Here is a 109,534-nt window from a genome sequence, read left to right as displayed (position 1 = left end):
GGTAGCTGCGTTCAAACGTCGCCTGCCACGCCCCAGCGACCCGGTCCGCCGTGGCCAGTTCAGTGCTGTGCCCGCCAACATCGACGATGGAAAGTCGGGGCTCCGACCCGAACGCGGGATCTTCCGCCACCGACAACAGCCCCAGCCTCGCCTCCTCCTCGCCCGACAGCACTTCGACCGGAGTTCCCTGGGCCGCGCACCGTGCCAGGAACGCGTCCGTGTTCGACGCGATGCGGGCGGCCATCGTCGCGCGCGCCGCCACGCGCTCCGCCCCGTGTTCCTTTGCAGCCGCGAACCCGTCGCGCAGAGCCGAAAGGGTCCGCTCCATCGCGTCCTCGGCCAGCACGCCCGAGACCCGGGTGCCCGATCCCAAACCCGTGACGGCCGACGATTCGAACACCACGTCCCAACCGTCGAGGATCGTGGTGAGGACGGAGTTCGAACCGACGTCGATGACCGTGACGCGCATGGCGTGAGCATACAAGAACCCCGACTTCTTACGGAAGAGTATCTTGGTTGTGAATTCATGTATAGTATGCAATACGATGTTTGCACACGCGACGTCCAAGGAGCGCCTCGGTTATGCGGCGCTTGCCACCGTGCTCTTGCTCTTCGCCGGGTACGTCGGTGCGCGCCACCTCAAACGCCCGGCCACGATCGCGGTCGAACAGGTCGCGCCGGCCCAAGGTTCGGTGGCCGTCGATGTGGCCGGGGCGGTCGCCAAGCCCGGGGTCGTCAGACTGCCTTCGGGCGCCCGCGTCCAAGCGGCGATCGATCGTGCGGGAGGGCCTACGGACCAGGCCGATCTGGCCCGGCTCAACCTGGCCGCCCCGCTCGTCGACGGTTCGCAACTCGTCGTGCCGACGAAGAACGATCAATCCACGAAGGTTGCGGACCGTTACGGGGGCGGGACCTCTTCCGCCTACGAGAAGGTCGAGCAAACCCTGCCCACGGCCCAATCGAACGGCGCCGGCGTCAGCCTGAGCCTCGCCAGCGCCAAAGAGTTGGAGTCCGTCCCCGGGATCGGACCCGCCACCGCGGCCCGCATCGTGGAGTACCGGGCCTCCCACGGAGGGTTCCGGTCGGTGGACGAGCTGATGGCCGTCAAGGGCATCGGCCCCAAGAAGCTGGAGCAGATGCGGCCCTACCTCAAGCCATGAGCGGCGTCAGCAGAAGTGGAACTCGGGCGCACTGAACATCAGCCGGACCACGGGCGCCAACGCGTTCGATGCCTTCTGGACATTCCCGAGCACGGCCATTCCGCCGCCCTTTTCAAAGGCCTCGACCAGCACGGAGCGCTGCTCGGGTCGGCAAGGCGCGTCGAACAGGTCGATCAAGACGTCCACGACACCCTCGGCGCTGGTCGCGCCGGCCTCCTTCGCACGCGCGACGAGGATCGCCGCGGTCCCCTGGCCCCGTCCGGGGCCCAACAGCGCGGTGGCCAGACGCTCGCGCTCGACCATCATCGCCGGGCTCACCCACGCGGTCCCCCAGTTCCAACCCGCGACGTCGGGCGGGTACAGCAACGTCATCCCCTGGCGGCGCATCGTGCCCAGCACGATCTCGGCGACGCCGTTCGTGTACTGCGGAATCGGCGTCGTCCAATCCGCGTTCGCCTCCCGACCCTGAAGCACACGGTCCCCCAACTCGAGCTGCCGAATGACCGCGACCGTGAAATCGACCGGGCTCTTCACCTGGCCCCGAACGCACCGCTCGCTCCAGAACTCCTTCGAGTTTGCGATCGACGCCAGAACGGCCTTGATGTCGCCCTTCGATGAACGGAAGACCTTGGCCGTCCGCTCGACGACCGACGGCTCGGGGTTGGGGTAGGCGAAGAACTCCCACAGCTTGGTCGCCAGCGCCTTCGCCGTCTCCGGCTTGTCGGCCAGCAGGTCGAGCAGCGTCTCGGTATCGAACGGCGCGCTCTTGCCCAGGATCGTCTTGACCCCCTCGTCGTGGTATCCCTCGCTGTACGACGAAGCGATCAGGGGCACGCCCTTCTCGACGGCCGCCATCAGCCGCGCCTTGGCCGTCGCTTGATTGCCGCCCTGGATGGCGGAACGGAGGCTCCAGCCAGTGAGGGCGCGCGCCGACTCCTGAACGTCCTTCTCCGTGTAGTTCCCGATCCCGATCGTGAAAAGCTCCATCAGTTCGCGCGCGTAGTTCTCGTTCGGGCTTCCCTTGACGCTCAAGTCGTTGTCCAGCCAGCGCAACATGGCCGGGTCCTTGGTCACGGCGCCGAGCAGCGTCCGGAAACGCCCGCCTGCGTGCGCGCGCAGAGCGTCCAGGTAGACGAGCAGCATCGGGCCCGACTCGACCTTCGATCCACTGACCGCGAAGTGGTCGTGCCAAAAGAGCGTGAGCTTCTCCTGCAGCGGCCGCTTGGTCATCAACAGGCGCAAAGCCCACCACCGAGCAATGCGGGCAGGGTCGGTTTGCACCTGGCCGTTGGTTTGGAAACAGAACTCCCACGGGCTGACCGGGAACCCTTCGTCGATCGAATCGTAGTCGAGCAACCGCGCCAAAGTGCCTTTGACGCCGAGCTTCTCACAAGCGTCCAGTTCGGAACGCGAGGCGCCAAGTCCGTAACGTCGCAACAGGTGGGCGACTTGCTCGCGGGTGGTCATGGCTGTTCGTGCAAGGCTCCTCTAGGATAAACCAACAAGAGCGCGGCTCCCAAAGGATTGGACCAAAATGTGGCGCGGCTTACGCGCCGAGTCCCCAGAAGGAGTAGGAACATCCATGACAACCCAACTCAAGATTCAAGGCATGTCGTGTGGCCACTGCGTCGCGGCGGTGAAGGGCGCCCTCGAAGGCGTCGCTGGAGTTCATCAGGCCGAAGTCACCCTCGAACCGGGCCGCGCGGTCGTCGATCACGAAAGCGACACCTCCGCCGACGCGCTCGTCGCCGCGGTCGTCGACGAGGGATACGGAGCGACCCGGGAGTGATATGGCCTCGCCCGAAACGACCGAGCTGAAGATCGAGGGGATGACCTGCGCGTCGTGCGTGCGTCGCGTCGAACGGGCTCTCTCGAAGGTGCCCGGCGTCGAAGAGGCGACCGTGAACTACGCGACGGAAAAGGCGAGCGTGGCGCACAGCCACGACGTCGACCGCGGCGCGCTGCGGGCTGCGGTCGAGAACGCCGGGTACGGAGTCGCCGATGAACCGCACGCCCCGGAGCACCATGGCGACGAGCACGCCTCGCACGTCGCGCCCGACGCGTACGGGCCCCTGAAGAAACAGCTCGCCAACCTGTGGACGGCCCTCGCCCTCACGGTCCCGATCGTGGCGGTATCGATGGCGTGGCACCCGCGGCCCGAGTGGGCGAACATGCTGCTGTTCGTGCTCTCGACGCCCGTGGTCTTCGGGTGCGGCCGGTCGTTCTTCACCACCACGTGGAAGGCGCTGCGCCACGGATCGGCCACGATGGACACGCTGATCGCGATGGGCGCGGGCGCGGCGTGGCTGTACAGCACGGTCTCGCTGGTCGTGTACTCGGGAAACGCGCACCACCAGAGCGAGCACATCTACTTCGAAACCGCGGCCGCGATCGTCACGCTGATCCTGACGGGCCGGTATCTGGAGTCTCGATCGAAGACGCGGATGTCCTCGGCGATCGAGACCCTCATGGGCCTCGCGCCCTCCACCGCGACCCGCATCGAGGCCGGGGTGGAGAAAGAGGTGCCCGTTGCCTCCCTCCAAGTCGGAGACCGACTTCGTGTGCGCCCGGGCGAGAAGTTCGCGGTGGACGGCAAAGTGGTCGAAGGGTCCTCGTATGTCGACGAGTCGATGCTCACCGGGGAACCCGAACCCGTGCCCAAAGGGCCCCAGGACACGGTCACCGGCGCGACCATCAACACGGGCGGCACGCTCGTGTACCAGGCCACGCACGTCGGAAGCGAAACGGCCCTTGCCCAGATCGTGAAGATGGTGGAGCGCGCCCAAGGGAGCAAGGCGCCGGTGCAGCGGCTGGCCGACCAGATTTCCGGAGTGTTCGTGCCGATCGTCATCCTCGTCGCCATCGGCACGTTCCTGACGTGGTGGCTGGCGTTGGGCGCCTCGTTCGGACAAGCGCTCGTGCCGGCGGTGACGGTGCTCGTGATCGCCTGCCCCTGTGCCCTCGGCCTCGCCACTCCGACGGCGATCATGGTGGGAACGGGCCGGGGCGCGAGCCTCGGCATCTTGATCAAAGACGCCTTGGTGCTCGAGCGATCCAGCGCCATCAAGACCGTCCTTCTCGACAAGACCGGCACCCTCACCCAAGGCAAACCCACCCTCAGCGACTTGGAAGAATGGGGAGAAGACCCCCTCGCCAATCCCGAACAAGCGGCATATCAGTCCCCCGGGGTGAGCATAGAATCCGGTCGACACGCGACAAGCGACAAACGACAAACGACAAACGCCTCCCCGCTCCTCGCCCTCGCCGCCTCGGCCGAGTCCGGCTCGGAGCACCCCGTCGCCCAAGCGATCGTCCGCGGCGCCCGCGAGCGGAACGTCCCCGTTGGCGCAGCCGAGGCGTTTCAAGCCTTGGAGGGACGCGGCATCGAGGCCACGGTTGACGGCAAGTCGATCCTCCTCGGCACCGCACGCCTGATGGAAGAACGCGGCGTCGATGTGCCCGAGGCAGCTCAGAGCCGACTCGCCACGCTTGAGAACGACGCCAAAACCGCCATGCTCATGGCTGTCGACGGCACGTTGGCCGCGATCCTGGCGGTCGCGGACGTCGTGTCTGAGCACAGCGTCCAGGCCGTCGACCAGCTGCGCGCGCTCGGGCTCGAGCCCATTATGGTGACGGGAGACAACCGCAGCACCGCCGAGGCCATTGCGGCCCAAGTCGGCATCGACGAGGTGGAGGCGCAGGTCCTCCCCGGCGACAAGGCAGACATCGTGCGCAAGCACCAGGCAAACGGACCGGTCGCCATGGTCGGCGACGGCATCAACGACGCCCCCGCCCTCGCCCAGGCCGACCTCGGGTTCGCGATCGGCTCCGGCACGGACGTCGCGATGGAGACCGCCGGGATTACCCTGCTTCGCAGCGACCTCAGAGGCGTGCCAACCGCCATCCGCCTCGCCCGCGCGACACTTGCCACCATCAAATGGAACCTCGTCTGGGCGTTCGGCTACAACGTCGTGATGATCCCGCTGGCGATGTCCGGGCGCCTCAGCCCGATGTTCGCCGCAGCCGCCATGGCCTTCTCAAGCGTGTCGGTGGTGTTGAACTCCCTCCGCCTGAAGGCCTTCAACTAACCACAAACCACAAACCAGGATCACTCCTCCCTCTTGGGCCACTCCCAATCCCTGCCGAGGAACACCCTGTTGATCCACCGCGTGAAGTCGTCCACATAGGTGTGCATGATCGGGATGTCGAAGAGGCTGAGGATCGTGCCCATCAAGAGCCCGCCCACCACGGCCATAGCCAGCGGCTGGTACGCGTCCAACCCGGTCTTCGGCGCGAACGCGATCGGCAACATGACGATGAGCGTGATGCCCACGGTCATGAGGATAGGCCGCAACCGGTCTGGACAGGCTCGGACGATCGCCTCGTCCCTCGGGACCCCGCGGTCGCGGTACTTCATGATCAGGTCGATGATGAGCACCGCGGTGGTGATGTCCATGCCCGTCAGCACGATGATGCCGAGGATCGACACCGTGGAGAACGCCTGCGACGCCAGCCACAAGGCAATGAACACGCCCGCCAGTTCCAAGGGAAGCGACGCGATCATCTGCAAGGGCTGCAGGAACCCGCGGAACTGGATCACCAGCACCAGGTACATCAAGGCGAGCGCGAGGAACAGCCCGTTCATTAGGCGGCGGAAGCTGTCCATCATCTGGGTCATGTCGCCGCGCATCTCCATGCCGTAGCCCGGCGGGAAGTTCACGGGCTCGATCCCGAGATCGCTATTGCCTCCGTAGGCGTACGCCACCAGGTTCATCACCACGTCCATGCTCGGCAGGTTGCCGATCCGGTAGTAACCCGTGACTCCAAGCACGCGCCTCAACCCGTCGTGCTCGATCGCCGTCGGCGCCTGGCTCCGCTCGATCGATGCGACCGACTTCAGCGGGATGGAATCGCCCGCTGGAGTCGAGAGGAGGAGGTTCTCCAAGTCGCCCTGCGACTGGCGGTCACCCTGCTCGTACCGGACGAGAATCGTGTTCTGGCGAAGGTTGGGCAGACGATAGAACTCGTCGGTCAGCCCCCCCTTGAGGGAGTAGTACGCCTGCTTGGCGATGGCATCCGGAGACAACCCCACCTCCTGGGCCTTCTGAGGGTCCACGTTCACCTGGAAGTCGGGCAACCCCATCGTCCAGGTCCGCGAGGGCTGGAACAGCTCCGGCATCTTCCACGCCACGGCCTCCACCTCCCGCCCCAAACGATCGAGCACGTGGAGGTCGGGCCCGTAGATGTTCACGTGGATGGGTGCCGCGGCCGTCGCCATCACGTCGGAGCCCATCTCCTTGATCTGCAGCCGCCTCAGACCCGGAATCGTGGCGTAGGCCTCCTTGTGGACCGCGTCCATCACGTCGAAAATCGTTCTCTTGCGCGTGTCCTTGTCGCTGAACGTCAGCATCAACGCGGCTCCGCTCACCTGCGGCATTTGATAGCCGGTGTAGAACGGGGTCCACGTCTCGAACATCGACTCCGCGCCGATTTCGATGCTCGCCTTCTCCAACTCTGGGTACTTGGCGAGGATGGTTTCGAGCTGCTTGACGGCGCCTTCGGTCCCCTCGTACGAGGTCCCCGGCTCCATCTCCAAGAACCCGACGGCTTGGCCGGTGTCGGCAAGCGGCATCATCTCGCTCCCGATGAAGTAGTAGAACGAGAAGCCGATGATGAGGACCGCCACCACGCGGGCGAAGTTGACGAACCGGTGCTTCAAGGTCCACTTGATCGCGCGGGCGTACCACGCCTCCAGCCGGTCGAGCCACCGCTGGAACGGGTCGAGCAGCTTGTAGAGCCAGCGAAGCGCCCAGTGCTTGCGGTCCTCCTCCCTAGCCTCCTCGTGCCTGAGGAGATTCGCGCAAAGGAGCGCGGTGAGGGTGAACGAGACGAGCATCGATGCCAAGAGCCCGAAGATCAGGGGCCACACCAGCTCGACGAACATCAGCCCCACGATCCCGCCCGAGAACAGCAACGGCATCAGCGCGAGAACGATCATCAAGGTCGAGGCGATCACCGCCACGCGCACCTCGGCGATGCCGTCGATGGTCGCGGTCTTGGGGTCCTTCCCCATTCTCAGGTGACGTTCCACGGCGTGGATGTCGATGATGCTGTCGTCCACCAACCGCCCAATGGACAGCAAGAGGCCGATAAGCGTGCCGCTGTTGAACGTCATGCCGAACGGCACCATCATCAGGATGGCGAGGGCCAGCGAGGTGGGCAGCGTGATCATCGCGATCACCGTTCCCCTCCATTCGCCAAGGAAGAAGATCACCGCGATTCCCGTGAGCAGGACGGCCAGCCCCAGCTCGTGCCACACGTTGTCGAACAGGATTTCCACGAAGTGGGCGTTGTCGTACGCGACGTCGAACTTCAACCCCGGGTTTTCGTTCTCCATCCGCTCGACGACCCGCATCACCGCCGGCACCACGCGGGCGGAGCTTGCGCCCGGGTTCTGGATCACCGAGATTTCGATCGCCTCCTCGCTGCCTCCGCCGGCTCCGTCGACGTTCGAGTAGTAGCGGTAGCCGCTGCGCTTTTCCCAGTGCGTGTCGTCCACGCGGGCCACGTCGCGGATGGAGACCACCCGGGGGGAAGCGCCCTTCTCGCCCACCTCGTGGATGGGGTAGTCGAGCAGTTCCTGGGCGGACAACGCCCGGGAATCGACCCTGACGATCGACTCCTTGTCGCCCTGCGTGAGGATCCCCGAGGACTGGGTCACGTTCGACCGATCGATCGCGTCCCGCACGTCGAGGATCGACAGACCGTATCCCGCCAGCTTCTCGCGGTCCACCACCACCTGGAGCTGGCGCCGGTAGCCTCCAAAAGGAACGACCGAGTAGACGTCGGTCACCTCCTTCAAGCGGCGCACCACCTCGTTGTCCGCGTACTCGCGCACGCGAGCGGGGCTCCAGCCCTGGTCCTGATCGCCCGTCAGCGCCAACGACACCACGGGGAGGTTCAGGGGATCGATCGGCACGACAAAGGAGGGTTTGAGGTTGGCGCCAGTCGCGGGCAGGTTGGACTGGGTGACGTTCATCAGGGACTGCACGTCCACCAGCGCACGCTCCATGTCCGTTCCATAGGGAAACTCGAGCGTGACGATCGAGAACCCGTCCTGCGAGGTCGACCGGATGTACCGGACGCCCTTGAGGTTCACCAACTGCTCCTCGATGGGCTTGCTGATGTACAGCTCCATCTCCTGGGTGGAGAGCCCCGGCATCATCGTCACGACCCCGATCATCGGACTCTCCACATAGGGCGCGAAGCGCTTGGGAATGAGTTGGGTAATGGCGAGCCAGGAGAGCGCGAGCACCCCGACGAAGAAGGCGATCACCGCGTAGGGGTGCTCGATCGACCACTTGTGGATCAGGTGCAGCGGGTTCGGCCGCTTCGTGCCGTACTGGAGGGCCGGTTTCAACGGACCACCACCTTCCCGCGCAGCATGTCCATGGCGCAAGTGAACCTCAGATCGCCTCCCTTGGTCGGCGTGAAGGTCACCTCGACGGGTTCGTTCAGCGGGAGCGGCTTGTTGATCCCCAGGTCGGGGAAGAGGATCTCGTTGCCGCACGTCTGGTCCGTCCGCCGAATGAAGGTGATCGTGACGGGCTTGCCCAACTCGACGGTCACCGTCGACGGTTTGTAGCCGCTCGTGGTCACTTCGACCACCGGGCCCCGGCTCTCGATCTTGGGAAGAGGCGTCATGACCTCGCCACCGTCGCGCAAGTAGGCCGCTCCTTGGGTCACCACCATCTGGCCGGGTTCCAGAACACCGGTCACCTCGCGGCGTTTGCCGTCCGAATGGCCAAGCTCCACTTCGATGCGCTTGACCGTGAACCGGCCCGTGTCGTCACCCGGCTTGGCGACCCACACGAACGACTCGGGCAGACCCGGCTCGCCAGCCCCGTGCTGCACGGCCTCGGCGGGAACGGTGAGCGCTTCGGCCACCCGGCCCACCTCGATCTGCATCTCGACGAACTGGCCGGGCGAGAACCGCCCATCGGCGTTCGGCCAAACGACCTCGACCACGCCGGTGCGCGACCGAGGATCGAGGGCTGGAGCAACCGAACGCACCTGGGACCGGATGGGGACTCCCTTTCCCTCGGGATCGCGCACGGTGACCGGATCGCCCACGGAAATCCGGTCGATATCCTCCATCGCCACGTTCGCCTGAAGGCGGATGGGGGAGACCTGGGCCACCTTCAGGACGCTCTGGCCCGGCGCCACCAAAACGCCCGGGCTGATCACGCGCTGGGTGATCACGCCGTCGACCTCCGCTCGGATCTCGCTGTATCCGCGCTGGGCCGCGGCGCCGTTGTAGCTGGCGCGCGCCTGAGCCACGCCCGCGCGCTCCTTCGCGATCGACTGCTTGGCCGCCGCGGCCGCACTCTCCCTCGCCCGGATCGAGGCCTGGGCGGCCCGCACGTCCGCCTTCGTCTGGGCGACGCGCCGCTGCGCGGCAACGATCATCGAGTCCGCCCTCGTCACCATCGAGCATGCGGCCGCGACCTTGGCTTTGGTCTGCCTCACCATGGACTGGGCTTGTTGGAGCTTGGCTTGGGCGTCGGCGTTTTCAGACTCGGACTGCTGGAGTTCGGACGGGCTGATCGCGCCTTTGGCGAACAGCTCGCGGTCTCTTCGCAGCTCCTCCGCACGGAAGCGAGCGCGCTCCGTAGCGGAATCCACCTCCGCCACGGCCGAGGGAACCTCCGACTCGGCAACGGCAAGTCCCGCTTCCGCGGCGCCCCGGTCGGCGCGTGCCGCTTCCAGCATCGCTTCGGCCTCGTCCACCTTGCCCTCCCTTGCCCCAAGTTCGGCACGGGCTTCCGCGACCTGCTGCAGCGTCGTCTCATAGGTGTTGGCGGCGACTCCCACCCCTTGCGTGGCGACGTCGGCCATCGCGGCTCGCTCGGCGAGTTGGGGATCGAGCTGCGACGTGTCGAGCCGTGCGAGCACCTGGTCCTTCTTCACCGCGTCGCCCACGTAAAAAGGCATCCACACGATGACGCCGCCGACCCGGGCGTTGACATCCTGCTCCACGTAGCCGACCGCCTGGCCGGTGTACGTGACCGTCTCGGCGAGGGGTCCGCGCGTCACATCGCCGAGACGGACGGCGGTCATGCCCGGCGGGGCTGGGGTGCTCATGTCCATCACCTGCGCCTCCAGAGGCGTCATCGCACCTTGCCGCCGCAGATTGTTCACCGCGTAGACCGCGCCGAAGAGCAACACGAGGAGGAGGGTCAGGCCCCCGATCGTCCCGCGGTTCATCGCCGCGCGAACGTTCATCCGTTCGCCCGCCCGACGCATCCTCGCAACCACGAACACGACGACGGCCAAGCACAGCAACCACGGAAGCACGGTGAAGCCGCCTTGCGAGGCGGTGTCCTGCCCGGTCTGGAGCGGAATCACGGTGGTTGCGGAGCCTTGGTCGCCCGCAATGCGCACGGTGACCTCGTAGCCGCCCGCCATCGGGAACGCCGCCTGCATGGAGTAGCCCCCCGGTCTGCCGGGAACGGGGGCCGCCCGCTGCTCGCGCTCGCCCATGAACATCCCCGGCATGGAAGCGAGCACCCTCACGTCGAGGTCGTCGAGGGGCTTGCCGGCGGGATCGGTGATCTCGAGCGTGAGCTTGGCCGGCCCGACGGGAACGACCGCGGGCTGGGTGGAGAGGTGGATCCGATACGAGCCCGCCTCGCCCTCCAGCGAGGCCAAGGCGAGGACTGCGAGACTGGCCAAGAGGGACAGCAGGAGGATTTTCGAAAGTGAGATCACGCGATTCATCGGTTCTCCGACTCCTTGGGAATGGCGATTCCTATCGCCCGGTCGAGGTGCGCCAGGGCAAGCCCCTGGTCGTAAAGCGCCAGCGCGCGGTTGGAACGCGCCCGAGTCAGGCTGGTCAGGGCGTCGAGCTGCTCGACGAGGATGCCCTTACCCGTTTGCACGCGCAGGGCGATCACGTCGTAAGCCGCCTGCGACGCCGCCAGCTCGGCCTCGGCGGATTCGAGGTTGCGATCGGCGGTCTCAAGATCGAGCCATGCCTGGCGCACCTCTTTCTCCACCTGAAGCCTCACCCGGTCCACCTCCGCCTGGGCCTGTGCGACGATCGATCGCGCGCCCGCGGCTTCCGCGCTCCGTGTGCCTCCGTCGAAGATCGGCACGCTGACAACCACCCCAAAGGTGACCCCCGCCTGCCGTCCCATGGCATCTCGTGGCGAAAACGCGTCGCCCATGGCGAATCCGTAGATTTGGGGATGGAGGGCGCCGGAGGCCGATTCGGCATCGCCGCGCCCAGCCTCCAAGCGGCGTCGCGCCGCTTGGAGCTCTCCGCGGGCGGCGTCTGCCTGGGCCAGGCTGTACTCCAGGGTGGGCCTGGGCCGGGTGCCTTCGAGCGCATCCGCGAGTTCGGGGCTCTGATCCAGCGGCGCACCCATGGTCTCCAAGAGGTCGAGCAGCGCCTTGCGGCGCGCGTTCTCCGCCGAGGTTTCGCCGCGCCGGGCTTCCGCAAGCTCGGCCTCCGCCCGCTGCACGGTCGCCTCGATGCCGCGTCCCGCCTCCATCTGGGCCCGCGCGTTGGCGACCATCGCCTCGGCCGCGCGCACCCGCGCCTGTTGCGTGGCGACCAGATCGGCGCCGACCAACGCGCGAAGGTAGGCCTCTCGGATACGAAGCGAGACTTCTGCGCGGGCATCGGCGGTCTCCGCCCGAGCCGCCCGTTCGCGCGCGGAGGCTGCGGCCGCCTTTCCGGACAGCCAGCCGCCCGTGTGGAGCGGCGCCATCAACATCAGGTTCGCATCGAAGAACTCGCCTTGGGGCGCGCGCACCATCGACGCAGGATCGACGCCCATCGCCGACCGGAGCATGTTGGGCATGTCGCCCTGCGAAGCCCAGGCCGAGGCCGAAAGCTGGGGCAACAGGCGCCCCTTGGCAGCGTTGGCGTCGGCCCGGGCTGCGGCAACGGCCGCTTCGCTCGCACGGAGGACCGGGTTGTGCTTCTGGCCATACGCGAGCGCGTCGGCAAGGGAGAGCGGTTGCGCCCACCCCTGCGCGCACGTCGCGAGAGTCGCGAAGACGATGAGGTGCTTCATCGTTTCACCTCCATGCGTTGCGCCGGCGTCAGCACGGCGAAGGCTTCCTGCCAGGCCTGCTCGCGTCGCCCTCCGTACTCCCGCGAGAGCTCGGAGTAGTGCCCGAGTTCTCCCTGAAGCGAAGCGAGCGAGCGGTGGGTCCCCGCCGCCTCGTTCAGGAAGGCGGTCTCCTTGCGCATGCGCGACTCCAGGTCGCGCTTCTCCTTGGCCCAAGCCGCGACGATCGCCTCAATGCGCGTCCGCTGCTCAGGGCTGAGATCGGCGAGTGCCAGAAGGCCCGCGGGTTCGGGCACGGAGAGTTGGGCGGAGGTCGAGGGGATCGTGGGGCGCTCCACGGGCTGAAGCCGGCCTTGGGCGTCGGCCTCGAAGTATCGGGGCTGCGAAGGCGTGGGTTGCGTGAAAGCGCGGTAGGCGCCGAACGCGACGAGACCGACGATCATCGCGATCGTGCCCGGTCCGAAGAACGCGCGGCGTCCCGAGGGTTTGCTGTTCAAATGTCCATCTCCAAGTGCGGTAAATGACTGGCGAGAGGGCCAGGAGCACTTGGATCAGGTGAGAACCTCGAAGCAAAGCGCCCCGGCGCGACGACGACCCGGCAGACCAAGGGCCTGCCGAGCGTTACGCGGCGGGGGGAGCGCGACCAAGATCGGGGGATCGCCCGACGCTGGGGGGCGACTGTTCCCGCGGGACGATCTCCGGCGCGGCCTCGGCGAGAGCGGCGATGGTGGGAAGCGCGGGGACTTCCGAAGGAAGTGCGAGAATCGGATGGGCGTCGAAGCTCGACGGCGCCACATAGTGCACCTGCACGGTGTCGTGCGCAGCGCGAATCGTGCAGCGGCATTTGGCGTCGGTCGCGGACGGAGCCTTCTCACCGCAGCAAGAGGTCTTGGGCCTTGCGTGCATCGGACACGCTTCGCCGCAAACTGACGTGGAGCACAACATCGCCCCCAGAACGGGCAACGAAGTGCCCGTGGCGACGATGAGCGCCAAGAGGAGCCGGCCGACGATCGAGAGGTGACGGAGAATCCGCACGTGGTCCCATTGTAACACTCGGCGAGTGTCCTTCGTTCCCTTAGTTCCAACAGTCCATCGTTTCATGGGACGACCTAGCGTAACCCGATCGCGCAAGAGGTCAGCTATGATCGCAGTCATAGCCCAACCGGGCCGAGAGAACGGAGAATGGGTCTGACGGGCTTCGAACACTGGCGTCATGTCCGGCGCTTCGCGCGGCTCGCAACGGCGAACGAACATTGAATCATCCGCGCATTATTCAGGGGGGAATGGGAGTAGCGGTCTCCGGGTGGCCGCTCGCACGCGCCGTGTCGAAGCGCGGTCAGCTTGGGGTCGTTTCCGGAACCGGGCTGGACGCGGTCTTTGCCAGGCGCCTTCAACTTGGCGACGTGGGCGGGTTCATGCGATTGGGGCTCGACGCGTTTCCCATTCCGGAGATTGCCGAGCGCGTCTGGTCGCGCTACTTCGTCGAGGGCGGCAAGCGTCCCGGCGCCCTCTTCAAATCCAAACCGGTGCCCTCCCTGCACCCGAGTCGCGCGCTCACGGACCTCACGGTGGTCGCGAGCTTCGTCGAGGTGTTTCTCGCCAAGCACGGCCACAGTGGATTGGTGGGCATCAACCTGCTCGAAAAGATCCAACTCCCCACGCTTCCGGCGTTGTTTGGGGCGATGCTCGCGGGCGTGGATGTCGTCTTGATGGGCGCGGGCATTCCCCGCGCCATTCCCGGCGCGCTCGACAAGATGGCCGCGCTGGAGCCCACCGAGCTGAGAATCGACGTCGTAGACGCCCTGCCCGAAGAGGTCTTCACCTCCAAGTTCGACCCGCGCGAGTACTGTCCCGACTCGAATCCCCTCCAACGACCCAAGTTCTTCGCGATCATCGCGTCCAGCACCCTTGCGCAAACCCTGGTGAAACGCAGCACGGGCCGCGTGGACGGGTTCGTCGTCGAAGGCCCGACCGCGGGGGGCCACAACGCCCCGCCCCGGGGAAAGGGCGAGCTGAGCGAGAAGGGCGAGCCCGTCTACGGTCCCCGGGACGTGCCCGATCTCGAGGCGATTCGCGAGCTCGGTCTCCCCTTCTGGATGGCGGGCTCCTACGGCTCCGCCGAGGGGCTTCGCGAGGCGGAAGAGGCGGGAGCCCAAGGGATCCAGGTGGGAACGGCCTTCGCGTTCTGCGAGGAGTCGGGGATCGACGCCGAGATCAAGGCGCAGGTGGTCCAGGGCGCCTTGGACGGAACCCTGCACGTGCGCACCGACGCGCGCGCCTCGTCCACCGGTTTCCCCTTCAAGCTCGTGGAGCTGCCCGGGACGCTGTCGGACAAGCGCGTCTACGAGCAGCGCGAACGCATCTGCGACCTCGGATTCCTCCGACAGGCCTATCGCAAGCCCGACGGAACGGTCGGCTTCCGGTGTTCGGCCGAACCCGGGGAGGAGTTCGTGGAGAAAGGCGGCGACCCGGAGGCCGTCGCCGGACGGCTTTGCCTTTGCAACGGGCTCCTCGCCACGGCGGGGTTCGCGCAACGGCGCAAGGACGGGTCGGTCGAGCCCCCGATCGTGACCGCAGGCGACGACGTGGCGAACCTCGGGCGCTTCCTGCGGCCGGGGCAAACCTCCTACACCGCCGACGACGTTTTGGACTCGCTGCTGGGCGGCTAGCGGCCGAACCGAAGGATCGTCTGACGGTGCTTCGTCAACGTAAAGGCCAAGTGCAGCCGATAGCCCGAGGCCAACTTCTCCGAGGACACGAGCCGCACCGGCACCTCGGCCATCTTGCCCTTCTTGTCCGCCTGAGCCGTAATGGTCTTGGGCAAGGTGGCGACGGTCACGGTGAGGTTGCCTAGTTCGAGATCGGAGTCGCAGTAGCTTGAAACGATCGCGTGGTCGCCATCCTCCGTCACATCGATCGCGTTGAGCGGGACTACGGTCGCGTCCATCACGCCGTCCTTCACGTGCACCAGAACGAAGTGGAAGAAACCGCCTTGCTCCGGAGGCGCGTCCAGCGGCGCCCCCGCCCCGCCTGCGATGAAATACTCGACACCCCCGCGGGTTTGGTGGTTGAAGACGTGGTCGTGCCCTTCGAATACCGCCTTCACGTTCGATTCGGAGAACTTGGTCACGAGTTCGGGACCTTGTTCCACGGTCTTGCCGGGCTCGTCGTTGCCTTCGCGGGCGATGATGGGGTGGTGCCCGAAAACGAACGACGGCCTCTTGTCGGCGAGCTGTCCGTTCAACCACGCGTACTGATCGGGTCCAAGTTTCGCTGGGAAGGCGGCACTATCGGTCGAGAGGGCAATGAAGCGGCACCCCCCGAACTCGAACGAGCCGTAGAGGGGGCCGAACTGCTTGATGTACTCCATTTCGAACTCGGGTTTGCCCGCGATCTCGTGGTTGCCCGGCGCGTTGAAGAACGGCACGCCGATCGCACCGATCAGCGGTTTGATCGCCGCACACTCGGCACGGTACTGCTCCATCGACTCCTCGTTGCCATAGAGGAGATCGCCGGTCGAGAGCACGAAGTCGGGATGGATCCAGGCCACCTCGCGGAGAATCTCCTGGAACACACGCGTCGGAGGAAGCCCCGCTCCAGCCGGCCGGTTGTCTCCAAGGGCGACGAATGTGAACTCCGTCTTCGAGGGCCCCAGGGGTATGTGGTTGATCGGCGGAAACACGCCTTGGGCTCTGCAGACGGTTGCCAAGACAGTCGCCGCCAGCGCAGGCAGACCGCGTCGCGTTAAGAGTCGGGGTTTGATCATGGAGTCACGTGTCGGCGGTCCGGGGCAGGGCGGACACGGCCCTCCTCACAAGGGCCGTGTCCACGGGGAGTTCAGTTCGAGCACGGGCCGCCGTTGTACGGCGCGTACGCGGGATAGAAGTGGTCCCCGTACTGGTACTTGTCGGGATTCAGGGTCTGGGCGAGCCGCTGCCAGCGCGCGTGACCGTCTGCATAGGCGTAGTTCGCTCCTTCCTTGTGGCGGTCCCACTTGACCCGCACCACGTCGGCCTTGTCGTTGCTGTCGAGCGCGTTGTGCTGCGCGATGAACTCGGGGGTCCAAAACGCGAAGTTCATCGACGTGATGATCGCGTACTGCGGAGCGATCTGCGTGGAGCCAGGGCACGGCTGCGAAGGGTTGAATCCACTCAAGCCCTTGTGCTTGCCGATGACCACTCCGGAGTCGGTCTTCTCGCGTCGCTCGGCGACGGCGATGGTGTCCGCCGGCGCTGGCAGGACCGTCATGCTGACCGGGAGCCAGTCGTGCGCAGGCATGAGGTTGTAGTTCGGGATGTAGCTGTACTCGGGCGCCTGCCAGTCGCAGTACATCTGGCCCGCGGCATTGAGCATGCCCAGGTCGGCCGTCCCGTTCGGCGCCGGATACTTCGGCTTCACGGGAGTCCCGTCGCTCGGGCACGCGAAGATCTGGTAGTTCTTGATGTACGGTTGCATCAGGTAGGTCCAGTGGATCTGGTACCGCCCGCCTGGGTTGAACGGCTGCGGCGTCGCCGAGGTTTCCCAGCTCGTTTGTGGAGCGGTGTCGTCGTAGTCGCCGGCATAGAGATAGACGGCGATGGCGACCTGTTTCATGTTGGAAAGGCAGCTCACTTTCTTCGCCGCCTCCTTCGCTTGTGCGAAGACGGGGAAGAGGATGGCGGCCAGGATCGCAATGATCGCGATCACGACGAGCAGTTCAATCAACGTAAATGCCTTTTTCATTTGGGGGTACTCCCGAAGGAATTTGGGAGGCCCAGGTTAAGCAGAAGTTATTAACATGATTTCTTAATCTTGAGCTTGCTCAGGAAGCGTCGAAGCCCTGCCCTTTGTTAAAGGTTGCTATGGTCGCCACACCCTCAGCGATGTTCCTTTCGGGCCCCATCGGCATGGCACAGGGGTGACAGCAGGTGGTGGTTGCCCGCGCGGCAACTTGCAATCCGTGTTTCAACGTAGCCATTCTCAAGGGAGGACGCCCTCGTTGGGGCGCCCCCTGATCGAGACCGGCACCGCGATTGCGCGGCCGCCCCCGCGGGGCAATCGCCGGACTCCACGAGGATTCCATGCCAGCCGACTCCAACCCAACCCCCAACGCCTTCGATCCACCTGTCCGCCCCGCTCCGAACCGGTGGCCCCTCGGGGTCGCCGTCCTGGCGATCGTTGCCCTCGCGATCTGGTTCTTCTTCTTCCGGAAGGTGGAGACGCCCGATCTCAAGGTCTATCGCGTCGCCGAAGTCGGACGAGGCGAGGTGGCGTCGACCGTCGTCGCCACGGGAACTTTGCAGCCGTGGACCCTGGTGGACATCAAATCCAAGGCGGGTGGCCGCGTGGACGAGATGGCCGTCGAAGTGGGCGACGTGGTGAAGGAGGGGCAGATCTTGGCGCGCATCGATCCGTCGGACTCTCAGCTCGCGGTCGACCAGGCCGAGGCCGAACTGCGCTCGGCACGAGCGCGCCGCGACCAAAGCAGCGAAACCCAGGGGCTTACCGCCGTGCAAACGTCGACCGCCAAGACGGACGCCCAGGCGCGGCTCAACAGCGCGCGCGCAAGTTTGGAGTCCGCCAAGGCCCGACTTCGGTCCGCGCAAGACGCCGCCAAGGCCCAACCCATCCAAACGGAGTCCGCCATCCAGGCGGCCGAGCAGTCGTATCGCGCCGCCCTCGAAGCGCGCCAGCAGCTCGATCTGCAGCAGGCGAACCAACGCGCGGAGACCGCCGCGGCGCTCAAGCGCGCCATCGAGTCCCAGTCCGCGGCCCAGGCGGAGTTCGAAAGGCAGAAGGAGCTCGCCGCGTCGGGCTACGTCGCGCCGCGCGTCGTCGAACAAGCCAAGGAGGCGTTGGCAAGCGCCGACGCTCAGCTCGCCGTGGCCCGCACGGCGTCGAACACCCTGCCGGACACGCAGCGCTCAGCCCGGAACGTCTCGGACGCGCAGGTCGCTCAGGCCAAGGCGCAGCTCGAGTCGGCCAAGGCGCAGCGAGTGCAGATCCAAGCGCGCAAGAACGATCTCGAGATTGCCCAATCCGATCTGCTTTCCGCCCAACAATCGGTGCGCCAGGCCGAAGTCGCTCTCAAGAGCGCGGAGGCCGGCCTGCGCAACAACACCATCCGCAAGCTCGACATCACCGCCTCGGACGCCGCCGTGTTCCGTGCCGAGGCAAGCCTCGCCAACGCGCAGAAGACGCTGGACTCTACGACCCTGCGCGCCCCCTCCGAGGGCGTCGTGCTGCAGAAATACGTCGAGCAGGGCACCATCATCACCTCGGGCCAATCGCTCAGCTCCCCCGGCACCTCGATCCTGCAGCTGGGCGACGTGTCGCGCATGTACGTCAACGTGCTGGTGGACGAGACCGACATTGGTCGCATCCGCGTGGGCCAGGAGGCCGAGATCGACGTGGACGCCTACCCTGGAGCCCCCTACAAAGGCAAGGTGATCCGGATCGAACCGCGGGCCCAACTCGACCAGAACATCACGACGGTCGCCGTCCGGGTCGAGGTCGAGAACACGGGAGATGACTTCCGCAAACTCAAGCCGAGCATGAACGCCACGTGCACCTTCGTCGTGGAACAAGCTGAGGACGCGATCCGCATCCCACCCGGCGCCATCCAGCGCGACGACCAAGGGTCCTTCGTGCTCGTGATCCTCGACTCCAAACCTTCGGAGAACCCCGAGATGGTGCAACTGCTCCGCAGCGAGAAGCGACGGATCAAGACCGGAATCGAAGGCGACACGTTCGTCGAGGTGACGTCGGGGCTGAAGGAGGGCGAGAAGCTCGCTTTCGATCCCGTGGACCTTTCGGAGGAGAACTCGGGCATGCGCGGATTCGGCGGCGGCTTTGGAGGCAGGAGGTAGCGATGGACGCCCTGGTCGAACGCTCCGCGGCGGCGTTTCACCCGTCGCAGCGGTTCTCTCCGGTCGAACCCCTGCGCGTGGCGCTCGTCATGGCGATGCGCGGACTTTCGGCGAACCGAATCCGCTCGCTGCTGACGATGCTCGGCGTGATCATCGGCGTGGGGGCGGTGATCGTGGCGATCGGCATCGGCGAGGGGTCCCGCCAGTCCGTGATGCAGCGGGTCGAACAGCTCGGCACCAACGTGCTCACGATCCGACCCGGGTCGCGCAACCGAGGCGGGGTCGGCTTTGGCATGGGTTCGAGCCAAACGCTCACGCCGGAAGACGCGGAGGCCCTCAAGTCGGCGCCGGCGGTGGCCACGGTCTCGGCGCAAGTCCGCAATTCGATGCAGGTCAAGTACCAGAACAAGAACTCCCGCGTCCCCATCAACGGAGTCGACGTCAGCTATCCCGCGATCAGCAACCACCCCATCGACAAGGGGCGATTCTTCAGTTCGGCCGAAGTGTCGGGCAAGAAGCGCGTGGTCGTGTTGGGCGCCGACACCTACAAAGAACTGTTCGACCAGGAGTCCGCGCTGCACAAGACGATCCGCATCGCGGGCCAGACGTTCACCGTCGTCGGGGTGTTGACGGCCAAGGGCGGCATGGGCTTCCGGAACCCCGACGACGGGGTCTACATTCCGTACACGACTGGCATGGAGAGGCTGATGGGCGTCAAATCGCTGGACACCATCACGATCCAGGCGCGCTCGTTCGCGGAGATGAACACCGCGCAGCAGCAGGTCGAGGGGATCTTGAAGAGCCGCCACGGCGGCCAAGCGGACTACCGTGTGTTCAACCAGGCCGACCTCGCCGAGATGCAGACGGCGCAGCAGGACACCTTCGCCGCCCTCATCACCGCGCTGGCCGTCGTGTCGCTGTTCGTGGGCGGGATCGGGATCATGAACATCATGCTGGTCTCGGTCACCGAGCGCACGCGCGAGATCGGCATCCGCAAGGCGATCGGCGCGCGCAAGCGGGACGTGCTCTACCAGTTCATCCTGGAGGCGCTGTTCCTGGCGCTCGCAGGTGGGCTGTTGGGGACGGCCGTCGGCGTCGGGGGCTCTTCCTTGATCGGTTCGATGAACGAGTGGGAGGTCACCGTCAACGCCACGGCGATCTTCGTCGCCTTCGGATTCTCCGCGGTCGTGGGGGTGTTCTTCGGCTTCTATCCGGCGCTCAAAGCCTCGCGGATGCGGCCGGTGGAGGCGCTTCGCTATGAGTAGCGCCGGAGTGCCCGGAGCCCCGATCATCCGCACCAGGAACCTCTCCCGCACCTACGGATCGGGAGACCTGGAGGTCCACGCCCTCAAGGACGTGTCGCTCACGATCGAGGCGGGGGAGTTCGTGGCCATCATGGGGCCCTCGGGTTCGGGCAAGTCCACGTTTCTCAACGTCGTGGGCTGCCTCGACGAGCTGAGCGGAGGCTCGTACGAACTGGACGGCATCGAGGTCGCGCTTCTCGACGACGACGAGCTGTCGCACCTGCGCAACCGCAAGATCGGCTTCGTGTTCCAGACGTTCAACCTGCTCGGGCGAACCTCGGCGCTGGACAACGTGGAGTTGCCGGTGTACTACGCGTTCGGCTCGCGACTGAATAAACGCGAGGCCGCCATGCGCAGCCTCGAGATGGTCGGGCTCAGCCGCCGGGCGTGGCACAAGCCCAACGAGCTTTCCGGCGGCGAGCAGCAGCGCGTCGCGATCGCCCGGGCGCTGATCAACGACCCACCCTTGATCCTCGCCGACGAACCCACGGGGCAGCTCGACTCGGCGACGGGCAAGGAGATCATGGCGATCTTTCGACGCCTGAACGAAGAGGGCAAGACGATCATCATGGTCACGCACGAGCTCGACATCGCGGAGCACGCCAAGCGGATCGTCCACTTCCGCGACGGCCATCTCGTCGAGGACGAGCCCGTCCTGGAGCGGACGCCGCTGGCCTAGCGCAGCCCCAGGTGTTAGAGTAGGGAATGTTGCTTCCATTGGGCCTTCTCGCGATTCACCTGACGGGCGGCCAAATCGCCCAGCCCGCCGCCTTTGCCCGGCCGTTGGTCGGGCTCCTTGAAGCCAAGTGGCCTGGAAACCGCACCGTGACAATCGTGTGCCACGGACACAGCGTGCCCGCGGGGTTCTTCGTGACGCCGACCGTCCAAACATTCGACGCGTATCCCCACCTTCTCCACGAGGCCTTGGCGAAGAAATACCCGCACGCGGTGGTCAACGTGATCGTCACCGCGATCGGAGGCGAGGCCTCGGACACCGGTGCCGCGCGGTTTGAAAGGGACGTGATGAGCCTCAAGCCGGATGTTGTGACCATCGACTACGGCCTCAACGACCGCCGCCTCGGGTTGGACGCGGCCCGAGCCGCCTGGGAGTCGATGATCGAGCAGGCGACCAAGGGTGGTGCGAAGGTCATTCTGCTCACGCCATCGTGGGACCAGTCCGCCCACCCCGAGGACCCGAAGGACCCCCTTAGCCTGCACGCCGAGCAGATTCGGGGACTGGCCAAGAAATACGGCACGGGCCTGGCCGACTCGTTCGACGCGTTCCTCAAGGCCACGAAGTCCGGCACGGACCTTCCGTCCCTGATGTCGCAAGTGAACCACCCTAACCGAGCCGGCCACGAACTGATCCTCAAAGAACTCCTTCCCTGGTTTGGAATTGAAACAAGCCACCACAAACCACGAATGCATCCTCCCCAGCCCTTCGCCCGTTTCCCTGTTAGTACTCGATGAAACGCCGGGAGGCCAGACCATGAACCGTTCGCACTCGCATCCCCGCACGCGCAAAGGCAAGGCGTCGCGGATCGCCCTCGTCGCCGTCGCAGCGCTGGCCGTTCTAGGCTTTGCGGCCTACCAGTTCCTCCTCAACCGTCCAGGCGAGGCTGCGATCGCGTTTCTTCCCGCCGATGCGGACGTCGTGGTGACCCTGGACACCAACCCTTCGCAGCGTCAGTTGTCGGTCTTCATGAAGATCACCGCCGCGCTCGAACGGGAGGGCATCGCGAAGAAGCTCGACGAGACTCTGGCGCAGGCGTTCGACGGCAAACCCATCGCCGCCGAGATCCAGCCCCACTTCCAACGAAGCTTTGCCATGGCCGCTTGGAACCCCAAGGGCCAGCCCCAACTGACCGTCACCCTGCTCTCGATCGACGACCCCGCGGCTGTCGAAGCCAGCCTGAAGACCCACGGCCAGCCCAAAGGAGACGGCAGCTATGCGATCCCCGGCACGAACGAGCAGATGTTCGCCGCGGTCGTCGACAAGTACCTGGCCGTCGCCAACTCCGACGTCGCGCTGATGCGGGTCGGACGGGTGCGCGCGGGGGCGGAACCGTCGGTCGCCAAATCGAGTGCGTTCGCAGCGGCGCGCGCCACGCTGCCCGAAGACGCGAACGTGATGGTCTTCCTGGCGCCCCGGTTCTTCGAGAACATGGGCGACGCGCCCGGCGGCCGAGCACTCGGCGCCGCGACGTGGATGGCGGCGAGCGCCACCGTGGTTCCTGAGGGGATTCAGTTCGACTACCAGGGCCCCGTGGACGCGAGCAAGATGCCGTCGCTCGCCGCACTCGGGCAGATCGCACCCATCGATCTCACGGCGTTGAAGCAGCTCCCCGATGGAGCGTATGGCGTTGCCGCCTACTCGCAGGGAGGGCGGTATTGGAACTCGATGGACGAGTCCGTCGGCAAAGAGCCCGCTCTAGCCGATGGGTTCAAAGACGCGGTGGGCACATTCGAGAAGGAAACGGGCCTCAGCATCGCCAAGGATCTCGTCCCCGCCCTCATGGGCGAGCAGGTGCTGGCGATCTACCCCGGAAACCTGGGGCAACCGAGCGATGTGGAAGGCGCCCTCCTCCTGACGGACGCGCACGGCGCGAATCCGGCGTCGCTTGCCGCCAAAGTTCGGGCGATCCTCGAACGGAAGACCGCCGAGAGCGGCAAGGGCCTGAAATTCGTGGAGAGCAAGGTCGGCGATGCGACGGTTTGGGAGCTCGACGCGCCGAGCAGGAAGAAGCTGTTCGGGTTGGACCAGACTGCGGCCCCGGCGCCGCAACCGTGGGAGCAAGGCATGGGCGCCGAGCCCGGTCCGCCCGAACTCTTGGCCAACAAATCGCTCGTCTTCGCCCAGATCGGCAACTCGCTCCTGGTGACCAGTTCTCGCGGGCTCGTGCAGCGCGCGATCGAAGGCTCGAAGTCCGGCAAGACGTTGGCCGAGGAGCCGATCTTCGTTTCGGGACAAGCACACCTGACGCCCGGAGCCCAAGGCCTGGTAATGGTGAATCTCAAGAAGATCTTGCTCGCGCTCGAGCCGAAGATGGGCGACCCGTCGGGAGGGGGTCCCTTTCAGGCCTCGGATTTCACGGGTCTCTTCGGGGACGGTTTGACGCCCCTCGTGGGCAGCGGCAAGTTCGACGGCAAGGTAGGCACGGGTCGGTTGCTGCTTCCGTTCGACTTCGAGAAGGCGATCGCCCTCGTCGGAAAATCGATGGCACGCTGATCTAGGCGCCGAACTCCCGCAGGAGGGCCTCGAGCCGGACCCTCGGCAACACGATGTGGTTGTCGCGCTGGACGGTCCAGCTCGGGCCGTACCAGTGCTCGAACGGCGGGCGGTTCGCGCGCTGCAGCAGCGCCTCGAGATGCTCCAGCGGCACCAGGGCCTCCCGGCAGCGTCGGAGGGCCTTATTCCGGTCCGGCTCGGCCATCGCCGACACGAGCAACACGCCCGCCTCCGTGGTGAGTCGGTCGATCGCCGCGGCAAGTTCCAGGTTTTCGAAGTAGAACCGCCTCGCCAAGTCGTCGCGGATTGCGGCGCGTCCCTCCGCCACTCGGGCCTCGAGGCGGCGCGTCAGGAGCTGACGGGCGAGGAGCGTCGGCAAAGTATCCGGCTGCGCTGGCGCGAACGGCTTGCCTTCGAATTTGAGCCTCAGCGAAGGAATGGCGCCCAAGCACTTGAGGGCGCCGTATCCGTAGTCCGTGGTGTCGGGAATCGAGGCGAAGTAGGCGCGGTAGGCTGCTTCGACCGGTCCGTCCACCCCGAAATACTCCCGGCACCACCAGCCGAGAAACCGATCCGCCGCCCCCGGTGATTCGAACTCCCTTCGGCCGTTCCAACAGAGGTCGGAAAGGAACCGCGCGCCCATCAGGTACTCGCGAAGATCCGAAACGTTGACGAGCATGTACTCCGTGGCGCCCGCTTCGAAGATCTTGCGGAACTCGGATTCGACCCGCTCGAGCGGGACGATCTGCGCGGTCTGTTTCGAGATGTTTCCTCCGAGGTAGGCGAGGTGGTAGTACACGCCGTGCTTGTGCGCATGAGGCCCCGAGGGCAGGCCGCGCATGAACCCGTCGTTGTTGTCTGGCCACACGATGATGGCGTCCTCGGGCACGCGAAGCTTCCCCGTCTGGTAGTAGGGGAGCATCTCGGTGTACATCGTGAAGTGGAACAGCCGCTCGCGCGTGGGCGGCACCTGGGCCTTCACCAGCTCGGTTTGGATGCGGAACGCGTCCTCGTAGGCTCCGAGTATCTGCTCCTGGGTGTAGCCCTCGGGCCACTTGTAAGAGTAGTCGTTGGTTCCCCGGAGGCCAATGGGCCAGATGCAGTCGATCGCGTGGTTCTCCTCGACCCCTCCCTTCCAGAATCGGACCATGCCGTCCCGGTTGGACACGAAATCCCACTCGGGATTCACCCCGCGCAGCTCGGCCAGGCCGGGTTTGGCGTCGTTGAACGGCGTCTTCTGCTGGGGGCGCGTGAAATGGTAGGGATCCGAAAGCAGGGTGTCGTAATGGTGCGACGTGAGGTAGAGCCCCCACCGGTCGGCGAGCCGCTCCACGGCGGGGTACCGGTTGGTCCGCACCCACGGGGCGACCATGTTCATCTTCAGCCTCAGGGCCGTTTCGAAGAACCGCTTGTAGTCATCGAGCGAGACCACGCCGTTGGGATCCGGCCCGATGCCCCCATCTGCGGCTTGGAGGGGAATCATGGGCCTTGGAAACACGTCTTCATCGTCGTGGAAGAACCCTCGGAACTTCACGTCGGGGGGCCCTTGGTGGAAATCGACCTTCTTGACGACCAGAGGCAAGTGGCGCTCGGGAACGTAGCCGGTCCAACGATGGAGCGGATCGACTCCGAGCCGCTCGCAGAGTTCGTAAGCGCCGAACGCGGTGCCGCGGGGGTTGGAGCCCGTGATCTCGATTCCTCCCGGGACCGTGCGCACGGTGTACGCCTCCCACTCCCGGGTGGTTTGGGTTCGCAGCGCGATGAAGGGTCGCCCGGCGGGCGTGGCCGCCAGGATTTCGGGTTCGACTCCTGTGATGCTCCGGATGTCGCCCGCCAAGAACCGGGCGGCGACGCGCACGTTGGGTTTCTCCCCTTCGGGAACAACGATCACCGGACGCGACGCCTGGTTCGCGACGAGCACGACCGCTCCGGACCCCGCTGGGCCGGTTTCGATCCACGAACCGCGCCGAATGGGCTCGGCGGCGGTTGCCGGAGCAAGGCACACGAGTGCCGCAAAGGCCAAAGTCACGCCAAGGAGGTTACCCACGGTCGACGGACCCGGCCTCACAGGGACAACACGTCGGCACGCCGCATGAGGAACCGTGGATTCGGGCGAGACCCAGTCGCCTTGCACCTTCGAGGCTGTCATTCTTACACTTCCGATGGTTTCCGCACTCTTGTCACGGTTTCGTCACGGCAACAGCGACTACACTATGCGATTGGAATCCCTGCAATTTGAGGGAGTCTCTTTCGTTTGTCGGTCCATTTGGCATGCGGTGGCTACGCCATCGAGAGGAGGGTGTCTTGAAGCTGTTGAGAATTTGGTTTTCGTTCGGGATCGCCATGGTTGCCACCGTCGGAGGTGCCGCCCCCTTCCAGTTGTTGGCGACCGTGACGCCTTCTGGGTCGGTCGGGCCCTCGGAGTGGAGAGGGGTCAATCGCTGGCAGCTGCCAGGGAACGGTGGAGCCTTTGATCCGATCGGCGGGCTCGCTGCCAGCGATTTGGCGGACCCCTCCTCCGTGGCTTTCCGCTCCGCATCGGAGCTCTTGGTGGGTAATCGGCACGGCAACGCGGCCGCAAGCTCAATCTCTCGGTTCGACTACGATGCCGGCACCGACTCGTTTTCTCTGACGGGCACGATCACGGGGAATGGCCTGTTCGGTGTGCACCAATTGGCTTTCGGAAACTCGGGCGAGCTGTTCGCAGCCAACCTGAACAACGGGATCTCCCGATTCACCTTTGATGGCGCTGGCAATGCCGTGGCCAACGGCTCGATCCTGCCTGGCACCAGCACGCGCGGAGTGGCGGTCTCCGCAGACGGGCAGTGGCTTTATGGCACTCGTGCCACGTCGGTCGGATTCAGCTACAACCTGGCCACCAACACGCTCGGGCCAGATTGGACGGTCCCCGGCAGTTCCGTCCTCCACTACCTAGAGCGCGCGCCCAACGGCGATCTCTATGTGTCCGACATCGGAGCCGACGCGGTCTTCAAACTCGAGTTCGACGCGTCTGGAAACCTCGCCTCGACAACCAACGTCGCGAGTGTCAGCAGAGCGGTATCGTTGACGTTCAGCCCCGATGGGCAGGAGATGTTCGTTGCGGGCCACGAAACGGGCATCATCTCACGATTCACGGACAGCGGCGGGACGTGGACGGCGGGCGGGACCTTCGATACGGGTGGCCCCCTCGGCGGTCTGGCCGTCAACCCCGTGCCGGAACCCGCAAGCATGTTCGTGCTCGGCCTTGGATTGGCGGCTCTTCGCCGTCGCCGCCGCTAGCTCTAGAGCGCTGGGGCTTTCTCAACAGCCCCCAAAAACCGAAGCGGGCCGCAAGGAGTTCCTTGCGGCCCGCGTTGTGCTCAGACGATTCGTTATCGTTTCCGTCGTCGGAGCAGCGCCAATGCGCCGAGGCTGAGGGCCATGATCGACGCGGGCTCGGGAACCGGCGACTGAACCGCCATCTCGTACTCGCCGCTGACGATGCCGGGAATCGAGGTGACCGAACCGTCGGCCAGACTCACCGAGCCGTAGGTCAACGTGCCACCACCCGTATAGACGGCGGCATAGAGCGTGTTGTTGGACCAGTCAAAGTCCATGCCCTGGGCGAAGTTCGCCGCCAAGCCGTGCGACCCGATCAGGGTCATCGCGGCTGAGCTGGTGTTCACGAACCAGAAGCTGTCGGTGCTGATGTCGTGGGCAACCATGCGCCCGTTGACGTCCGTCGCGATATCGATGACGATATTCGTGGCGGACATCGTGCCAATGAGGGACGCCGCACCGGTCCCCAGATTGAGATTGTACAGGTTGTAGCCCGCCGTTCCGCTTGCCGAAAGATACGCGTTGTTCGCGTTGTCGATCGTCAGTCCGGTAACCGTTCCACCGGCGTCCAATCCCGTGATCGGGGTCGACGATGCCACGCTGCCATCGGCGAGATTCAGCCGCTCGAGGGTAGGCGTCACGGTCGAAGAGCCCTTCGCTCCGTAGAGGTTCGTCGCCGAGGCGTCGAAGTCCAGACCGTAGTAGCCGCCCGTGTAGCTGGTCGCCAGAACGTTCTGCGTTCCGGGCGCCAGCGTGTCGAACGTCACAAACCTGCCGTTGCGCAGATCGACAGCGTAGACAAGGGTTGCCTCGGCGGTTGCGGACAAGCCGGCGAGGATACCAAAAGCGACAAGTAGAGTTGGTCTCATTTCTCCCTCCAATCAGTAGCCAAGGAAAGTCTTGGTGAATCTACTGTAACATACACCGTCCTTGGCTAGCAAGATGACCCGGGTCCATTGACTCTGGAACCCAGCAATTCGAACAGGGTCGCCCGTTGGCCCTAGCTAGGGTTCGCCCAACGCCGCCCACGGCAAGTACCCCAATCCGCTCGGCATCCCCACCCAGAGGCCGAGCGGGGTGGCATGCAGCGCTTGAACCTCCATCGCCGTCGTCTCGGGCAACTCGACAAGCGTCCCGACGCCATGCTCAACCCTCCACAGCCCGTCGCGAGACCCGACATACAACGTGCCGGTCGACGGGTTCCGCGCCAACCCGGTGGCTTCCCCCTCCAGGTTGGAGGTGAGGCGGGCGAAACCCGTTCCCTGCCAAACATAGGCGCCCGAAAGGAAGAGCCCGACCACAAGGCCGCGGGTATCCGCCAGAATCCGCCGCACCCAGTCGTCTCCCAATCCGCTCCTCAAATCAAGCGTCATGGCTGACTTCGTCTTTCGGTCGACCGCAACCACTCCGCTTTGCTGGGTGCCGACCCACACCATGCCCCTATCCGAGGCCAGCGCGGTGACCACTTGGCCCTGCAGCGCTTCCACGTCGAGGAAGTGCGACCAGCGCTGTCCGTCGAATTCGCTCCACCCGCCGAACTGCCCCACCAGGAGTCGACCCTCGCCGTCCCCGAGACACGTCGAGGAGCCCCGCAGCAGCCAAGGGAATACGTTGCGGGTCCATGCCTTTCGATCGAAGCGATCCACCTCGCCGGTGGACTGGCGGACGTAGAGCTTTCCTTGAAACTCGACAAGCTCCCGCGGATGGCGGCCCGTCATCGAGGGAGGCACGGCATGAGCCCACCGCCCGCCCGTCAGGACCGCAAGCCCCTCCTCGAACGTGCTCGCAAAGAGGCGTCCGTCGAACGTCGTCAACCCGTAAACGCTCCCGCCGGGCCCCGGGGGAGGGGCGCGGTGCTTCCACTTCCCTTTTGCGCGAATCCACACGTCGCCGTCAAACGTGGCGAGGGCAAGGTCGTTCCCATGCCAAGCCAGTGAGCGCACCGCAGCAAACTCCGGACGGGAGCCGCCGGCAAGCCGGCGCCAGGATTCGTTCTCCAGAACCCACAGGCCGTCGCCGTACCACGCCGCGATCAACAGGCGGGCATCGCCGGCCACCGCGGACACATGCGTTCCAGTCGTGCCGGGAGGCGGAACAAACGGAAAACCCGCAGACTCCGGCCACACCGGTCGATCGGGAACGCGAAACCCGGGGGCCTCGGCCGCAATCGGTGTCGGACGCCTCGGCGTAAGCTCGGGGTGATCGACCCAGTGCCCGTCCTCCCAAGAACCCACGGACGCTCCCGTCGAAGCAAACGGAATCCCGTCGCGAATCCACACGTCCTCGGGACCGCGGCCTTCGAGGAGCCCGTTCCAACCGAAAGCCTTCGCCCCACCCTGGAGATCGTAAGCCACGAGGCCCCCACGGGTGGCAGCCCATAGGGTTCCCTTGGCGTCAAACGCGAGCGCGGTGACCGTTCGGTAGTCACCCCAAAACGTGCTCGCGGATGGGCCAAGCAGCAGCAGAACCCAGGCCAGCACGCTCGTGGCCATGGCGTTAGCGGATCGGTTCCCGTTTCAGGATCTCGCCGCGGGCGTTGATCAAGATCCTCATCTGGGCTTGATTGTGCGCCCGGTCGAGACCGACCAGCCGGAACCAACCTCCCTCAAAACCCCTCGGAAGGACCACATCGAGCCGGATCTTCCCCGTCGCCGCGTCGTACACGAACTCGAGCCGGTCGCCCCATGGAGTCAGGAGACTGATTCGCGCCCAGCGCGGATCGGGATCCAGCTCCAGCCGAATCGTGTCGGCCTTGAGCAGTCGGCTCAACGGGTGCATCTCCGGCGCAACGGTGGACACCTCGAAAGGCATCTTCACGACCCGGCGCGTGCCATCGGCCTCCACGATGTAGACCGTTACCGTGTAGCTCCCATCCGCAAACGAGGCTGGGATATCGAACCGAACCTCCCAGCGCCGGGCGGTCGCGTTCCACTCCAAGGGCTTCACGTCGCCCTCGGGAAACACGGCGACCACTTGGCGCGCGTTCTGAGGTGCGTCGATGCTGAGCAGAGGATCTCCCGGCCGGTACGTGTCCGGGCTGTTGGTCGGTGCCAGCCGCTCGTCGACCTTCCCGAAGATCCCTTCGTAAGTTACCCCGTCGGCCATGTCGATCGGGACGTGGACCGTTTCCTGTTGTCCTCCTGGATTCACGATGCGCTTGTCCACGGCGACGAACGACGTGTACTTGGTCATGATCGAAAATTCAAGGGCGAGACCAGTGATCGCGTTCTTCCAAAAATCCTCTTTGCGGGGCTGCGCGGGCGCCTGACCCCACACCTCCTCAAACCGTTGTTGAAGCTCCAGGTCGTCAACCTTGGCGCGGGCCCAAAGCGACCCGATCGCGGAACCCGAGTTGCCTTGCGAGGGGAAGGTCACGGGGTAGCGCGCTTGCCAGGGTTTGCCGGCCAGCTTGCCTTTCACGATCACGAAGCCAGTGCCCGGACGGTCGTACCGGCCCTTCACGATCACGGGCGTCTCGCTGAACACGTCTGGAATCGCCCGAGGGAGCGTGTCGCGCACGCGCACGCCTTCGAACGAGACGTCGATGTCGGTGAGGATCGGGGAGTCGGTGCGCTGCACCAGACGGTCCACGGCCGCGTCGAGATCGGCGTTCAGTGTGACGATCTCCGCATCGCCCCGGCCCTCGGCGCTCATCGCTTCAATGAGGTAGCGGTTCACCGAGTTGCCAATTCCGAACGTGAAGATGCGCGCGTTACCCCGGTGGCGTTGGATGGCCTTGAGCGCTTCCGCCTCGCCTCCGATGTACCCGTCGGTGTTGAAGAGGACCACGCGGGGGCGCTTCGGATCGGGCGGCATCGTGAGGGCGGCCGCGACGGCTTCTTCGAGGTGCGTTCCCCCGTTGGCTTCGAGCTTCGCCACGTACTGCTTGGCGGTGTACTGATTGGCGGTGGTGACGGGACGCGGTCGGGGCCAGAGGACCGTGTAGGTGTTCGCGAACGAGACGACGTTGAACGTGTCGTTGGGGTTCAGGGCGTCGATCGCCTTGGTGGAAAGCGCCTTGGACTTCTCGATCGGAAGGCCGTCCTGGCTCCCGCTTTGATCGATCACGAGGATCGCTTCCTTGGGCGTCACCTGGCTCTCGGTTGGAGCTTTGGGCGGGACGAGCACGAGGGTGAAGAACCCGCCCTTCTTGGGGTCGGTCGTCGTGAGCAGACTTCCGACCACGCTGTCCCCCGCGACGCTGTAGTGGAGGATGAAATCGCGATTCGGGATTTCGTTCGCGTTCGCCAGCTGGACACGGGCGCGGGTGGCGCCCTCGCGCTCCACGTCGACCCTATGAAGGACGGAAGACAACGAGGTGATCGGCGCCCCGGCATCGAGGGTGACGGTCAGGCGAATGTTCGCTCCCGAGCGGGTGCCCCGAGGCACGATCGGCGGGCTGACCTTCTCCGGATCGGGCGTCGTGGCTCCGGTGAAACGGTGCCCGACCACCATCGGGAACACGAATTCGAACTCGCTTTTCTCGAACTTGAGGATCTGAACGTAGGTGATGGCCACCCGTATCTCCGCGCCGGGCGGGATGTTCGCAACGGACTGGGTGAAGATGTTCGGCCTTTGCTGGTCGAGCAGCGCCGCGGACTTGCCCTCCTTCTTCGCCTTCTCGTACGTCTCGCGCGCCTCGGCGCGCTTCTTGATCACCCCTTCGATGATGCGGTCGCCGACGAACATGCGCATCCCGTCGACAGCCGAGTTCTCGGGGAGCGGGAAGGTGTAGATCGCCTCGATGGGCTTCGGACTCGGATTGGTGAACGTCTGGACGACTACGACACGGGCTCCAAACCCTTCGATCGTCGCGCCGACGTCCGTGCCTTTGAGCGGACACGCCACCCCGGGCCGTCCCTCGCTGTCCAGGATCTGGAGGGAGCCGGGATCGACGGCGGGACCTCCCTGAAGCGCCCAAGCACCAACCGCCAGCCATGCGTATGCGAGCATCCCAACCTCCTGCGACGGCGCGGCCTCTTTCACCGCGCTGCCGTTAGTTGTACGGGGTGCCTGGGGCAGGCGTTACGGCGATAGCGAGAGTGCTGGTGGATATCCCGGGATTCGGGCGGCCGATTTGCTTGCCAATCCGCAGGAACCGCACTATACTTGCCCTTGCGAGATCTTCTCGCGGGGGTTCCCTTTTGAAACGTGCCTTTACTTTGATTGAGTTGCTGGTCGTCATCGCGATTATCGCGATCCTTGCGGCCATTCTGTTTCCCGTCTTCGCCCAGGCCAAGGAGGCGGCCAAGCAGACGACGTGCCTGAGCAACCACCACCAGATTGGGCTGGCCACGATGATGTACGCGGGCGATTACGACGACTGCTACATGGCCTGGGCCGCGCTGGTTCCGCCCGTCAACGGCGGCAACACGAACTTCATGCCGCCGGAGATGCAGGTCAAGCCGTACACCAAGAACGACCAGATCTGGACGTGTCCGAGCGATCCTCAGCGGCGCGTCGCCCCCAACTCCGTTCCGTGGTGGGACGGCAGCTACCGGCTCAAGCTCATTACCCGGTCGTACTCGTACGTGGGCCCGATCTACACGGTCCAGTACGGCACCTCGGACACGGATCCCAACACGGGCTTGTACCGGTTCTTGAGCCCGGGCTCCTGGACGACGGCGGGTCGCCCCACGACCGTGTTCAGCGATCCCGCGGGGACCGTCGCTTGGGTGGAGCAGTACTCCCCGGCGGTTGCGGACCAGTACGTCGGCGGCATTTGGGGTTCGGGGTTCATCGACTGTGACACGGGCAAGCTCGCGGGCCGGAACTACCCATCGCAGGGTCCCTCCGATGTCGGCCCACCACCGTGTGGCTCCTCGGCGTCGTACAACGGCCTCCCCACGAAGGGGCACCGGAACAAGGGGAACTACGTGTTCACGGACGGCCATGCGGGCATCAAGCCCTGGGGCTTCATCCGCCGGAGCGATTTTGCCGCGTTCAAGGTGGACAAGCCAGCCGCGACCTACATTCCGTAACTGCGCCCCGTAATTGTACGGGTTGTGCTCGCGAATGCCTTGGATTAGAATGGACTCCTGCGGGCAACCCCCGTATTTCTGCCAGTGAGTTTGTTGGACAGATAGGAGAAGAATGATGCAAAAGGCTTTCGGGATCGCGCTCTTGGTTTCGATCTGTGGAACAGCGCTGGCCCAGCGCACCCCGCTGGCATTGAGCGGCTACAACTACGATGGGATCGCGGACGGGCTCGGTTCGCCCGCCGGCAGCACGACGGGGACGCTCGATAGCATTTACGTGTACTACACCCAGGGTTACAACCCGGGCGCCCCGACCTCCGGACTGCCGACGACGCCGTTTGTCAGCGCACTTGACGCTTCAACCACGTTCCAGATCGCACCACCCAGTGCGAACAACCTCTTGTGGCTGCAGCAGGCTGGCTCCGGGTCAACGTCTGGGACGCTGTCGCTGGTTTCGCCCGGCAAGTATCTCAGCCTTGCATTCCTCGTGACGGGGTTCAACGGGAGCCATCCCGGCTCGTACGCGCTCAACTTCTCGACGGGTGGGGCGACGACCGGAACTTTCACGGCGAACGACAACTTCAACCAAGCGGGCGTGGCGATCGGCGGATTCGGCCGGGTGGGCCGAGGCGACGGAATCTTCGATGCGGTCGGTTCGACGAACCCTCGGCTCTATCAGATCACCGTGAGCCTGTCTGCAGGCGATCAGGCACGTACCCTGCAGAGTGTCTCGTTCACCAACAACGAGACGTCGGGCATCACCTTCCACGACATCGGGGTCTTCGGGATCAGCGGAGAAGCCAACCCGGTTCCGGAACCAGCCACCGTGTTGGCGTTGGGCGCCGGACTTGCGCTCCTTCGGCGACGTCGCAAGCAGTAGTTCCCCGGGCGTCGGCGCGGAAGAGCTCCAAGGTCGCCTTGGCGCCTGCCTTGGGATACTCGTGGCCGCCCGGGTGCAGGTAGGTGCCGAACACGACTCCATCGCTCCCGGTCGGTCCGTATGCGGCGAAACTTGAATCGCAAGGGTGAGCAAGAAGGCAACCATGAAGGTTGTTCACGGAACGCTCCCGGCGGAGTTCGGTCGTTGTCGATCAGACCGTCGCCTCAATGCACAGGTGCGCTTTGTGCGCTGCGCCGCAACGTTCGGGCGACTTCGTTGAGCACGGTCTTCGGCTCGGTCTTCGGATCGAGACGCACGTACTTCTTGGGAGCCCGAGAACGCACGCGATCCACAAGGAGCCGTTCCGCAACCGACCACTCGTGCCGCTCCGCTTGACGGGCCTGCTCGGCCCAATCCAAGACCGACGCGGCGAACGCGACCTCACCCAGTTCGGCGAGCGAGAAGCACGCGAGGTCGAGGCCCACTTGGACCGCCCGATTGTCATGGAGGTTGTACGCGCCCTGAGCTGCCCGGCCCATTCGGACCCAACACGCCCCCAGAAGCGCAAGCATCATTGGAAGAATTCGGTCGAAGCCGACCTCCCGAGCGGTGGCCGTTGCGGCCTCGAGGAAGAGGAGCGCCTGGTCCCACTGCCCCAGCAACAAGTGCATATGCCCGACTTTCCGCGCACGATTGCGAGTCGTTCGATCCCGAGAGAGTCGGTCTGCCCCTCGTGAAAACGGAGGGTTCGCTCGAAGCAGACGCGAGCCTCGTCAAACCGTCCCAACTGGCAAAGGAACGTCCCACGTTGAAGGAGCAGCGTATGAAGGGCGAGTTCGTCGGGATGCTCTTCCAATTCGCGTTCGTACTCGACAAGCGTTGTGAGCGCTCCATCGAAGTCCCGGATCTGGGCAAGGGAGAAGGCGCGATAGAGGTGTGCCTTGCGGCGGACCCAAGGGTCGCGCGAAACGACCAGCACCTCCCGTGCCAGCTCAAGGGTCCGGTCTGCCCGATGTGTCGCGGAGAAGGCTGCGACAGCTTGAATGACCACTTCGGACCACCGTTCGTCCCGGCGATCCCAGGCTTCCAGGAGCGCATCGAAGACGGGAACCGCAAGGTGTGGTTTCCGAATCAGGGCGGCTTCGACCGCTCGGATCGGGAAGAGCTCCAAGGCTTGATCGGGCTGCTGTTCGACGAGGTTGGCGACGGTTTGGCCCAGGAAGTCGGTCACGTCGCGTCCCAGGCTTCGGCCGCGCTGGGGTGGGGTATCAGCCATCCGCAGGGACTTTGCGAGACGCAATGTCTCGGATCGGAATTTGCCGCCCAACTGCTTGTACTTCGTGTGAGCCGCAGCAAACTCGGCAAGCGCCTCGCCGGTCCGTCCCAAAGCCGCGCAGGACGTCATACGAAGCCGTCAGAACACGTCGTCGAAAGGGTCGTGGCGCAGGCCCGCAGTGGCCGCGGCAAGCGCGACCTCCAATCCACCTGTGCTCGACAAGGTCAGCCAGTCGTCGCAGGGATTGCCTTGCAAGGGTGTGCCAGGTGGATCGAAACGGTTCGACCCACTCGTCGTGAGTCTCGGGAAGCAAGGGCTCGCCCAGGTACTGGAGGATCGCCTGCAACGCAAGGCACTCGTCGCGCTCATCGATGGCCTGCTCGGCCTCGGCGATGCGCTCCCGAAGTTCGAAGAGATCCACCTCGGCGGACGTCAAGTCGAGGGCGGGGCCCTCCGGTGTCTCCCGGAGTGAGTTTCCAAGATCTTCCGCAACGCGGTGAGCGCGACTCGCAATCTGTTCTGTGCGGCCGCAGCATCGACTTCGGGTTACAGGTCGCCCTCTATGCGCCTTCTGCCAACGGGTCGACCTTCGTGGAGGGCCGGGTAGGCAACAATCTTTGCGTACGAGCGGATCGGTGCATGCCCTGGATCCAGCGGTTCAATGCGCAGCTTCCCGAGCAACTCGATCCGATACCTCACTCCCCGATTCTGACAGGGGCCTGGGAACTCGGTGTTGTTCTCTGAGCTGGGGTTCATCGACTGCGACACGGGCATGCTCGCGGGCTGCATCGGCGCGGAAGAGCTCCAAGGTTGCCTTGGCGCCTGCCAAGGGATACTCGTGGCCGCCCGGGTGGAGGTACGTGCCGAACACGACGCCATCGCGCCCGGTCGCCCGCTTCACGAGGCCCGTGCCTTTCCACTCGCCGACGCCGAACTTGCGCGCCAAGGCGTCGATCGTGCGCTTTTGGGAGGCGAACGGGACCAGCGGGTCGCTCTCGCCGGCGATGAAGAACGCCGACGCGGGCCGCAGTTGCGGGACCAGGGTCCAACCCGGGCTCCCGGACGGTCCGTAGGCGGCGAACTTGTCGCCGCGTTGCGCCCAAAGCAGGTAGGTGAAGCGCCCCCCGTTCGAGTGCCCCATCGCGTACCGGTGCTTCGGGTCTGCGTGATAGGTCTTGTCGACCCACGCGAGCATCGCGTCGAAGAACTTGAGGTCGCGATCCCCCTGGTCGCCCGCCTTCTGCTGCCAGCCGGGCTTCTTCCCCGCGGGGTCGGTCATGCCGGGTGTCGGCAAGCCGTTGGGGAACACCATGACGGCTTCGGGCCAGTTCCCCACGATTCCCGCGGAACGGGCGAACTGCCGGCCGTTGCCTCCGTGTCCGTGGAATCCGAAGAGCACGGGCGGATGCGCGGACCCCACGCTCGGCGCTACCACGACGGCGGTCCGCTCGACGCCATCGATCTTCCACGAGACGGTCTGAGGTTGAGGCGCTTGAATCGCAAGGGTGAGCAAGAGGGCAACCATGAAGGTTGTTGACGGTACGCCCCGGGCGGAGTTCGGTCGTCCGGGGCGCACCGGGACGAAGGGCCCGCGTTCGGCCACGAGTTACTTCTATATTTCTAGAAAGATGTGTATAATGCCCGCATGGATGTCGACGGTCTTTCTTCGGCCTGCAAGGCCCTCGCGGATCCCACGCGGGTGCGGGTCCTTCGGTTCCTGCTCCGGTGCGACTGCACGGTCGCGCTCGGGGAGCGGGGCGAGGTCCGGCCGCTGGAGGGCCCCACGGTGGGGGACGTTTGCTGCAGCCTCGACGGGGCGCCGTCGACCCTGAGCTTCCACCTCAAGGAACTCCGCGCCGCGGGCCTGATCACGACCGAAAAGCGGGGCCGTCACATTCTGTGCGCCCCGCGGCGCGATTCACTGCGCGATCTCGCCGGCACCTTGGAACTTTTTGCAGAGAGCGGCGAACTCGCCGCCAAGGAGACAACCCATGGCTGATTCGTTGACCGATCGCACCGACGTGCGCGAACTGGTGGCCAAGCGCTACGGCGAAGCGGCGTTGCGGGTGCTGGACGGGCGGGCCGCGTCCTGCTGCCCGGGCGAGGCGTGCTGTGGCGACGCGCCCGCGCGGGACGGCTGCTGCACCAACGCCTCCGACCCGATCACGAGCGATCTCTACACCGACGTCGAGGCGTCGCAGATACCAGAGGCCGCGCTGCTGGCCAGCCTCGGGTGCGGCAATCCCACGGCGCTGGCGGAGCTGCGCGAGGGGGAGACCGTGCTGGATCTTGGAAGCGGCGGCGGCATCGACGTGCTGCTTTCCGCGCGCCGGGTGGGACCAGCGGGTTTCGCGTACGGGCTGGACATGACCGACGCGATGCTCGAGCTGGCCCGGAAGAACCAGGCCGAGGCCGGGGCGCAGAACGTGGAGTTCCTGAAGGGTCACATCGAGGAGATCCCCCTGCCGGACGCCAGCGTCGACGTGATCGTGTCGAACTGCGTAATCAACCTTTCGAGCGACAAGGACCGGGTGCTCCGCGAGGCGTTCCGCGTGCTGAAGCCCGGCGGGCGGTTCGCGGTGTCGGACGTCGTGGTGGACGGTCCGCTCCCCGAAGCGGTGCGGCGGGACATGGAGCTGTACGTTGGCTGCGTGGCGGGCGCGCTGGAGACCTCGGAGTACTTGGCGAAGCTGGAGGCCGCGGGCTTTTCCGACGCGTCGGTCGAGCCGACGCGCCGCTACCAGTTCTCCCAGCTCGAGGGGGCGTGGGCCCCCAACGGCGTGGAGGCCTTGAGCGATCCCGACAGGCAGGCGCTCGACGGCAAGATCATGGGGGCTTTCATCCGAGCGACCAAGCCCGGGCCGGGCGCCGATCTGGAGTCTGAATGAGCGCGGGGCCGGAAAAGGAGATCCACCCGGAGGTGCGCATCGGGCACGTGCACCTGCGGGTGGCCGATCTGGACCGCGCCCTCGCGTTCTACGAGGTCCTTCTCGGGTTCCAGCGGACCCAGACCATGACCGGGGCCGCGTTCCTTTCGGCCGGCGGCTACCACCACCACATCGCGCTCAACACGTGGGAGAGCCTCGGCGGGTCGCCGCCGCCGCGGGGCTCCACCGGGCTGTACCACCTGGCGATCCTGTACCCCAACCGGGCCGAATTGGGAGACGCGCTCCGCCGGCTCGTGGAGGCCGACTGGCCGTTGGACGGCGCGGCGGACCACGGTGTCAGCGAGGCCCTGTACCTCAGGGACCCGGACGGAAACGGGGTGGAGTTGTACCGGGACCGCCCCGAGGCCGAGTGGCCCCGCGATCGAGAGGGAAACCTCGAGATGACGACGCTCCCTCTCGATCTTGAGAGTTTGATCCGGGAGGGAGCGGAGTAGAGCTACTCCTGGAACGGCTGGCGAGTTAGTGAGACAAACGGTGGGGTTGGCACTATCGGGGCGATTCCGATGCCATTGGGAGGACCTTCCCGCTCTGCGGGACGCGCTACAGATTCTTGGTGGCCACCAGTTCCTCGATCCTCGACCGGCTCTTCCAAGCCTTGATCTCACGCTCTCGGGCCATCGCCGAGGCCCGATTCGGGTGGGGCTTGCACCACACCTTGCACCACGGAACCCCGTGCCGGGTCGATCGAGTTTGGCCGCGGTTGTGCTCGGTCAAGCGCTTGTCCGGGTCGGCAGACGTTCCGACGTAGTACGCACCGCTGGTCCCACTTTGGAGAACGTGAACAAACACCTTCACGTAGTGATTCTGGTCGGGGCGACACGATTCGAACGTGCGACCTTCCCGCTCCGCGGGACGCGCTACGGTTTCTTGGTGGCCACCAGTTCCCCGATCCTCGACCGGCTCTTCCAAGCCTTGATCTCCAGTGATTCTGGTCGGGGCGACACGATTCGAACGTGCGACCTCTTCCACCCCATGGAGGTTTTGGCAGGTTCAACGCGGTGGTTTTGAGTCTACAGACGTCTCAGGAAGTCTCAGACCGTCTCTGGGATTTGAGAGACTATTGAGAGACCGCAACCAGTCCGTTCTCGCCCATAAGCGTTACAGCCCTACGGGTCATCAGGGAGAGATCTCAAGAGTCCTTCAACAGAAGATTTCAGCTCAGGCAAGTCGTTCTCCACTGCGGCCCAGACCTCGTCACCGCCCCGAGCATGTACCTTGCAGTAATCGATGTGTCGTGTCCTTCTGGTAGCCGTACCCCCCCCCAAAAAAACAAAAATCAAACCTGTCTTCGAGGGGAAGACCTCGCCCTCGTTGGTGACTGCAGGGATTATTGGACCTTGTAAGAATCGGCAAGCTGCTCGACTCGCAGTGCATGCTCGACGGCGGAATTGCTCGCACGCCAGGCATGCCAAGCGTCTCGAAAGCGTCCCACCCACATCAAGGACCTGAATACGATGGCATGAGCCTTCAGTCGCATGGGCTCCGCTCGGACTACCTCCTCAGCGTCAAGCGCCGCAAGATGAAACCGTCGGCGCCGGAATCTGACTTGCGCGCGGCCGAACCTCGCCAGCGAATAGGACGGGCACAGTTCCAGTGCGATGCCGAATGCTTCTTCGGCCCGATCAAGTTCGTGGAGCTTTGAGAGTGCGGCGCCCAGGAGGCACCACCCTGACGGATACTGAGGAGCCACTCGAGTCAGTAGCCTCGCCTCTCGAGCCGCACCTCCCAGATCGCCTCTAACAAGCTTGGTTCCCACATCGTGGAGTTTCTCGTGGCAAGTCCAGTGGTCCGAGAGCCCATCCGTGTCGTGTGCTCCCTCGCTGGTTAGGAGCCTGAGCTTGTGCCATCCACCGCGTTCCTCAAACCGACGCCCCCGCGTGGACCGTGTGGATTCAAGCCAGCGCGCCATTCTGTCGCCTTGTTCTGCAACGCCTGATTCGCCGCTGGTTAGGAAGGTCGCAGCCCGCTCAAACTCCCCCAAAGCCAGCAGCATTCTAAACGTTCCTTCTTCGGCCCACGTTCGATATTCGCGGATGCAGTGAACCCCCTTGAGGGTCTCAATGGCATGTCGTTCCATGTGACACCCCGCCTGCGCCCAAGCGAGCAAGACGCCACTCCAAGGATCGGAACAAGAGCGCTGGAACGAACTCGCGGCGATAAGTGCAGCTTGGGGCTCCCCAATCGCTGCGAGGAACTCGCAAATCGCATCTGATCGCGCAGGCTCGGCCCACTTGTCGAACGGTGTCGCGGACCGGATCGCATCAGCTGCCTCGATACGCTCGTCCGCCTTCAAAGCCAGGACCTTGCGCGCCAAGAGTTCGGCCAATGTTGAGTGCTGATTCGGTGAGCTCATCGACTACGGCAGCTCAGCCTACCTGGCAGTGTTGGTGGCATTCAGTTGATTCGGCCTTTGTGCCCCTCAACTCCTGGCCGCTCTTCTGGCCGTAGTCCTGGGAAGGGGATGATCCCATCTCCGCGCACCCCGTCAGTCCACGGTAGCAACGTGAAGTCCACGACGTCTTGGATCATGCCAATTGGATTCACCCAGTCGATTATCTCACCTGGCCAACCACCTACCCGATCACCCAGATCTGATAGGGGAACAACAAAGAGTGGCGCGCGAGGTTTTGGCGGAATGTACCACCCACCCGGGAGATCGTCGTTGTGCGGTACGTACTTCCTCTCGATTACTTGTCGTTTGGCTCCGTCTACTACCTCCCGAACAACGTCATCGGGATCTGTAAGGTCTTGAACTACGAGTTGCGCAAGCTTCTTTAGTAGAAAGCTCCAGCGGATTAGACCGCTGGGGTCGACGCCGTTCAGCGGGTTGCCAGAAACATATTGGTACCAATTGCGATCATATCCAAGTGGATCCCGCGTTAGAAACCTGCCAGTAGAGGGATCGTAGTAGCGATGCCCGAGCAGTTTGAGGTCGGAGTCGACATCCTCCTGGTAATCGCAAGCTCCAACAAAGCCAAAGCCTGTCTTCGGGGTGCCTGATGTCGAGACCGGCATGCCGAACGCATCGTAGGTTCGGGTCGAGACCGTCGACTCGTTCGCAGCGGTCTGCAGACTCGTCGTGCCCAGATAGTCGTGATGATCGAACGTCGTCGTGCTCGATGCCCTGGAGGAGATGCCGGGGGTCATGGCGCTCGTGCCGTCCGAGAGCACCGGTGCCAGCACCCCCGCGCCGTCGCGCTTGTACGTGCTGGTTCCCGAGCTGTCGACCTTCCCCACCCTCGTGTCGAGACCGTTGTACGTGAACGTGTTGGTCGCCGTGCTCGGGTACGTGATCTGGGTGATCCGCCCCTCGTAGTCGTAGGTGAGGCTCGTCGTCCCCGCACTGGTGGTGACGGCAGTCGTCCGCCCGGCCGTGTCGTACGTGAAGCTCTTGACCGTGTTGCCGCCGCTCGTGATCGTCGTCAACTTGTCGGCATCGTCCACGGTGTAGGTCTCCGTGGTGCCGTTCAGAGTCTTGGAGGCCCTGTTCCCGTTGGCGTCGTATGTGTAGCTCGCGCTGTAGCCGCTGCGCGACTCGCTGACAAGCTGGTTGATGTCGTCGTAGCCGTACGTCGTGGTCACGGTATCGACGGTTTTCTCTTCAAGGTTCCCCGCGTCGTCCCACGCGTAGCTCTCCGAGGAGATCGTCGAGGCTCCCGAGGTCTTGTGCACCACCGAAGTGGTCCGGTCCCGAGAATCGTAGCCGTAGAGCGTGTAGACGCCGGAATCGAAGGTCTCCTTAGTCAACCTCCCGCCGTCGTCGTACTCGAACGCCGTGGTCTCCGAATACGGGTTCTCCAGGGAAGTGAGCCGCCCGGCATCGTCGTACGAGTAAGTCGTCGTGCCGCTTCCCTGCACCATGGTCGCCCTGCGCCCGGGCAGATCGTAGGTGTAGTCCATCGTGCCCTGGGGCGTCTCGAGCTCGGTGACCTGCGAGGCGTCGTCGAAGGTCCACTCGGTGGTGCCGGTGGCGTCGCTCATCGCGGTCAGCCGGTCGGCATCGTCGTACGAGAACGAGGTGTCCGTGCCGGTCGGGTAGTCCACCCCCGTCTGCCGGCCCGCATCGTCGAAGGTGTAGTAGATCACCTGGGACAGCGGGTTCGTGTAGGCCGTGACGTCCCCGTTGCCGTTGTAGCTCCACTGCTCCACCGAGCTGTCGGCAAGGGTCAGCGTCGCCGCCTCGCCGCGGTTTGTGAACGTATAGGTGCGGGTCTTGCCGCGGCCGTTGGTCACGGTGGTGCGGCGATCCGCCGCGTCGTAGCCGTAGCTCTCGGTCTCGCTCTCGGCGTTCGTCACGCTGGTCAGGCGCCCGGCGTTGTCGTACGCGTAGGTCGTGGTGTGGCTCAGCTCGTCGGTCTGGGTCAGGACCTGGCCGGTCACCAGGTACGTACGCTCCTTCGTGGAGGCGTCAGCATGCGTGAACAGAACCGGTCGGCCCCAATCGTCGTACTCGACCTCCTCGGTGTTCGAGTTCGCGTCCGTGATGCTCGTCAGGTGCCCCAGATCGTCGTAAACGAGTACCGTCTCGTTTGAGAGCGGATCCGTGATGCTGGTCAGGTTCCCGTCCGTGTCATAGGCCAGGGTGGTCTCCTCGTCGAGATAGTTGCTGCTCGAGGTCAACTGGCCGTAGGCGTCGTAGCCGTTCGTCTCGACATCCCGGTCCAAGGGATCGGTGACCGTCTCCAGATTTCCGCTTCCGTCGTACTCGAACACCGTCTCGTTGTCGAGCTCGTCCGTGGCGGTCAGCACCTGGCTGAAGGAGTTGTAGGTGAAGGTCTTGGCGTGCGAAAGCGGGTCGGTGACCGAGGTGACGTTGCCACTGGAGTCGTAGGTTAGCGACCAGCTCTTGCCCCGCCGGTCGGTCAGCGCGGTGACGTTGTTGTTCGAATCGCGGCTGGTGAAGCTGACCGAGAAGCTCGACTCGTCGACGCGGCTCGTGAGTTTGCCGCTGGAATAGTTGTCCACGCGCGTATGAGAGAGCGGATCCGTTCGGGTCGTGGCACCGGAGGCGTAGCTCACGCTCACCTGGTGGCTCAGCGGGTCGGTCTCGGTGGCAAGCGAGGCGTCGGTGTTGTAGGTGAATGACCAGGTCTTTCCGCGCCGGTCCGTATGGCTGGCGATGACGTGGCCCGTGCCGTAGGTGAAAGTATCCGAGTAAGCGACCGAATCCAGATCCGGCCACTCGATCTCGGTCAGTTCGTTCGAGCCGTTGTAGGAAAACTCCCACACCCGGTCCAAGGGATCCGTGATCGAGGTGATCCGGTGGCTGCCGTCGTAATCCAGATCGATCTGACGGCCCGTCGGGTCGGTGATGGTGGTGACGTAGTTGTTGGCATCGAGCGAGAGCGTGATCGCATTTCCGTTGCGGTCCTCGATCTGCCCGCAGAACCCTTCGTCGTTGAACGAGTAGACCGTTCCGTCCTTTTTCGTCAGCGTCCAGGTGTCGTTTCCGTTCTTGACCAGATCGTCGTACGTCCCGGCCGGGGCGATGTAGGTCGTCGTTCCCCCGTCGACGTGCTTGGTGAAGGCGATGCAGAGACCGTCTCCCCAATGGACGATGGGGTTGCCCGTGAGGTTGTTGATATAGATGTCGTAGGTCCAGGTCCAGTGGTGCCCCAACTCGTCGACATAGCTCGATTGCGAGTTGTTGTAGAGCGTGAAATCCAGGACCATGCCGCCTCGACACTTCCAAGAAAGCAGCGGCACCGCGGTCATTTTGTTGCCGCAACCGGAGTTGACGATGCCGTAGTGGGACTGGAACGCTCCCTCCCACGGGAAGTTCGTGCCCGGCGCCGGATCGACCGAGACGGTGTGCATGCCCGCCATGGGCGAGGGCTCGAGGGAGGCCTGAGCGCGGTCCATGTTCGCGGTCTCGAAATCTTGAAGCGTCTGTTTGCTCCAAATGCCTCGGCCGCGCGGGTCCCGGCTCGGACGCGCGCCGAGATACGGTGCCTTGGGGGCTTCGGTGTACTGGCCGGGCCGCGGACGGAAACCCTGCAGCGCGGTCGAGATCCCAGAGTAGGTGTACGCGATGCCAGACCAGGAACTGCCCAGCAGCAGTGTGATGCACAAAACGAGTGAGAGAAGGCGGTTGGCAACCAGTCCGATACGCATGTGTCCTAAGACCTCCAGGTACTGGTTAGGATAAGGACCAGGGGGGGGGGGTATGTCAATCCGTACTGGCTGGTAATTTTACTAGTTCTGAAAGAATGACGGTGAGGACTTCGGTGTCAGCACGACGGCCAACTTCGTTCGTTGCGCACCGAACGGTCCTCACGACAACGACCCTCATGCCGGGACGCTGGGGAGGACCTCTTCCACGGTGCGGAAGAGGTCATTGGCCCACATTTGAATCTGGAATCACCAGTTTCAACGATGAGTCTCTCATCAGGTCTCTCAATTTACTGAGAGATGTTTGAGTGACTTCCAGCGCGCTGAAGGCGCGAAAAGGCGAGATTTAGGTTCAAATCCTGGTCGGGGCGACACGATTCGAACGTGCGACCTCTTCCACCCCATGGAGGGTTCGGCAGGTTCAACGCGCTGGTGTTGAGTCTACAGACATCTCAGGAAGTCTCATATCGTCTCTGGGATTTGAGAGACAATTGAGTGACCATGACCAGACGCGCGCTGGTCTCAGCGGCTCATGTAACTGCTGTCAGATGCGACGCCTGGTACCGGTTCCGCGATGGGTGCCGAGACCCCGGTGCCGGCTTGCTGGCCGAGCTTAGTTACATATCAGAGACCCGCAACGGGATATCGGGCAACGGCATCGATCAACCGATCGCCAATCTTCTATCCGCCTGGAAGGTCGATCGAGATCCTTCGGAGCACCTGCTCGTTGGGTCTCAAACACTGCATTCGTGCACGACGCTCGGCACCCTCTTTCATCGGACGAAGATCCGAGGATGGGGCAAGGTCCGCGGCTTCAAGCAGGGCTTTGTGTTCGGCCAGCTGCCGTCGGTACAACTCAACCACCTCCCTTTCAACGCTGGTGCGGGCTAGGGCCTGCGCCAGCGCCAAATCGGAGGATGTTTGTTCGCTGTTCCAACCCTGTGCCGCGCGATACAAGTAGGGGTAGAACCAATCTGGGGCGAGTTCCCGCACTCTCGGAGCCAACTGCACCGCAGAGGTTTCCTCATGGGTCACTCGGTTCAACATCCCGCCCTCCATGATCTGAATCATGAGGGCCGCCGCCTCGAGCCTCTCGGGCGTGTATTCCCAGGATTCGCCTTCTTCCTCGGGGGCGAACACGGTGAGGAATGGGATCGGCTCGATGGGGCGCTCCTTAAAGGGGTTGAAGTTGCGCAGACCGAAATAGTACATGGCCTTCGCCTCTTGTGGGCGACCGGTCTTTGCCAGCAGAATCGCGAACTCCATCGCGTATTTGACGAAGTCGCCAAAGCCGGGCTCCAAATCGCCCTTGGCGGAGTTCCAGGCAAACACGTGCTTGTAAGCCTCGATGGCCTCGGCGTCCCGCCCCGCGCGCAGGTAGGTCCTCGCGAGCATAAGCCGGGCCCACGAGAAGAAACCTCCTGATCGGGTCGCTTCGACGACGCAGGCGTCTTGCAGTTTCGCGATCGCAGCCGGCACGTTGCCGATTCGTTCCTCCTGATGCCCCTGGCCGATGAGCTCGCTTATCCGCGCTTCCTTCGCGACCTCCGCCGGATCCGGCGGAAAGTACCGCTGTTGGGCAGCCGCCGGCGACGCAAGCGCCAAGACGGCGAGCATGACCAAGTGCTGACAGTTCAATTGTCTCATTGGGGCGGTACTCCTATGAATTGAAACGGACTAGGCGAGAAAGTGTTCCACTCTGGGAAGATCTTAGAGGATTGAAGTCCGGACGTTGGGCCGCCACTCCCGGCAGTCATCCCCCAACTGCCACCGGTCTTCTCAGCCAGCCCGGTCCACGACCATGAGTATTTCGCAAACGGAACCCAAGTTGTCGCTTGATTCTGAACGGACGGTGGCTTGTACAACGCCCAGACTTCGAATGAATCGTCCGCGCTCGACCGATACCAGTCGTTACCGCCAGTGCCAAGATACAAGTTCAGGGGCTGTAACGGCGAGTCTTCAAAAACGCCGTCACCTGGCAGATTCCAACCGGAACTTGGAAGGGGGTAGGGAAACGCCGTGTCAAGCGCACCGCTTGTGGAGTAAGTGAAATGAGAGGGCAACCCCGGTGAGGTGTTCCTGTAAACGTCTCGCTGGGCGCTGATCAGCTGAACAAAGCATCCTTGCCCCTCAGCGGAAAAAGGGGACGGATCGATGTGGACGCCCGTCCACCTCTGTCCGTTTAGCGCTGCCGTACCGAATTGGAAGTTGTCAGGATCGTTGAGCACGACTTGACCGGACGCCACTGCCCCAAAATCCCCTATCGGTCGCTTCGACGTAAGTATTGGGGACTTGGCCGTGAAGGATGGAAGGCCACCGGCATACATCGAACCTTCTGGCGCGGGTCCGAAGGTGACGACGCACTTCACGACTATGACTCCGTTGTCCCCTGTAAAGAAGCTGTACGTCGGCTGAATAACATCTGAACGAGCGTGGTGGTTGAGCTTGCCAAGGGATGTGGTGTGGGTGTAACTCTTGAACAGCATGGGATCCACCAGCTCAACCCCAGGCGGCGCCTCGGTGCCCCAAGAGTACGCTGCGAGCGGCAGCGGCTCGCTCGGAATCGGATCGGTGGTGGTCTGCGTTACCCAGCACGTTATCTGCTGGCCGGTTTGCACTTTGAGATCCAGTGGAGAGGTGAGGGGCGTGGCCCCGAGAATCTCCACCTTGGGCACAATGATCGCCGAACGATACAGGACCGAAGCCGTGGCGTCAGTGGCATCCGATTCCGCGTAAGCGCTCGGGGTGCACGTTAGAGTGATCTCCTGCCCTCCCGCGATCTTCGTGTAGAGGGTTCCCTCACAGATCGAATAGGCTCCGAGGCCATACCCGCCAATCTCCGGCTCGAAGCCCAAGCCGTTGTCTGAGACCGCGATTGGACTAGAGGCCACTGAAGTTGCAACGGCCATCGCAAAACAATACTGCTTCGACACGACTTCGGCTGGAGGGTTATCGAGTGGATCATCGATCATCTCGCCGGGGTCGTTCGGATCCTCGATCTCATCCCGCTGCCATTCATACACCGTAGTGATCGTACCGCTGCAGCTGACGTACGATGCTCCGGCGATGCCGGAACCATATCCAGTTTCGTAGGAGCCATAGTTGCTTGAACTCCCATTCCAAGCGATCGTGCCTCCATATGGGTTGTGCGGGAGGGTGGGGTCGGTTGGCTTAAGCACGTACTCACCTGCCCTGACCAGACCGGTGAGAACGAGGAGCATGGAGAACGAAACCAACAGTAGCCTGAGCTTCATCCGTCGTCCCTCACCTTGCACTTGGCGGACGAGGACTTGGCACAGCCTCGGTCCGCTGATGGGTGGTTCGCGATGAGTCCGAAACGCATTTGCCCTAAGACCTCCAGGTACTGGTTAGGATAAGGACTTGGGGGGGGGGGGTATGTCAATCCAGGCGGGCTGGAAATTTTACTGGTTCGACAAAAATGACAGGTGAGGACTTCGGTGTCCAACCGGGTCGCTGGGGAGGACCTCTTCCACGGTGCAGAAGAGGTCATTGGCTCAAGTTTGAATCTGGAATCAGCAGTTTGGACGATGAGTCACTCCTCAGGTCTCTCAATCCGCTGAGAGATAATTGAGTGACTTACGGCGCGCTGAAGGCGCGCAAAGGCGAGTTTTAGGTTCAAAATCTGGTCGGGGCGACACGATTCGAACGTGCGACCTCTTCCACCCCATGGAGGTTTGGTCAGGTTCAACGCGATGGATTTGAGTCTACAGACGTCTCAGGAAGTCTCACACCGTCTCTGCGAATTGAGTGACATTTGAGGGACCATGGTCGGGCAAGCCGACCTCAACCAGGGGTGAAAGCGGGGCGGCGGGCACTGGCTGGAGCCGATCGCGATCCTCCATTTTCATATCAGAGACCCGCTGCGCCTTCCGTGGTGGGCTCCCCCGACTGGGTAGGCTCACGGGAGTCTTGGCGCGCGCCCGGGGAAGAGTACTCAGAGTCCGTGCCGGGATCAGGCGGTCGATGCCTTTGCAGATCTGCGCGGCAAGACTTCTAGCTTCATGTGGACTGCCGCCGCATAGCGCAGAAGGAACATCGTGCTCATCGGCCTGCTGCCACGCTCGACCTGCGCGATTCTGGGCTGGGACACGCCCAAGAGCTCGGCGAGTTCGCGTTGCGTCAGGCCCGCTGCTTCTCGCGCGCGAACGAGTTTGAGCCGAAGGGCTTCCGCCTCGTACTCCGCCCGAAACTCAGAATCGGCCTCGCACTGTTCCTTGATGTACTTCTTGATGAAACTCATGGCTTTCCCTTCTTGTGCTGTTCCATTCGACGCCGCGCGGTCTGGAGAATGGCGGCGGGCACTTTGTGCGATTCCTTCTTGTACACAACGAGGAGGGTCAACTTCTGATATCCCTCCCGGGCTTCCGATACGCAGAACAGCGCGCGCCCCTGATAGCTCGCCTTGGCATGCCTGATTCTGTAGATTCCATGGTCATAGAGGTCGATCTGAGCCGGGTATGGATTCCCGGTTTCAACTTCCTCGTAGAACTCCATCAGCGCGGCCAGCTTCGAGCGGTCCTTCGTCGGGAGCGACTCCAACTCGGCAAGAATCACCTCTTCGTCGAACGGCTCGAATTCTCGCCTCACCTACGCATTATAACCGTATAGTTATCACGATTGTTCCCTGTTTCGTCGTGAATTCACTGCAAGGAAGATGTGGCGGACCATCCACACGCCTGCGTCTTGGGATCGTCGTCGAACGCCTCCCGGCCAGCGGCCTGTTCCTGCTCGATGCGCCGAATCGCCTCCGTGACGTCCTCCAAGCGGTCGTGGACCGACCTCACAGCGCCACGGCCTCGTCGAGGATCCGCTCGCGAAACTTGGGTTTCAATCCGCGCTCGGTGGCAACGTGGACAGGCCGCCCGAGCAGCTCTTCCAAGCCCAGTTTCAGCCCAGCATGGTCCAAGAGGCTTCGCCCGGGCCCAAGCACGACAAGGAAGTCCACGTCGCTGTGTTCCGACTCTCCCCTGCGCGCAACGGAGCCGAGGATCCTCACACTGTGGGCACCACAGCGCGCCGCCAACGCCAAGATCTCGGCACGCCTGCGGTCGATCGTCTCTCGGAAGGCCGCCATCAGTTTAAGACACGAGACCAGTCCCAAATTACTTGAACGCCTCCGGGATATGGAGCACCGAAACTCTGGGGATGGGTGACAACAGTACTTGACGAAGATTGCGCCCAGTTCCGAGAACCAGCCCGAGTAGTTTGAGCCACCGCCTGTCCTTTCGCAACTCGTTTCTCAACGCGACGAGCGTCGTACGGTCGATTGGCTCTCGACGCACGAGTTTCAAAAGCCAAGGTCCGCGGCTTCAAGCAGGGCTTTGTGTTCGGCCAGCTGCCGTCGGTACAACTCGACCACCTCCCTTTCAACGCTGGTTCTGGCTAGGGCCTGCGCCAGCGCTAAATCGGAGGATGTTTGTTCGCTGTTCCAACCCTGTGCCGCACGATACAAATAGGGATAGAACCAGTCTGGGACGAGTTCGCGCACCTTCGGAGCCAACTGCACCGCAGAGGTCTCCTCATGGGTCGCACGGTTCAACATCCCGCCCTGCATGATTTGAATCATGAGGGCCGCCGCCTCGAGCCTCTCGGGCGTGTATTCCCAGCACTCGCCTTCTTCCTCGGGGTCGAACACGGTGAGGAAGGGAGCGGGCTCAAACCGCCCCTTCTCGGGGTTGAAGTTGCGCAGACCGAAATAGTACATGGCCTTCGCCTCTTCCGGGCGACCGCTCTTTGCCAGCAGAATCGCGAACTCCATCGCGTATTTGACGAAGTCGCCAAAGCCGGGCTCCAAATCGCCCTTGGCGGCGTTCCAGGCAAACACGTGCTTGTAAGCCTCGATGGCCTCGACGTCGCGTCCCGCGCGCAAATAAACCCTCGCCAACATGAGCCGGGCCCACGAGAAGAAACCTCCCGATCGGGTCGCTTCTACAGCACTGGCGTCCTGCAGTTTCGCGATTGCGGTCTGCACATTGCCGGTTGCTTCCTGCTCACGCCCCTGTTCGATGAGCTCGCGTATCCGCGCCTCTTTCGCGACCTCCACCGGATCCGGCGGAAAAAACCGCTGTTGTGCAGACGCCGGCGACGCAAGCGCCAAGACGGCGAGCATGACCAGGTGCTGACAGTTCAATCGTCTCATTGGGGTGGCACTCCTATGAATTGAAACGGACTAGGCGAGAAAGTGTTCCACTCTGGGAAGAACTTCCAGAAATTCGGCTGGGTCGTTGGTCCGCCACTCTGGGAACTGAGCACCCAACTGCCACTCGTTTTGTCGGCCAGCCCGGTCCAAGTCCATGAGTATTTCGCAAACGGGACCCAGGTTGTTGCCTGGTTCTGAACGGCGGATGGTGGTTTGTACATCGCCCAGACCTCAAACGAGTCGGCGGCGCTGGATAGATACCAGTCGTTACCGCCAGTGCCAAGATGCAAGTTCAGGGGCTGTAACGGCGAGTCTTCAAACTCGCCGTTACCAGGCAGATTCCATCCGGAACTTGGAAGGGGGTAGGGAAACGCGATTTCTTAATAATCCACCACAGGTACTTGATCCAAGTTCCTCGTTCGCCTCCGCCCTTCTCGAATCCGCCGAGGTCCCTTGTCGTCAACCGATCGACGTGGTCGCAATCGATATGCCGCTCTCCCACGAGCCCATCAATTGCCGAGTCTACTTGAGAGAGACACGGGCGAGTGTATGCGTCGTCCCCCGGCTTATCCCTCATCTGAGATCACGGCCCCCATCATCCTCGGAAATGACGCAAACCTCAGAGTCTCGACATTGGCCCGCGGGGTGCCACGTTGCACCCAGCGCCCCTGCACGGCGCCGGTCGGCTCAGGGACGAACTTGAGACTGGGCCTGGAGCGCCTAGCCGCTTCTGCATCCGCGAGGATTCTCCTAAACATCGGGTCCGCGCGATTCGAGTACATCGCGACATTCTCGCTGGCAAGCTCCCTTAATACGGCAATCGACCGTGTCCGATTGCGGGACTTGTACCTTAGCTCGACCCTCGCTTGCGCTACAGAGGTTTCCCAAACCGTGGAGTTGCAAAACCGTGCCGGGACCGGAGCCCTCGAATAAAACACTCAGACTCACCCACTGCACTTCACGCACCTCAAGCGAATTAGATATTTCGACATCGGTAATATCGGCATCCCCGACGATGGCGGTGTAGAAGGCCCACAATCTCATGTCTGGGTCGTACTCCATTGTTGAGCCATGACTCTTAAAGACCCCCATGACACGCGCGTCGGGTGAAGCCAAGAACCACAGATCGTCGTTGGGACCCCTTTTCGAGTGGTGAGCGGAGCTTGCCTCACTCGTGTCGAAAAGCTCGACCAACGACCGGCCAAACTCGGCAACGCTTCGGTGGGTGCATCGGAGAAAGTGGCACACCGGTGATCCGCCGGTTGGCCTCGAGATGCGTACCCAGCACTCGTCGGGATCAAAAATGAGCAAGATGCCCTGATCTCCAAGTCGAACAACTCCTCCGTGAACTCCGACACGACGAGGTGGGGCGCCCCCTCGCTACCCACCGGATGCTCACTAGATTTGACCATTGTGCTAGGGGCCTGACCAACATGGCCCAAGACCTGGCCGCAACGCCTAATATCCCAAAGAGAAGCCGAATCCCATCGTCGAATCCAACGGAGGACTTGGGGCCGGCCATCCGACCTACACGAAACGGACACACTCCAAAGCGGATCCTGGTCCTTGTTCGCTAAGACCCGGATTCCAATCGAGAGACGGGGCTCGGGCCCATCGCGATAAGCGACCCCGTACAAAGCAACGCTCCCGCTCTGTAGTAGTTCTCTCATCGGAAGCAGTGGCGATCCTATCCGATTACCCAGAACACGACATGTACCTAACGGTCTGTCCTCCGTTCCTTTCCGCGCACCCCCGGTAGCGCGCCTGGCTCTGAGTCACCTCCCAACTCCGTCCGCAGAGTCAGATGCAGTGAGTCCACGTGAAACAAGAGCTTCAGGGTAATACCCGTCTTGATTCTCAAGACACCATCCATGTAGATTAGTTCGTTCACGTCATATAGTCTTACTTGTTGCGAGTCGTTCACTTCGATGAAACGAACGTGGTGTATCGTAAGATATTCTGACCTAGGCGACCATCTCTTCTTGAGGAAGCCTTGTTCCTCTTTGAATTCGACGATAACGACTGCTCCTCTCTGAGACAAAACTGAGGGCAGAGAGAAGAAGTGATCATGAAGCACATCAGTTATTATTCCGAGTTCACGTGGGTCACTCACTTCAATGAGCATCACCTTCTCCAGCCCTTGAAGAAGTTAAAGAACCACTTTGGCACGGGGATGCGAGGCAGAATCTTGTGGGAACCATCGACCCCTTTTCGCCAGATAATTGTCTGATAATGGGGCAACTTTCCTCTTTTGCCGAATGAATGATGCGGACCATGGAGTTCGACCTTACCTTCAATTCCTCCAGCTTTCAGACCGCCAATGAGTTCAATCGCAACGATGGCAACATTCCAAGATCCTTTAGAGAATTCGAATCCCGGATCATCCCGATGGGTGCCTCCATCCCATCCATCAATTTGACCGCGGCCGATCAATTCAGTTACTGGGCTGATGATCTCGGCCCCGATGTCGCTCAGAGCTGAGCCGAGAGCTGCTCCCGAAGTTGCGAGCCCTTTCTCCCACACGTCGCCGTCAAAAGCATGGTTCCACCAGGCATCAAAGCCCGTCGGATCCACGTACCTTGTCGGGCTCGCATCGCAGTAACTATACCAATTCCTTCCGGCCTTGACCGGATCGCGTGTCAGGAACCTTCCCGTGCCGGGATCATAGTAGCGATGGCCGAGAAGCGTGAGGCCACTGTCGGCATCCCCCTGGTATCCGTATCCGCCCGCGTATCCAAATCCTGTCTTGGGTGAGCCGCTCGTCGAGGTCAGCATGCCGAAGGCATCGTAGGTGCGGGTCGAGACCGTAGACTCGTTCGCGGCCGTCTGGAGACTCGTGGTGCCCAGATAGTCGTGATGGTCGAACGTCGTCGTGCTCGATATCCGCGAGGAGATGCCGGGCGTCATGGCGGTCGTTCCGTCCGAGAGCACGGGAGCCAGCACACCTGCACCGTCGCGCTTATAGGTGCTGGTTCCCGAGCTGTCGACCTTTCCGACCCGGGTGTCCAGGCCGTTGTACGTGAACGTGTTGGTCGCCGCGCTCGGGTACGTGATCTGCGTGATCCGCCCCTCGTAGTCGTAGGTGAGGCTCGTCGTCCCCGCACTGGTGGTCACGGCGGTCGTCCGGCCCGCCGTGTCGTACGTGAAGCTCTTGACCGTGTTGCCGCCGCTCGTGATCGTGGTCAGCTTGTCGGCATCGTCCACGGTGTAGGTCTCCGTGGTGCCGTTCAGAGTCTTGGAGGCCCTGTTCCCGTTGGCGTCGTATGTGTAGCTCGCGCTGTAGCCGCTGCGCGACTCGCTGACAAGCTGGTCGATGTCGTCGTAGCCGTACGTCGTGGTCACGGTATCGACGGTTTTCTCTTCAAGGTTCCCCGCATCGTCCCACGTGTAGCTCTCCGAGGAGATCGCCGAGGCGCCCGAGGTCTTGTGCACCACCGAGGTGGTCCTGTCGCGCGAATCGTAGCCGTAGAGCGTGTAGACGCCGGAATCGAAGGTTTCTTGGGTGAGGCGCCCGCCGTCGTCGTACTCGAACTCCGTGGTCTCCGAAAACGGGTTCTCGAGCGAAACGAGCCGCCCGGCATCGTCGTACGTGTAGGTCGTCGTGCCGCTGGCTTGGACCATCGTCGCCCTGCGCCCTGGCAGATCGTAGGTGTAGTCCATCGTGCCCTGCGGCGTTTCGAGCTCGGTGACCTGGGAGGCGTCGTCGTAGGTCCACTCGGTGGTACCGGTGGCGTCGGTCATCGATGCGAGCCGATCCGCGCCATCGTAGCCGAACGAAGTGTCCGTGCCGGCCGGGTAGTCCACCGCCGTCTGCCTGCCCGCATCGTCGAACGTGTAGTAGATCACCTGGGACAGCGGGTTCGTGTAGGCCGTGACGTCCCCATTGCCGTTGTAGCTCCACTGCTCCACCGAGCTGTCGGCAAGGGTGAGCGTGGCAGGCTCGCCGCGGTTCGTGAACGTGTAGGTTCGCGTCTTGCCGCGGCCGTTGGTCACGGTGGTGCGCCTGTCCGCCGCGTCGTAACCGTAGCTCTCCGTTTCGCTCTCGGCGTTCGTCACGCTGGTCGGGCGCCCGGCGTTGTCGTACGCGTAGGTCGTGGTGTGGCTCAGCTCGTCGGTTTGCGTCAGGATCTGGCCGGTCACCAGGTACGTGCGCTCCAACGTGGAGGCATCCTCATGGGTGAACAGAACCGGACGGCCCCAATCGTCGTACTCCACCTCCTCGGTGTTGGAGTTAGCATCGGTCACGCTCGTCAGGTGCCCCAGATCGTCGTAGACCAGGACGGTTTCGTTTGAGAGCGGATCGGTGATGCTCGTGAGGTTTCCGTCGGTGTCGTAGCCGAGCGTGGTCTCCTCGTCGAGGTAGTTCGAGCTGGAGGTGATCTGGCCGTAGGCGTCGTAGCCGTTGGTCTCAATGGTCCGGTCCACTGGATCGGTGACCGTCTCCAGATTCCCGTTGCCGTCGTACTCGAACACCGTCTCGTTGTCCAGCTCGTCCGTGGCCGTGAGCACCTGGCTGAACGAGTTGTAGGTGAAGGTCTTGGCGTGCGAGAGCGGATCGGTGACCGAGGTGACGTTGCCACTCGAGTCGTAGGTTAGCGACCAGCTCTTGCCCCGCCGGTCGGTCATTGCGGTGACGTTGTTGTTCGAATCGCGGCTTGTGAAGCTGACCGAGAAGCTCGACTCGTCGACGCGGCTCGTGAGTTTGCCGCTGGAATAGTTGTCCACGCGCGTATGAGAGAGCGGATCCGTTCGGGTCGTGGCGCCGGAGGAGTAGCTCACGCTCACCTGGTGGCTCAGCGGGTCGGTCTCGGTGGCAAGCGAGGCGTCGGTGTTGTAGGTGAACGACCAGGTCTTTCCGCGCCGGTCCGTATGGCTGGCGATGACGTGGCCCGTGCCGTAGGTGAAAGTGTCCGAGTAAGCGACCGAATCCAGATCCGGCCACTCGATCTCGGTCAGTTCGTTCGAGCCGTTGTAGGAAAACTCCCACACCCGGTCCAAGGGATCCGTGATCGAGGTGATCCGGTGGCTGCCGTCGTAATCCAGATCGATCTCCCTGCCCGTCGGGTCGGTGATGGTGGTGACGTAGTTGTTGGCATCGAGCGAGAGCGTGATGGCGTTGCCGTTGCGGTCTTCGATCTGCCCGCAGAACCCATCGTCGTTGAACGAGTAGACGGTGCCGTCCTTCCTCGTTAGCGTCCAGGTGTCGTTTCCGTTCTTGACCAGATCGTCGTACGTCCCGGCCGGGGCGATGTAGGTCGTCGTTCCACCATCGACGTGTTTGGTGAACGCGATGCAGAGTCCGTCGCCCCAGTGGACGATGGGATTGCCCGTGAGGTTGTTGATGTAGATGTCGTAGGTCCAAGTCCAGTGGTGCCCCAGCTCGTCGACATAGCTCGATTGCGAGTTGTTGTAGAGCGTGAAGTCCAGGACCATGCCGCCCCTGCACTTCCAAGAAAGCAGCGGCACAGCGGTCAGCTTGTTGCCGCAACCGGAGTTGACGATGCCGTAGTGGGACGGGAACGCTCCCTCCCAGGGAAAGGTCGTTCCCGGCGCCGGGTCGACCGAGAGGGTGTGCATGCCCGCCATTGGCGAGGGCTCGAGGGAGGCTTGAAGCCGGTCCACATTGGCGGTCTCGAAATCTGAAAGCGTCTGTTTGCTCCAAATGCCTCTGCCGCGCGGGTCCCGGCTCGGATGCGCGCCGAGATACGGTGCCTTGGGGGCTTCGGTGTACTGGCCGGGCCGCAGACGGAAACCCTGCAGCGCGGTCGAGATCCCAGAGTAGGTGTACGCGATGCCGGACCAAGAGCTGCCCAGCAGCAGCGTGACGCACAAAACGAGTGAGAGAAGGCGGTTGGCAACCAATCCGATACGCATGTCCTAAGACCTCCAGGTACTGGTTAGGATAAGGACTTGGGGGGGGGGTATGTCAATCAGGAATAGCCGGTAATTTTACTGGTTCAGCGAAAATGACGAATGGGGACTTCGGTGTCCCCACGACGTCTTCGCCCCGCGCCAACTTCGCTCGTTGCGTACTGGACGGTCCTCACGGCAACGACCTCATGCCGAGACGATTGGGAGGATCTCTTCCACGGTGCGGAAGAGGTCATTGGCCCAGAACTGAACCTGGAATGAGCGGTTTCGACGATGAGTCTCTCATCAGGTCTCTCAATTTACTGAGAGAAATTTGAGAGACTCGCTGAAGAATCCAAGGGGTTCACACCGGATACGTGGGAGTTTTAGGTTCGAAATCCTGGTCGGGGCGACACGATTCGAACGTGCGACCTCTTCCACCCCATGGAAGCGCGCTACCAAACTGCGCCACGCCCCGACGACGTGAAAGGAGATTCTACCCCCGAGGCGGGAACGGTCGGCGACCTTCCCGATTCCATCGGGACGCGCTACCAAACTGCGCCACGCCCCGACGACGTGAAAGGAGATTCTACCCCCGAGGCGGGAACGGCCGGCGACCTTCCCGATTCCATCGGGACGCGCAGGCCAAACAAGAGAAAGGGGCACCCCCGGACCGAGGCACCCCATCCCTAACGAACCGACAAGCGAGCGAGACCTACGCGCTCCTTCGGCGACGGCGCATCATCGTCACGACGCCGACGCTCAGCACGGCCATCGAAGCAGGCTCCGGAACCGGCGTGCCGTAGACCCTCTGGATTCCGGCAATATCGTCGGCGTGCAGGCTTCGGCGCGCTCCGGCGTAGACCGGCTCCATCACACTTCCCGTCACCGTCGAGTGGCCAAGACCCAACGCGTGGCCGATCTCGTGAAGCGCGATCGTCGCAAAGTCGATGCTGCCCGAACCCGCATTGGGGTTGTCCACGTAGCCGAAGGCCGTGTTGAAGTGGACGTCGCCGCCCAAGGTTCCCCAGGAAACCGTGGCTTCGGTGCCCGGTGTGTACGCGTGGGCGATGACGCTGCCCCCGCTGAATCCGCCGATCGCGGCGAACCGCATGTCGCCCAAGTGGCCGCCCGATGCTTGCGAGGCGCCGCCGTTCACACCGCCGTCGGCCACCATGCCGAGGTTGGTGAAGTTGCAGACCGCCGCCCACGTGTCGATCGCCCAACCGATGGCCGCGATCTCCTCCGCGGTGCTCGAACCGCCGATCAAACCGCCCAGACTCGTGGTGAGCGCGCCGGCGTGCGTTTCCGCACCCTGCATCCCAAGGCCTGCGCCCATCACGGACCAAGTGGCCCCGCCGGGCGTCCCCAGATTCGGAGACATGTCCTGGGCCGTGTTGGCACCAGGGGCCCACTTCATGGACAGAAGCGAGTAGGCGCTGCCAGATGCGGCCAGCGCCAACGCGCCGGCAACGCAGAGAATCGAACGGGTGCGATGAATATTCATGATGAAGAAGCCTCTCCTTTCAGGGGCGAACTCCGCCCATGGCCGTTAGACGGGCAATTGCAACTCCGCAGCGGGGCTTCTGATGAAATCCGGCAGGAGTGCGGGCCAGTGAAATCTGCGGGTCCGAACAAAAAAAGAGGGCGGCCCGGGCCGCCCTCTCACTTTGCTCGACCTCGGCTCGTCTATCCAGTCCGCTTGCGTCGGCGGGCAGCCGTCAGGAGCGCCGCAGTCGCCAAAACCATGGTCGCAGGCTCGGGCACGGGCGCCCGCGCGCCGTAGATGGCCTGGATCCCCGCGATGTCGTCCGCGTGCAACGTGTGCCTCGGTCCCGCGTAAACCGGCTCCATGATGCTCCCCGTTACGGAGGAGTGACCCAGGCCAAGCGCGTGGCCGATCTCGTGGAGGGCAACCGTGTAGAAGTCGATCGTACCGCCCGAACCATCCCCCCACGTGTTGCCGTTGTCAAAGTGGACGTCGCCAAGGATCGTCCCGCCAGCTCCGTTGAGCGTTTCCGTGCCAGGCGTGTAGGCGTGGGCAAGCACATTGGGGCCGGCTCCGCCGTCGATGAAGATCGAGGCGAACCGCATGTCGCCTAGATGACCCCCCGAAGCCTCCGAAGCCCCCCCATTCACGCCGCCGTCCGCGACCATGCCGAGATTGGTGAAGTTGCATACAGCCGCCCAAGCGTCAATAGCAGCACCAATCATCGCGATCTCATCGCCGGATGTCAAAGCGGTCAACGACGTCGTAAGGGCTCCACCGTGGGTCTCATAGCCCTCCATCCCCAACCCGGCCCCCATGACGGACCATGTGGCAGAACCAGCGGTCCCAAGGTTGCCGGCCATGACTTCAGCCTTGTTCACACCAACGTCCCACTTCTGCGATAGCAACGAATAGGCGCCCGCCTGACCTACGACCACCAAGCCCGCGAGCACCAGCAAGGAACGCCCCAATGTCGAATTCTTCATCCAATCCCCCATCCGCCAACTGCGACGGAAAGAGAGATTGTAACAATTCGATGCATGAGGTTCCAAGGGCTCGGCCGCCGATCTCGCACTTTTTCCGGGTACCGAATTCCGCGGACCGGAGCCCTCAGACTCGCAGGGCGCGCGCGCGCCTCGCGTAATAGCGCGGGGTGGGGCGCGAGCCTGTGGCCCGGCGCATCCCGTGGTAACGCCTCCACGTCGCCACCGCGGACTCGTGGGCCCCACAAGCAAACTCCATCTCCGCCAAGGCCTCCAACAGGTACAGCACGTCGGTTCTCCACCCTGCGGCCTCGGCGATGGGAATCTCTTGGGCGAGGAGGACTCTCCCGGCTTCCGGATTGCCTGAAAGCTCCGCAAGGCGCGCACGTGCTACCGAAACCATGCCTCGCGAGGCACCCTGCTCTCCCGGGAGCTGGAGCGCTTGGGCCTCTCCAAAACATCGAAGCGCAAGCATCTCCTCGCGCGCCTCGGCCGCCAACACCGCAAAATTCGTCCAAAAGTGAAGGCGCGTGGCCCGATCCCAACTCGACTCGATTCGGGCCATCGTATCCATGTGACGCAGTGCGCCACCGTAATCGCCGAGGTCCCAATCCAGGCAAGCCAGCGCGTTGCCCGCTTCGCCGTCGCGGCTCGCTCCCGTGGAGGAGGCCAGCGCTCGTCCCATCTCCTGGGCCGCTCCCAACTGCCCCATCTCGCACAGGGTGAACAGCGCTTTGGCCATCCCCGAGACAGCCCCTGCGCGACTCTTGCGATGGTGCGCCAGACGGATGGCCTTCGAGGCAGCCGCCAAACTGGTCGCCCAACTCGCCGTCCGATGGTACAGCTCGGCTTGAACCAGAAAGAACTCGAGCGTCCAGAGGTCGCGGCGATCCCGGGGTCTCACCAACGCCAGCAACCCTGCGAGGCGGTCCGGCGGGAGTTGCAGAGCCGCGGCGCGTCCTCCCAGAAGGATCGCCCGGGCCACGTCGGGGTCCCCGCCGGCGAACGCCTCGACGACCTGCGCAAAGGCTTCGAGCCGGTCCGTCGCTCGAGGGGGCTCCGCGGGACTCCACTGCGCCCGCATGGCATCAACCCAGGGGTGCTCGAGGTCGGGAACCAGATGCACGCGGTCGAGGGCCATGTCCGTGGCAGGAGCCACGCTTAACCGCCAAGTCCCGGGCGCCAACCGCAGATGCTCCGTGTTCGATTCCAGTCGGTCGGGACCGATCCACCGCCTCAACCGCAAGACCGCCTGCCTCAAGGCGATGCGTGCGCGCGAAGGGTCTCCCTGCGGATAGAGATTGCCCGCGATCTCGGCGCGGTGGCTCCACCGCTGCCCCCTCTGGCAAAGTCCGAGGAGCAGCACGGCGACCGTCTTCGACGGGGGAGGAGGCAATGGGACATCCCCGCAAGCGACGGTCAACTGGCCGCCGACCTGGATCCTCAAGACCCGATCCCGTTCCACGGCAGGCATTTTTGCGAGAACCCGTGCATTCGCCAGGCGATCACGCCTGCGTCACGCACGTCCCTCCCACCATTGTGGCAGGGATAGCATGAAAGGAGAGAAGGCGATGAAATACGGACTAAGAGAATTGGCGCTGGCAGCGACGATGTTGACCGCCGCTACAGCGGGCGCGCAATGGGTGCAGGGCGGCAATGGCCACTGGTTCCAGGTCGTCCTGATTGCTGGCACGGACCATTCCTGGAGCGCGGCGCGCGCCGAAGCTCAGGCGATGACCGGCCCCCAGGGTCAGGCCGTCGATTTGGCCACGCTCACGTCCGAAGCGGAGAATGCCTTCGCATTCGGGCTGGCCGACAACCCCATCTACTGGGCGATCGATGCCTCGAACAATAACCAAGGCCCCTATCTCGGCGCGTATCAGCCTCCCGGCTCGAGCGAGCCCGCAGGGGGCTGGACCTGGGTGACCGGCGAGCCGTGGTCCTTCACCCAATGGGCTGGCAACGAGCCCAACAACAACGGCGGCGACGAGAGTGTCCTCCAGTTCTTCGCGAACGGGACCGGACGCGCGGCCACTTGGAACGACATGACCGATGCGCCTGGCGGCCCACAACTCGCGTTCGTCGCCGAAGCCGTTCCCGAGCCCGCTTCGATCGCCGCCCTCACGCTTGGCCTTGGCGTCCTCGTCGGACGCCGGCTCAGACGCCGGTAACTGCTCGTTTCACTCTCGGGCGACCCGTGCAAAGGAGAGAAGGCCGCCCGTTCGGAATCATCCGGCGGGCGGTCTGAACGGGCTTCTTAATGGGCGGGGCGCTGTTCCAGAACGAGGCGTCAAAGAAGCCACAAGATCGTCGGCGATTTCGCCCCGCAGAGCCTCATCCACTCCACCACGCATTTGTACCGTATCGCTCCCTTCCGCCAACGCGTAACGTTTTTGTCACGTTCACACGCCCTACAATGGGCGTCTCCTCCACCGGGGGATAGGAGGTCTTTTGAAATGACGCTTTCAATTCGCACAACGGCTCTCGGGGTCGTCTTGTCTGCTTCCGTGTTGTCGCAGGCGGGGTGGGTGCAGTGGAGCAGCGGTTCCGGTGGGAACGATCACTGGTACCAGGTCGCGCTGATCACCGGCGACGACAGTTCGTGGAGCGCCGCCCGCGCACAGGCCCAGGCTCTCGGGAGCGGCTCGGACCTGGCGACACTCACTTCGGCTGCGGAAAACTCCTTCGTGTTCGATCTCGCCAACCATGCGGAGTTCTGGGCGATTGATGCAGCTGGCGCCCATCAAGGCCCCTATCTCGGCGGCTTCCAGACCCCGGGCTCCAACGAACCAGACGGCGGATGGGAGTGGGTGACCGGCGAGGCATGGTCCTACACCAACTGGTCGCCCGGCGAACCCAACAACTTTGGTGGACAGGAGAACGTGCTTCAGCTGTATGGTCTCCACGGCCGCGAAGCTGTATGGAATGACGTAGGCGATGGAGATGGTGGCCCGCAGTTGTCTTACGTCGCCGAAATGGCGTCCGCACCGGTCCCCGAACCCGCAACCATGGGACTCGTTGCTTGCGCGTTGGCGCTCGCACGAAGCCGGCGACGAACCTGATCTGACACAGAATGGGGAGGGAGAGTAGGCCGCCCGCCGGAATCATCCGGCGGGCGGCTCGAACGGGCTCTCAGTGCAGGAGGACACAGGCCCTTCGCAAGAAGTAGCGTGGGTTCGGGCGCGATCCGGAACTGGAGCGCATCCGGCCGTACCGGAGCCAGGTGGCGGCTGCGAACTCGACGGAGCCCGACCTTGCCTGCATCTCCGCGAGCGCCTCCAAAGCGTACATCCGGTCGATCGCCCAGCCGCCCTCCTCCAACTCCCTTACCTTGGCGTCCAGGCGACGCGCGGCCTCGAGGGGCTCGCCCTGAAGTTCGAGTAGACGGGCGGTGGCGATGTCTGCCGAGGCGCCGAGCCATCGAGTCTGGCCCTCCACGTAGAGCTGACCCAGCTCGACCGTGCAGTCAGCAGCCAACTCGAGGGCCCTCGCCTCCCCGGCCAGCACCGCACGGTTCGTCCAGTAGTGAATCCGCGTCGACCGGGGCCAACCGCGCTCGAAACGCGCCATCCCATCCATGATCTTCAGCCCCAAGTCCAACCGGCCGCTGTTCCAGTGGAAGCATGCCAGCGCATTGGAAGATTCGCCATCGCCGGCAAGCCCATCCAAACGCGCCTGCAGCACGGCAGCACACTCCGCGGCCTCTCCCATGTGGCCCACCTCGCAAAGGCTGAAGAGGCGCTTGGCCATCGCCTGAACCACACCCAATCGGCTCTTGCGATGGACCGCGTGCCGCTCAGCTCGTGCCGCCGAAGAGAGACTCCGATGCCAGGACATCGCCCTGTGGTGGGCCTCTGCCAACAGCATCAGATAGCCAAACACTTCGGGATCGCGGCGATCGCGGGGGCGCACTTCGGACAACAGATCAAAGAGCTGGTCGGGCGAGAGGCGAGAGGCGAGGTCGACTCCACCCACGAGCAGCGCGCGCGCCTCGTCCCGATCCACGCGGGCGACACGGTGCACGAGGTTCGCAAAGGCGTCCTCCACCGACGGCTCGTGCGGCCTCGACGACTCTGGTCGATCGCCCGGCAAGCGAGCCAACCAGGAGTGGTCCGGGGCGGGAAAACTCACCCCGCCCGGCGGGGGTGGGGCCAGAGGCTCGAACTCGAATCCTGGAGCAAGGCGGAGATGGGTTCTGGTGACTTCGAGCCGATCCGCGCCCACCCACCTTCTCAGTCGGGACAGCGTTTGGCGCAGGGAGACCCTGCGATTCGACGGGGTCGACTCAGGATAGAGCTTTGCGGCCAGTGTCTCCCGCAGACTCCAGGTCTCTCCGGAGTGGCACAGGCCGATCAGCAGCGCGAGGGTTGCGCGGGTCGGAGGAGCCGGCAGAGGCTCGTCACCGCGAAACACCGCCACCTCGTCCCCGCCCACCACGCGCAGGACAGCCCCATCGCCTCCACGCATTTCTACCGTATCGTCTGCTTTCGCCACCGTGTCACGCTCTTGTCACGCAATGAACACCTATCTTATCGGTGCCTCCACTGGGGGAAAGGAGTCTTGAAGTGAAAAGACCATTGAAATCCATGGCGCTGGCCGGAGTGATGGCGGCCGCAGCGATGTCGCAGGCGGGTTGGGTGCAGTGGAGCAGCGGCGTGGGCGGCAACGACCACTGGTACCAGGTGGTCCTGATCGCAGGGAACGACAACTCGTGGTCCGAGGCCCGCACGCAGGCCCAGGGCCTGGCGGCAGGCTCGGATCTCGCGACCCTCACGTCGGCCGCCGAGAACGACTTTGTCTTCAACCTGGCCAACAACCTTGTCTACTGGGGCAACGACGCCGCCGGCAACAGCCAGGGCCCGTACCTCGGCGGGTACGAGATCACCGAGGGGAACTGGGCCTGGGTGACGGGCGAGACGTGGTCGTACACCAACTGGGCCGGCGGCGAACCGAACAACAGCGGTGGAAGCGAGAATTGGCTCCAGTTCTTCGGGCACGGGCTCAACAACCCCTACGGGACGTGGAACGACATCAGCAACGGCATTGGCGGACCGCAGAAGTCCTATGTCGCCGAGACCGCCCTTGCCCCCGTCCCCGAACCTGCGACGCTGGCCCTTGCCGCCAGTGCGTTGGTGCTCGCCAGACGTCGCCGCAAGCGATAGCCTCCGCGAACTCCTATTTCGGCGCGGCCATCAGCGGCGTGCGCCCCATCTGCGTGAAGTAGCGCCACGCCATGTCCGCGTTGGGGACCTGCCTGCCCTCGAGGTTCGGCTGGTCGAGCGTCCCCGCCTTGCGGGTGGAGACCGCCGCCTCCGTGGCCTGGTTGTTGGCCGCCTGAGCCGCGGCGAGCGTGAACCAGCCGGCCGCGTACTGCGGACCCGCAGCCGTCGCAGCCCGAGCGAAGCGAAGGCCCTCATCGTTCTTGCCCTGCCGCATCGCGGCCAGCGCGAGGCCGGTCAGGGCCTCGAACGAATCCTCTTTGCACAGAAGCGCGGTCTCGAAGAGCACGCGCGCCATGCGAAGCTCGTGGCCCTTGTCGGTATCGGACAGGTTCGCGGACTGGGACATCGCCATCGCGTTGTTCGCGCGCTCGATGTAGGCGTCGTAGTTCGTAGGCTCGGCGAGCACCGCGCGCTCGAAGTACTTCCGGCTGTCGTCGTAGCGGTTGAGCTTGAACGAGAGCGCGCAGAGATACGTGTTGACGATCGAGCTGCCGCCCTGGTCGCGCGCCAGGTCCGCAGCAAGTCGGGACAGCACGCCCGCGTTGTTGCGGCGGAGCGCGATGTACGCCTGAGCGGTGCGCACGCCGAGGTCCTCCGCATCGGAGAGGATCGCTTCGCGCATCATGTCGTCGGAGCCCGTGGGGCTCCCGAGGTGCGATTCTACCACGGCCATCAGCGCGTAGCCGTAGGCGTCGAGGCCGCCGAACTTCACCACGTCGTTCAGCGTGCTGCGGGCGTCCGTGATACGCCCGGCGCGGAGCTGGGCGTAGGCCACGCGGTTGGCGATCGCGTTCGCCGTGTTGTCCTTGCGAAGCGTGGGCAACAGCGCGTTGATGGCCGCGGAGTAGCGGCTCGCCTCGATCGCCATGTCGGCATAGCGAAGCTGGTTCGCATCCGTGACGGGCTGCAATTTGTCCAAAGAGGCTTCGAGCGACTTCCGCCGGTTCGTCACCGCCGCTTTCAGAGCGTTTTGGATCGTGGTGATCGTCTGGTTCCGGTCCCCGCCGCGGTTGTACGTGTTGAACGCTTGCTGGAGGCTGATGACCGAAAGCATTTCCAGCGCTTCGATGTTGTCGGGCTTCTCGGCCAGAACGTCTTCGGCGTAGCGCTGCGCGGAGTCGAGCACGCCCTTGCCCATGTACGCCCGGGCCATGGCAAGCCGCGCAGGCTCGTAGTCCGCCTTGATCTTGAGCGCGACGCGAGCCGCGAAGATGGCCTCGTCCCAATTGCTGACCGCGAGCGCATCCTGGGCCTTCTGGACGTGGAAATCCGCGCCTTTGGAAAGTCCGTTGTCCACGCGCAGGGTCAGGGCCTTCCGAGCCGGGTTGCCCTCTTGCGTGTGGGCGACGAACGCGACTTTGACCTCGCCGTCGTCGAACCCGAGCGTGTCGACCTTGAACTCGTAGGGGGTGCTCGTGTCGTTCTCCCGCAACGCGTCGCCGACGTAGAACTCGACCTGGACGACCGGGCTGTCGGATTGGACCGTGACCCGGAACGTCTTCTCGCCGGAAACAACGTCGCCGTCGTTGGCGTTGACGTTGATTTGCGTCGGTGCGGCCGAGAGACCGAGAACTGCCAGAGCGATGAGTTGAGAGATCATGATCGTGCGCCTCGCGTGCAGGGGTGCAGGCACGTTTGCCTGCAACATCCTTCAAAACAACAGTATGACGAACGGCGCCGACAAATCATTCGCACCGAAGCCACGACAAACGACAAACGACCAACGACCAACGACTCTAAAGTGCCGGGTCCCCGCGCTCGCCCGTCCGCACGCGCAGGACATCCTCGACGCGTTCGAGGAAGATCTTGCCGTCGCCGGGCTCCCCGGTGCGGGCGTTCTCGAGGACCGCTTCGACGACCGCCTCGGCGAGGTCGTCCGGCACCACGACCTCGACCCGCGCCCGCAGCGGAAGCGCCACGAGGTGCTCCTCGCCCGCGAACCAGTTCGACCGTTCCGGCGAGTTGCCGGTGCCGCGGACGTCCGCAACGTTCATGCCGGAGACGCCCAGGGCGGCGATCGCGGACTTCACCTGCTCGAGGCGGTGCGGGCGGATGGTGCATGTGATGCGAATCATCTTCGTTGGTCGTTTGTCGTTGGTCGTTTGTCGTGTTTTTACACGCGCCAGATGCGGTAGTCGCGCCAGTGGCGCACGGTGCGGATGGGATAGGTGATGAAGTTCAGGATATCCCGGTAGAGGTCCACCACCGCGGCGGCCTCCTCGCCCAGGCGTCTGCGGGAGAGCAGGGACGCGAGGTCGTAGACCCAGTAGAAGAGCATCCCGAAGTTGAGGGCGAGCGCCTCGGTCGAGACGAGGGAGGGCACATGGCGTAGGGTCGCGACGACGGCCAGAGCCACGGAGGAGACCAGGGCGCTGATCACGAACTGCCCGACGAAGCTCAGGTCCCGCCCGCACAGCATCGCAAAGAGCCAGGCGGCCGCGAGCCCAAACAGGGGCGACCACGCCGGGAACCCCACCGCGAGCGCCTCCTTGACCACCCACCCGAGGGCGAGGAGAACCAGAGGGAATAGAACGAGCGAGATCTTCTGGTCGAGGGCGGAAGGTTTGGTGAACGTGCGCACCAGGCTCAGCGTGGCGAGAGCCGCGAGAAGCATCAGGGCGGCAACCCCCAGGCCGGGACTGGCGAGAGGCGCGATCGCGACGCCATAGACGAGCAGCACCGAGCCGACATGCATCGTCGCCACTCGCCGAACGAACCCGAGCATCACGGGATACCGCTCCTCGGCAACGTTGCCGGGAATCTCGATGGGTTCGGGAACGAAGGGCGGAACGTTCAAGAGTCTGAGGGGAAGATGGTCGGGATGACTGGATTCGAACCAGCGACCTCTGCGTCCCGAACGCAGCGCTCTACCAAGCTGAGCCACATCCCGACAAGCGGCTTATGATACCTCCCTTACGTCACCCGCTCCAGCACCTCCAACAGCCGCTCGACCTCTTTCACGGAGTTGTAGTGGGCCATGCTCACTCTCACCACGCCCTCGACAAGATCGAGGCCGAGCGCCTGGCACAGGCGGTGGGAGTACATGTGGCCGTGGCGGATGCCGATGCCCTGCCGGTTGACGGCCTTCGCGATTTCGGACGACGGTTGGGTGTCGTGCACGAAGCTCACGGTCGCCACGCGATCCGGCCCGGCGTGGTTCGGGCCGACGATGCGGACGCCGCGACGGGCCTGCAGCCACTCGACCAGCCGCGCGGTCGGCGGTCCTTCCAAACCCGCCATCACGGCGTAGGCCTGTCGGACCGCCCCGTGATCGACGGCGGCCGCCGCGTCCCTCCCGATCAGGAAATTGAGATACGGGCGAAGCCCCAAGAGTCCCGCGCAGCCTTCGTGGTTCACCCCTCCCAGCTCGAACTTGGCAACCCCTGAGTCGCGCGGCACGAAGAAGTGGTTGGGCCCGTCGATCTCCCCCAGAACTTCGTGGGTTCCGAACAAGGTGGCCATGTGCGGGCCGAACACCTTGTAGTTCGAAAAGCCGTACCAATCCACCCCGAGGTCCCGCACGTCGACCGCCCGATGCGGCGCGTACGCCACGCCGTCCACGACCAAGCGGGCGCCGACCGCATGGGCTCGCTCCACGATCGGGGCCAGATCGAGGATCCCGCCCAGGAGGTTCGACACGTGGCACAGCGCCACGATCTTCGTCTTGGGCGTCAGAACGCGGTCCAAACCCTCCAGGGTGGACTCGCCTGTGGTCGCATCGGGCCCCCAGAGCCGCGGAACGAGCCCGCGCCGCTCGAGGCGCACCCACGGACCCACGTTCGACTCGTGGCCGTTGGCCGCGACGACGACCTCGTCGCCAGGTGCGAGCACATCGGCGTAGGCTTGGGCGAGCATCTGCATGAGGGCGCTGGTCGACGGGCCGAGCATGGCGTGCCCGATCCCCGTGCCACCCACGAACTCGGTCATGAACCGGTGCGCCTCGTCCACAGTTTCGGTCGCCCGATCGGAGGCGGGGTACGCGGCGCCCAACTGCACGAAGGACGTCCGGAAGTAGGCGTCCATGGCCGCGATCACGGAGTCCGGAAGCTGCGACCCGCCCGCGTTCTCGAGGAACGCGAACGGCGTTTGGAGGCCGGGAAACCGGGCGCGGACCTGGTCGATCGACACGGGGGTGCTGGGCGGAGCGTTCACCCTTCCATCGTATCCAATCGGCGCGAGATCAGAACCAGGTGACGTTCACGGCGACGGGCGCGCTGGGGTGCCCATCGATCGTCGCGGTGACCTGGCTGCTGCCAACCACGACGCCCTTCGCGTAGCCGTTCAAGAAGGCGATGTTGGAGTTGTTCGCGTGCCACAGCACCGAGCCGGGACTCACCGCAATGAGCGTTCCCGTGTCGCCGCGCGCCGAGTACAGCAACTGCTTCGTTTCGCCCACGACGAGGGATTGCCCCGCGCCGACCGAGACGCTGGCGATGGTCCCCTGCGTGGCGAGGGTCCCCTGCAGAGCCCCGCCCGAGTCCACGGTCAGGAGACCCGAGGCGAGCCCGACCACCGCGCCGCCGCCGTCCCGGTCCGCATAGAAGATCGCCGAGACCGGAAACACGCCGGACTTGCAGACGAGGCCGGTGAAGACCGTCTGCGTGTGCGCGGCCGGATTGGCGTCCCGATTCGCGGTCGCCACGGCGTCGCCCGCGGGCAACCCGGCGGCGGCGACTCGAACCACGACCGACTGGGCCGAGCCGGGTCCGGCGAAGGTCCGGCTCCGCTCCCCCCAGTCGACGGAGAAACTCAGCGTCGTGAGTGACGAGGGCAACGCTGCCGAATCGCCTCGCCCGCCGCAGGAGGCCAAGCACACGGCCACGGCCACGGCGGCCGCGACCTTTGCCATCCCAATCCAAGATCTTTGATTCACCACGACTCCCATCGGCTCGGTTTCAGCCCGGCACCAAGCGCGCAGACCACCCCGTTAGTCGGGACGAGTCGAAACCGCGAAAGGGCGCGCGAACGCCCTGCGGCGGCGTCCGCGCCCATGGCCACCGTTGGCCCTAGGGAGGACCGGGCACGACTTGGAGGGATTGGAGGAACTGGATCACGGCGGCCTGGTCCCGATTTGGGAGGGCGAAGAAGCGCTCTCGAACGGCCCGCGCTTCTCCCGCGTGATGCTGGATGGCCTCGCCGACCGTCGTGCAATCGCCGCGATGCCCGAAGGGGCTCGAACTGCCGCAATCCCACAGCTTGCGCGTCAGGAAGACGTCCAGCGGCACCCCCCCTTGGACGACGCGCTCGTTGGCGAAGAACGGGTCTTCGGCGTCGGCGATCTTGTGGCGCTTGAGGTCGGTGAAAGCGTGCACGGCCGCCTTGCCATTCGGCAGCCTTTCGAGGAGGCTTCGTTCCTGGCGGAAGGTCAGATCGAACTCGAAGGCTCGAGGAACGTCGCCGGGGCGAAGGTTGCCGGGCGGGTTGTAAGGATTGGGCTCGTGAAACACGGGTCGGTCGAGGACGAGCGTGGGCCGATGGCAATCGCCGCATCCGACCTGCGAGAACGCCTGTTCCCCTCGGCGGATCGTTCGCACCGCGGCGGGGTCGTGGGGAAGGACCTGCCGCGGGACGGAAAGGGCGGCCTGGTAGATCGTGGCGGCGGTGATGTCCCCGACGGACAGTTCGTTCGGCACGCCGTCCTCGTCGAAGTCCGCCTCCCCCGTTTGGGCGGTCCCGAATCGCTCCACCGCCTCCATTCCGTGGTGGTGGTTGTACGCGTTGACGGTGAAGACCCTCAGGGAGTTGACGACGCCTTTCTGGTGGAACGGCTTGATGATGAGATCTGGGTCGACGCCCTCGACGCCCGACGTGTCGAACGAGCCGTCCGCGTGCGCTCGGATCTCGCCGAAATCCACCCCCTTTGCGATCAGTCCTCGAACGACGTCGTGCCCTTGGGCGGCCGCCTCACGGGCCGCCGAGGCACGCAGGGCGTGCAACTCCTGTGTCATCTCAACCGCGAGGGTCTCGATCGCGCCGGAACCGTGCATCCCGAGGGTGTTGCGCTCGTTGCTGAAAAGGGGGTCGATCGTCTCGAGCACGGGGTCCGCCAATTGGCCCAACACGAACACGTTGGCAACAAAGTCCCCTCCCCCGCCGGACTCGGGCAGGTTATGGCAGCCGAAGCACGAGTTCGAGTCAGGACCCGAGACCCGGTTCATCAACGGGGCCGAGCCGAGGGTGCGCTTCGTCGGCACGCCATTGCCGGTCGCCGCAGGTCGGCCGAACCCGTCCAGACGGTTGAAGCGCGCCTCGAAGAGGAACTTCCCCTTCGCGAACAGTTGGGCGAGCGACAGTCTTCCCCGGTCGATGTCCGACTGGTTCACATGCTCGCGCAGAACCGGCTGATCCCCTGGCACCTGTCCGATTCCCTCCGGGACAAGTCCGAAGAGAACGAAGCCAAACGGGGCGCACGCAAAAACAAAGGCCAAGACGCGTCGGTTTCGCATGGATCGGGTCACTCCTTTTGTCATGCAGGGGGGACCATTTGTCCGCCACCTCCATCGGACATCGTAACACGAATTCGGGGCGATGGCGCAAAAAGAGTGCGGCTGGCAGCAAAGGAGGCCTAGTTCCCAGCCAGAACATCGGTCCGGGCGGGACCCAAGCCGGCGTCACCTCTCGCCGTCGTTCTCGGGCATCGGAAGCGCGGACGGGGGTTCGGGCAGCAGCAGAGGCGCCTTCCCGGCGATCATGCGGAGCCTGTCGAGCGCCCGGTCGCGCTCGTGGACGTGGACCGTGATGGATCGGACGACATCCTTGAGCGCACGGTCGAGGGACCGCTCGTTGCTTTCGAACACGTTGCCGTCGACCGACACGACCACCGTGTACGTTCCGTCCCGATTCTTGCTGGCCGAGCCGAAATCGCCAAGGTCGATCAGTTCTTCGAGTGTCATATCCGTCTCCCCAACGCGCCCGTACTCTGTGGCGGCATGACGCTGGTTGCCGCCTCGAGGACAAGCCGTTCCACCCCAAGGTTGCGCGGATTCGACATGCGATGGCAATCCTTGCGATCACTTCCGCAATTTTCAACCCACCCGCACCGGGCGGGAAAAGCGCACAACCTCTGCCCGCAGGGAGTCGTGGGGCATAATCGTCGCCTGCAATGCGGAGGTTTGCTCACTGTGGAAGTTCCTTATGAATCGATAGCTGCAGTCGGGAGTCGGATTGGCAAGGTGGCGTCCTGGCAACTCATGGAAGCGTTCCAAACGATACTGGCCGCTTCGCCGGACGATCGGTTGCTGCAGGGAGAGGGATATCTCAGGCTGACAACCGGCGAACCCCATCCTGGCATCGACAACCGAAGGCGAGGAATTCAATGAGATGGGCCTTTGCTTCACGACTTCAGAGGGCCGTCCGCTGGATCCCAAGACCGTAAACACCAACCTCAAGGCGTTTGTGGCCAAGGCGAAGATCGCCAAGAAGATCAGCTTCCACAAGTTGCGCTACACGGTCGGCCCCCACCTTGTCGCGCGCGGGGTTCCGCTTAACGTGGTCAAGGAGATCCTGGGACACTCTCTGATTGCGAACACGGCGAATCTCTATGCCCATGCAGTACCTGCTGCGCACCGGGCCGCGTTCGACGTACTGGAGCAGGCCTATCAAACCAAGGGCCAATAGGGGACTTACATAGATGGCACGCAGGCGAAATCGCGGGAGTGGCGCCCAGGACCCAGAATGGAAGGAGATTGAGAACTGTCTGCGCCCACTGCAGCAGCCCCGTTCAAATGGCAGGCCCTTCCGTCATATAATCAACTCATGCTAGCAATGTTTCTGGCTTCCGCCCTCGTTGGCCCGGTCTACTTGGAGCCGGGCATCTGGACTGATGGCAACATGGTCGCGGTTGCAACGAGGGGAAAGAAGGCGAAATCAACATTCGAATCCGACCCTGCCGCGAGCAAGCCATCTCCAACTGATCGGCAAGCGATGTTCTATGCCCGTGGCGATCGTGTTGGGGTGATGAGCTACGATCGCACGGCACCTGCAGGTACCGAGTTTTGGACGTGGTGCGAAAACAGCGACGTTTTCCCAAGAAACTGGTGGCCAAGCTCCGCTAACGATGGTTCCTACAAGTCGGTCTTTGGGCAAACCTCTGCCCTCCATCGAATGCCGTTTCCCCCCGCGAACGCTGGCGCCGCAGGCTGGGCCACCTTCGACTCGAAGGGCACTTACCTCGAGATGGCTATGCATCCAGGAACAGCCTCGCGCACTGTCTACAGCGCTGCGCGATTCCGCAGAGTCGGCGGCCTTGAACTCGTGGCGATCGGCGGCATCTACAAGGACGCGGACACCCAGATTGAGATCGGCTCGGGAACGGGCTCGATGACGTTCAGCGGCATGAAGGCCATCCTGAATCCGAAGTTCATCCCCGGTGAACCGGTGATCGAGGCCGAGCTCGTCGACGCCGGATCCGGCAGCATCGTCGGCCACGGGCACATCTGGTATGCCCCGACGCCGAAGTTCGCCGACTCGCTCTATGGTGCGTCGGAGCGGGTCGCTTCCGATCGCGTCTATGCCGTCTTCACGTCGACGACCACGCTTTGGCGCAATGGCCTCCGCAGGTGGTTGACCCGGGAATAAGCCCATGCCACCCAAGGTTGAGTTGCCTGACATCGGGGAACCGGGAGTAATCGCAAACAAATGCACGTAATGAGCAGGCGGCGCCCACCTCGGGTCTCCAACTTGGCACGCTGGGGGATTGCGATCGTGCTCATGCTCTTGTCGCTGTGGGCCGCGCTTTCATACGTCAGGGAATCCCAAGGTGAGGAAGAACTGAGGGCCAGGAACGAATATCCGATCGAATTCCCTATCCGGGTTCTCGGTGGCCAGTACACGCCTGGCGAGGCTCTTGAGGCAAAGGACCAGATCATCGAGTCCATTGTTGAGGCGACTCTTAATCCCGATACGAGCCGCGCCCACGTCGACCGGATCCTGGCCGTCTCGCCGACCGCGTACAGGATGGAAGGGACTGTCTCGGCAATCAACGCTTTTGGAACACGGGTGAAGGCTGGCTTTGCAATTGAAGTCGCCAAGAGCACTCGGGCGGAGTCGGCTGGCAGTGGTAGCGGACGCCATCTCGAGGGGATTGTTGAGTGGGAGCCATATGCAGCGGATCTTGAGGATCTCGGGCAGGCCTCACCTTGGAAAGGGTCGGGCATGCAAAGCAGGCCGAAGCCGAGCGCTAAGAGCGCGCCTCTCGAATCCGCGAGCACGGACGCCAAGTCCCTTTATGAGGTAGACGCCGACGGCTATCGCTGGTATCGAAATCGCCCACCGCATTGAGGGTTCGACGGACTTCAAACGATCGAGTTCCCCTGCTTGTTTGTATTGACAGTCAATGCAATCCGTGATATCATAACCACGGGCCTGAAATTGCCCCCGCGCCGTTGGAGCGGCCGGGAGCGTGGCCACAAACTAACCAGGAGTCTGTGACATGAAGAGTATGACCCTCGCGGAAGCCTTCAGCTTCCTTCCCCCGTACGACGTCCTTGGCGGCGCCCGCCTGTTGCGGGACCGCCGCACGATCAGCGCAGCGGAGTACGCTGAGATCATGTGGCACCTCGCGTTCCGCCTTGCCGAGGCCGCAGTCGATTGGCTCGACCCGGAGGGGCTTCGGATCCACGTTGAGAAACGGTACCTGCTGCTCCACAAGTGGAACGAGGAGACGAAGGAATGGGCAGACGACAAGTCTGAGGCCCGATTCGTCGAGTTGCTCCATCAACACGAGGCCGCATTCGAAGGCACGATCGAGGCCCTGTTCCGCGCCTGGGGCGAACCCGTGCCTGCAATCGACCTCCGCGACGCCGGACGACGCCCAATCGAGCTGCGCGGGCACACGATCCCATGGCCTGACGGCCGCGCGATTGACGACTGGCGCGGCGACGCGACGTTCCATCCGGACGAGTGCGCGGCGGTCAAGGCGAGCGCATAGCGTCGGCCGATCGAATAATGACCTTGTGCCCGCTATCCGCGCGGGCCCCTTCAAGGAGTGTCCGCGATGGCCAAACGACCCGATTCGTCCCCACCCGCACAACCGAAGAGGCGCCGCCCCATGTGTTCCTTCACGATCGACGCCGAACTGCTCGAGCGGATCCGAAGGGCCGCCTATTGGACGCCCGGCGCCACAGTGAGCGGGGTTCTCGAGAGTGCAGCCAAGGACTACGTCGCCAAACTCGAGAAGGAGCGAGGGGAACCGTTCCCGCCTCGCGGGTAAAGTCCGTGCAGGTGCTCCACCCCAACGCAGCGTCATTCAAATCTGCGGGGTGCCAGATCACGATTGGCTTCTGACTGCGTTAGCGAGACTATTCTGGTGCCGCGGCTTTGCCTGATGGCCTCTGGGGTGGCGCAGGTGGCGTTTCGATTCGAAGATTCGAAGTGTCACTTGCCACCAGGATCCTTAGAATATGAGGGGGCAACGGGTTGCCAGACACATGGGTCTACGAGAAGCGGAAACGCAAGCGGGAACCGCACAGTGCCGACGAAGTCCGTCGGTTAGAGGTCCCCAATCGCGACTACACAGTCGTCAATCTGTCGCCGGCCCTGCGTCGAACCACATCCGGGTTCGGGCAGGCGGACAGCAGCGGCCTCATGCGCTCGCAATCGGAAGGCGGCCTCGCGACGAAGGTAAGCCAGTCATCGATCCCGCGCGCTATCTGGCCGTGGGACCAGTTGATCGGCCGGCTGCCAGGAATCGGCATTTCGCTTAGCGGGAACTCCTCGATCACGGACGGTGTCGAGACCGTCTCCATCGAGTTTCGAGAACTTTGCTCGTCCTACCGGGACCCAAGCAAACCACGACGAAGGCTTATCTCGATCCACGGAGACGACAGCCCGCCGCGCGAGTCGGCTCCAACCGGCGTATTGCAGTTTCGCTGTGAGGAAGTCTATGGCGGCGGCGCCACCCATCAATGGCAAGAAACGAAAGGCACCCGCATGGAGGATCGGCTTGACGACGTGGCAACCGGGGTGCTCGTGTTGCTCCAAACGAAACACGAGCGGGAGTTGGAACGCATCCGGATCGAGCATGAGCGCGCAGAGCAAGCGCGATCCTGCGAGGCGCGACGACGGGCCGTAGAATACGAACGGGCTCGGGTTCGGAAGCTGATACGACTCTCGAAAGCCCTTGAGCGGTCCGTGGCGATCAGGCCGCTGGTTTCCGCACTCAAGTCCCGAGAGCGGAGCGAGACCGACGACTTCTCGAAGTGGGCGACCATGGTAGCCGACCGCCTTGACCCAGTCGACAACATCAGGCAATCGCTCTCAGAAGGGACAGACCCGGTCAAACCTGACGCCGAAGACTTTGGCTACCGATAGTCCAAACGGACACCTTGAACCTGACGGAATGCGTAGACGTGGGTCGGGGGATGCTGTCACTCTCGGAATGTGATTCCATGTCGTCCGAGAAAGAGGGCTGAGCGCTGCTCTTGACGCCGACCAGACAAGAGGAATAACATCCGACAATGGTCAGCACAAACCCTTATGTCTTCGAACAGTTCGGTGAGCGCACGATTCGAATCGATCCGAGAACAGGCGAAACTTGGATTCTGGTGCTTTGGGATGATGGTCGAGCATATTGGATGCCGATAAAGGATAGAGACTAGATAAGCGAAGCGACTTAGGTGTTCTACTAGCCGAGGTTCTTGAGCTTTTCTACCTTGCAAACCACGCGTGCTTGCTGAGAGACAGCCAGGGCAGTGGTGACGATGTCAGCCAAAGTGTCAGCATCTTCAATGCTCCCAGGGCAGGGCCAATCGCAGTGCAAGGGTCGATAGTCGGGCACATCATCGGGATCATCGCTCAAACAGGGGACTGACATCGAAGCCCTTATGAACAGGCTCCGGTGCATCTGCAATACGCCAGGCACCTTCTCGTAAATGCTCGGATACGCCATTCGATAGGTCAAGATGTCGGCGTCATCCCAGTCTTGCGGTTTCATATGAAATGACAGGTAACTTTCCTTGTCGTCGAAAAAGAGGTGCCCAAAAACTGTCCATACCTCGCCTTCATTTGAACTCGCGCATTGGCGCCGGCTCATGAACCGCCGTAGTGACTCATCGGCTTCAACCGCTAGAATTCCCGTGTTGTTGTCAGCTGCAGACATGCTCCATCCTGATCAATTCGTGCGGTATATCTTCCTCGTATGCCGTGAAAATAGCCAACGATCTCGATCCCGCCCACCTCAGTAACTACCGCAACAACGATTGGAATCCTTTCCTCGTCCATCTGCTCAGTCAGGCGCAGACAGATACTAATAAGGCCTTCCTCTGCACGGTCAAGAGCCGCAACCGAAGGCAATGCCAATCCATCCTCTTTGGCCTCCAACAAGGATTCGAGAAGTGTAGCCCATCCCTTCTTGAAGAGTGCCGATGGCAACAAGAACTCGGCAGGTGAAACTGATAACGGCGCCCACGTATTTGCCGTGATTCGTTCACTCTCGAATGACCACGATCCCTGACTGGGGGTCGTGGATACGAACCTTTCACTAATGCTCAAGCTTCCAAACCCTCCTCGCTTCGTCCGTGATAATCGCGTCGAAAAACCCAATCAAAGCATCATGAGTCCTGCCAATGGACTCCATTGGATTGTCGGATGCTGCCATGCTAAATCTCGTATCCAGAACAGCACCTTCGGGAACTTGTGTCAGGCTCAACTTCGCCCGCCCGCCCATGATTTCCCAACTGCCCCGCGATTCACTGGACACGTTCCCATCGGGCAAGCGTGGGAAGAGCTCCTTCGAAACGAGGTCGATCGGGTCCCCATGCGAATCTGGAATCAGGTTGACGTAGAAGCCTACGGCCTTGGAAATCGAGCGGGGTTCAATCAAATCCAGAGCTTCCGCCAGGTATGCCTGTAAGGTCTCAAAACGCACATATGCCATTTCGGGCTTAAGCCTTTGCCATGCTACGATCAATCGGTTGTGCCTCAAAGCCAGTCCGATGCCCAGGGACAAGTCATCTAATCCAACTCCTATCTCACGGCCGATCGAGAATGTGAAACTACCGCCGCCCGAGAAGTCTGATATATGCGGTAGCCGCTTGCTGAAGATGTTCCTAATTCGAGCAATTTCATCAAACCCCGGCGGGCTCGGGGCAAACGCCAAACCGTATTCGGCCCGCATCAATGGCAGATCACCGAAATTCAATGTTTTTCCCAAATTGTCATCCTCGGAGCACACTATTGGGGGTGAATGGTGGCTGTCACCTTCTGATGACGCCGCGCCCCATCCAGAAAGTCTCTCCCGACAACGATTATGCAGACTTTCGACCCAACTCACGCAAAGAACCGCGTTCCGACCGGCGCCCTGCGGACTTGCTCCGCCCTCTCCTCATACGTCTTCGCCTGCGCCGCGAGGTCCTCGGCGGCGCGGATGCACCTGGGATCGGTGGGGGAGTAGCGGAGGATCGAGGCTGCTAGGTCACGATTCGCGGACGCCAGCGCCCGGTAATCGGCCGCCAGCTGCGCCTTCGCAGTCATTGTTCCACGCGGCATGACCGAAGTGTAAATCGGATACGAGAAGAAAGTAAGTGATGGACGCCCTTCTTTGGGCGAGGCGCTCACAACTCTGTAGTTCTGTCTGACTCGAGACCATGCGAGGATCTTCCGCCGGGGTGATTCCTGGATGGTTGTCGATCTACAAAGCGCGAACGGCACTCGGGTCAACGGTATTGCGATCGAGGCGCCCCATGAGTTCCGGGACGGGGACCTCCTCGAGTTTGGGCGGATGCAGGCATCGTTCCAGTCGATCGGGGCAGCACAGGCAACCGCCGACCCAAGGACGCCAGCGCCGCTTGCCACCGATGGGGCCACGTCCAGAACAAAGAGGTTTCCACCGGGTGGCGCAGCAGACGCAGATCCATCCTGGCCCCTCGGCGCGGCAGCATCTGGATGGCCCACTCGGTCGGCATTAGGTCCTTCCGTCAGCTAGAATGCGGGGCATGGAACCAACACCAATCAGGGCGTTGCTCTTCTGTGACGGAAGCGAACCCCGTCGCGCTACCCTCTACGCAGTGCCGCGTGTGGGAGACACCATCGCATGCCAGGCGAGCGAGCGATCCTGGGTCGTCCGAAAGGTGGTGTTCCATGCGGAAACGTACGGACCCCGAATCGGTTGGCCCGAGCCGGACAAGCTCATGGAGCTTGAGCAGCACGTAACCATCACGGCGGATCCGGCGCCCTAGCCCCTGCCGATGAGCCCCGCGCGGGCCGCGTTCATCTGCCCGTCGCGGAACGCCGCCTGCATGGCCTCGTGGATGGCGCGGGCGATGTTCTGAACGCCTCCGCTCACGCCACCGCCTCCGCCGTTGATGTGGTTGAGTTCGATCGGCGTGACGCCCATGCGCCCGAGTTCGCCGCCGCCGAGGGCGATGCGCTGGAGATCGACCGCTTGCTTGGTGTTCACTTCCATGCGCTCGAGGTGCGCGTTCGCTTTGCGTTGGGGCGATGCGATGCCGGAGATGACCTCGATCGCTTTGGCGAGGATGCCCTCGATGCCGCCGCCGGAGACTCCGGGCGCGGAGCCGCCAGGCGCCCCCATGATCTCCTGAAACTCCTTCACCTTGGCCTCGTACTCGCGGCCAAGATCCGAGTTCCCGATCCTCGGCGCCTGGCCGACCAAAGACTCGCCCAGCTTGAAGATCGCCACTGCAGCGAGCGCGCGATGGCCTTCGCGACGCCGGCCAGGCCCCCAAGGATCCCCTGCGTGATCGATGCAGCGAGCCTCGCCGCCCGGATGGCGGTAACGACGCCCTTGATGGCGGTGGTCAGTCGTATGACGCCCGTAATCACGGTGCCGCCGAGGAACAGCCCGCCGAGCAGGGCGCTCTGCAGAAGCATTCCTCAGGATCAAGTCCCCACCGATCCCAGGCGCATCCGCACCGCGCGGAAGAGCTCACCGCAGAAGTGGTGCGGCGGATCGAAGCGGCTAGATCCCTGACGGCGGACGCCAGGCCCTGGTAGTCGGCGACGATCTGCGATTTGCGAACCTCGCGTGGAAGTGTCATGCCCTGATTCCACAGGACGTCAGTCCTAGCCGGGTATACCGGGTCTTGATGATCACTCACGCTGGTTGAGCGTGGCTTCTTGGGTTGGCGGCCTGGGGAGCGATCGGTGCCTTCGGCACCTCGCAATACATCTGCTCCGGACTGATCGAGACGCATCAGCAGTGCGCTGACGGTTGGCCAAGCCCGAGCATAGGAACCCAAGGTGCCTGCTCCCACCACGGCGGCGTAGTGACCAAGACCATCGACCGGAGATCGGATAGCCAGCGCTTGCTCACTGATGGGCTCAACGTCGGCGCGGCACTCCTCGCCGCAGGCTTCTTGTGCCTGGCTTTCACGACGGAAGCAAACGCAGTGGCGATTGAGGGAGACGATGCGATGGTGCCGTTAGCTCTTGGGCACGACCGCAAGCGGGTCCGAGTGAAGAAGACCAAGTTGGGAAGCTACCGAACCGTGAACGCGGTGGCACTCGCGAGATGTCCAGCAGGTCGCAGGAAGTCCATCTATGTGATGAGAGTGGAGTTCAAACCCAAAGGCAAGCTGTTCGTGCCGGACCTTACGATGTGGGTCCATACTGGCCGGGGGCAAGCCGGTGGCTACTATGCTCAGGCCTACGACTGGAGCGGCCAACCTCTGGAGTAGGACGAGCAGGACGGCTCGCGTTGCATGACCCAGGGCAGGGGGCATGGTGTCGACCTTGGGGGACCCGATCGACCTTCGCACGGGCGTCCTGCTCCGGGTGACTCGGCGCGGGATCCGCCTACGATCGTTCGTTGACGTACACGTTCGAACTTCCTCCTGAAACGTCGGCCCGCGGGCCGAACCGGTCGGGCCGATGGCTTACTCAATCAACCGCTTCGAACTCACGACCGATCTCGTCGCCGTAGATCGTCCTTGTCCGACCATCGGAGGACTTGCACTCGTACGAATAACCGCAATGGCGCAATTCACCATGGACGGGCCTTTGCAACGTGAACTCACCGGTGCGGGCGTCCACACCCGCGTAGCCGCCGCGATGGGATACCGACCACACGTCGCCGGTTGTTTTGTCTCGAAACTTCGCGCCGACCGGATGTTCTTCGATGCCGGCTTCCTTCCGCATCTGATCAAGATCAATCATCTTCTGCCTCCGATTCGACGAGCCCTCTGCTGTCACCCTGCTGTCAAATCCAGAGAGAGACCTCACTCGTAGCCCTTCGTTTGAACCTGAAATCTGGAGCCCTCGACGAGAATCGAACCCGTGACCTCTTCTTTACCAAAGAAGTGCTCTACCTCTGAGCTACGAGGGCGTGTGGAGCTGGTGGGGAGTGTAGGATTCGAACCTACGAAGGCATTCGCCGACAGATTTACAGTCTGTTCCCATTGGCCACTCGGGCAACTCCCCAATCGCAACGCTAGTTTATACCTCGGCGGACCGCTCCGTTCCCATCACGGTGGATGCCTTCCCCCGGTTCACGCCCGTCCAGCGGGCGTGAACCGGGGATAAACCAACCACCAACCACAAACCACAAACCACAAACCACCCGTCCCGGGTATCATCGCCGAACATTTCTTGATTGTCCGAGACCAGTCCCGATGAAACGAACCTACCAACCCAACAACCGGAAGCGCAGCAAGACCCACGGCTTCCGCGTCCGCATGCGCACCACCGACGGCCAGAACGTGATCAAGCGGCGCCGTCTCAAGGGTCGGGCGCGACTGACGCATTAGAGAAGGCCTCACCAAAAGCAGATTCGACGTCGTGTTCCGTGAAGGCAAGCGCGTCGGGGGAGCCAATTGCCGCCTGATGGCCCTCCCCGGCGAAGGAAGATGCGGGATCGCAACGTCCAAAAAAATCGGCTCGAAGCCGCTTCGCAACCGTGCCAAACGACGGTTTCGCGAGAGCCTTCGGCGCAACGACCCACACGTGAACGGCAACCTCGACTACGTGTTGATCGTAACTCCGCAAGGCGCGGGGGCCGCGTTCGAAGCGATCGTCGGCGAGCTGCGAACGATGTTGGAAGCCATGGACCGGAGATGGGCAGGCGAATAGGAGTGTTGTTGATCCGAGCATATCAAAAGAGCACGCGATGGATGCCGCCGACCTGTCGGTACACCCCGAGCTGCTCGAACTACGCACTGGAATCCATCGAGCGCTACGGCCTCCTCAAAGGCGCGTGGCTCGGACTCAAACGCATCTGCCGCTGCCACCCGTTCCGGCCCGGAGGCCACGACCCCGTCCCCTAGTCTTCAAATCGAAACCATGAGCCAACCGCAACCGCCCAAGGGCAACTTCCTCACCACATTGCTGATGATGATGGTGCTGTTTCTGGGCTACAACCTGTTCTTCAACAACCAGAACAAGGCGCCCGATCCCCGCACCCCGCAGCAGATCCTCGGCGAGATGCGCACCCTGGACAAGCAGATCAAGGACCAGAGCATCGTCTCGCTCGCCGGCGTGCTTCACCGCAAAGTCGACGCGGACGTCGAGGCCAAGAAACTCACCAAGGAGCAGGGGAACAAACTCGTCGCCGAGGGCACCGTCCTCGTCGCGCACACGCAGTTCAAAGCCGCGATGCAGCGCAAGGACTTCAACCGCATGAACCAGGCGTTCATGACGTTCCAGAGCCAGCAGCACCAGCTTGAGGAGAACGGGCTGTGGACCACCTCGTTCCAAGTCCCGCCGCACAAGGATTTCCCGCGCACCGAAGTCTCCCCCAAAGCCCTGCTCGACGACATCAACGTCAACATGACCCACCTCGGGCGCACGACCCTCGTGTGGGGGCTCGTGCCGGGGTTCCAACTCATCGACTTCCTGGTGAACCTCACCGGCGCCCAGCCCGGCTTCAGCTACGCGTTCGCCGCGTTGCTGCTCGCCTTGGTCGTCCGCGCGATCATCTGGCCCATGGCGCAGAAGCAGTACATGTGGTCGCGCCAGATGTCCCAGCTCCAGCCGCTCACGGCCGAGCTGAAGAAGAAGTACACGAACCCGCAGGAGCTCAACGTCAAGGTGATGGAGCTGTACAAGGAGTACGGCATCAACCCCATGGCCGGCTGCCTCCCCGCGCTGCTGCAGATGCCCCTCTTCCTGCTCGTGTACCAGTGCATGCTGCACTACCGCTACGAATTCCAGAAGGGCACGTTCCTCTGGATCCAGCCCGACTCGGGCCTCGGCTCGTTCTTCGCCCACAATTTGGGCGAGAAGGACAACCTGCTGATCATCGTGTACGGCATCTCGATGCTCTCCACCACGCTGCTCACGCCGGTCTCGGACCCCTCCAACGTGAAGCAGCAGCGGATGATCGGCGTGGCGATGTCCGTGATGTTCACCGTGTTCATGTTCACGGGGGTCTTCCCCGTACCGGCGGCATTCGTGCTTTACTGGATAGGCACGAACGTGCTCGCCACCGCGCAAAGCCTGCGCGCCTACCGTCTTCCGCTTCCCGCACTGGTCAAGGTCAACGCTCCGGGAGGGGGCGTCTACCCGACCCAGGCGACGAACGGATCAATGAATGGGTCCACCGGGAAAACCGGCACGCCCCGCATGCACAAACCCAAGAAGAAAAAGAAGTGATGGCCAACAACACCGTCGAAACCACCGCCGCCTCGCTCGCCGAGGCCCGCAAGATCGCCGCCGAACAACTGGGCGTCGCCGAGGACACGCTGCAAGTGACCGTCCTCGACGAGTCCAAAGGCCTGTTTGGGCGCGGCCAAGTACGCATCCGCGCCGAAGCCGCCGCCGTGAAGGAGGCCGCCACCGCCGTGGTGGACGCCGAGCCGCCCGCGGAAGCCGAGAAGCCCAAAGCGCGCCGCACGCGCACCAAGAAGGTGGAAGAGCCCGTCGAAGAGGCCGCCGCCGAGCCCGAACCCGCGGCCGAAAAGCCCGCGCGCAAGGCGCGCCGCGCGCCGAGGCCAAGAGCGAGGCCGACAAGCCCGCGGACGAGCAGGACCGCGCCGAAGCCGTGGCCACCGCCAAAGACGGCAAGGCCATGCTCGCCCTGGTCGAAGAGATGCTCGCCTCGGCGGACCTCGAGATCACGGCCAAGGTCGCCGGACTCCAGGGCCGCTACGTGAACATCGAACTGGACGGCCGCGACGTCGGCCACCTCATCGGCAAGCACGGCGAAGTGCTCAACGCCTCGCAGTATCTCGCCAACATCATCGCCTCGCGCAAGTTCGACAACGGCGTCCGCATCGTGCTCGACGGCGCCAACTACCGGACCAAGCGCGAAGAGGCGCTGACCGGACTCGCCACCAAGATCGCCGAACAGGTGCTCGCACGCGGCGAGGAAGCGGTCCTCGACGCGTTGCCCGCCTTCGAGCGGCGCATCGTGCACAAGGCCCTCTCCGAAATCGAAGGCATCACCACCTACAGCGAAGGTGAGGAGCCCAATCGCCGTGTGGTGATCGCCCCGGCCGAGTAAGGTGCCGGGAATCGGGAATCGGGAATCACTCAACCACCGACGCCATGTCCGCACTGAAGCCGCGCGCCCTGCAACCGGGGGATACGATTCGAATCGTGTCCCCCGCCTCGCCCCTCGCCGCGGAGAAACTCGCGAACGCCACGCGCCTCCTCGAAGACGCCGGGTACCGCGTCGACCTCGCTCCCCACACCCTGGACCGGGACGACTACCTCGCGGGAAGCGACGAGGACCGCGCGCGAGACCTCCAGGACGCGTTCGACGACCCCCAGGTCCATGGGGTCTACTGTTCGCGCGGTGGGTACGGTTGCGCGCGCATCCTTCCCCTGCTCGATCTCGACCGCATCGCCCGGTCCGGCAAACTCTTCGCGGGCTTCAGCGACATCACGACGCTCCACCTCGCCCTGAACCGGCGCGGGATGCCGACGCTGCACGCACCGATGGCCCTCACCCTGAGCACAGTGCGCGAACCCTGGGTGCACGCATCGTTCCTCGCGGGCTGGCGCGGCGAGAACACGGTTCACCCCGATGCGCCCCGTTCGTCCTCCGTCGTGGGCGGCGTCGGCGAGGGCATCGTGGTCGGCGGGTGCCTTTGCCTGCTCACCGACAGCTTGGGAACCCCGGAGGCGCTCGATGCCGAAGGAAAGATCGTGGTGATCGAGGACGTCGATGAGAACCCGCACCGCGTCGATGCGATGCTGACCCACCTGCGGGCCAGCGGCACGCTGGACCGGTGCGCGGGGATCGTGGTGGGGGAGATGACCCGCACCGACGATCGCCGCGACGAGGGAATCGGCGGCAAGCCGTGGCGCGAGATCGTGCGCGACCGGTTGGCGCCGCTGGGCATTCCGCTGGTGATCGACTTTCCCTTCGGCCACGTGCCGCAGATGATGACGCTGCCGCTCGGCGTCCGGGCCCGGCTCGACGCCGATGCCGGCACCTTGGAGTACCTGGAGTCGCCATGCGCCTGAAGACACTGCTGCTCGTGGCGCTGGCCGCCGCGGCGGCGCACGCGCAGGTGTGGGAGAAACCGCTCGCCCCCGGGCTCGTGTACCGCATGGAAGTCGACGCCTCGCTCCCGCGCATCGTGCACGCGCTGCGCTTCAGCATCGCCACGCCGGCCGTGAAAGCCTCGAGCGAGGTGGGCGAACTGCAGGTCTACTCCGAGTCGGAGTTCAAGGGACGCGAAACCATCGGCGATCTCGTGCGCCGTTCGGGCGCGCTGGCGGGGATCAACGCGGACTTCTTCCCCCCTTCGGGCGACCCGCTGGGCCTGATGGTTCGCAACGGCGAGCTGCTGAGCCTTCCACACCCCGAACGCACCGTGTTCGCTTGGGGTCCCACGGGCGCCACGTTTGGACGCGCGACCAGTTCGATGGAGTTGGATCCGGACAACGGCCCGCCCATCCCCATCGATGGGTTCAACCAGGAGTGCGGGCTCAACGACATCTGCCTGTTCAGCGAGTCTGCGGGCTTTGCCGTCACGAAGGACCCGTCGGTCGAACTCGTGCTCGATCTCAAGCGCGGCACGCTGACCCCCTCGGGGGAGGCGACCGGGACGGTTCGGTCGAAGCATGCGGGCGGCACGGCGGCGGTGTCGCCGGGCACGATGGTGCTCGCGGCGACGGGACCGAAGATGGCGCTGCTCCAGACCCTGGAGCCCGGCGCACGCGTGACGCTCAAGTGGCGGGTCGAGGGGTTCGACTGGACCAAGTACCCGAACGCCGTCGGCGGCGGTCCGGTGCTGATCCGCGACGGGAAGACGACGATCGAGAACGAGGTGGAGGGGTTCACGAAGGCGTTCACCAACAACCGGCACCCCCGATCGGCGGTGGGGCGCACGCCGGAAGGCGATCTGTGGTTCGTGGCGATCGACGGCCGGCAGTCGATGAGCGTCGGTGCGACGCTGCCGGAGCTGGCGTCGATCCTCAAGGGCCTCGGATGCGTGGACGCGGTGAACCTCGACGGCGGAGGGAGCTCGACGATGCACGTGCTGGGCGTCACGCTCAACCGACCGAGCGACGGCCGGGAGCGGGCGGTCGCCAACGGCGTTCTCTTCTTCGGCCAACCCCCGCTGGCCGACACGCGTCAACTCCGTTTGGCCGCCCCGGTGGGGCTTGCGCCGCAAGAGACGGCGGTGCTCAAAGTGTTCGGCGCCGACGGGGAGCCGATCCCGAACGTGGACGTGCTCTGGGGCGCCCAGGGCGCGGGCTGGATCGACCAAGGCGGCCTCCTGCGCGCCACCGCGGAGGGGACCGTGGAGGTCACCGTCGCCGCCCGAGGTCAGTTGCTGACGGCGAAGATCCCGGTCAAGGCCAAGTAACTAACCCCTGGGAGTGCGCGAGCTTGCTCGTCGCCCCCGCTTGGGAGTGCGCGAGCTTGCTCGTCGCCTTGGCCTATGCCGGACTTGTCCGGCATCCAGACTCGCAGCAAGCCGCTCGGATTGAGGGCGACGAGCAAGCTCGCGCACTCCCAAGCGGGGGCGACGCGCAAGTTCGCGCACTCCCAAGGGTTTTCGGTTACCCTGCTTCTATGCGCCGCTTTGTTGGGCTTCTCCTTATCGCCGTCGCTGCGTTCGCCAGCCAACCCTCCGACCGGCCGCAGTGGCCGCAGCCGATTGTCAACGGTGCGCTGGTGCTGGGGGAGGGGGCCGGGGCTCGGGAGGCGTTCCTCGCCCGGTGCGGTCCCGGCGCCAAGTTGCTCGTATACACGTCCGCCCCGGCACTTGACAAGCCGTGGTCGGACGTGGGAGCCACGCGGGCCGAGGGGCGGCCCGACCTCGCCGCGTTCCGCGGGGTGTGGATCGAGCCTGGTACCGCGCTGTTGCCGGACGCGTACGCACGCATTTCCCAAGCCAAGGCGGGCGGCACCGTGGTGGGCGGTGGGCTCGACCTGGCCATTGGCGGCTCGCTCGCCGAAGGCGCCGCCTGGGTGACGCGGTGGAACGGCGACGAAAGCGCGCTGCACGCGGCGGCCGCCCCCGGCCGCTTCGCCGTGGGTGTCCCCAAGGGGGCGGCGGTGCAACTCGACGGCCGCACACTGACTGCGAGCGAGACGTTGGGCATCGCGTTCGCGGCGGGACCGGGCGGCAAGGCGTCCGTCGAGCCCCTCCCCGCCGGTGCGAAAGCGGACTGGATCGCCCTCCGCCGCCGTGCCATCGAGCGCACCCTTCCCCCCTTCCCTCCGGCGGTAATGCCCCGGCCGAACGTTCCTCGCGGCACGCTGTTCATCGTGGGAGGCGGAGGCATGCCGGACGGGCTCCTCGAACAGTTCATCGAGGCCGCGGGGGGGGCCGATGCGCCGATCGTGTTCGTGCCATGCGAGTTTGCCGAGACGATCCCCGAGCCCGCGTTCGTCGGCGTTCTCCGCCGCGCGGGTGCCAAGGACGTCACCTGGATCCATACCAAGGATCGGTCCAAGGCCGACACCGACCCGACGATCCTCGACAAGCTACGCCGTGCCAAAGGCATCTGGTTCGGCGGCGGCCGCCAATGGAACTTCGTGGACTCGTACCTCGACACGGAGGCGCACAGGCTGATGTTGGACGTGCTGGCCCGCGGGGGCGCGATCGGCGGCTCCTCCGCCGGCGCGTCGATCCAAACGCAGTTCATGCCGCGCGGCGATCCGCTTGGCAACACCAATATCATCGCCCCCGGCTACGAGCGCGGCCTCGGGTTCTTGCCGGGGTGTGCCGTGGACCAACACTTCACGCAGCGAAGCCGCCACAAAGATATGACCACGCTGATGAAGGCGTACCCCCAGGTGCTGGGCATCGGGATCGACGAGGCCACCGCGCTCGTGGTGCGAGGCTCCGTGGCCGAAGTCGTCGGCCGCGGCCACGTGTTTGTCTACGACCGCCGCAAGCCGGGGCCCGCCGAGGGGCCGGACTATGAGGAGCTGAAGGCGGGCGCACGCTACGAGCTGGCGGAGCGGCGCACGCTCAGGGAGGGGGGGGGATTCACGCAAAGAACGCCTTGAAGGTGATTCTCACGCAAAGGCCGCAAAGGCCGCAAAGAACGCAAAGGACGCTGTGAGGGGGGATTTCACGCGGAGGCGCAAAGGCGCTGAGGAGGCTTGGATTCAGAGGGGCCTCTCTTCATGGCGTTCTTTGCGCCCTTTGCGTGAGAATCCCCTCATATCGTTCATGGCGCCCTTTGCGTGAAACCCTCAGCGACTCTGCGACTCTGCGTGAAATCCCCCCTCATAGCGTCCTTTGCGTTCTTTGCGTGACATCCACCTCAGCGCCTCAGAAAACCCCGAGTGGCGCGAACTTCTCTCCCAGCACCAGCTCCGAATCCCCTCCCATCCACTGATCGAGCGTCGTTGCGTAGGCTTGCCGGAAGTCGATGCTGAACTTCAGATCGCCGTCGGCCAAATCCTCGAGGTTGGGCTTCGAGCCGTGCAGGCCGCCCTTCACGTTCTTGCCGATCAAGAACATCGGCGCCGCCGCACCGTGGTCGGTGCCGCCGCTCGCGTTCTCGAAACTTCGGCGCCCGAACTCGGAGAACACGAGCACGATGACCTTGTCCGCCTTGCCCACGGCTTCCATTTCGCGCTGGAACGACCGGATCGCGTTCCCGAACCCCGTGAGCAGCCGCTCCTGCGTCTCCGCTTGCTTGGCATGCGTGTCGAATCCACCGGCGCTGAAGTAGACCACCCGGGTCGCAGGAGACGTCGCGACGAGCTGCGCGATCTGCTTGAACCCCTGCCCGAACGGGTCGTTCGCGTAGGTCTGCTTCGGGGCGTAACCCTGGAGCTGCTTGCTGAGCACCGCCATCGCATCGAGAGCGGTCTTGCTCGCCTGCTGCACGATGCGCTGATCCGATCCTGGAGGCGCGTCCGGTCCCTGGATCTGGCGCAACATCCGCTCCACATCGGGGTCGCCGACCATCGACTGGATGTCCGCCAGGCTGGCGAAGCACGGGATGCTCGCGACCTTCGCGTTCAAGGCCAGGGGCTTGTCCGTCGAGAGGCCGAGCGCGACCACGGGATTCAGCGGCCCGCTGGCGGCCTGCTGGTCGAAGTACCGGCCGATCCATCCGTTGCGCACGGTGGTCGTCGGGCTGGCGGTCTGCCAGATCTCCATGCTCTTGAAGTGCGAGCGGTTCGGCCGGGGGTAGCCCACGTTCTGGATGACGGCGACTTTGCCTTCCTTGTAGAGTTCGGCCAATCCCTCGAGACCGGGGTGGAAGCCCATGGCGTCCGACAGCTTGAGCACCTTGTCCTCGGGGATCCCCAGGGTCGGGCGCAGATCGTAGTACGTCTTGTCGGCGTAGGGGACCACCGTGTTCAGGCCGTCGTTCCCCCCCGAGAGCTGGCACACGACGAGGACCGTGTCCTTCGCGGGCACGCCGCCCTTCGCCATCCGCATGACGTCGGCGTGGGCGATGGTGGAAAGCCACCGCGGCGCGGTCAATCCGACGGCGATCACGCCGCCGCGCTTCATCAGGTCTCTTCGGGACAGTTTTTCACTCAAGGACGGTCACCCCACTCATTCTATGCCAGGAAAGACGCGCAAGCGGGGCGCGCGTTCAGTGAACGGTAGACTCGGCCCATGAAGCCCAGTATTCGCGGCGCCGATGCGTGGATCGCCTCCGGCCTGCTGGCGGTGCTGACCCTCTCCGTCTTCTGGGTCCTCCAGTACTACGGACCCGAAAGTGCCATCCGGCGATTCCACGTCGCGACGCTGAGCGGCGACCTCGCCGAGCTGCAGCAGGTGACGTCCGAGGACGTCGGAGACCCGGCCGTCCTCTCGCTTCGCGAAAAGGTCTATCTGATCGCCAAGGCCGGCGGAACGTTCGAGTTGGGCCGGATGGGTTTGGACGGTCGGTCCGTCACGGCCGAGGTGCGGTACCGCATCCCGCGGCTGGGCATTCTCGTCACGGTCTGGCTCGTTCAAAAGCCCCCGTCGGACAACCATTGGAAGATCAACGCGACCCGGACGCTGGCGAATTTCCGCGCACTCGGATTGTAGGAGCGGGCCCGCCCGGCACCTCGAACCCGGCGTCCAGAGGCTACAATGAGGCCACGTATGAAGACCGCTGGCCGCGTAAGCCCGCTGCTGATTCTTGGAGTGGCCTCCATCCTGGTTCTCGCCTTCTTGCTCATGCAGTCCTCGAGCACGCCTTCCGGCGTTGCGGCCGAGTTCATGACGGCCTTGGGCAAAGGCGATGTGGACGAGCTGATGCGCGTCTCCTACGCCCCCGGGCGCGACGAGGCGGAGATGCGCAAGGAGTGGGAGTTCGCGGTCAACGTCGCGGGCCTGCACTACCGCTTCGCGTACCGGATCCTGAACTCCAAGCAGGCGGACGACAAGAACGCGTCGGTCAGCCTCCACGTGTTTCGAAACGCCGACTTGGACAGCACGTACGGCGAGAAGTATGAGATTCCCATGGTGAAAGTAGGAGACGAGTGGAAAGTGGACGCATTCGGACTGAACCGCGAGATGTACCCGGGGCTGCCGCGATGAGCGCAGCCGCCGCAACGGGAGCTCTGCAGTCGAAGTGGGATGCCGCCCAAGCCGCCGCCATGAACGAGGTCGAAAGGCTCGTCTACCGCTCGAACCTCTTGGGTTCGGACCCGAGGATCACGAACTACGGCGGTGGGAACACGAGCGTCAAGGTGACGGAAACCGATCCGCTCACGGGCGAGGACGTCCGCGTGCTGTGGGTCAAAGGCTCGGGCGGGGACCTGGGCACGATGCGCAGGGCCGGGCTCGCCAGCCTCTACCTGGACCCCGTGCTCGCCTTTGAGAAGCGGTACCGGGAGGGCCTGGCCGAGGACGCGATCGTCGCCCTCTACCCCCTTTGCAACTTCAACCTCAATCCCACGGCGTGCAGCATCGACACCCCGTTGCACGCGTTCGTCCCCAAGGCCCACGTCGACCATCTGCACCCGGATTCGGTGATCGCCATCGCCGCGGCGGAAGACTCGGAAGCCCTCACGCGCGAGGCGTTCGGCGGCCGGATCGGATACCTGCCGTGGAAGCGCCCCGGCTTCGAGCTGGGACTCATGCTCCGCGACCTCATCGAGGCGCACCCGGATCTCGACGGCGCCGTGATGGGCTCGCACGGACTCATCTGCTGGGCGGACACCGCGGAGGCGTGTTACGCCCTTTCCCTCAAGCTCATCAACCAGGCCGCCGAATTCCTCGAAAGCCGGTCCAAGGCCGAGCCCTTCGGCCCGATCGTCCGTCCGGCTCGCCGAGACGATGCCCGGGAAGCGCTCGTGGCGCTCGTGCCCAAGCTCAGGGGGCTCGCGGCGCACGAGGGCAAGCGCCTGATCGCGGAGATCGACACAAGCGACGCGACCCTGGACTTCCTCGCCCGCGAGGCGATGCCGCGGCTGGCAGCGCTCGGCACGAGCTGTCCCGACCACTTTCTACGCACCAAGATCCGGCCGTTGGTCCTCGGGGGCGACACGGACGACGCGGCCTTGGAGCAGGCGTTCGAGGCGTACCGCGCCGAGTACGCCGCCTACTACGAGCGCTGCAAGCGGTCGAACTCGCCGGCCATCCGCAATCCCAACCCGTCGGTGATCCTCGTCCCCGGACTCGGGATGATCGCGTTCGGCAAGAACAAGAAGGAGGCCCAGGTCACCTGCGAGTTCTACCAGCGGGCGATCGAGGTCATGCGGGGCGCGGAGGGTGTTTCGAAGTACACGGCCCTTCCCGAGCAGGAGGCGTTCGACATCGAGTACTGGCTCCTCGAGGAGGCGAAGCTGAAGCGCATGCCTCCGGAGAAGGAGTTCAGCCGCCAGGTGGCCGTGGTCACCGGCGCCGCCCAAGGCATCGGACGGGCCACCGCGATGCGCCTGGCCTCGCTCGGCGCGTGCGTCGTGGCGCTCGACCTGAACGAGGAGAAGCTGAAGGAGACGGTCGCCGAGATCGACGGGGCGATCGCGGTTCGCTGCGACGTCACCAGCGCCGACGCCTTGCGCGCGGCCTTCGAGGAGGCCATCCTCCAGTTCGGCGGCGTGGACGTGGCGGTGGTGAGCGCCGGCAACGCCCGACGTGGCACCCTGCTCGACACCTCCGACGAGGACTACGCGTTCCTCAGCGACCTGCTGATGCGCGCGTACTTCGAAACGGCGCGTGCCGCCACCCGGATCATGGTGCGCCAAGGCACCGGCGGATCGGTCGTGTTCGTCGCGTCGAAGAACGCGGTGGCCACGGGTTCGAACGCCGCGATCTACTCGGCGGCCAAGGCGTTCGAGCTGCACCTGATGCGCACCGCCGCCAACGATCTGGCGAAGCACGGCATCCGGTGCAACGCGGTGAACCCCGACGCGGTGCTTCAGGGTTCGGGCATCTGGAACGACCAGTGGAAGACCGAAACCGCCGCCGCGCTCGGCATCCCGCCGGACGGCCTGCAGGAGTACTACCGCAACCGCACGCTGCTGCACGTCGAAGTCTCCGCAGACGACGTCGCCCAGGCCATCGTTTGGCTTGCCAGCGAGGCGCGCTCCAGCCGCACCACCGGCGCCGTGATCCCCGTGGACGGAGGCATTCGTGAGGGATTCCTCCGGTAACGCGGGCGCGGTCGCGATCGACCTCGGCGCCACCTCGGCGCGCTATGCCGCCGGCTGGCTCGTCGACGGCCGCATCGAGTTCGAAATCGTGCGCCAGGTGCCGCACGCGCCGATCGAGCGCGACGGGCGCCTCGAGTGGGACATGGACACGCTCCTGGCGCTGTGCCGGGAGGCCGTGCAGTATGCGGACGCCAAGTTCGCCACCGCGAGCGTCGGCATCGACTCGTGGGGGGTCGACCACGGGTTCCTGGGGCCCACCGGCGACCTGCTGGCCGCCCCGGTCTGCTACCGCGACCGGTCGCACGAGCGTGCGCTCGCGCAGCTCGACTCCGAGCAGGATCGCCTCTATGCCCTCACCGGCATCCAGAAGCAACCGTTCAACACGCTCGTCCAACTGATGGCGCGGCGCCAGGAGGACCCCACGCTCCCCGACCGGGCGACGTGGCTTTTGCTTCCCGATCTGTTCGCGTACCTGCTCGGTGGGCTGCCGGGCTCCGAGATCACCCACGCGTCGACGACCCAACTGCTCGGCCTCGACGGCCGATGGAGCGCCGAGGCGTTCGAGATCGCGGGCTGGCCCGTCCCCGATCGGCAGCCCTCGCTCCCGGGCGCACTGATCGGACGGGCAACCGAGACGGTCACCGTCGCGCGGGTGGCGGGCCACGACACCGCATCCGCTGTGTGCGGATTGGGCGCGCTCTCCGAGGAGCAGGCGTTCTTGAACGTCGGCACGTGGTCGCTGTTGGGAACGGTGCTCGACCATCCTCTCGTGGATCATGCGGCGGCTGCCGGGAACTTCTCGAACGAGCGCGCGGCGGACGGACGGGTGCGCTTCCTCAAGAACATCCCCGGCTTCTACATCATCAACCGGCTTCACGAGGAGTTGGGCGTGGAGGGGACGGTGCCCGACTGGCTGGCGCGAGCGGACCGAAGCCTTCCCCAGCGCATCGACGTGTTGGACCCCGCGTACTTCAACCCGCCGTCGATGCTCGAGGCCATTCGCGAGCGCATCGAGGGCGCGCCCGCGACCCCGCAGGCGTGGGCGGGGCTCGCTTTGATGAGCCTGGTCGAGACGACGGCCCAGCAACTGCACGAACTGGAGCAGGCGACCGGACGGCGGTTCAACCAGATTCGCGCCAGCGGGGGCGGCTCGTCCAGCGCGGCGTTCTGCCACGCGCTGACCAACGCCACCGGGTGCACCGTTTCGGCCGGGCCGGCCGAGGCGACGGTGCTCGGCAACCTCGCCACCCAGTTCCTCGCCAAAGGCTTCTTCTCCGACACCAGCGAGCTGGCCGAGTGCCTGGCAGCCAGTACGGAGATGACGCACCACAGGCCGAGAAGCTGAGAGTCGTTTGTCGTTGCCAAAGAAATGCTAGTTCGTTTGATGCTTACGTGCTTGTGCGACGCCTTCGCCGGAGAGGTGGGGATCGCCGCCGTGCGCGTGCTCGAGGCCGCGGGGTGCGACGTGGAATTCCTCGACGCCCAGACGTGTTGCGGGCAGCCTCCCTTCAACTCGGGCGATTGGGACGCGGCGCGCACGGTCGCGCGGCGCACGGCCGCGCTCTTCCAGGGGGACGTGCCTGTCGTCGCGCCTTCGTCCTCCTGCACGGCGATGATGCGCGAGGGTTACGCGATGCTCCTCCCCGGGGAATCGACACCCTCGACTTTCGAGCTGGTCGAGTTCCTCGTTCGGGAGCTTGGCGTGACGGCTTGGCCCCCGTCGCCGGGGCCGGCGATGGAACGCAGCATCGCGTTCCACCGCGCGTGCCACGGGCGCGGGCTGCACCTGGGCGATCTCCACGAGCAGCTGCTCTCCACGGTGCCCGGCCTGCAGATGCTCCCGTTCGCGCAGGTCGAGCAGTGCTGCGGGTTCGGCGGGGCGTTTGCCGCCACGCACGGCCCCATCAGCGCGGGTATCGGAATGGAGAAGCTCGAGCACCTGCTCGCCTCGGGAGCCGACACGGTGGTAAGCGGCGACATGGGCTGTCTGTTGCACCTGCGGGGGCTGATCGAGCGCCACGGGCTGGCGATGCGCACGCAGCACGTCGCCCAGATCCTTGCGGAGGCGGTTCCCCAGTGAAGCGCCCCCCCATCGTGGAAGCCTCGGCGGAGATGCCCACCTCCACGCGGCGGGCCGTCGGCAAGTCCGCGGCGCACTACACCGCCGCGCGCGTCGGCGCGCTGCCCAGCGTCTTCGACGACCCCGAAGCGGCCCGAACCAGGGCCGCCGAAATCAAACAGGGCGTGCTGGACCACCTCCCGGACCTGTTGGAGCAGCTCGAAGCGGCGTGCATCGCCAGCGGCATCCGGGTGCACCACGCGCAGGATGCGGCCGAGGCGAGGCGGCTCGTCATCGAGATCTGCCGCGCGGCCAGCCCTGCGGGCGGGGTGGTCGCCAAAGCCAAATCGATGGCCACCGAGGAGATCGGGCTCAACGCGGCGCTCGAAGAGGCGGGATTCGAACCTGTGGAGACCGACCTGGGCGAGTTCGTGGTCCAGATCGACCACGACCATCCCAGCCATATCGTCGCGCCGATCATCCACAAGACCAAGGAGGATGTGGCGCGGTCGTTCGCGCGCGAGGGTCTGGGCGAGTACACCGAGGACCCCGAGGCGCTCACCAAGCAGGCCCGGGCGCACCTGCGCGGGAAGTTTCGCTCGGCCGCGATCGGGGTGAGCGGGGTGAACTTCGCCATCGCCGAGACCGGCCGCCTCGCGCTGGTGGAGAACGAGGGCAACAACCGGCTTTCCACCACGGCGCCCGACGTGCACATCGCCGTGATGGGCATCGAGAAGATCCTGCCCACCGAGGAAGACCTCGCGTTGTTCCTTCCTCTTTTGGCCGCGTCGGCGACCGGCCAGTCCATCACGACCTACGTGCACTTCGTTTCGGGCCCGAAGCGGGGGGACGAGCCCGACGGGCCGCGCGAGGTGCACCTCGTGCTGCTGGACAACGGCCGTTCGAAGGTGTTGGCAGGTCCCTACCAACGGATCCTGCTGTGCATCCGGTGCGGGGCGTGCCTGAACGTGTGCCCGGTGTACCGCCAAGTGTCGGGGCACGCGTACGGGCACGTGTACCCCGGTCCGCTTGGGGCGGTGTTGGTGCCGGCGATGGAGGGCGTGGAGCAGTTCGGGCACCTCGCCAAAGCCTCTTCGCTGTGCGGCGCGTGCGAAGAGGTGTGCCCGGTCAAGATCCCGATTCCCGAAATGCTGCTGCGCCTTCGCGCCGAGAGCAAAGGCGACTCCTGGGCGGCGTTTGCTGCGGGCGCGACGCATCCGTCCCTGTGGCGGTCGGGCCTGCGCCTGCTGCCGATGGCCCCGAAGGTCGGCCCGCTGAAGGCCTGGTCGGAGTTTCGCGAGCCCCCGCGGCGCGAGGGTCGGGAGTTTCGGAAGTGGTGGCACAGCCGATCGCCCGTCACCCCTGCCCGGTCGGTGGAGAGGGAGCCCTCTGTTGAGCACGCGGCGCCTCGAGAGTCTCAGCAGGAAGGCGCTTCGGATGCGGAGGCCCTCTGGGCGCGGTTCCAAGCCCAGTTGGAGAAGCTCCAAGGGCGGATCGCTTCGCTGAAGGAGCTCGAGCGTCTTGCCGGGCCTTGGTGGGTGGACGGGGACGCGGCGGAGCGTTGCCCGTGGACGAGCACGACCGACGATGTGTGGGAGGCGAACGTCGGCGTTTCGCTCGCGGTGTGCGCGATCGCAGAGACGGGGAGCGTCGTGCTCGAATCCGGCCCGGCGAAGACGAGGCTCGGTGCTCTGGCGCCACCTGTGCACGTGATCCTCGTCCCGCAGGCCCAGATCGTCGCAACGTTGGCCGAGGGCATCGCGCGGATGAGCGCGCGCACGTCGGTGATCGCCACCGGCCCCAGTCGAACCGCGGACATCGGCGGCCACCTGATCCGCGGCGTCCACGGCCCCGGCGAGGTGATCGTCGTCCGCATCTAGCCCATGGGGCAAACTGGGGCATGTTGTGCGCCTTGGTTTCGCTGTTCCTTGCAGCCGTTCCCTTCACGCTCGACGCCCCCGACGCGAAGGCGGTGTCGTGGGTCGGAGATTTGACCGGCTGGGGAGCCGCTCCGCGCCCCATGACGCGGGACGGCGCCACGTGGTCGATCCTCGTGGAGCTTCCCCCGAGCGGGCGCACGGAGTACCAGTTCATCGTCGACGGCAAATGGACCCTCGACCCCAAGAACCCGCTTCGCGCTCCCAACGGGCTGGGCGGCGAGAACAGCGTTTGGGAGGGACCGGATTACCCGCACACGGCCCTGGCCGCCGACCCCAAGGTGCCGCTGGTGCGCACCGAGTTTTCGATCGAGAGCAAGTTCGTGCCCGGGCGCAAGGTCGTGATGTTCGTGCCTCCGGGCGCCCCGAAGGAACTGCCGATCCTGGTCTACGCGGACGGCGAGCCCTACGAGTCGCTGGCCAGGGCGCCGCACATCGTGAAGAACCTGATCGACGCGGGCAAGATCCGCACCGTCGTGCTGGTCTTGGTGCCTCCCGCCGACCGCGCCAAGGAGTACTGGCACGACTCCGAGCCGTACAGCCGGTTCGTGGTGGAGGAGCTGCTTCCCGAGGTTCGAAAACGGGCGCCCTGCTCGTCCCGCGCGCAAGACGTGTTCCTCGGTGGGGCGAGCCTGGGCGGCGTGATCGCCCTGCGAACGGCCGCCGCTTATCCCAAGGCCGTGGCAGGAGGCATCCACTCGCAGTCGGGGGCGTTCTGGGTCGAAGGCAAGGACCCGTCGTGGCCCGTCGACAAGCTCGCCAAGGGGCTGCGCGTGTTCTGCGATTGGGGGACGTTCGAGCCCCAGATCCCCGCCTCCAACGCATCGCTGGTCGCCGCGCTGAAGGCCAAGGGGGTGGATTGCGCCACGTTCACCACGCCGGAGGGCCACAACTGGACCGCCTGGCGCGAGCGGATGGAGCGCGGCCTCGTGTTCCTCCTGGGACGGTGATCGTCTATCGATTATCGTTTGTCGTTTGTCGTTTGTCGTTTGTCGTTGATCGAGAGAGTCGTTGGAGGAGTTCCTCGATGGGTAGGCCGATGACCGTGGAAATCTCTCCCTCGACCACCTCGGCGAAGGCGGCGGCGCCTCCTTGAATGGCGTAGGCGCCCGCCTTGTCCATGGGCTCGCCGGTCGCTGTGTAGGCCTCGATTTCGTCCGCGGCCAGGGCTCGAAACCGCACGCGCGAGGTCTCGACGAACGTGTCCCGGCCGCCGGGCCAGCGCAAGGCCACGGCCGTGATCACGACGTGCTCGCGGCCGCTCAATCGCGCGAGCATCGCGCGGGCGTCCGCGACGTCGGCGGGTTTGGCGAGTTGCTCCCACGCGCCACCTTCCTCGAGTGCGACGACGGTATCGCCGGCGATCACCAGGGCTTCAGTGTGGCGGGATGCCACGACCTCGGCCTTCGCGTCCGCCAGGCAGCGCGCTGTTTCCCAGGGGTCCGCGCACGTCAGGGCGTCCTCGTCCACCTCGGCGGGGTCGGTGTCGAACTCCGCCAGGTGGTGTGCCAGCAACTCCCGGCGCCGCGGCGAGGCACTCGCCAAGACCACGGGCCACGGGAACTCAAGCATGGCGAGAGTTTGGCAGGGGTGCAGTTCGCTTCGCTCACAGCCCCTCACCCCCTTCCCCCTCTCCCCCGGAGGGGCGAGGGGGTTCTTCTCAGCGACTCTGCGACTCTGCGTGCCTCTCCCTATCCGCAAACCACAAACCACAAACCACAAACCACAAACCGCAAACCGCAAACCGCAAACCGCAAACCACCTGACGCGGAACCCGTCCCCTCCGCCACCCGTTCTCCTATTGATGGCTGCCACAACAACAACCCTCTCTCGATTGGCCGCGTTTCTGCTTCTGGCAGGGACTCTCGTGGGGTGCGCGGGGGTGGATTATTCGCCCGACGGCAAGCAGCTCGCGTTCACGTGGCCGCTCGGCAACGACTCCCGGCTAGCGGTTATCAATGTCGACGGCGGCGGGTTCAAATACGTCTCCTCGACGGCCACCATGATCCCCAACTGGGCGCCGGACAGCAGGCGCATCGCGTTCGCCAACAACGAAGGCGTCGCGGTCTTGGACACGCAGACGGGCAAGTCCCAACTCGTCGTGCCCGACGGGGGCCCGATCGTCGCGTGGGGCCCGGATGGGCGGAAGCTGGCTACCTTTGCAAAAGGGGAGCCGGGGACCGACGTCGTCTGGTACGACTTCGACGCCAAGGCCATCACCCTTCGGGCGAAGGTGCCGGGTCTTGAGAAGGCGGAAGACGTGATGCCCGACCTCGTGTGGATTCCGCGCAACTCGGGCCTTGCGTTCGTGGCCAGCGTGGACAAGGCCGCCGACGTGTATCTGATGGAAGCCGGCGAGGTCAAGAAGATCACGACCACCGGCGATGTGGTGGGGCTCGCCCTCGATCCGGGAGGCCAACGGCTGGTGTGGGCCCGTCACAGCCGAAACCCCAAGTACATCCTGCTCACTCTCTACTCCTTTGATCTCGTGAATCGTTCGGCGCAGCGCCTCCCGTTCCCGGAGCGCGTGCCTGGGATCAACCCCGATCCGCGCACGGGCCCCGCCGAAGTCGCCTGGGTCTCCTTCTCCCCGACGCTCGAGCGCATGCTCGTGTGGACGTCGGCGGACGCGCCCCAGCCGCCCGCCCCGAGGCCCGACGACCTTGTGTACACCGTGAACCGGGCCGGCACCGAGTCCGCCATCGTCGGTCGGTCACCCCACGGCGGAGGCAAGGAGGCGATCACCCACATCGCGTGGTCGCCCGACGGCTCCCAGATGGCGGGTTTGTGGACCGGCAAGGACACCGCGCGCCTCGAGACCCGCAACGCCGATGGAACGGGGGCGCGCACGCTGCGCAGCTATCGAGGACTCGGGGGGCGTTGATCGTCCTTCGTTTGTCGTTTGTCGGGTGGGGCCTTCGGCTAAAATGGAGCTAACCCCCCGGAGATAAGGACCCCGAATTTGAGAGTTCCCTTCTACGACATCAAGGCGCAATACGACGAACTGAGCGAGACTCTGGACCGCACCGTTCACGAGGTGGTCTCGAGCGGCGCGTATGTGATGGGCAAGCACCACAACGCGCTGGAGCAGGAGCTGGCGGCGATGCACGGCGTCAAGCACGGGATCGCGGTGAACAGCGGCACGGACGCGCTCCGCATCATGATGGACGCGGCGGGCATCGGCCCCGGCGACGAGGTGATCACGACGGCCTTCACCTTCGTGGCCAGCGTCGAGACGATCGTCCAGACCGGCGCGACGCCCGTGTTCGTGGACATCGACCCGGCCACGTTCAACATCGATCCCGGGAAGATCGAAGCGGCGATCACGCCCCGCACGAAGGCGATCCTGCCGATCCACCTGTTCGGCCAGCTCGCCGACGTGGAGGCGATCGGTGCCATCGCCAAACGACACGAACTCCTCGTGCTCGAAGACGCCGCCCAGGCGGTCGGCTGCACGCACAACGGCTTGGCGACCGGCAACTTCGGGCTTGCCGCGGGCTTCAGCTTCTACGTCACCAAGAACCTCGGCGCCGCGGGCGACGCGGGGATGATCATCACCGACGACGACGCGATCGCCGCCGCCTGCCGCTCGATCCGGGTCCACGGCATGGGGCGCGAGCGGTACTACTACGACCACATCGGCTACACGAGCCGAATGGACGAGATCCAAGCCGCCATCCTGCGCATCAAGCTCACGCGTCTGGGGGTGTGGAACGCGCGCAGGAACGAGCTGGCGGAGATCTACTTCGAGCGGTTGGCCGACACCGAGGTCGTCCTTCCGATCACGGCCGCCGGCAACAACAACACGCGGCACCAGTTCAGCATCCTCACCGACCGCCGCGACGCGCTCCAGGCCCACCTGAAGGAGCAGGGGGTGGATTCGATGATCTACTACCCCGTCCCCCTTCACTACCACGAGCCGTATCGGCGGTTCGGCGGCGGTCAGGGCAGCCTCCCGGTGACGGAGGACATCTCGCTGCGCGTGCTGAGTTTGCCGATCCACCAGCACCTCTCGAACGAACAGGTCGAGTTCGCCGCAGCACAGGTGGCCGCCTTTTCCCAAACCGCCTCGCGGGCGTAGGGGACGGGAGACGGGAGACGGGAGACGGGAGACGGGAGACGGGAATCGGGAATCGGGAATCGGGAATCGGGAATCGGGAATCGGGGGCGTTATGCATATCCGCGTTTGCGATAGTCCCCTTTGGCCCGCCGAACTTGGCGAAGCTTGGCGATCGCTGGCGGAGGACTCGCCGGAGGCCACGCCCTTCCAAACGTGGGAGTGGCAGTCGTCCTGGTGGAGCCAGTACGGCCGGGGGAAGCGGGCGCACATCGCGCTCTTCCACGAGGGCTCCCATCTCGTTGGACTCATGCCGCTCGTGCGCACCTCGGGGCCGTGGACGGCCCTGCGGGCGATGGGCGGGGGCCCGTCGGACTACCTCCACCCCCTCGCGCGACCCGGCTACGAGGAGGCGGTGGCCGAGCACCTGGTCGAACACGTTCGGTCGGTCCCCGGCATCGACCTGATCGACCTCCACCAGGTGCGCGACGACCGCGTGCTCGCGCGGGCCTTGCCCGAGTCCACGGCGATGGCGCAGGCGCGTTGCCTCGTGCTGGACCTGCCCTCCACCTACGACGCGTTCCTCCAAACCCTCTCGAAGAGCCTTCGCTACGACGCGCGCCGAATGGACAAGCCAGCGTTCGCGGCCGGTGGGGCGTCGATCCGGACGCTCGAGGCGGACGAGATCGCCGAGGGACTCGACGCGTTCTTCGAAACGCATCGGATGCGGTGGCGCAAGAGGGGGCTGCCGGGCGCGTTCGTCGGCCAACGCATCCAGCGGTTCCATCGCGACTGGGCGTCGTTGGCGGCGGCCAAGGGCTGGATCTGGCTTTCGGTTCTCGAACTCGAGGGGCGGACCGTGGGCACCCTCTACGCGATGCGTCTCGGGGAAACCTGCTATTTCTACCAGGCAGGATTCGACCCGGTCCACAGCGCGATGTCGCCGGGAACCGTGTTGGTGGCGCACACGGTGCGGCGCGCGATCGAACACGGGGTGACGCGTTTCGACTTCCTTCGGGGAGACGAGCCGTACAAACGCCGGTGGAAACCGCAGCACGCGCACGAAAACCTGCGGTACCTCGAAGCGCGAGGCTCCCTGAGGGGACGACTCGCCCAGGGATGGAACGAAACGGGCGCCCGCGTGGAGGGCAAGATCCGCGATCGGCTCGAGGGAAAGAGCCTTCGCTGAAGGACCCGCGACCGGCACGTGGGGGCCGTGGAAACGGTTATAGTCTTTGAACCGACAACCCATGGTCGCAATCGTCATTCCCGCATACAACGAAGAGCAGCGCATCACCACGGTTCTGAGGGCGGCGCTGGCTTCGAAACTTGCCGACGAGGTGATCGTCGTGAGCGATGCGAGCCGCGACCGGACCGCGGAGGTCGCCCGCCGATTCGACGGGGTGCGGGTGATCGAACTTCCTTTCAACATGGGCAAGGGCGGCGCGATGTCGGCGGGCGTGGCGGCCACCCAGGCAGACGTGCTGGTTTTTGTGGACGCCGATCTGCGCGGTTTGCGCGGCGAACACATCGACCAGATCCTGCGCCCGCTGCTCGACGGCCATTGCGATATGTGCATCGGCGTGTTCCGCGGCGGCAAGTTTTGGAGCGACACCGCGCAGCGGATTTCCCCGTACATCAGCGGGCAACGCGCCATGAAACGAACCTTGTTCGAGTCGATTCCTTTCCTCGGCGATTTGAGGATGGGCGTCGAGGTGACGATCAACACCTACGCGAAACGCGCTCGCGCGAGGATCGTCCGCGTCGTCCTTCGCGGCGTCAGCAACACCCACAAGGAGCGCAAGCTCGGCTTGGTCAAGGGAACGGCCGCCCGTGCAAAGATGTACAAGGAGATAGCGCGCGCGATGATGCGCATGCGCCGAAGGAGGAAACCGTTTCGTGGCCGTTTGTTCAAATAGTGTGTTGCTGGGCGCCGCCCTCTGCCTGGCGGGATGCGCGTCTCACGCGCCGACGCCCGTCGCGGACAACTGGACGGCGGTCCCCGTGGTGGCCGACGACGCCCGCCGCGTCCTCGTCGTCGTGAACGAGGCGAGTCCCGAGAGCGTCGAGGTCGCCGGCTACTACATCGCCAAGCGGAAGATCCCCAAGGAGAACGTCCTGCGGGTGAAGTGTTCGACGCAGGACAACATGGAGTACGACGAGTTCGAGAAGGCGCTGCGCAAGCCCATCAAGGACAAGATCTACGACAGCAAAAACCCGATCGATTTCGTGCTCCTCACCAAGGGCATTCCGATCCGGCTCCACTCCAACGGCGGCTATTCGGTCGACGGACACATCGCGGCGATGGACCTTCCCGTCGAACCGATCGACAAGCCGGAAGGCGCCCAGGTGCGGCGCAGCCTCAACCCCTACTTCAACAAGAACGACTCCTTCTCCCGCGCGAAGTACGACTTCGTGCTCGTCACGCGGTTGGACGGCTACACGGTCGCCGACTGCAAGCGCCTCGTCGACAACTCGGTGGATGCGAAACCGGAGAAGGGCCCGTTCTTCTTCGACGAGGCAGGGAACCGCAACGGGGCGGGTTATGCCGACATGCAGCAAACCCTCGCGCGGGCGGGCGAGATTCTCAAGGCGAAGAACTTCGACGCCGAGGTCGAAACCACCAAAACGTTCGTCGCCCCGGCCCGGAGGCTCGCGGGCTACGCGAGCTGGGGAAGCAACGACGGAGCGTTCGACCCCGAGGCGTACCGCAGTCTCCAGTTCAAGCCGGGCGCACTCGCCGAGACGTTCGTCTCCACGAGCGGCCGCACGTTCCACCCAACGACGGGCGGGCAGAGCCTGATCGCCGACCTGATCGCGAACGGCGTGACGGGAGTGAAGGGGTACGTCAGCGAGCCGTTCACGTTCGCTTTGGCGAAGCCGGACATCCTCTTCGATCGGTACACGAGCGGCTTCACGCTGGCGGAGAGCTTCTACGCGGCCTCGCTCGTGATCAAGTGGAAGGACGTGGTGATCGGGGACCCGATCTGCCGTCCTTACGCCCCGAAGTAGGGCTCACGCGCGGCGCATCAGCACGATGAGGAACGGCGCGCCGAGCAGCGCCGTGACGATGCCGACGGGAATGCCGTCGGGCGTGGCGTGCCGCGCCACGATATCCGCCGAGGCGAGAAGGGCCGCGCCGATCAGACCCGAGGCCAGCATGGACCAGCGCCAGTCCACGCCCGTGAGGCGCCGCGCGATGTGGGGCGAGACGAGCCCCAGAAAGCCGATGATGCCCACCGAGCCCACGGCCACGGCGGTCATCGCCGTGCCGGCCAGGAGCACGGTCCGCTTGAGCCGCTCCGTATCGACCCCCAGGCGCTGCGCGCTGGACTCCTCGACCGCAAACGCGTTCAGCGCCCTCGTTTGGCGCACGAGCGCGAACCCTCCTCCGCCCAGCGCTGCCGCGAGGATCGCCACGCGGTTCCAGTGAGCGGGGCTCGTGCTCCCCATCAGCCACCGAAGCACCTGGTTCGTGTCGCGGCCCGAAGCGAGAAGCACGAGCATCAGCACCGCGGACAGAAGCGCGCCCAGCACGACGCCCGCCAGAAGGAGGGCCGTCACATCGACGACCCCGCGCCGGCGCGAGAGGTGGAACACGGCGATCAGCGCGAGCAGGCCCCCGACGAACGCGCACGCCATCATGCCCAGCCCGGCCCAAGCGACCCCGATCCCGAGCACCAACGCCAGCGCGCCGCCCACGGCGGAGCCCGAGGAGACGCCCACGATGTAGGGATCGGCGAGCGGGTTGCGGAACAGGGCTTGGAACGCCGACCCCACGATGCCGAGGATCGCCCCGACGAGCACGCAAGTGAGCGCTTCGGGCAGGCGGATGCGCCACACGATCACGTTGATGCGCTCCCCGGTGTCCCCATGGAGGATCTCCCGAAGCACGTCTCCGGGCGCGATGAACGTCGTGCCGCTGCCGATCCGCACGAGCAGCACGACGAACGCCGCCACGCCCAGCACGGCCAACAAGGAGACCGGCGCGCGGCGCGCCGAAGGGGCGGTGTCGATCGTCATGCGCTTCCTGAACCGAAGGGCCGATTATGGCCCAGCAAAGCCGCCCGGCGACCACGGGGCGAACGGGCCCGCTCGGTATACTCGGTGGGTTGAACACGCCGCGCCTCTCCGCTCGGGCGGGACATCTCCAACCCTCCCCCACGTTGGCGATCACGGCCAAAGCCAAGGCCATGCGCGCCGCCGGCGAGGACGTGATCAGCCTGGCCGCCGGCGAACCCGATTTCGATACGCCGCCCCCCATCGTCGAGGCGTGCATCGCCGCCCTCCGGGCGGGATTCACCCGCTACACGCCCACCCCGGGCATTCCCGAACTGCGCGAAGCGGTCGCGGCAAAGCTCAAACGAGAGAACGGCGTGGCCGTGGAACCGGCCCAGGTCGTCGTCAGCTCCGGTGCCAAGCAGTGCCTGTTCAACGCGCTGATGGCCACGGTCGGCCCCGGCGACGAGGTCCTGCTGCTGGCGCCGTACTGGCCCACCTACGCGGACCAGGTCGTCTTGGCCGGCGCGACCCCTGTCGTCGTGCGGACGCGATTGGAGAACGGGTTCGTGCCCGATCCCGAAGAGATCCGCGCGGCGGTGACGCCCAAGACGCGCGCGATCATGCTGAACTCCCCCTGCAATCCGACGGGGGCCGTGTACGACCGCGCGGTGTTGAAGGCGATCGCCCAGATCGCGCTGCGCCACGACCTGTGGATCCTCTCGGACGAGATCTACGAAAAGCTGGTGTACGAGGGCGAGCACGTTTCGATCGCCTCGCTCGGGCAGGACGTGGCGGACCGGACCGTGACGATCAACGGGTGCAGCAAATCCTACGCGATGACCGGCTGGAGGGTGGGGTACTGCGCGGGTCCGAAGGCGCTCGCCTCGACGATGGCCGCGATCCAGGACCAGGTCACGAGCAACGCGAACTCGTTTGCCCAAAAGGGGGCGCTCCAGGCGCTGCAGATGCCCGAGGACGCGGTGGCCGCGATGCGGGACGAGTTCCGTCGGCGGCGGGATCTCGTGCTCGTGCAGTTGCGCGCGATCGAGGGCGCCCGGGTCTTCACCCCGCCCGGCGCGTTCTATGCGTTCGTCGACATTGGCAGCGTGCTCGGCCCTCGATGCACCGACGATCTCGCGCTCGCGGAAACGTTGCTCTGCACCTACCGGGTCGCGACCGTGCCGGGAACGGTGTTCCACGCGCCGGGCCACCTGCGGTTGAGCTACGCGGCCAGTCTCGACGACCTGAACCGCGGCGTCGCCCGCATCGCCGAGGGCTTGCTCGCACTCCGATCATGATTCCCAAGTCGATTCCCCTCAAGAGCCTCGACACCTTCCGCCTGGCGATGCGCCACCGCTCGGCCGCCGAGAACAGCGTGCGCGACAGCTACGAGCGGTTGGAGTTCTTCGGGGACTCGGTGCTCGGACTCATCGTGGCCCAATACCTCTACGAGAACCACCCCGATTGGGACCAGGGCATGCTCAGCAAGGCGAAGTCCAGCGTGGTGCAGGAGGGTCCTCTGGCCGAGACCGCCTTCCGCCTCGGCTTGGACGCCTATCTGGAGCTGAGCGCCAGCGAGGAGTCCACCGGCGGCCGGTCGCGCCCTTCGATCCTCGCCGACGTGCTCGAGGCGATCATCGGGGGCGTGTACTTGGAGTCCGGCATCGAGGCGGCGCGCTGGTTCGTGCTCGAGCAGCTTCAGTCCTACCTCAAGCAGGTCAGCGGCGGGGACGTCAACCCGCACGACTACAAGTCCAAGCTCCAGGAGGCGGCGCAGGCCACGTGGCGCAAGACGCCGCTCTACCGCATCGTGAAGGAGACCGGCGGCTCGCACGAGAAGCGGTTCGCGGTCCAGGTGTTGTTCGACGACGAGGTGATGGGCGAGGGGCGAGGGCGTTCCAAGAAGGAAGCCGAGCAGGCGGCGGCGCAAGACGCGTTGGAGCTGATCGAGAGCGCGTTGCGGGCCCGGCAAAAACTCGAAGACCCGTACGAGCACGAGTAGCGCGGCCGAACATTGGCGCCTGGCCTGGAGTCGAAAGAACGGGATGGCACGAACCGGGAACGACGGGGTAGTTTTGAGGGGCTCCCGTTGATTTGTTGTGGTTGCGATGAGAATTGAAATGAAAGCCGTTTTCTTGTTCGCCGCGATCCTTGTTGCGGCCTTGGGCTACGGGCAGCGCCCGGAACGCAATTCGTTCCTCAACGAGAAGGTGACGTCGGTGCGTTCATTGATTCACCAGTTCGACACGGATCCCGTGGTCCGAGACCGTTTCCGTCGGCACTACGCGATGAGCGACGACGAGATCCGATCGTACTTTTCCACTTTGCGTCTCGCCAAGCTGAAGAAGCCGGGCATCTACCGCGTGTTCGGCGTGCCCGAGACGGGTGTGATCCACGCGACGATGCAGAAGCTTCGGAAGGGCTCCGTGCTGCTCGTCGAGTTGGACGGCACGCCCGCGATGCGTTTGTACTGCGGCAATCCAATGACGCTGGGCCCCGCGGACGCCACCTCGCCGAACGTGATGGACGCCGAGGTCCTTCCGCGGCGCCGGGTCACCATGCGCGAGCTCGAGGCGCCCGAGATTCCGGCGAGCGCCGATTTCGGCCCGAACCCGGAGATGGAGCCGACGGTCGGCCCGGTTCCCGACCACCCCCTGCCGACGCCTGCCCAGCCGACGACCACGGAGACGACGGGCACCAGCCCGGCAGACATCGTGCCGCCCGGGCCGAGCTTCAACCCGCTCTCGATCCTCCCGCTCCTCTACGTGGCGACCCCGGTAGGGCATACAAAGAACGCCGTCCCCGAACCCGCCAGCGTGCTGGCCGTGACCCTGGGTGTGGGCGCGCTGCTGATGAAGCGACGGAAGGCGTGAGGCGTGAGGCGTTGGGCGTGGAAACCCTCATCCCATTGCGCCCTTTGCGTTCCTTGCGTGCAACCCCTCCGCGCCTCAGCGCCTTTGCGTGCAACTCCCCTAAACTTCGCGAAGCTCCTCCGCGGGATCCTCGTTGAAGCTGGTGTGGCCCGCCTCGGTGCACGTCACGATGTTCTCGATGCGCACGCCGAACCGGCCGGGCAGGTAGATGCCGGGTTCGATGCTGAAGCAGTGCCCGGGTTCCAGCCGCTGCTCGCTGCCTCCGATGATGTTGGGCTCCTCGTGGACGCGCGTGCCGAGGCCGTGGCCGGTGCGGTGCACGAAGAACTCGCCGTAGCCCGCATCCTCGATGACCTTGCGCGCGGCGGCATCGACGGTCCCGCATGCCACACCCGCGGCGATAGCCTTGCGGGCGGCGTGGTGCGCGGCGAGCACGGTCGCGTAGACCTTCTTCGCCTCCTCAGGCGCCTTGCCGCACGCGACGGTCCGTGTGATATCACTTTGATATCCGCCCACTTCGCACCCGAAGTCCATAACGACCACGTCGCCCTCTTGGATGGGAGTGGCGTCGCTGAGGTGGTGGGGTTCGGCGCCGTTCGCGCCGGTCGCCACGATCGCGAAGGTGGGCGTCCCGCCCAGGCGCCGCATCTCGGCGAACAGGGCATCGGCGACCTGGGCCTCGGTAGCGCCGGGCCGAACCGCGGCGACGCCTGCGGGGAAGGCGCGATCCGCGATGGCACCCGCCTGGTGGAGCAGCGCCAACTCCTCGGGCGTTTTCACGCGCATGAGGTTGGCGACCAGCCCCGCGCCGGGCTTGAAGAGGGCCGCGGGTAGAGCCGCTTGGATCGTGAGCAGCAGGTGCGCCGGCATCTCGTCATCCACGGCGATGATCGCCGAGCGGAGATTCCAATCGTCGGCGAGCTGTTTGAAGTGGGCGACGGGATCCTCGCCATCCTTCCACGGCCGGATGTCCGCGATGCCCGAGCGAGCGGCCTGGGTGGCGGAGAGCGCCGGGCAGATCAGCCGGACGGTCCCATCGGCGCGCAGTGCCAGGGTGAGGAAGCGCTCCCCCGCGCCTTCGGAGAACCCCTGCAGATACCCCATCGTCGTCGGCGACCACGCCAAGAACGCATCCACCCCCGCCTCGCGAAGTTCTCCCGCCAACCGCTCCATCCGATCCGACCCAGTCGCATTCATGAGGGAATTGTAGCTTCGTGGTCCCGATCTTCGATTGCCCTTCGGCGGGATCTTCGATTTGTGGTTTGTGGTTTGTGGTTTGTGCCTCAGCGTGAACCCTCCCCCATAGCGATCTTTGCGTTCTTAGCGTGCAACCCTCCCCTCCCCTATAGCGCCCTTAGCGTTCCTTGCGTGCAACTCCCCCGATCGAAGCCCTCTGCGCCTCCACGTTCACCCCCAGCGAGCGGAACCACGGGAACAGGTCGCGCCCGATCGCCGCGGAGAGCACGGCCACACAGTCGTCGGCCGTGTAGCGTTGGATCCGCGCGGGGTCTGCGAGCCGCCGCTTGGCCCGGAAGTACCGCGCGAGGATGTCCGGGCACTCTTTCCGCAGCTGCTCCCAGATCCACATGGGTTTCGCCATCTGCACGACGTGCGGCGCCTTCTCGTCCAAGAGGTCGAGCGCGTCGAACTTCGGATCGAGTTTGCGCGCGCCCTCCAGCCACTGGTTGAGCGAGGCGTCCGCGTCGGCCTCGAGCCCGAGTTCGCGGCCCAGCAGGATGCCGACATAGGTGGCAAGCCCCTCGTTCCACATGGGTTCCGCGAAGGGGAGCACCCATGAGTGCGTGGCCTCGTGGCCGATGAGCTCGGCCATGCCGTACTGCTTTTCGGGGAAGCCGCCCCACCACACGGCGATGCCGATGCGGTCGCCCGACGAGAAGCCCCCGCCGTCGGTGGGAAGCAGCAGGAACCGGGCGAGCGTGCCCTTGGCGGGCGGGACGCCCAGGAGTTTCTCCTGCAGTGGCCGGATCTTGCGGTACATCGCGAACACGTCCTCGGCGTAGGGCTTGGTGTAATCGGTGTATTCGAGGGTGATGCCGTCGCGCTCTTCCGCGTGCTCGGCCCAGCTCGTGCGGGGGCGCTGCGCGGGGTCGGCGGGCTTGCCCTTGGCGAGGTCTTGGAGGAGCGGGGTCCACCACTCGGCGTTGATGGGGTCGGACGCGTCGGGCTTCTGCCCCGCGAGGCCGCGCGCGGCGAGGAGCAGTTGGCCTTTGCCGACCGGCCGCCGGGCGAGGAGCGGGTGGCCTGCGCCGTCGCGCAGGAGGACCTTCCACCGGGCGGGCTCATCGAGGCGGAGGGTCTTGCCGGCGCGCAGCACCACGTCCCGCGCGTGGAGCCCGGGATCGGCGACGGGGGTGCCCGAGGCCGCGACGTCCGCGAACTCCGCGCCGAACGCGCGGGCGAGTTCGTTGAGCCGGTAGCCGGTCTCCTGGCGGAACCGCGCGTAGTCGCCCAGCACGACCACGCCTCCACCGACCTCGAGGAAGCCGCGCACTTTGGCGATGTCGTCGGGCGTGTAGGGGCAAGGGGTCCCTCCCGAGGAGAGGACGAGGAGGTTCGCGCCCGTCAGGTCGCACCGCGCCAGCGTGCCCCAGTTCCGCTCATCGACGCCGCCGGGCAGATACTGCCTCGCGAACCGGCCATCGAAGTAGAACGTGAACTCGTGGCCGATGTCGGTCACCGAGTGGATGAGGGGCGCGGGTCTGGGCGTGGAGACCATCGACAGCGCCAGCAGGGCGAGCGGAAGCACCAACATGTCCCATGATGGCGCACCCGGTACAATGTCGCCTACGATCTGCCGGATCGTCTAATGGTAGGACAGCGGTTTTT

Annotated in this window: 99 protein-coding genes and 5 tRNA genes; 51 read left to right on the top strand and 53 right to left on the bottom strand. The window is 64.6% G+C overall.

All coding sequences use genetic code 11. From position 1 onward, the window contains the following. The coding region (locus M9921_13410) for a hypothetical protein (GenBank protein ID MCO5297844.1) at window positions 1-469 on the bottom strand (469 nt) is incomplete at its 3' end. Window positions 470-545: 76 nt separating this feature from the next. On the opposite strand from M9921_13410, the gene M9921_13405 reads away from it, so the two are divergent. Further along, window positions 546-1,160: a helix-hairpin-helix domain-containing protein gene (locus tag M9921_13405; protein ID MCO5297843.1), complete on the top strand. Its 615-nt coding sequence runs from the start codon at window positions 546-548 to the stop codon at window positions 1,158-1,160. Between the two features lie 6 nt (window positions 1,161-1,166). Here the strand turns inward: M9921_13405 and M9921_13400 are convergent, their stop codons facing one another. Beyond that, complete coding sequence (locus M9921_13400; GenBank protein MCO5297842.1) at window positions 1,167-2,627, bottom strand: DUF1800 domain-containing protein; 1,461 nt, start codon at window positions 2,625-2,627, stop codon at window positions 1,167-1,169. Window positions 2,628-2,742: 115 nt separating this feature from the next. Between M9921_13400 and M9921_13395 the strand changes: the two genes are divergently transcribed. After that, on the top strand, window positions 2,743-2,949 hold the full coding sequence (locus tag M9921_13395; protein MCO5297841.1) for a cation transporter: 207 nt from the start codon (window positions 2,743-2,745) through the stop codon (window positions 2,947-2,949). Window position 2,950: 1 nt separating this feature from the next. Then, complete coding sequence (locus M9921_13390; GenBank protein MCO5297840.1) at window positions 2,951-5,248, top strand: heavy metal translocating P-type ATPase; 2,298 nt, start codon at window positions 2,951-2,953, stop codon at window positions 5,246-5,248. 20 nt (window positions 5,249-5,268) lie between these two features. Here the strand turns inward: M9921_13390 and M9921_13385 are convergent, their stop codons facing one another. The 5 genes from M9921_13385 to M9921_13365 form a co-directional block, all read right to left on the bottom strand. Further along, complete coding sequence (locus M9921_13385) at window positions 5,269-8,580, bottom strand: efflux RND transporter permease subunit (protein MCO5297839.1); 3,312 nt, start codon at window positions 8,578-8,580, stop codon at window positions 5,269-5,271. Continuing rightward, window positions 8,577-10,940: an efflux RND transporter periplasmic adaptor subunit gene (locus M9921_13380; GenBank protein ID MCO5297838.1), complete on the bottom strand. Its 2,364-nt coding sequence runs from the start codon at window positions 10,938-10,940 to the stop codon at window positions 8,577-8,579. Before M9921_13380 ends, M9921_13385 begins: the two co-directional genes overlap by 4 nt. After that, window positions 10,937-12,244: a TolC family protein gene (locus tag M9921_13375; protein ID MCO5297837.1), complete on the bottom strand. Its 1,308-nt coding sequence runs from the start codon at window positions 12,242-12,244 to the stop codon at window positions 10,937-10,939. Before M9921_13375 ends, M9921_13380 begins: the two co-directional genes overlap by 4 nt. Further along, the gene (locus M9921_13370) at window positions 12,241-12,738 is read right to left on the bottom strand and encodes a hypothetical protein (protein MCO5297836.1); all 498 of its coding nucleotides are present in this window, start codon (window positions 12,736-12,738) and stop codon (window positions 12,241-12,243) included. The genes M9921_13375 and M9921_13370 overlap by 4 nt, the downstream gene beginning before the upstream one ends. A gap of 124 nt (window positions 12,739-12,862) precedes the next feature. Next, window positions 12,863-13,276, bottom strand: coding sequence for a hypothetical protein (locus M9921_13365; GenBank protein ID MCO5297835.1), 414 nt, complete (start codon window positions 13,274-13,276; stop codon window positions 12,863-12,865). A 248-nt stretch (window positions 13,277-13,524) separates the two neighbouring features. On the opposite strand from M9921_13365, the gene M9921_13360 reads away from it, so the two are divergent. Then, window positions 13,525-14,910, top strand: a complete 1,386-nt coding sequence (locus M9921_13360; GenBank protein ID MCO5297834.1) for a nitronate monooxygenase — start codon at window positions 13,525-13,527, stop codon at window positions 14,908-14,910. On the opposite strand, the gene M9921_13355 is transcribed toward M9921_13360, so the two are convergent. Continuing rightward, window positions 14,907-16,007: a metallophosphoesterase gene (locus M9921_13355; GenBank protein ID MCO5297833.1), complete on the bottom strand. Its 1,101-nt coding sequence runs from the start codon at window positions 16,005-16,007 to the stop codon at window positions 14,907-14,909. The two genes, M9921_13360 and M9921_13355, sit on opposite strands and share 4 nt — an antisense overlap. A gap of 71 nt (window positions 16,008-16,078) precedes the next feature. Next, window positions 16,079-16,963: a DUF1559 domain-containing protein gene (locus tag M9921_13350; protein ID MCO5297832.1), complete on the bottom strand. Its 885-nt coding sequence runs from the start codon at window positions 16,961-16,963 to the stop codon at window positions 16,079-16,081. A 338-nt stretch (window positions 16,964-17,301) separates the two neighbouring features. Between M9921_13350 and M9921_13345 the strand changes: the two genes are divergently transcribed. The 5 genes from M9921_13345 to M9921_13325 are packed head-to-tail and all read left to right on the top strand — an operon-like array spanning window position 17,302 to window position 23,622. After that, window positions 17,302-19,089 (top strand): efflux RND transporter periplasmic adaptor subunit, encoded by a 1,788-nt coding sequence (locus M9921_13345; GenBank protein ID MCO5297831.1) that lies wholly within the window; start codon window positions 17,302-17,304, stop codon window positions 19,087-19,089. Between the two features lie 2 nt (window positions 19,090-19,091). Then, window positions 19,092-20,354 carry an ABC transporter permease gene (locus tag M9921_13340; protein MCO5297830.1) on the top strand — a complete coding sequence of 421 codons (1,263 nt, stop codon included), beginning with the start codon at window positions 19,092-19,094 and terminating at the stop codon, window positions 20,352-20,354. Further along, window positions 20,347-21,072 carry an ABC transporter ATP-binding protein gene (locus M9921_13335; GenBank protein ID MCO5297829.1) on the top strand — a complete coding sequence of 242 codons (726 nt, stop codon included), beginning with the start codon at window positions 20,347-20,349 and terminating at the stop codon, window positions 21,070-21,072. The genes M9921_13340 and M9921_13335 overlap by 8 nt, the downstream gene beginning before the upstream one ends. A gap of 26 nt (window positions 21,073-21,098) precedes the next feature. After that, window positions 21,099-21,863 carry an SGNH/GDSL hydrolase family protein gene (locus M9921_13330; GenBank protein ID MCO5297828.1) on the top strand — a complete coding sequence of 255 codons (765 nt, stop codon included), beginning with the start codon at window positions 21,099-21,101 and terminating at the stop codon, window positions 21,861-21,863. A 19-nt stretch (window positions 21,864-21,882) separates the two neighbouring features. Further along, on the top strand, window positions 21,883-23,622 hold the full coding sequence (locus M9921_13325) for a DUF3352 domain-containing protein (protein ID MCO5297827.1): 1,740 nt from the start codon (window positions 21,883-21,885) through the stop codon (window positions 23,620-23,622). Window position 23,623: 1 nt separating this feature from the next. Here M9921_13325 and M9921_13320 read toward each other — a convergent pair whose 3' ends face one another. Further along, entirely contained in the window at window positions 23,624-25,651 is a 2,028-nt protein-coding gene (locus M9921_13320) for a glycosyl hydrolase 115 family protein (GenBank protein ID MCO5297826.1), read from the bottom strand. Between the two features lie 275 nt (window positions 25,652-25,926). Between M9921_13320 and M9921_13315 the strand changes: the two genes are divergently transcribed. Further along, entirely contained in the window at window positions 25,927-26,901 is a 975-nt protein-coding gene (locus M9921_13315) for a lactonase family protein (protein ID MCO5297825.1), read from the top strand. Window positions 26,902-26,993: 92 nt separating this feature from the next. Here M9921_13315 and M9921_13310 read toward each other — a convergent pair whose 3' ends face one another. The 3 genes from M9921_13310 to M9921_13300 all read right to left on the bottom strand — a co-directional run bounded on the left by M9921_13310 (window position 26,994) and on the right by M9921_13300 (window position 31,893). Then, window positions 26,994-27,767, bottom strand: a complete 774-nt coding sequence (locus M9921_13310) for a PEP-CTERM sorting domain-containing protein (protein ID MCO5297824.1) — start codon at window positions 27,765-27,767, stop codon at window positions 26,994-26,996. A 177-nt stretch (window positions 27,768-27,944) separates the two neighbouring features. Next, the gene (locus tag M9921_13305; GenBank protein ID MCO5297823.1) at window positions 27,945-29,432 is read right to left on the bottom strand and encodes a hypothetical protein; all 1,488 of its coding nucleotides are present in this window, start codon (window positions 29,430-29,432) and stop codon (window positions 27,945-27,947) included. A 4-nt stretch (window positions 29,433-29,436) separates the two neighbouring features. Further along, the gene (locus M9921_13300; protein ID MCO5297822.1) at window positions 29,437-31,893 is read right to left on the bottom strand and encodes a VIT and VWA domain-containing protein; all 2,457 of its coding nucleotides are present in this window, start codon (window positions 31,891-31,893) and stop codon (window positions 29,437-29,439) included. 209 nt (window positions 31,894-32,102) lie between these two features. On the opposite strand from M9921_13300, the gene M9921_13295 reads away from it, so the two are divergent. Both M9921_13295 and M9921_13290 read left to right on the top strand, forming a co-directional pair. After that, window positions 32,103-32,921, top strand: coding sequence for a hypothetical protein (locus tag M9921_13295; GenBank protein MCO5297821.1), 819 nt, complete (start codon window positions 32,103-32,105; stop codon window positions 32,919-32,921). A gap of 112 nt (window positions 32,922-33,033) precedes the next feature. Continuing rightward, window positions 33,034-33,798: a PEP-CTERM sorting domain-containing protein gene (locus M9921_13290; GenBank protein ID MCO5297820.1), complete on the top strand. Its 765-nt coding sequence runs from the start codon at window positions 33,034-33,036 to the stop codon at window positions 33,796-33,798. 224 nt (window positions 33,799-34,022) lie between these two features. Here M9921_13290 and M9921_13285 read toward each other — a convergent pair whose 3' ends face one another. Both M9921_13285 and M9921_13280 read right to left on the bottom strand, forming a co-directional pair. Next, on the bottom strand, window positions 34,023-34,373 hold the full coding sequence (locus M9921_13285; GenBank protein MCO5297819.1) for a hypothetical protein: 351 nt from the start codon (window positions 34,371-34,373) through the stop codon (window positions 34,023-34,025). Then, window positions 34,370-35,074, bottom strand: coding sequence for a tetratricopeptide repeat protein (locus tag M9921_13280; GenBank protein ID MCO5297818.1), 705 nt, complete (start codon window positions 35,072-35,074; stop codon window positions 34,370-34,372). The genes M9921_13285 and M9921_13280 overlap by 4 nt, the downstream gene beginning before the upstream one ends. A 211-nt stretch (window positions 35,075-35,285) precedes the next feature. Here M9921_13280 and M9921_13275 point away from each other — a divergent pair, with 211 nt between their 5' ends. Further along, a complete protein-coding gene (locus tag M9921_13275; protein ID MCO5297817.1) occupies window positions 35,286-35,546 on the top strand; it encodes a hypothetical protein in 261 nt (86 codons plus the stop codon). 186 nt (window positions 35,547-35,732) lie between these two features. Here the strand turns inward: M9921_13275 and M9921_13270 are convergent, their stop codons facing one another. Further along, a complete protein-coding gene (locus tag M9921_13270; protein ID MCO5297816.1) occupies window positions 35,733-36,599 on the bottom strand; it encodes a hypothetical protein in 867 nt (288 codons plus the stop codon). 120 nt (window positions 36,600-36,719) lie between these two features. Here M9921_13270 and M9921_13265 point away from each other — a divergent pair, with 120 nt between their 5' ends. Genes M9921_13265 through M9921_13255 form a run of 3 tightly spaced genes read left to right on the top strand, consistent with a single transcriptional unit; the run spans window position 36,720 to window position 38,456 of the window. Then, window positions 36,720-37,073, top strand: coding sequence for a helix-turn-helix domain-containing protein (locus M9921_13265; protein MCO5297815.1), 354 nt, complete (start codon window positions 36,720-36,722; stop codon window positions 37,071-37,073). Next, window positions 37,066-37,962, top strand: a complete 897-nt coding sequence (locus M9921_13260) for an arsenite methyltransferase (GenBank protein ID MCO5297814.1) — start codon at window positions 37,066-37,068, stop codon at window positions 37,960-37,962. Before M9921_13265 ends, M9921_13260 begins: the two co-directional genes overlap by 8 nt. Further along, window positions 37,959-38,456, top strand: a complete 498-nt coding sequence (locus M9921_13255) for a VOC family protein (protein MCO5297813.1) — start codon at window positions 37,959-37,961, stop codon at window positions 38,454-38,456. Before M9921_13260 ends, M9921_13255 begins: the two co-directional genes overlap by 4 nt. A 106-nt stretch (window positions 38,457-38,562) precedes the next feature. Here the strand turns inward: M9921_13255 and M9921_13250 are convergent, their stop codons facing one another. Then, on the bottom strand, window positions 38,563-38,817 hold the full coding sequence (locus M9921_13250) for a GIY-YIG nuclease family protein (GenBank protein MCO5297812.1): 255 nt from the start codon (window positions 38,815-38,817) through the stop codon (window positions 38,563-38,565). A gap of 664 nt (window positions 38,818-39,481) precedes the next feature. On the opposite strand from M9921_13250, the gene M9921_13245 reads away from it, so the two are divergent. Beyond that, window positions 39,482-39,664, top strand: a complete 183-nt coding sequence (locus tag M9921_13245; protein ID MCO5297811.1) for a hypothetical protein — start codon at window positions 39,482-39,484, stop codon at window positions 39,662-39,664. Window positions 39,665-40,416: 752 nt separating this feature from the next. On the opposite strand, the gene M9921_13240 is transcribed toward M9921_13245, so the two are convergent. From M9921_13240 to M9921_13175, 14 genes are all read right to left on the bottom strand, one after another. Further along, the gene (locus tag M9921_13240) at window positions 40,417-44,136 is read right to left on the bottom strand and encodes a hypothetical protein (GenBank protein ID MCO5297810.1); all 3,720 of its coding nucleotides are present in this window, start codon (window positions 44,134-44,136) and stop codon (window positions 40,417-40,419) included. A 678-nt stretch (window positions 44,137-44,814) separates the two neighbouring features. Further along, window positions 44,815-45,780, bottom strand: a complete 966-nt coding sequence (locus M9921_13235) for a hypothetical protein (GenBank protein ID MCO5297809.1) — start codon at window positions 45,778-45,780, stop codon at window positions 44,815-44,817. Continuing rightward, a complete protein-coding gene (locus M9921_13230; protein MCO5297808.1) occupies window positions 45,777-47,387 on the bottom strand; it encodes a hypothetical protein in 1,611 nt (536 codons plus the stop codon). Before M9921_13230 ends, M9921_13235 begins: the two co-directional genes overlap by 4 nt. A 719-nt stretch (window positions 47,388-48,106) precedes the next feature. Beyond that, a complete protein-coding gene (locus M9921_13225; GenBank protein MCO5297807.1) occupies window positions 48,107-48,394 on the bottom strand; it encodes a helix-turn-helix domain-containing protein in 288 nt (95 codons plus the stop codon). Further along, window positions 48,391-48,741 carry a type II toxin-antitoxin system RelE/ParE family toxin gene (locus M9921_13220; GenBank protein MCO5297806.1) on the bottom strand — a complete coding sequence of 117 codons (351 nt, stop codon included), beginning with the start codon at window positions 48,739-48,741 and terminating at the stop codon, window positions 48,391-48,393. The genes M9921_13225 and M9921_13220 overlap by 4 nt, the downstream gene beginning before the upstream one ends. 53 nt (window positions 48,742-48,794) lie before the next feature. Beyond that, entirely contained in the window at window positions 48,795-48,938 is a 144-nt protein-coding gene (locus M9921_13215; GenBank protein ID MCO5297805.1) for a hypothetical protein, read from the bottom strand. Continuing rightward, window positions 48,935-49,228, bottom strand: coding sequence for a nucleotidyltransferase domain-containing protein (locus M9921_13210; protein MCO5297804.1), 294 nt, complete (start codon window positions 49,226-49,228; stop codon window positions 48,935-48,937). Before M9921_13210 ends, M9921_13215 begins: the two co-directional genes overlap by 4 nt. Before the next feature lie 213 nt (window positions 49,229-49,441). Further along, window positions 49,442-50,293, bottom strand: a complete 852-nt coding sequence (locus M9921_13205; GenBank protein MCO5297803.1) for a hypothetical protein — start codon at window positions 50,291-50,293, stop codon at window positions 49,442-49,444. A 2,124-nt stretch (window positions 50,294-52,417) separates the two neighbouring features. Beyond that, entirely contained in the window at window positions 52,418-56,167 is a 3,750-nt protein-coding gene (locus tag M9921_13200) for a hypothetical protein (protein MCO5297802.1), read from the bottom strand. 377 nt (window positions 56,168-56,544) lie between these two features. Next, window positions 56,545-56,621: transfer RNA gene (locus M9921_13195), tRNA-Pro, on the bottom strand. Between the two features lie 24 nt (window positions 56,622-56,645). Then, window positions 56,646-56,714: transfer RNA gene (locus tag M9921_13190), tRNA-Ser, on the bottom strand. A gap of 144 nt (window positions 56,715-56,858) precedes the next feature. Further along, complete coding sequence (locus M9921_13185) at window positions 56,859-57,650, bottom strand: matrixin family metalloprotease (protein ID MCO5297801.1); 792 nt, start codon at window positions 57,648-57,650, stop codon at window positions 56,859-56,861. 182 nt (window positions 57,651-57,832) lie between these two features. Beyond that, a complete protein-coding gene (locus tag M9921_13180) occupies window positions 57,833-58,618 on the bottom strand; it encodes a matrixin family metalloprotease (GenBank protein ID MCO5297800.1) in 786 nt (261 codons plus the stop codon). 124 nt (window positions 58,619-58,742) lie between these two features. Continuing rightward, a complete protein-coding gene (locus M9921_13175) occupies window positions 58,743-60,080 on the bottom strand; it encodes a hypothetical protein (GenBank protein MCO5297799.1) in 1,338 nt (445 codons plus the stop codon). A gap of 106 nt (window positions 60,081-60,186) precedes the next feature. Here M9921_13175 and M9921_13170 point away from each other — a divergent pair, with 106 nt between their 5' ends. Next, a complete protein-coding gene (locus M9921_13170) occupies window positions 60,187-60,786 on the top strand; it encodes a PEP-CTERM sorting domain-containing protein (protein ID MCO5297798.1) in 600 nt (199 codons plus the stop codon). Between the two features lie 357 nt (window positions 60,787-61,143). Further along, window positions 61,144-61,677, top strand: coding sequence for a hypothetical protein (locus tag M9921_13165; GenBank protein MCO5297797.1), 534 nt, complete (start codon window positions 61,144-61,146; stop codon window positions 61,675-61,677). A 70-nt stretch (window positions 61,678-61,747) separates the two neighbouring features. Here M9921_13165 and M9921_13160 read toward each other — a convergent pair whose 3' ends face one another. Beyond that, on the bottom strand, window positions 61,748-63,082 hold the full coding sequence (locus tag M9921_13160) for a hypothetical protein (GenBank protein MCO5297796.1): 1,335 nt from the start codon (window positions 63,080-63,082) through the stop codon (window positions 61,748-61,750). 98 nt (window positions 63,083-63,180) lie between these two features. Between M9921_13160 and M9921_13155 the strand changes: the two genes are divergently transcribed. Next, on the top strand, window positions 63,181-63,777 hold the full coding sequence (locus M9921_13155) for a PEP-CTERM sorting domain-containing protein (GenBank protein ID MCO5297795.1): 597 nt from the start codon (window positions 63,181-63,183) through the stop codon (window positions 63,775-63,777). Between the two features lie 13 nt (window positions 63,778-63,790). Here M9921_13155 and M9921_13150 read toward each other — a convergent pair whose 3' ends face one another. From M9921_13150 to M9921_13115, 8 genes are all read right to left on the bottom strand, one after another. Further along, window positions 63,791-65,437 carry a tetratricopeptide repeat protein gene (locus tag M9921_13150; GenBank protein MCO5297794.1) on the bottom strand — a complete coding sequence of 549 codons (1,647 nt, stop codon included), beginning with the start codon at window positions 65,435-65,437 and terminating at the stop codon, window positions 63,791-63,793. Window positions 65,438-65,573: 136 nt separating this feature from the next. Continuing rightward, complete coding sequence (locus M9921_13145) at window positions 65,574-65,912, bottom strand: P-II family nitrogen regulator (protein MCO5297793.1); 339 nt, start codon at window positions 65,910-65,912, stop codon at window positions 65,574-65,576. 38 nt (window positions 65,913-65,950) lie between these two features. Beyond that, window positions 65,951-66,634, bottom strand: a complete 684-nt coding sequence (locus tag M9921_13140) for a hypothetical protein (protein MCO5297792.1) — start codon at window positions 66,632-66,634, stop codon at window positions 65,951-65,953. Between the two features lie 16 nt (window positions 66,635-66,650). Then, window positions 66,651-66,727, bottom strand: a tRNA-Pro gene (locus M9921_13135). Window positions 66,728-66,750: 23 nt separating this feature from the next. Beyond that, on the bottom strand, window positions 66,751-67,989 hold the full coding sequence (locus tag M9921_13130) for an aminotransferase class V-fold PLP-dependent enzyme (protein ID MCO5297791.1): 1,239 nt from the start codon (window positions 67,987-67,989) through the stop codon (window positions 66,751-66,753). 28 nt (window positions 67,990-68,017) lie between these two features. Then, window positions 68,018-68,686, bottom strand: a complete 669-nt coding sequence (locus tag M9921_13125) for a hypothetical protein (GenBank protein ID MCO5297790.1) — start codon at window positions 68,684-68,686, stop codon at window positions 68,018-68,020. Between the two features lie 157 nt (window positions 68,687-68,843). Next, the gene (locus M9921_13120; GenBank protein MCO5297789.1) at window positions 68,844-70,283 is read right to left on the bottom strand and encodes a hypothetical protein; all 1,440 of its coding nucleotides are present in this window, start codon (window positions 70,281-70,283) and stop codon (window positions 68,844-68,846) included. A 165-nt stretch (window positions 70,284-70,448) separates the two neighbouring features. Then, the gene (locus tag M9921_13115) at window positions 70,449-70,730 is read right to left on the bottom strand and encodes a hypothetical protein (protein MCO5297788.1); all 282 of its coding nucleotides are present in this window, start codon (window positions 70,728-70,730) and stop codon (window positions 70,449-70,451) included. Window positions 70,731-71,157: 427 nt separating this feature from the next. On the opposite strand from M9921_13115, the gene M9921_13110 reads away from it, so the two are divergent. The 6 genes from M9921_13110 (at window position 71,158) to M9921_13085 (ending at window position 75,147) form a co-directional block, all read left to right on the top strand. Next, window positions 71,158-71,454: a site-specific integrase gene (locus M9921_13110; protein ID MCO5297787.1), complete on the top strand. Its 297-nt coding sequence runs from the start codon at window positions 71,158-71,160 to the stop codon at window positions 71,452-71,454. Between the two features lie 138 nt (window positions 71,455-71,592). Then, window positions 71,593-72,414, top strand: a complete 822-nt coding sequence (locus tag M9921_13105) for a hypothetical protein (GenBank protein ID MCO5297786.1) — start codon at window positions 71,593-71,595, stop codon at window positions 72,412-72,414. Between the two features lie 126 nt (window positions 72,415-72,540). Beyond that, window positions 72,541-73,116, top strand: coding sequence for a hypothetical protein (locus M9921_13100; protein ID MCO5297785.1), 576 nt, complete (start codon window positions 72,541-72,543; stop codon window positions 73,114-73,116). A gap of 151 nt (window positions 73,117-73,267) precedes the next feature. After that, window positions 73,268-73,765: a hypothetical protein gene (locus M9921_13095; GenBank protein MCO5297784.1), complete on the top strand. Its 498-nt coding sequence runs from the start codon at window positions 73,268-73,270 to the stop codon at window positions 73,763-73,765. A 120-nt stretch (window positions 73,766-73,885) separates the two neighbouring features. After that, window positions 73,886-74,047 (top strand): hypothetical protein, encoded by a 162-nt coding sequence (locus M9921_13090; GenBank protein ID MCO5297783.1) that lies wholly within the window; start codon window positions 73,886-73,888, stop codon window positions 74,045-74,047. Between the two features lie 206 nt (window positions 74,048-74,253). Then, window positions 74,254-75,147, top strand: coding sequence for a hypothetical protein (locus M9921_13085; GenBank protein ID MCO5297782.1), 894 nt, complete (start codon window positions 74,254-74,256; stop codon window positions 75,145-75,147). A gap of 313 nt (window positions 75,148-75,460) precedes the next feature. On the opposite strand, the gene M9921_13080 is transcribed toward M9921_13085, so the two are convergent. The 4 genes from M9921_13080 to M9921_13065 form a co-directional block, all read right to left on the bottom strand. Then, window positions 75,461-75,934, bottom strand: a complete 474-nt coding sequence (locus M9921_13080) for a hypothetical protein (protein ID MCO5297781.1) — start codon at window positions 75,932-75,934, stop codon at window positions 75,461-75,463. Continuing rightward, a complete protein-coding gene (locus tag M9921_13075; GenBank protein ID MCO5297780.1) occupies window positions 75,901-76,158 on the bottom strand; it encodes a hypothetical protein in 258 nt (85 codons plus the stop codon). The genes M9921_13080 and M9921_13075 overlap by 34 nt, the downstream gene beginning before the upstream one ends. Before the next feature lie 157 nt (window positions 76,159-76,315). Further along, the gene (locus M9921_13070; protein MCO5297779.1) at window positions 76,316-76,987 is read right to left on the bottom strand and encodes a hypothetical protein; all 672 of its coding nucleotides are present in this window, start codon (window positions 76,985-76,987) and stop codon (window positions 76,316-76,318) included. A 116-nt stretch (window positions 76,988-77,103) separates the two neighbouring features. Then, a complete protein-coding gene (locus M9921_13065; GenBank protein ID MCO5297778.1) occupies window positions 77,104-77,322 on the bottom strand; it encodes a hypothetical protein in 219 nt (72 codons plus the stop codon). Window positions 77,323-77,840: 518 nt separating this feature from the next. On the opposite strand from M9921_13065, the gene M9921_13060 reads away from it, so the two are divergent. Beyond that, window positions 77,841-78,011, top strand: coding sequence for a hypothetical protein (locus M9921_13060; GenBank protein ID MCO5297777.1), 171 nt, complete (start codon window positions 77,841-77,843; stop codon window positions 78,009-78,011). Here the strand turns inward: M9921_13060 and M9921_13055 are convergent. Further along, a complete protein-coding gene (locus M9921_13055; protein MCO5297776.1) occupies window positions 78,008-78,475 on the bottom strand; it encodes a hypothetical protein in 468 nt (155 codons plus the stop codon). The genes M9921_13060 and M9921_13055 overlap by 4 nt on opposite strands. Window positions 78,476-79,061: 586 nt before the next feature. On the opposite strand from M9921_13055, the gene M9921_13050 reads away from it, so the two are divergent. Then, on the top strand, window positions 79,062-79,472 hold the full coding sequence (locus tag M9921_13050) for a hypothetical protein (protein ID MCO5297775.1): 411 nt from the start codon (window positions 79,062-79,064) through the stop codon (window positions 79,470-79,472). A 202-nt stretch (window positions 79,473-79,674) separates the two neighbouring features. Here M9921_13050 and M9921_13045 read toward each other — a convergent pair whose 3' ends face one another. The 3 genes from M9921_13045 to M9921_13035 all read right to left on the bottom strand — a co-directional run bounded on the left by M9921_13045 (window position 79,675) and on the right by M9921_13035 (window position 80,214). After that, window positions 79,675-79,950, bottom strand: a complete 276-nt coding sequence (locus M9921_13045; GenBank protein ID MCO5297774.1) for a hypothetical protein — start codon at window positions 79,948-79,950, stop codon at window positions 79,675-79,677. A 94-nt stretch (window positions 79,951-80,044) separates the two neighbouring features. Beyond that, window positions 80,045-80,119 (bottom strand) — tRNA-Thr (locus M9921_13040). A 9-nt stretch (window positions 80,120-80,128) separates the two neighbouring features. After that, window positions 80,129-80,214: transfer RNA gene (locus M9921_13035), tRNA-Tyr, on the bottom strand. Window positions 80,215-80,405: 191 nt separating this feature from the next. Between M9921_13035 and rpmH the strand changes: the two genes are divergently transcribed. From rpmH to M9921_12995, 8 genes are all read left to right on the top strand, one after another. Continuing rightward, the gene (gene rpmH, locus M9921_13030) at window positions 80,406-80,540 is read left to right on the top strand and encodes a 50S ribosomal protein L34 (GenBank protein ID MCO5297773.1); all 135 of its coding nucleotides are present in this window, start codon (window positions 80,406-80,408) and stop codon (window positions 80,538-80,540) included. A gap of 31 nt (window positions 80,541-80,571) precedes the next feature. Further along, a complete protein-coding gene (rnpA, locus tag M9921_13025) occupies window positions 80,572-80,862 on the top strand; it encodes a ribonuclease P protein component (protein MCO5297772.1) in 291 nt (96 codons plus the stop codon). Between the two features lie 41 nt (window positions 80,863-80,903). Beyond that, on the top strand, window positions 80,904-81,056 hold the full coding sequence (gene yidD / locus M9921_13020) for a membrane protein insertion efficiency factor YidD (GenBank protein ID MCO5297771.1): 153 nt from the start codon (window positions 80,904-80,906) through the stop codon (window positions 81,054-81,056). A 16-nt stretch (window positions 81,057-81,072) separates the two neighbouring features. Then, window positions 81,073-82,383, top strand: coding sequence for a YidC/Oxa1 family membrane protein insertase (locus M9921_13015; GenBank protein ID MCO5297770.1), 1,311 nt, complete (start codon window positions 81,073-81,075; stop codon window positions 82,381-82,383). A gap of 388 nt (window positions 82,384-82,771) precedes the next feature. Further along, a complete protein-coding gene (locus M9921_13010) occupies window positions 82,772-83,233 on the top strand; it encodes a KH domain-containing protein (GenBank protein ID MCO5297769.1) in 462 nt (153 codons plus the stop codon). 44 nt (window positions 83,234-83,277) lie between these two features. Then, a complete protein-coding gene (locus tag M9921_13005) occupies window positions 83,278-84,201 on the top strand; it encodes an LD-carboxypeptidase (protein MCO5297768.1) in 924 nt (307 codons plus the stop codon). After that, window positions 84,192-85,553 carry a phosphodiester glycosidase family protein gene (locus M9921_13000; GenBank protein MCO5297767.1) on the top strand — a complete coding sequence of 454 codons (1,362 nt, stop codon included), beginning with the start codon at window positions 84,192-84,194 and terminating at the stop codon, window positions 85,551-85,553. The genes M9921_13005 and M9921_13000 overlap by 10 nt, the downstream gene beginning before the upstream one ends. A 209-nt stretch (window positions 85,554-85,762) precedes the next feature. Next, complete coding sequence (locus M9921_12995; GenBank protein MCO5297766.1) at window positions 85,763-87,208, top strand: cyanophycinase; 1,446 nt, start codon at window positions 85,763-85,765, stop codon at window positions 87,206-87,208. 268 nt (window positions 87,209-87,476) lie between these two features. Here M9921_12995 and M9921_12990 read toward each other — a convergent pair whose 3' ends face one another. After that, on the bottom strand, window positions 87,477-88,706 hold the full coding sequence (locus M9921_12990; GenBank protein ID MCO5297765.1) for a DUF1501 domain-containing protein: 1,230 nt from the start codon (window positions 88,704-88,706) through the stop codon (window positions 87,477-87,479). A gap of 78 nt (window positions 88,707-88,784) precedes the next feature. On the opposite strand from M9921_12990, the gene M9921_12985 reads away from it, so the two are divergent. The 7 genes from M9921_12985 to M9921_12955 are packed head-to-tail and all read left to right on the top strand — an operon-like array spanning window position 88,785 to window position 96,705. After that, complete coding sequence (locus M9921_12985; GenBank protein MCO5297764.1) at window positions 88,785-89,204, top strand: hypothetical protein; 420 nt, start codon at window positions 88,785-88,787, stop codon at window positions 89,202-89,204. A 57-nt stretch (window positions 89,205-89,261) separates the two neighbouring features. Next, the gene (locus M9921_12980) at window positions 89,262-89,699 is read left to right on the top strand and encodes a hypothetical protein (protein ID MCO5297763.1); all 438 of its coding nucleotides are present in this window, start codon (window positions 89,262-89,264) and stop codon (window positions 89,697-89,699) included. Beyond that, window positions 89,696-91,759: a bifunctional rhamnulose-1-phosphate aldolase/short-chain dehydrogenase gene (locus M9921_12975; GenBank protein MCO5297762.1), complete on the top strand. Its 2,064-nt coding sequence runs from the start codon at window positions 89,696-89,698 to the stop codon at window positions 91,757-91,759. Before M9921_12980 ends, M9921_12975 begins: the two co-directional genes overlap by 4 nt. Beyond that, on the top strand, window positions 91,740-93,104 hold the full coding sequence (locus M9921_12970) for an FGGY-family carbohydrate kinase (protein MCO5297761.1): 1,365 nt from the start codon (window positions 91,740-91,742) through the stop codon (window positions 93,102-93,104). The genes M9921_12975 and M9921_12970 overlap by 20 nt, the downstream gene beginning before the upstream one ends. A gap of 39 nt (window positions 93,105-93,143) precedes the next feature. After that, entirely contained in the window at window positions 93,144-93,839 is a 696-nt protein-coding gene (locus M9921_12965; GenBank protein MCO5297760.1) for a (Fe-S)-binding protein, read from the top strand. After that, window positions 93,836-95,698 (top strand): LUD domain-containing protein, encoded by a 1,863-nt coding sequence (locus M9921_12960; protein ID MCO5297759.1) that lies wholly within the window; start codon window positions 93,836-93,838, stop codon window positions 95,696-95,698. The genes M9921_12965 and M9921_12960 overlap by 4 nt, the downstream gene beginning before the upstream one ends. A gap of 20 nt (window positions 95,699-95,718) precedes the next feature. Next, window positions 95,719-96,705 (top strand): alpha/beta hydrolase-fold protein, encoded by a 987-nt coding sequence (locus M9921_12955; GenBank protein ID MCO5297758.1) that lies wholly within the window; start codon window positions 95,719-95,721, stop codon window positions 96,703-96,705. A 4-nt stretch (window positions 96,706-96,709) separates the two neighbouring features. Here M9921_12955 and M9921_12950 read toward each other — a convergent pair whose 3' ends face one another. Beyond that, on the bottom strand, window positions 96,710-97,327 hold the full coding sequence (locus M9921_12950; GenBank protein MCO5297757.1) for a Maf family protein: 618 nt from the start codon (window positions 97,325-97,327) through the stop codon (window positions 96,710-96,712). A gap of 232 nt (window positions 97,328-97,559) precedes the next feature. Here M9921_12950 and M9921_12945 point away from each other — a divergent pair, with 232 nt between their 5' ends. The 5 genes from M9921_12945 (at window position 97,560) to M9921_12925 (ending at window position 102,824) form a co-directional block, all read left to right on the top strand. Next, window positions 97,560-98,639: a hypothetical protein gene (locus tag M9921_12945; protein ID MCO5297756.1), complete on the top strand. Its 1,080-nt coding sequence runs from the start codon at window positions 97,560-97,562 to the stop codon at window positions 98,637-98,639. 78 nt (window positions 98,640-98,717) lie between these two features. Continuing rightward, complete coding sequence (locus M9921_12940; protein MCO5297755.1) at window positions 98,718-99,836, top strand: DegT/DnrJ/EryC1/StrS family aminotransferase; 1,119 nt, start codon at window positions 98,718-98,720, stop codon at window positions 99,834-99,836. Between the two features lie 91 nt (window positions 99,837-99,927). Continuing rightward, complete coding sequence (locus M9921_12935; protein MCO5297754.1) at window positions 99,928-101,001, top strand: GNAT family N-acetyltransferase; 1,074 nt, start codon at window positions 99,928-99,930, stop codon at window positions 100,999-101,001. A gap of 61 nt (window positions 101,002-101,062) precedes the next feature. Then, the gene (locus M9921_12930) at window positions 101,063-101,731 is read left to right on the top strand and encodes a glycosyltransferase family 2 protein (protein ID MCO5297753.1); all 669 of its coding nucleotides are present in this window, start codon (window positions 101,063-101,065) and stop codon (window positions 101,729-101,731) included. A 4-nt stretch (window positions 101,732-101,735) separates the two neighbouring features. Further along, a complete protein-coding gene (locus M9921_12925; protein ID MCO5297752.1) occupies window positions 101,736-102,824 on the top strand; it encodes a TIGR03790 family protein in 1,089 nt (362 codons plus the stop codon). A 3-nt stretch (window positions 102,825-102,827) separates the two neighbouring features. Here the strand turns inward: M9921_12925 and M9921_12920 are convergent, their stop codons facing one another. Next, window positions 102,828-103,835, bottom strand: coding sequence for an iron ABC transporter permease (locus tag M9921_12920; protein MCO5297751.1), 1,008 nt, complete (start codon window positions 103,833-103,835; stop codon window positions 102,828-102,830). Between the two features lie 89 nt (window positions 103,836-103,924). On the opposite strand from M9921_12920, the gene M9921_12915 reads away from it, so the two are divergent. From M9921_12915 to M9921_12905, 3 genes are all read left to right on the top strand, one after another. After that, window positions 103,925-105,112 (top strand): pyridoxal phosphate-dependent aminotransferase, encoded by a 1,188-nt coding sequence (locus tag M9921_12915; protein MCO5297750.1) that lies wholly within the window; start codon window positions 103,925-103,927, stop codon window positions 105,110-105,112. Beyond that, window positions 105,109-105,816 carry a ribonuclease III gene (gene rnc / locus M9921_12910; protein ID MCO5297749.1) on the top strand — a complete coding sequence of 236 codons (708 nt, stop codon included), beginning with the start codon at window positions 105,109-105,111 and terminating at the stop codon, window positions 105,814-105,816. Before M9921_12915 ends, rnc begins: the two co-directional genes overlap by 4 nt. Window positions 105,817-105,934: 118 nt before the next feature. Next, entirely contained in the window at window positions 105,935-106,687 is a 753-nt protein-coding gene (locus M9921_12905) for a PEP-CTERM sorting domain-containing protein (GenBank protein MCO5297748.1), read from the top strand. A gap of 99 nt (window positions 106,688-106,786) precedes the next feature. Here M9921_12905 and M9921_12900 read toward each other — a convergent pair whose 3' ends face one another. Beyond that, entirely contained in the window at window positions 106,787-107,884 is a 1,098-nt protein-coding gene (locus M9921_12900) for a Xaa-Pro peptidase family protein (protein MCO5297747.1), read from the bottom strand. Window positions 107,885-108,041: 157 nt separating this feature from the next. Then, entirely contained in the window at window positions 108,042-109,460 is a 1,419-nt protein-coding gene (locus M9921_12895) for a hypothetical protein (protein ID MCO5297746.1), read from the bottom strand. Between the last annotated feature and the right edge of the window lie 74 nt (window positions 109,461-109,534).

This window comes from Fimbriimonadaceae bacterium (genome assembly GCA_023957775.1).
In the GTDB taxonomy this organism is placed as follows: Bacteria; Armatimonadota; Fimbriimonadia; order Fimbriimonadales; family Fimbriimonadaceae; genus JAMLGR01.
The sequence above is the reverse complement of the archived record's forward strand: the minus strand, read 5'-3'. Positions and strand labels throughout refer to the sequence as shown.

Excerpts from the sequence above, each read along its gene's own strand:
- M9921_13015 (MCO5297770.1), top strand. The coding sequence starts at position 81,073 with ATGAGCCAACCGCAACCGCCCAAGGGCAACTTCCTCACCACATTGCTG.
- M9921_13115 (MCO5297788.1), bottom strand. The coding sequence starts at position 70,730 with ATGACACTCGAAGAACTGATCGACCTTGGCGATTTCGGCTCGGCCAGC.
- M9921_13285 (MCO5297819.1), bottom strand. The coding sequence starts at position 34,373 with ATGATGCTTGCGCTTCTGGGGGCGTGTTGGGTCCGAATGGGCCGGGCA.
- M9921_13280 (MCO5297818.1), bottom strand. The coding sequence starts at position 35,074 with ATGGCTGATACCCCACCCCAGCGCGGCCGAAGCCTGGGACGCGACGTG.
- M9921_13375 (MCO5297837.1), bottom strand. The coding sequence starts at position 12,244 with ATGAAGCACCTCATCGTCTTCGCGACTCTCGCGACGTGCGCGCAGGGG.
- M9921_13405 (MCO5297843.1), top strand. The coding sequence starts at position 546 with ATGTTTGCACACGCGACGTCCAAGGAGCGCCTCGGTTATGCGGCGCTT.
- M9921_13350 (MCO5297832.1), bottom strand. The coding sequence starts at position 16,963 with ATGAAAAAGGCATTTACGTTGATTGAACTGCTCGTCGTGATCGCGATC.
- M9921_13380 (MCO5297838.1), bottom strand. The coding sequence starts at position 10,940 with ATGAATCGCGTGATCTCACTTTCGAAAATCCTCCTGCTGTCCCTCTTG.
- M9921_13235 (MCO5297809.1), bottom strand. The coding sequence starts at position 45,780 with ATGAGACAATTGAACTGTCAGCACTTGGTCATGCTCGCCGTCTTGGCG.
- M9921_12950 (MCO5297757.1), bottom strand. The coding sequence starts at position 97,327 with ATGCTTGAGTTCCCGTGGCCCGTGGTCTTGGCGAGTGCCTCGCCGCGG.
- M9921_13145 (MCO5297793.1), bottom strand. The coding sequence starts at position 65,912 with ATGATTCGCATCACATGCACCATCCGCCCGCACCGCCTCGAGCAGGTG.
- M9921_13390 (MCO5297840.1), top strand. The coding sequence starts at position 2,951 with ATGGCCTCGCCCGAAACGACCGAGCTGAAGATCGAGGGGATGACCTGC.
- M9921_13305 (MCO5297823.1), bottom strand. The coding sequence starts at position 29,432 with ATGGCCACGAGCGTGCTGGCCTGGGTTCTGCTGCTGCTTGGCCCATCC.
- rnc (MCO5297749.1), top strand. The coding sequence starts at position 105,109 with ATGATTCCCAAGTCGATTCCCCTCAAGAGCCTCGACACCTTCCGCCTG.
- M9921_13090 (MCO5297783.1), top strand. The coding sequence starts at position 73,886 with ATGTGTTCCTTCACGATCGACGCCGAACTGCTCGAGCGGATCCGAAGG.
- M9921_13300 (MCO5297822.1), bottom strand. The coding sequence starts at position 31,893 with ATGCTCGCATACGCATGGCTGGCGGTTGGTGCTTGGGCGCTTCAGGGA.
- M9921_13230 (MCO5297808.1), bottom strand. The coding sequence starts at position 47,387 with ATGAAGCTCAGGCTACTGTTGGTTTCGTTCTCCATGCTCCTCGTTCTC.
- M9921_12930 (MCO5297753.1), top strand. The coding sequence starts at position 101,063 with ATGGTCGCAATCGTCATTCCCGCATACAACGAAGAGCAGCGCATCACC.
- M9921_13160 (MCO5297796.1), bottom strand. The coding sequence starts at position 63,082 with ATGCGTGGAGGCGATGGGGCTGTCCTGCGCGTGGTGGGCGGGGACGAG.
- M9921_12895 (MCO5297746.1), bottom strand. The coding sequence starts at position 109,460 with ATGTTGGTGCTTCCGCTCGCCCTGCTGGCGCTGTCGATGGTCTCCACG.
- M9921_13210 (MCO5297804.1), bottom strand. The coding sequence starts at position 49,228 with ATGGCGGCCTTCCGAGAGACGATCGACCGCAGGCGTGCCGAGATCTTG.
- M9921_12920 (MCO5297751.1), bottom strand. The coding sequence starts at position 103,835 with ATGACGATCGACACCGCCCCTTCGGCGCGCCGCGCGCCGGTCTCCTTG.
- M9921_13355 (MCO5297833.1), bottom strand. The coding sequence starts at position 16,007 with ATGATCAAACCCCGACTCTTAACGCGACGCGGTCTGCCTGCGCTGGCG.
- M9921_13005 (MCO5297768.1), top strand. The coding sequence starts at position 83,278 with ATGTCCGCACTGAAGCCGCGCGCCCTGCAACCGGGGGATACGATTCGA.
- M9921_13180 (MCO5297800.1), bottom strand. The coding sequence starts at position 58,618 with ATGAAGAATTCGACATTGGGGCGTTCCTTGCTGGTGCTCGCGGGCTTG.
- M9921_13200 (MCO5297802.1), bottom strand. The coding sequence starts at position 56,167 with ATGCGTATCGGATTGGTTGCCAACCGCCTTCTCTCACTCGTTTTGTGC.
- M9921_12955 (MCO5297758.1), top strand. The coding sequence starts at position 95,719 with ATGTTGTGCGCCTTGGTTTCGCTGTTCCTTGCAGCCGTTCCCTTCACG.
- M9921_13110 (MCO5297787.1), top strand. The coding sequence starts at position 71,158 with ATGGGCCTTTGCTTCACGACTTCAGAGGGCCGTCCGCTGGATCCCAAG.
- M9921_13170 (MCO5297798.1), top strand. The coding sequence starts at position 60,187 with ATGAAATACGGACTAAGAGAATTGGCGCTGGCAGCGACGATGTTGACC.
- M9921_13325 (MCO5297827.1), top strand. The coding sequence starts at position 21,883 with ATGAACCGTTCGCACTCGCATCCCCGCACGCGCAAAGGCAAGGCGTCG.
- M9921_13205 (MCO5297803.1), bottom strand. The coding sequence starts at position 50,293 with ATGAGACGATTGAACTGTCAGCACCTGGTCATGCTCGCCGTCTTGGCG.
- M9921_13065 (MCO5297778.1), bottom strand. The coding sequence starts at position 77,322 with ATGCCGCGTGGAACAATGACTGCGAAGGCGCAGCTGGCGGCCGATTAC.
- M9921_13260 (MCO5297814.1), top strand. The coding sequence starts at position 37,066 with ATGGCTGATTCGTTGACCGATCGCACCGACGTGCGCGAACTGGTGGCC.
- M9921_13225 (MCO5297807.1), bottom strand. The coding sequence starts at position 48,394 with ATGAGTTTCATCAAGAAGTACATCAAGGAACAGTGCGAGGCCGATTCT.
- M9921_13150 (MCO5297794.1), bottom strand. The coding sequence starts at position 65,437 with ATGATCTCTCAACTCATCGCTCTGGCAGTTCTCGGTCTCTCGGCCGCA.
- M9921_13080 (MCO5297781.1), bottom strand. The coding sequence starts at position 75,934 with ATGTCTGCAGCTGACAACAACACGGGAATTCTAGCGGTTGAAGCCGAT.
- M9921_13400 (MCO5297842.1), bottom strand. The coding sequence starts at position 2,627 with ATGACCACCCGCGAGCAAGTCGCCCACCTGTTGCGACGTTACGGACTT.
- M9921_13340 (MCO5297830.1), top strand. The coding sequence starts at position 19,092 with ATGGACGCCCTGGTCGAACGCTCCGCGGCGGCGTTTCACCCGTCGCAG.
- M9921_12905 (MCO5297748.1), top strand. The coding sequence starts at position 105,935 with ATGAAAGCCGTTTTCTTGTTCGCCGCGATCCTTGTTGCGGCCTTGGGC.
- M9921_13125 (MCO5297790.1), bottom strand. The coding sequence starts at position 68,686 with ATGGCAAAGGTCGCGGCCGCCGTGGCCGTGGCCGTGTGCTTGGCCTCC.
- M9921_13000 (MCO5297767.1), top strand. The coding sequence starts at position 84,192 with ATGCGCCTGAAGACACTGCTGCTCGTGGCGCTGGCCGCCGCGGCGGCG.
- M9921_12935 (MCO5297754.1), top strand. The coding sequence starts at position 99,928 with ATGCATATCCGCGTTTGCGATAGTCCCCTTTGGCCCGCCGAACTTGGC.
- M9921_13335 (MCO5297829.1), top strand. The coding sequence starts at position 20,347 with ATGAGTAGCGCCGGAGTGCCCGGAGCCCCGATCATCCGCACCAGGAAC.
- M9921_13185 (MCO5297801.1), bottom strand. The coding sequence starts at position 57,650 with ATGAATATTCATCGCACCCGTTCGATTCTCTGCGTTGCCGGCGCGTTG.
- M9921_13240 (MCO5297810.1), bottom strand. The coding sequence starts at position 44,136 with ATGCGTATCGGACTGGTTGCCAACCGCCTTCTCTCACTCGTTTTGTGC.
- M9921_12900 (MCO5297747.1), bottom strand. The coding sequence starts at position 107,884 with ATGAATGCGACTGGGTCGGATCGGATGGAGCGGTTGGCGGGAGAACTT.
- M9921_13360 (MCO5297834.1), top strand. The coding sequence starts at position 13,525 with ATGGGAGTAGCGGTCTCCGGGTGGCCGCTCGCACGCGCCGTGTCGAAG.
- M9921_13245 (MCO5297811.1), top strand. The coding sequence starts at position 39,482 with ATGAGCCTTCAGTCGCATGGGCTCCGCTCGGACTACCTCCTCAGCGTC.
- M9921_12980 (MCO5297763.1), top strand. The coding sequence starts at position 89,262 with ATGAAGACCGCTGGCCGCGTAAGCCCGCTGCTGATTCTTGGAGTGGCC.
- M9921_12945 (MCO5297756.1), top strand. The coding sequence starts at position 97,560 with ATGGCTGCCACAACAACAACCCTCTCTCGATTGGCCGCGTTTCTGCTT.
- M9921_12965 (MCO5297760.1), top strand. The coding sequence starts at position 93,144 with ATGCTTACGTGCTTGTGCGACGCCTTCGCCGGAGAGGTGGGGATCGCC.
- M9921_13270 (MCO5297816.1), bottom strand. The coding sequence starts at position 36,599 with ATGGTTGCCCTCTTGCTCACCCTTGCGATTCAAGCGCCTCAACCTCAG.
- M9921_13105 (MCO5297786.1), top strand. The coding sequence starts at position 71,593 with ATGCTAGCAATGTTTCTGGCTTCCGCCCTCGTTGGCCCGGTCTACTTG.
- M9921_13345 (MCO5297831.1), top strand. The coding sequence starts at position 17,302 with ATGCCAGCCGACTCCAACCCAACCCCCAACGCCTTCGATCCACCTGTC.
- M9921_13095 (MCO5297784.1), top strand. The coding sequence starts at position 73,268 with ATGAAGAGTATGACCCTCGCGGAAGCCTTCAGCTTCCTTCCCCCGTAC.
- M9921_12995 (MCO5297766.1), top strand. The coding sequence starts at position 85,763 with ATGCGCCGCTTTGTTGGGCTTCTCCTTATCGCCGTCGCTGCGTTCGCC.
- M9921_13120 (MCO5297789.1), bottom strand. The coding sequence starts at position 70,283 with ATGCGAAACCGACGCGTCTTGGCCTTTGTTTTTGCGTGCGCCCCGTTT.
- M9921_13330 (MCO5297828.1), top strand. The coding sequence starts at position 21,099 with ATGTTGCTTCCATTGGGCCTTCTCGCGATTCACCTGACGGGCGGCCAA.
- rpmH (MCO5297773.1), top strand. The coding sequence starts at position 80,406 with ATGAAACGAACCTACCAACCCAACAACCGGAAGCGCAGCAAGACCCAC.
- M9921_13265 (MCO5297815.1), top strand. The coding sequence starts at position 36,720 with ATGGATGTCGACGGTCTTTCTTCGGCCTGCAAGGCCCTCGCGGATCCC.
- M9921_13290 (MCO5297820.1), top strand. The coding sequence starts at position 33,034 with ATGATGCAAAAGGCTTTCGGGATCGCGCTCTTGGTTTCGATCTGTGGA.
- yidD (MCO5297771.1), top strand. The coding sequence starts at position 80,904 with ATGCCGCCGACCTGTCGGTACACCCCGAGCTGCTCGAACTACGCACTG.
- M9921_12975 (MCO5297762.1), top strand. The coding sequence starts at position 89,696 with ATGAGCGCAGCCGCCGCAACGGGAGCTCTGCAGTCGAAGTGGGATGCC.
- M9921_13395 (MCO5297841.1), top strand. The coding sequence starts at position 2,743 with ATGACAACCCAACTCAAGATTCAAGGCATGTCGTGTGGCCACTGCGTC.
- M9921_13255 (MCO5297813.1), top strand. The coding sequence starts at position 37,959 with ATGAGCGCGGGGCCGGAAAAGGAGATCCACCCGGAGGTGCGCATCGGG.
- M9921_12985 (MCO5297764.1), top strand. The coding sequence starts at position 88,785 with ATGAAGCCCAGTATTCGCGGCGCCGATGCGTGGATCGCCTCCGGCCTG.
- M9921_13045 (MCO5297774.1), bottom strand. The coding sequence starts at position 79,950 with ATGATTGATCTTGATCAGATGCGGAAGGAAGCCGGCATCGAAGAACAT.